This is a genomic window from Arthrobacter sp. PL16 (assembly GCF_035985055.1).
In the GTDB taxonomy this organism is placed as follows: Bacteria; Actinomycetota; Actinomycetes; order Actinomycetales; family Micrococcaceae; genus Arthrobacter_D; species Arthrobacter_D cheniae.
This window is the reverse complement of the sequence record NZ_JAXCIC010000002.1, coordinates 565,887-677,453: the sequence shown is the minus strand read 5'-3', so window position 1 is coordinate 677,453 and position 111,567 is coordinate 565,887. Positions and strand designations below refer to the sequence as shown.

Annotated in this window: 118 protein-coding genes and 1 tRNA gene (2 of these 119 running past the window's edge); 37 read left to right on the top strand and 82 right to left on the bottom strand. The window is 67.1% G+C overall.

Annotation, left to right across the window (positions count from 1 at the left end; genetic code table 11):
• Window positions 1-817: the 3' portion of an FAD-dependent oxidoreductase gene (locus tag RCH21_RS06900; RefSeq protein ID WP_326963717.1), read on the top strand. The gene continues 707 nt to the left of window position 1, outside the view; 817 of the gene's 1,524 nt are visible here — the last part of the coding sequence; its start codon lies beyond the left edge, outside the window; it ends in the stop codon at window positions 815-817.
• 100 nt (window positions 818-917) lie between these two features.
• On the opposite strand, the gene RCH21_RS06895 is transcribed toward RCH21_RS06900, so the two are convergent.
• From RCH21_RS06895 to nirB, 3 genes are read right to left on the bottom strand one after another with little or no spacing between them, the layout of a single operon-like run.
• A complete protein-coding gene (locus tag RCH21_RS06895) occupies window positions 918-2,039 on the bottom strand; it encodes a uroporphyrinogen-III synthase (protein ID WP_326963716.1) in 1,122 nt (373 codons plus the stop codon).
• Window positions 2,036-3,091 carry a uroporphyrinogen-III C-methyltransferase gene (cobA, locus tag RCH21_RS06890; protein WP_326963715.1) on the bottom strand — a complete coding sequence of 352 codons (1,056 nt, stop codon included), beginning with the start codon at window positions 3,089-3,091 and terminating at the stop codon, window positions 2,036-2,038. The genes RCH21_RS06895 and cobA overlap by 4 nt, the downstream gene beginning before the upstream one ends.
• A gap of 2 nt (window positions 3,092-3,093) precedes the next feature.
• On the bottom strand, window positions 3,094-5,766 hold the full coding sequence (nirB, locus tag RCH21_RS06885; RefSeq protein ID WP_326963714.1) for a nitrite reductase large subunit NirB: 2,673 nt from the start codon (window positions 5,764-5,766) through the stop codon (window positions 3,094-3,096).
• Window positions 5,767-6,005: 239 nt separating this feature from the next.
• Between nirB and nirD the strand changes: the two genes are divergently transcribed.
• Window positions 6,006-6,368, top strand: a complete 363-nt coding sequence (gene nirD, locus RCH21_RS06880) for a nitrite reductase small subunit NirD (protein ID WP_326963713.1) — start codon at window positions 6,006-6,008, stop codon at window positions 6,366-6,368.
• Window positions 6,369-6,443: 75 nt separating this feature from the next.
• Window positions 6,444-7,244: a sirohydrochlorin chelatase gene (locus RCH21_RS06875; RefSeq protein ID WP_326963712.1), complete on the top strand. Its 801-nt coding sequence runs from the start codon at window positions 6,444-6,446 to the stop codon at window positions 7,242-7,244.
• A gap of 105 nt (window positions 7,245-7,349) precedes the next feature.
• Here the strand turns inward: RCH21_RS06875 and RCH21_RS06870 are convergent, their stop codons facing one another.
• The 4 genes from RCH21_RS06870 to rplM all read right to left on the bottom strand — a co-directional run bounded on the left by RCH21_RS06870 (window position 7,350) and on the right by rplM (window position 10,470).
• Window positions 7,350-7,967 carry a DinB family protein gene (locus RCH21_RS06870; RefSeq protein WP_326963711.1) on the bottom strand — a complete coding sequence of 206 codons (618 nt, stop codon included), beginning with the start codon at window positions 7,965-7,967 and terminating at the stop codon, window positions 7,350-7,352.
• A 44-nt stretch (window positions 7,968-8,011) separates the two neighbouring features.
• Complete coding sequence (gene glmM / locus RCH21_RS06865; protein WP_120147053.1) at window positions 8,012-9,370, bottom strand: phosphoglucosamine mutase; 1,359 nt, start codon at window positions 9,368-9,370, stop codon at window positions 8,012-8,014.
• Window positions 9,371-9,488: 118 nt separating this feature from the next.
• Complete coding sequence (gene rpsI / locus RCH21_RS06860) at window positions 9,489-9,986, bottom strand: 30S ribosomal protein S9 (protein WP_326963710.1); 498 nt, start codon at window positions 9,984-9,986, stop codon at window positions 9,489-9,491.
• 40 nt (window positions 9,987-10,026) lie between these two features.
• The gene (gene rplM, locus RCH21_RS06855) at window positions 10,027-10,470 is read right to left on the bottom strand and encodes a 50S ribosomal protein L13 (protein ID WP_120147548.1); all 444 of its coding nucleotides are present in this window, start codon (window positions 10,468-10,470) and stop codon (window positions 10,027-10,029) included.
• A 578-nt stretch (window positions 10,471-11,048) separates the two neighbouring features.
• On the opposite strand from rplM, the gene RCH21_RS06850 reads away from it, so the two are divergent.
• The 9 genes from RCH21_RS06850 (at window position 11,049) to RCH21_RS06810 (ending at window position 18,659) form a co-directional block, all read left to right on the top strand.
• Entirely contained in the window at window positions 11,049-11,258 is a 210-nt protein-coding gene (locus RCH21_RS06850; RefSeq protein ID WP_326963709.1) for a Flp family type IVb pilin, read from the top strand.
• A gap of 98 nt (window positions 11,259-11,356) precedes the next feature.
• Window positions 11,357-11,749 carry a TadE/TadG family type IV pilus assembly protein gene (locus RCH21_RS06845; protein ID WP_326963708.1) on the top strand — a complete coding sequence of 131 codons (393 nt, stop codon included), beginning with the start codon at window positions 11,357-11,359 and terminating at the stop codon, window positions 11,747-11,749.
• A 41-nt stretch (window positions 11,750-11,790) separates the two neighbouring features.
• A complete protein-coding gene (locus RCH21_RS06840) occupies window positions 11,791-12,771 on the top strand; it encodes a Tad domain-containing protein (protein WP_326963707.1) in 981 nt (326 codons plus the stop codon).
• A 55-nt stretch (window positions 12,772-12,826) separates the two neighbouring features.
• A complete protein-coding gene (gene cpaB / locus RCH21_RS06835; RefSeq protein WP_326963706.1) occupies window positions 12,827-13,591 on the top strand; it encodes a Flp pilus assembly protein CpaB in 765 nt (254 codons plus the stop codon).
• The gene (locus tag RCH21_RS06830; RefSeq protein WP_326963705.1) at window positions 13,588-14,787 is read left to right on the top strand and encodes an AAA family ATPase; all 1,200 of its coding nucleotides are present in this window, start codon (window positions 13,588-13,590) and stop codon (window positions 14,785-14,787) included. The genes cpaB and RCH21_RS06830 overlap by 4 nt, the downstream gene beginning before the upstream one ends.
• Window positions 14,784-16,328, top strand: coding sequence for a CpaF family protein (locus tag RCH21_RS06825; protein ID WP_326963704.1), 1,545 nt, complete (start codon window positions 14,784-14,786; stop codon window positions 16,326-16,328). The genes RCH21_RS06830 and RCH21_RS06825 overlap by 4 nt, the downstream gene beginning before the upstream one ends.
• Entirely contained in the window at window positions 16,325-17,269 is a 945-nt protein-coding gene (locus RCH21_RS06820; RefSeq protein WP_326963703.1) for a type II secretion system F family protein, read from the top strand. Before RCH21_RS06825 ends, RCH21_RS06820 begins: the two co-directional genes overlap by 4 nt.
• A 10-nt stretch (window positions 17,270-17,279) precedes the next feature.
• Window positions 17,280-18,164, top strand: a complete 885-nt coding sequence (locus RCH21_RS06815) for a type II secretion system F family protein (protein WP_326963702.1) — start codon at window positions 17,280-17,282, stop codon at window positions 18,162-18,164.
• Between the two features lie 117 nt (window positions 18,165-18,281).
• Complete coding sequence (locus RCH21_RS06810; RefSeq protein WP_326963701.1) at window positions 18,282-18,659, top strand: Hpt domain-containing protein; 378 nt, start codon at window positions 18,282-18,284, stop codon at window positions 18,657-18,659.
• An 11-nt stretch (window positions 18,660-18,670) separates the two neighbouring features.
• Here RCH21_RS06810 and RCH21_RS06805 read toward each other — a convergent pair whose 3' ends face one another.
• Window positions 18,671-19,474, bottom strand: a complete 804-nt coding sequence (locus RCH21_RS06805; protein ID WP_326963700.1) for a response regulator transcription factor — start codon at window positions 19,472-19,474, stop codon at window positions 18,671-18,673.
• Window positions 19,475-19,664: 190 nt separating this feature from the next.
• Here RCH21_RS06805 and RCH21_RS06800 point away from each other — a divergent pair, with 190 nt between their 5' ends.
• Window positions 19,665-21,359, top strand: a complete 1,695-nt coding sequence (locus tag RCH21_RS06800) for a sensor histidine kinase (protein WP_326963699.1) — start codon at window positions 19,665-19,667, stop codon at window positions 21,357-21,359.
• The gene (locus tag RCH21_RS06795; RefSeq protein ID WP_326963698.1) at window positions 21,360-21,983 is read left to right on the top strand and encodes a prepilin peptidase; all 624 of its coding nucleotides are present in this window, start codon (window positions 21,360-21,362) and stop codon (window positions 21,981-21,983) included.
• A 69-nt stretch (window positions 21,984-22,052) separates the two neighbouring features.
• On the opposite strand, the gene RCH21_RS06790 is transcribed toward RCH21_RS06795, so the two are convergent.
• The 39 genes from RCH21_RS06790 to RCH21_RS06600 form a co-directional block, all read right to left on the bottom strand.
• The gene (locus tag RCH21_RS06790) at window positions 22,053-23,015 is read right to left on the bottom strand and encodes a tRNA pseudouridine synthase A (protein WP_326963697.1); all 963 of its coding nucleotides are present in this window, start codon (window positions 23,013-23,015) and stop codon (window positions 22,053-22,055) included.
• 22 nt (window positions 23,016-23,037) lie between these two features.
• A complete protein-coding gene (rplQ, locus tag RCH21_RS06785; protein WP_326963696.1) occupies window positions 23,038-23,649 on the bottom strand; it encodes a 50S ribosomal protein L17 in 612 nt (203 codons plus the stop codon).
• Between the two features lie 65 nt (window positions 23,650-23,714).
• Window positions 23,715-24,725 carry a DNA-directed RNA polymerase subunit alpha gene (locus RCH21_RS06780; RefSeq protein WP_120147550.1) on the bottom strand — a complete coding sequence of 337 codons (1,011 nt, stop codon included), beginning with the start codon at window positions 24,723-24,725 and terminating at the stop codon, window positions 23,715-23,717.
• Window positions 24,726-24,874: 149 nt separating this feature from the next.
• The gene (rpsK, locus tag RCH21_RS06775; RefSeq protein WP_104052715.1) at window positions 24,875-25,276 is read right to left on the bottom strand and encodes a 30S ribosomal protein S11; all 402 of its coding nucleotides are present in this window, start codon (window positions 25,274-25,276) and stop codon (window positions 24,875-24,877) included.
• Window positions 25,277-25,415: 139 nt separating this feature from the next.
• Window positions 25,416-25,793, bottom strand: a complete 378-nt coding sequence (gene rpsM, locus RCH21_RS06770; protein WP_043440660.1) for a 30S ribosomal protein S13 — start codon at window positions 25,791-25,793, stop codon at window positions 25,416-25,418.
• Window positions 25,794-25,956: 163 nt separating this feature from the next.
• Window positions 25,957-26,070: a 50S ribosomal protein L36 gene (rpmJ, locus tag RCH21_RS06765; RefSeq protein WP_043440658.1), complete on the bottom strand. Its 114-nt coding sequence runs from the start codon at window positions 26,068-26,070 to the stop codon at window positions 25,957-25,959.
• Window positions 26,071-26,091: 21 nt separating this feature from the next.
• Window positions 26,092-26,313 (bottom strand): translation initiation factor IF-1, encoded by a 222-nt coding sequence (infA, locus tag RCH21_RS06760; protein ID WP_019481515.1) that lies wholly within the window; start codon window positions 26,311-26,313, stop codon window positions 26,092-26,094.
• Between the two features lie 176 nt (window positions 26,314-26,489).
• Window positions 26,490-27,323, bottom strand: a complete 834-nt coding sequence (gene map, locus RCH21_RS06755; protein ID WP_326963695.1) for a type I methionyl aminopeptidase — start codon at window positions 27,321-27,323, stop codon at window positions 26,490-26,492.
• Window positions 27,324-27,330: 7 nt separating this feature from the next.
• Window positions 27,331-27,894: an adenylate kinase gene (locus RCH21_RS06750; RefSeq protein ID WP_326963800.1), complete on the bottom strand. Its 564-nt coding sequence runs from the start codon at window positions 27,892-27,894 to the stop codon at window positions 27,331-27,333.
• 5 nt (window positions 27,895-27,899) lie between these two features.
• A complete protein-coding gene (gene secY / locus RCH21_RS06745) occupies window positions 27,900-29,210 on the bottom strand; it encodes a preprotein translocase subunit SecY (RefSeq protein WP_120147070.1) in 1,311 nt (436 codons plus the stop codon).
• Window positions 29,211-29,440: 230 nt separating this feature from the next.
• Window positions 29,441-29,938: a 50S ribosomal protein L15 gene (gene rplO, locus RCH21_RS06740; protein ID WP_326963694.1), complete on the bottom strand. Its 498-nt coding sequence runs from the start codon at window positions 29,936-29,938 to the stop codon at window positions 29,441-29,443.
• Window positions 29,938-30,156: a 50S ribosomal protein L30 gene (gene rpmD / locus RCH21_RS06735; RefSeq protein ID WP_120147072.1), complete on the bottom strand. Its 219-nt coding sequence runs from the start codon at window positions 30,154-30,156 to the stop codon at window positions 29,938-29,940. Before rpmD ends, rplO begins: the two co-directional genes overlap by 1 nt.
• Complete coding sequence (rpsE, locus tag RCH21_RS06730) at window positions 30,156-30,902, bottom strand: 30S ribosomal protein S5 (RefSeq protein WP_442784676.1); 747 nt, start codon at window positions 30,900-30,902, stop codon at window positions 30,156-30,158. The genes rpmD and rpsE overlap by 1 nt, the downstream gene beginning before the upstream one ends.
• A complete protein-coding gene (gene rplR, locus RCH21_RS06725) occupies window positions 30,899-31,282 on the bottom strand; it encodes a 50S ribosomal protein L18 (RefSeq protein ID WP_120147074.1) in 384 nt (127 codons plus the stop codon). The genes rpsE and rplR overlap by 4 nt, the downstream gene beginning before the upstream one ends.
• 2 nt (window positions 31,283-31,284) lie before the next feature.
• Complete coding sequence (gene rplF / locus RCH21_RS06720) at window positions 31,285-31,821, bottom strand: 50S ribosomal protein L6 (RefSeq protein WP_326963692.1); 537 nt, start codon at window positions 31,819-31,821, stop codon at window positions 31,285-31,287.
• 18 nt (window positions 31,822-31,839) lie between these two features.
• Window positions 31,840-32,238 carry a 30S ribosomal protein S8 gene (gene rpsH, locus RCH21_RS06715; protein WP_043440638.1) on the bottom strand — a complete coding sequence of 133 codons (399 nt, stop codon included), beginning with the start codon at window positions 32,236-32,238 and terminating at the stop codon, window positions 31,840-31,842.
• Between the two features lie 87 nt (window positions 32,239-32,325).
• On the bottom strand, window positions 32,326-32,901 hold the full coding sequence (rplE, locus tag RCH21_RS06710) for a 50S ribosomal protein L5 (protein WP_120147076.1): 576 nt from the start codon (window positions 32,899-32,901) through the stop codon (window positions 32,326-32,328).
• Entirely contained in the window at window positions 32,901-33,275 is a 375-nt protein-coding gene (gene rplX, locus RCH21_RS06705) for a 50S ribosomal protein L24 (RefSeq protein ID WP_326963691.1), read from the bottom strand. Before rplX ends, rplE begins: the two co-directional genes overlap by 1 nt.
• A gap of 3 nt (window positions 33,276-33,278) precedes the next feature.
• The gene (gene rplN, locus RCH21_RS06700; protein WP_049829173.1) at window positions 33,279-33,647 is read right to left on the bottom strand and encodes a 50S ribosomal protein L14; all 369 of its coding nucleotides are present in this window, start codon (window positions 33,645-33,647) and stop codon (window positions 33,279-33,281) included.
• Window positions 33,648-33,990: 343 nt separating this feature from the next.
• Window positions 33,991-34,305 (bottom strand): 30S ribosomal protein S17, encoded by a 315-nt coding sequence (gene rpsQ, locus RCH21_RS06695; protein WP_120147078.1) that lies wholly within the window; start codon window positions 34,303-34,305, stop codon window positions 33,991-33,993.
• Window positions 34,302-34,646: a 50S ribosomal protein L29 gene (gene rpmC, locus RCH21_RS06690; RefSeq protein ID WP_120147079.1), complete on the bottom strand. Its 345-nt coding sequence runs from the start codon at window positions 34,644-34,646 to the stop codon at window positions 34,302-34,304. The genes rpsQ and rpmC overlap by 4 nt, the downstream gene beginning before the upstream one ends.
• 2 nt (window positions 34,647-34,648) lie before the next feature.
• On the bottom strand, window positions 34,649-35,065 hold the full coding sequence (gene rplP, locus RCH21_RS06685; RefSeq protein WP_120147080.1) for a 50S ribosomal protein L16: 417 nt from the start codon (window positions 35,063-35,065) through the stop codon (window positions 34,649-34,651).
• The gene (gene rpsC, locus RCH21_RS06680) at window positions 35,066-35,911 is read right to left on the bottom strand and encodes a 30S ribosomal protein S3 (protein ID WP_120147081.1); all 846 of its coding nucleotides are present in this window, start codon (window positions 35,909-35,911) and stop codon (window positions 35,066-35,068) included.
• Window positions 35,912-36,277: a 50S ribosomal protein L22 gene (gene rplV, locus RCH21_RS06675; RefSeq protein WP_049829178.1), complete on the bottom strand. Its 366-nt coding sequence runs from the start codon at window positions 36,275-36,277 to the stop codon at window positions 35,912-35,914.
• 37 nt (window positions 36,278-36,314) lie between these two features.
• A complete protein-coding gene (gene rpsS, locus RCH21_RS06670) occupies window positions 36,315-36,596 on the bottom strand; it encodes a 30S ribosomal protein S19 (RefSeq protein WP_026549122.1) in 282 nt (93 codons plus the stop codon).
• A 12-nt stretch (window positions 36,597-36,608) separates the two neighbouring features.
• Window positions 36,609-37,448 carry a 50S ribosomal protein L2 gene (gene rplB, locus RCH21_RS06665; protein ID WP_120147082.1) on the bottom strand — a complete coding sequence of 280 codons (840 nt, stop codon included), beginning with the start codon at window positions 37,446-37,448 and terminating at the stop codon, window positions 36,609-36,611.
• Between the two features lie 31 nt (window positions 37,449-37,479).
• Entirely contained in the window at window positions 37,480-37,785 is a 306-nt protein-coding gene (gene rplW, locus RCH21_RS06660; protein ID WP_026531955.1) for a 50S ribosomal protein L23, read from the bottom strand.
• Window positions 37,782-38,405 carry a 50S ribosomal protein L4 gene (gene rplD, locus RCH21_RS06655; protein ID WP_120147083.1) on the bottom strand — a complete coding sequence of 208 codons (624 nt, stop codon included), beginning with the start codon at window positions 38,403-38,405 and terminating at the stop codon, window positions 37,782-37,784. Before rplD ends, rplW begins: the two co-directional genes overlap by 4 nt.
• Before the next feature lie 4 nt (window positions 38,406-38,409).
• Window positions 38,410-39,066, bottom strand: coding sequence for a 50S ribosomal protein L3 (gene rplC, locus RCH21_RS06650; RefSeq protein WP_326963690.1), 657 nt, complete (start codon window positions 39,064-39,066; stop codon window positions 38,410-38,412).
• A 16-nt stretch (window positions 39,067-39,082) separates the two neighbouring features.
• Entirely contained in the window at window positions 39,083-39,391 is a 309-nt protein-coding gene (gene rpsJ, locus RCH21_RS06645) for a 30S ribosomal protein S10 (RefSeq protein WP_026531952.1), read from the bottom strand.
• Window positions 39,392-39,887: 496 nt separating this feature from the next.
• On the bottom strand, window positions 39,888-41,078 hold the full coding sequence (tuf, locus tag RCH21_RS06640; RefSeq protein WP_120147085.1) for an elongation factor Tu: 1,191 nt from the start codon (window positions 41,076-41,078) through the stop codon (window positions 39,888-39,890).
• A gap of 203 nt (window positions 41,079-41,281) precedes the next feature.
• A complete protein-coding gene (gene fusA / locus RCH21_RS06635; RefSeq protein ID WP_326963689.1) occupies window positions 41,282-43,396 on the bottom strand; it encodes an elongation factor G in 2,115 nt (704 codons plus the stop codon).
• An 86-nt stretch (window positions 43,397-43,482) separates the two neighbouring features.
• Window positions 43,483-43,953: a 30S ribosomal protein S7 gene (gene rpsG, locus RCH21_RS06630; RefSeq protein WP_087076905.1), complete on the bottom strand. Its 471-nt coding sequence runs from the start codon at window positions 43,951-43,953 to the stop codon at window positions 43,483-43,485.
• 1 nt (window position 43,954) lies between these two features.
• Window positions 43,955-44,329, bottom strand: coding sequence for a 30S ribosomal protein S12 (gene rpsL / locus RCH21_RS06625; protein ID WP_120147087.1), 375 nt, complete (start codon window positions 44,327-44,329; stop codon window positions 43,955-43,957).
• A 398-nt stretch (window positions 44,330-44,727) separates the two neighbouring features.
• Entirely contained in the window at window positions 44,728-48,621 is a 3,894-nt protein-coding gene (locus RCH21_RS06620) for a DNA-directed RNA polymerase subunit beta' (protein WP_326963688.1), read from the bottom strand.
• Window positions 48,622-48,848: 227 nt separating this feature from the next.
• Entirely contained in the window at window positions 48,849-52,358 is a 3,510-nt protein-coding gene (gene rpoB / locus RCH21_RS06615; RefSeq protein ID WP_120147089.1) for a DNA-directed RNA polymerase subunit beta, read from the bottom strand.
• A 313-nt stretch (window positions 52,359-52,671) separates the two neighbouring features.
• The gene (gene crtI / locus RCH21_RS06610) at window positions 52,672-54,291 is read right to left on the bottom strand and encodes a phytoene desaturase family protein (RefSeq protein WP_326963687.1); all 1,620 of its coding nucleotides are present in this window, start codon (window positions 54,289-54,291) and stop codon (window positions 52,672-52,674) included.
• Entirely contained in the window at window positions 54,288-55,187 is a 900-nt protein-coding gene (locus tag RCH21_RS06605) for a phytoene/squalene synthase family protein (protein ID WP_326963686.1), read from the bottom strand. Before RCH21_RS06605 ends, crtI begins: the two co-directional genes overlap by 4 nt.
• Window positions 55,188-56,255 (bottom strand): polyprenyl synthetase family protein, encoded by a 1,068-nt coding sequence (locus tag RCH21_RS06600; RefSeq protein WP_326963685.1) that lies wholly within the window; start codon window positions 56,253-56,255, stop codon window positions 55,188-55,190.
• A 123-nt stretch (window positions 56,256-56,378) separates the two neighbouring features.
• Between RCH21_RS06600 and idi the strand changes: the two genes are divergently transcribed.
• Both idi and RCH21_RS06590 read left to right on the top strand, forming a co-directional pair.
• Window positions 56,379-56,987 (top strand): isopentenyl-diphosphate Delta-isomerase, encoded by a 609-nt coding sequence (idi, locus tag RCH21_RS06595; protein ID WP_326963684.1) that lies wholly within the window; start codon window positions 56,379-56,381, stop codon window positions 56,985-56,987.
• Between the two features lie 62 nt (window positions 56,988-57,049).
• Entirely contained in the window at window positions 57,050-58,249 is a 1,200-nt protein-coding gene (locus RCH21_RS06590; RefSeq protein WP_326963683.1) for an acetyl-CoA C-acetyltransferase, read from the top strand.
• A gap of 129 nt (window positions 58,250-58,378) precedes the next feature.
• On the opposite strand, the gene rplL is transcribed toward RCH21_RS06590, so the two are convergent.
• From rplL to RCH21_RS06550, 8 genes are all read right to left on the bottom strand, one after another.
• Complete coding sequence (gene rplL, locus RCH21_RS06585; RefSeq protein ID WP_120147094.1) at window positions 58,379-58,756, bottom strand: 50S ribosomal protein L7/L12; 378 nt, start codon at window positions 58,754-58,756, stop codon at window positions 58,379-58,381.
• Between the two features lie 57 nt (window positions 58,757-58,813).
• Window positions 58,814-59,413, bottom strand: a complete 600-nt coding sequence (rplJ, locus tag RCH21_RS06580; RefSeq protein WP_326963682.1) for a 50S ribosomal protein L10 — start codon at window positions 59,411-59,413, stop codon at window positions 58,814-58,816.
• Between the two features lie 265 nt (window positions 59,414-59,678).
• Window positions 59,679-60,797, bottom strand: coding sequence for a GNAT family N-acetyltransferase (locus RCH21_RS06575; protein ID WP_326963681.1), 1,119 nt, complete (start codon window positions 60,795-60,797; stop codon window positions 59,679-59,681).
• A gap of 102 nt (window positions 60,798-60,899) precedes the next feature.
• Window positions 60,900-61,604: a 50S ribosomal protein L1 gene (gene rplA, locus RCH21_RS06570; protein WP_120147097.1), complete on the bottom strand. Its 705-nt coding sequence runs from the start codon at window positions 61,602-61,604 to the stop codon at window positions 60,900-60,902.
• A 147-nt stretch (window positions 61,605-61,751) separates the two neighbouring features.
• Entirely contained in the window at window positions 61,752-62,183 is a 432-nt protein-coding gene (gene rplK, locus RCH21_RS06565; RefSeq protein ID WP_087030133.1) for a 50S ribosomal protein L11, read from the bottom strand.
• Between the two features lie 121 nt (window positions 62,184-62,304).
• Window positions 62,305-63,228 (bottom strand): transcription termination/antitermination protein NusG, encoded by a 924-nt coding sequence (gene nusG, locus RCH21_RS06560; protein WP_326963680.1) that lies wholly within the window; start codon window positions 63,226-63,228, stop codon window positions 62,305-62,307.
• Window positions 63,229-63,331: 103 nt separating this feature from the next.
• The gene (gene secE, locus RCH21_RS06555; protein WP_326963679.1) at window positions 63,332-63,589 is read right to left on the bottom strand and encodes a preprotein translocase subunit SecE; all 258 of its coding nucleotides are present in this window, start codon (window positions 63,587-63,589) and stop codon (window positions 63,332-63,334) included.
• A 153-nt stretch (window positions 63,590-63,742) separates the two neighbouring features.
• A tRNA-Trp gene (locus RCH21_RS06550) sits at window positions 63,743-63,815 on the bottom strand.
• A gap of 269 nt (window positions 63,816-64,084) precedes the next feature.
• Between RCH21_RS06550 and RCH21_RS06545 the strand changes: the two genes are divergently transcribed.
• Window positions 64,085-65,320: a pyridoxal phosphate-dependent aminotransferase gene (locus RCH21_RS06545; RefSeq protein ID WP_326963678.1), complete on the top strand. Its 1,236-nt coding sequence runs from the start codon at window positions 64,085-64,087 to the stop codon at window positions 65,318-65,320.
• 22 nt (window positions 65,321-65,342) lie between these two features.
• Here RCH21_RS06545 and RCH21_RS06540 read toward each other — a convergent pair whose 3' ends face one another.
• Window positions 65,343-66,023, bottom strand: coding sequence for a response regulator transcription factor (locus tag RCH21_RS06540; RefSeq protein WP_326963677.1), 681 nt, complete (start codon window positions 66,021-66,023; stop codon window positions 65,343-65,345).
• A gap of 93 nt (window positions 66,024-66,116) precedes the next feature.
• Window positions 66,117-67,448: an ATP-binding protein gene (locus RCH21_RS06535; protein ID WP_326963676.1), complete on the bottom strand. Its 1,332-nt coding sequence runs from the start codon at window positions 67,446-67,448 to the stop codon at window positions 66,117-66,119.
• A gap of 124 nt (window positions 67,449-67,572) precedes the next feature.
• Here RCH21_RS06535 and RCH21_RS06530 point away from each other — a divergent pair, with 124 nt between their 5' ends.
• From RCH21_RS06530 to RCH21_RS06515, 4 genes are all read left to right on the top strand, one after another.
• Entirely contained in the window at window positions 67,573-69,147 is a 1,575-nt protein-coding gene (locus tag RCH21_RS06530; RefSeq protein WP_326963675.1) for a PspC domain-containing protein, read from the top strand.
• Entirely contained in the window at window positions 69,144-69,452 is a 309-nt protein-coding gene (locus tag RCH21_RS06525) for a hypothetical protein (RefSeq protein WP_182976821.1), read from the top strand. Before RCH21_RS06530 ends, RCH21_RS06525 begins: the two co-directional genes overlap by 4 nt.
• Before the next feature lie 54 nt (window positions 69,453-69,506).
• Window positions 69,507-69,758: a PspC domain-containing protein gene (locus tag RCH21_RS06520; RefSeq protein WP_326963674.1), complete on the top strand. Its 252-nt coding sequence runs from the start codon at window positions 69,507-69,509 to the stop codon at window positions 69,756-69,758.
• 80 nt (window positions 69,759-69,838) lie between these two features.
• Entirely contained in the window at window positions 69,839-70,645 is an 807-nt protein-coding gene (locus RCH21_RS06515) for a carotenoid biosynthesis protein (protein ID WP_326963673.1), read from the top strand.
• A 92-nt stretch (window positions 70,646-70,737) separates the two neighbouring features.
• On the opposite strand, the gene RCH21_RS06510 is transcribed toward RCH21_RS06515, so the two are convergent.
• Both RCH21_RS06510 and RCH21_RS06505 read right to left on the bottom strand, forming a co-directional pair.
• Entirely contained in the window at window positions 70,738-72,168 is a 1,431-nt protein-coding gene (locus tag RCH21_RS06510) for a phytoene desaturase family protein (protein WP_326963672.1), read from the bottom strand.
• A complete protein-coding gene (locus tag RCH21_RS06505) occupies window positions 72,165-72,995 on the bottom strand; it encodes a UbiA family prenyltransferase (protein WP_326963671.1) in 831 nt (276 codons plus the stop codon). The genes RCH21_RS06510 and RCH21_RS06505 overlap by 4 nt, the downstream gene beginning before the upstream one ends.
• A gap of 272 nt (window positions 72,996-73,267) precedes the next feature.
• On the opposite strand from RCH21_RS06505, the gene RCH21_RS06500 reads away from it, so the two are divergent.
• Window positions 73,268-74,293 carry a 6-phosphofructokinase gene (locus RCH21_RS06500; RefSeq protein ID WP_326963670.1) on the top strand — a complete coding sequence of 342 codons (1,026 nt, stop codon included), beginning with the start codon at window positions 73,268-73,270 and terminating at the stop codon, window positions 74,291-74,293.
• A gap of 4 nt (window positions 74,294-74,297) precedes the next feature.
• Window positions 74,298-75,029 carry a GNAT family N-acetyltransferase gene (locus RCH21_RS06495; RefSeq protein ID WP_326963669.1) on the top strand — a complete coding sequence of 244 codons (732 nt, stop codon included), beginning with the start codon at window positions 74,298-74,300 and terminating at the stop codon, window positions 75,027-75,029.
• Between the two features lie 79 nt (window positions 75,030-75,108).
• Here the strand turns inward: RCH21_RS06495 and RCH21_RS06490 are convergent, their stop codons facing one another.
• The 4 genes from RCH21_RS06490 to RCH21_RS06475 all read right to left on the bottom strand — a co-directional run bounded on the left by RCH21_RS06490 (window position 75,109) and on the right by RCH21_RS06475 (window position 78,218).
• Window positions 75,109-75,504, bottom strand: coding sequence for an ankyrin repeat domain-containing protein (locus RCH21_RS06490; protein WP_326963668.1), 396 nt, complete (start codon window positions 75,502-75,504; stop codon window positions 75,109-75,111).
• Window positions 75,501-76,592, bottom strand: coding sequence for a CAF17-like 4Fe-4S cluster assembly/insertion protein YgfZ (gene ygfZ / locus RCH21_RS06485; RefSeq protein ID WP_326963667.1), 1,092 nt, complete (start codon window positions 76,590-76,592; stop codon window positions 75,501-75,503). The genes RCH21_RS06490 and ygfZ overlap by 4 nt, the downstream gene beginning before the upstream one ends.
• Before the next feature lie 74 nt (window positions 76,593-76,666).
• Window positions 76,667-77,266 (bottom strand): FABP family protein, encoded by a 600-nt coding sequence (locus tag RCH21_RS06480; protein WP_120147112.1) that lies wholly within the window; start codon window positions 77,264-77,266, stop codon window positions 76,667-76,669.
• Window positions 77,267-77,465: 199 nt separating this feature from the next.
• Entirely contained in the window at window positions 77,466-78,218 is a 753-nt protein-coding gene (locus tag RCH21_RS06475) for a hypothetical protein (RefSeq protein WP_326963666.1), read from the bottom strand.
• Window positions 78,219-78,405: 187 nt separating this feature from the next.
• Between RCH21_RS06475 and RCH21_RS06470 the strand changes: the two genes are divergently transcribed.
• From RCH21_RS06470 to RCH21_RS06445, 6 genes are all read left to right on the top strand, one after another.
• A complete protein-coding gene (locus tag RCH21_RS06470) occupies window positions 78,406-79,113 on the top strand; it encodes a winged helix-turn-helix transcriptional regulator (RefSeq protein WP_120147114.1) in 708 nt (235 codons plus the stop codon).
• A 203-nt stretch (window positions 79,114-79,316) separates the two neighbouring features.
• On the top strand, window positions 79,317-80,276 hold the full coding sequence (gene mshD / locus RCH21_RS06465) for a mycothiol synthase (RefSeq protein ID WP_326963665.1): 960 nt from the start codon (window positions 79,317-79,319) through the stop codon (window positions 80,274-80,276).
• 89 nt (window positions 80,277-80,365) lie between these two features.
• Window positions 80,366-82,588, top strand: coding sequence for an RNA degradosome polyphosphate kinase (locus RCH21_RS06460; protein WP_182976823.1), 2,223 nt, complete (start codon window positions 80,366-80,368; stop codon window positions 82,586-82,588).
• Window positions 82,588-83,556, top strand: coding sequence for an NUDIX hydrolase (locus RCH21_RS06455; RefSeq protein WP_326963664.1), 969 nt, complete (start codon window positions 82,588-82,590; stop codon window positions 83,554-83,556). Before RCH21_RS06460 ends, RCH21_RS06455 begins: the two co-directional genes overlap by 1 nt.
• 126 nt (window positions 83,557-83,682) lie before the next feature.
• Window positions 83,683-83,922, top strand: coding sequence for a hypothetical protein (locus RCH21_RS06450; protein WP_326963663.1), 240 nt, complete (start codon window positions 83,683-83,685; stop codon window positions 83,920-83,922).
• A 22-nt stretch (window positions 83,923-83,944) separates the two neighbouring features.
• A complete protein-coding gene (locus tag RCH21_RS06445; protein ID WP_326963662.1) occupies window positions 83,945-84,679 on the top strand; it encodes a 4'-phosphopantetheinyl transferase family protein in 735 nt (244 codons plus the stop codon).
• Window positions 84,680-84,740: 61 nt separating this feature from the next.
• On the opposite strand, the gene RCH21_RS06440 is transcribed toward RCH21_RS06445, so the two are convergent.
• A complete protein-coding gene (locus tag RCH21_RS06440) occupies window positions 84,741-86,108 on the bottom strand; it encodes a M1 family metallopeptidase (RefSeq protein ID WP_326963661.1) in 1,368 nt (455 codons plus the stop codon).
• Window positions 86,098-90,015 (bottom strand): Pls/PosA family non-ribosomal peptide synthetase, encoded by a 3,918-nt coding sequence (locus tag RCH21_RS06435; RefSeq protein WP_326963660.1) that lies wholly within the window; start codon window positions 90,013-90,015, stop codon window positions 86,098-86,100. Before RCH21_RS06435 ends, RCH21_RS06440 begins: the two co-directional genes overlap by 11 nt.
• Before the next feature lie 170 nt (window positions 90,016-90,185).
• Here RCH21_RS06435 and RCH21_RS06430 point away from each other — a divergent pair, with 170 nt between their 5' ends.
• The 3 genes from RCH21_RS06430 (at window position 90,186) to asd (ending at window position 92,743) form a co-directional block, all read left to right on the top strand.
• On the top strand, window positions 90,186-90,965 hold the full coding sequence (locus RCH21_RS06430; protein ID WP_326963799.1) for a thymidylate synthase: 780 nt from the start codon (window positions 90,186-90,188) through the stop codon (window positions 90,963-90,965).
• A complete protein-coding gene (locus RCH21_RS06425; protein ID WP_326963659.1) occupies window positions 90,962-91,531 on the top strand; it encodes a dihydrofolate reductase in 570 nt (189 codons plus the stop codon). Before RCH21_RS06430 ends, RCH21_RS06425 begins: the two co-directional genes overlap by 4 nt.
• Before the next feature lie 72 nt (window positions 91,532-91,603).
• Entirely contained in the window at window positions 91,604-92,743 is a 1,140-nt protein-coding gene (gene asd, locus RCH21_RS06420) for an aspartate-semialdehyde dehydrogenase (RefSeq protein ID WP_120147123.1), read from the top strand.
• Here asd and RCH21_RS06415 read toward each other — a convergent pair.
• Window positions 92,740-93,540 (bottom strand): ANTAR domain-containing protein, encoded by an 801-nt coding sequence (locus tag RCH21_RS06415; RefSeq protein WP_326963658.1) that lies wholly within the window; start codon window positions 93,538-93,540, stop codon window positions 92,740-92,742. The two genes, asd and RCH21_RS06415, sit on opposite strands and share 4 nt — an antisense overlap.
• A 153-nt stretch (window positions 93,541-93,693) precedes the next feature.
• Here RCH21_RS06415 and RCH21_RS06410 point away from each other — a divergent pair, with 153 nt between their 5' ends.
• Window positions 93,694-94,122 carry a hypothetical protein gene (locus RCH21_RS06410; protein ID WP_326963657.1) on the top strand — a complete coding sequence of 143 codons (429 nt, stop codon included), beginning with the start codon at window positions 93,694-93,696 and terminating at the stop codon, window positions 94,120-94,122.
• A 49-nt stretch (window positions 94,123-94,171) separates the two neighbouring features.
• Here RCH21_RS06410 and RCH21_RS06405 read toward each other — a convergent pair whose 3' ends face one another.
• From RCH21_RS06405 to RCH21_RS06370, 8 genes are all read right to left on the bottom strand, one after another.
• The gene (locus tag RCH21_RS06405) at window positions 94,172-95,269 is read right to left on the bottom strand and encodes a UDP-N-acetylmuramate dehydrogenase (RefSeq protein WP_326963656.1); all 1,098 of its coding nucleotides are present in this window, start codon (window positions 95,267-95,269) and stop codon (window positions 94,172-94,174) included.
• Entirely contained in the window at window positions 95,266-95,706 is a 441-nt protein-coding gene (locus RCH21_RS06400) for a MaoC family dehydratase (protein ID WP_120147127.1), read from the bottom strand. The genes RCH21_RS06405 and RCH21_RS06400 overlap by 4 nt, the downstream gene beginning before the upstream one ends.
• A 2-nt stretch (window positions 95,707-95,708) precedes the next feature.
• A complete protein-coding gene (locus RCH21_RS06395; RefSeq protein WP_120147128.1) occupies window positions 95,709-96,158 on the bottom strand; it encodes an FAS1-like dehydratase domain-containing protein in 450 nt (149 codons plus the stop codon).
• Window positions 96,159-96,278: 120 nt separating this feature from the next.
• A complete protein-coding gene (locus RCH21_RS06390) occupies window positions 96,279-96,509 on the bottom strand; it encodes a hypothetical protein (protein ID WP_120147129.1) in 231 nt (76 codons plus the stop codon).
• A 35-nt stretch (window positions 96,510-96,544) separates the two neighbouring features.
• Complete coding sequence (locus RCH21_RS06385; RefSeq protein WP_326963655.1) at window positions 96,545-97,489, bottom strand: DUF2797 domain-containing protein; 945 nt, start codon at window positions 97,487-97,489, stop codon at window positions 96,545-96,547.
• 76 nt (window positions 97,490-97,565) lie between these two features.
• A complete protein-coding gene (locus RCH21_RS06380; protein ID WP_120147130.1) occupies window positions 97,566-98,615 on the bottom strand; it encodes an ATP-dependent DNA ligase in 1,050 nt (349 codons plus the stop codon).
• A gap of 82 nt (window positions 98,616-98,697) precedes the next feature.
• Window positions 98,698-100,236: a MinD/ParA family ATP-binding protein gene (locus RCH21_RS06375; protein WP_326963654.1), complete on the bottom strand. Its 1,539-nt coding sequence runs from the start codon at window positions 100,234-100,236 to the stop codon at window positions 98,698-98,700.
• Between the two features lie 103 nt (window positions 100,237-100,339).
• Window positions 100,340-100,957: a helix-turn-helix domain-containing protein gene (locus RCH21_RS06370; RefSeq protein WP_326963653.1), complete on the bottom strand. Its 618-nt coding sequence runs from the start codon at window positions 100,955-100,957 to the stop codon at window positions 100,340-100,342.
• A gap of 91 nt (window positions 100,958-101,048) precedes the next feature.
• Between RCH21_RS06370 and RCH21_RS06365 the strand changes: the two genes are divergently transcribed.
• From RCH21_RS06365 to RCH21_RS06350, 4 genes are all read left to right on the top strand, one after another.
• Window positions 101,049-102,206, top strand: a complete 1,158-nt coding sequence (locus RCH21_RS06365; RefSeq protein ID WP_326963652.1) for an NAD(P)/FAD-dependent oxidoreductase — start codon at window positions 101,049-101,051, stop codon at window positions 102,204-102,206.
• Window positions 102,196-102,825, top strand: a complete 630-nt coding sequence (locus RCH21_RS06360; protein WP_326963651.1) for a class I SAM-dependent methyltransferase — start codon at window positions 102,196-102,198, stop codon at window positions 102,823-102,825. Before RCH21_RS06365 ends, RCH21_RS06360 begins: the two co-directional genes overlap by 11 nt.
• A 72-nt stretch (window positions 102,826-102,897) precedes the next feature.
• Window positions 102,898-104,067 (top strand): RtcB family protein, encoded by a 1,170-nt coding sequence (locus RCH21_RS06355; protein WP_326963650.1) that lies wholly within the window; start codon window positions 102,898-102,900, stop codon window positions 104,065-104,067.
• Window positions 104,068-104,128: 61 nt separating this feature from the next.
• Entirely contained in the window at window positions 104,129-104,320 is a 192-nt protein-coding gene (locus RCH21_RS06350; RefSeq protein WP_326963649.1) for a hypothetical protein, read from the top strand.
• 218 nt (window positions 104,321-104,538) lie between these two features.
• Here RCH21_RS06350 and RCH21_RS06345 read toward each other — a convergent pair whose 3' ends face one another.
• From RCH21_RS06345 to RCH21_RS06310, 8 genes are all read right to left on the bottom strand, one after another.
• The gene (locus tag RCH21_RS06345; protein ID WP_326963648.1) at window positions 104,539-105,591 is read right to left on the bottom strand and encodes a hypothetical protein; all 1,053 of its coding nucleotides are present in this window, start codon (window positions 105,589-105,591) and stop codon (window positions 104,539-104,541) included.
• A complete protein-coding gene (locus RCH21_RS06340) occupies window positions 105,588-105,962 on the bottom strand; it encodes a hypothetical protein (RefSeq protein WP_326963647.1) in 375 nt (124 codons plus the stop codon). Before RCH21_RS06340 ends, RCH21_RS06345 begins: the two co-directional genes overlap by 4 nt.
• Entirely contained in the window at window positions 105,926-106,261 is a 336-nt protein-coding gene (locus RCH21_RS06335) for a hypothetical protein (protein WP_120147137.1), read from the bottom strand. Before RCH21_RS06335 ends, RCH21_RS06340 begins: the two co-directional genes overlap by 37 nt.
• Window positions 106,258-108,036 carry a glycosyltransferase gene (locus tag RCH21_RS06330; RefSeq protein ID WP_326963646.1) on the bottom strand — a complete coding sequence of 593 codons (1,779 nt, stop codon included), beginning with the start codon at window positions 108,034-108,036 and terminating at the stop codon, window positions 106,258-106,260. The genes RCH21_RS06335 and RCH21_RS06330 overlap by 4 nt, the downstream gene beginning before the upstream one ends.
• Entirely contained in the window at window positions 108,036-109,319 is a 1,284-nt protein-coding gene (locus RCH21_RS06325; protein ID WP_326963645.1) for a lipopolysaccharide biosynthesis protein, read from the bottom strand. The genes RCH21_RS06330 and RCH21_RS06325 overlap by 1 nt, the downstream gene beginning before the upstream one ends.
• The gene (locus tag RCH21_RS06320) at window positions 109,316-110,128 is read right to left on the bottom strand and encodes a glycosyltransferase family 2 protein (RefSeq protein WP_326963644.1); all 813 of its coding nucleotides are present in this window, start codon (window positions 110,126-110,128) and stop codon (window positions 109,316-109,318) included. The genes RCH21_RS06325 and RCH21_RS06320 overlap by 4 nt, the downstream gene beginning before the upstream one ends.
• Complete coding sequence (locus RCH21_RS06315; protein WP_326963643.1) at window positions 110,112-111,239, bottom strand: hypothetical protein; 1,128 nt, start codon at window positions 111,237-111,239, stop codon at window positions 110,112-110,114. Before RCH21_RS06315 ends, RCH21_RS06320 begins: the two co-directional genes overlap by 17 nt.
• 69 nt (window positions 111,240-111,308) lie before the next feature.
• Window positions 111,309-111,567, bottom strand: partial view of a glycosyltransferase family 2 protein gene (locus tag RCH21_RS06310; RefSeq protein WP_326963642.1) — the 3' portion only. It continues 617 nt past the right edge of the window; only the last 259 of its 876 coding nucleotides appear in the window; the start codon falls outside the window, past its right edge; it ends in the stop codon at window positions 111,309-111,311.

Here is a 111,567-nt window from a genome sequence, read left to right as displayed (position 1 = left end):
GGGCGGAACCCTGGTCGACGGCGGTGCCCTCGTGCTCGCCTGCGGCGTGCGTCCGCGGACCGAGCTCGCCGACGGCTGCGACCTGAACACCGCCGCCGGCATCCTCGTGGACCACGAGCTACGCGCGCTCGACACCCGGGACATCTGGGCCATCGGTGACTGCGCCGAAGTGCGCTGCTGGGACGGCTCCTGCCTGGCCTGCGCCGGTGTCACCACTCCGCAGGGCCTGATCGGGCCGGGCTGGCAGCAGGCCGACCAGCTCGGCATGGCCTTCGCCGCCGAGCTGTCCGGCACCCCGGCTGCCGTCGTCGGCCCTCCTGACCGGCGAAGTGCCGTCCTCGTGCTCAAGGCCCGGGGCGTGGATGCCGTCACCGCGGGTGAGACGGACGTGGATCCGTGGACTGTGGAACCCGGGCTGGCCGTCGCCGTCTGGACGGACCCGGGGCACGGGCGCTACGCCAAGATGGTCACGCGCGACGGCGTGCTGACGGGCCTGGTCTGCGTGGGCATGCCGCGGACCGGCGCCGAGCTGGTGTTGCTCTTCGAACGCCGGAGCGAGCTGCCCGCCGACCGCTCCAGCCTCCTGCGGCTCGACAGCATCGAGGGAGCCGTCGCAGCCCTGCCGCCCGGGCCGGACGCGACCCTGTGCCGGTGCGCGGGAGTCACGCACGGCGCGGTGCAGGAGTCCGTCCAGCGGGGGTGCGCTTCGGTGAAGGAGGTCTCGGCGGGCACGCGGGCCGGGACCGGATGCGGGAGCTGCCACGACGACATCAGGGCCGTGATCGAACAGCACTTCTCCGTCGCGGTGGCATCCTGAGGGGCGCTGGCGTCGTGAGGGGCGCTGGCGTCGTGAGGGGCGCTGGCGTCCTGAGGGGTGCTGGCGTCCTGAGGGGTGCTGGCGTCCTGAGGCAGGGGTGCTACACGTGCAGCCGATACCCGCGCTTGACCACGGTCTCCACCAGCTGCGGGTCGGGCAGGGACTTCCGCAGCCGGTTGACGTTCATGTCGAGTGCATGGCCGGCACCCGTGTGGGCGAGCAGGTTCGTCAGGGCGTCGCGGCTGAGGACCGCGCCGCGTGCCGACAGCAGCGCCTTGAACAGCACGAGCTGGGCCGGCGCGAGGTCCACCTGCATGTCGTCGACCCGGACGGACCTGCCGCGCACCTCGACGTACCCGGCACGCGTTCGCAGTTGCTCCACATGGTGCTCGGCGAGGTGGTCGCACACCAGGCGGATCAGCGCGCCCATCCGGAAGCGCTCGGGGACAATCGGCTCGATCCCGGCGTCGATCAGGGGCTGCGCGGTGACCGGCCCGACCGCCGCGGCGAGGACGCTCCGCTGGAAGCGCCGGACGAGTTCCTCCTGGAGGCCCTGCTCGGCCGCCGTGCTGAAGAGGGCGTCGACGGCGGGCGCACTCGTGAAGGTGACGCAGTCCAGCTGCCCGGCGCACACGGCGTCGATCAGGCGCGGCAGGCGTTCGGAGCCCTCGGGCTTGATCCACCGGTAGGGCGTGACGGTGAGGAGGGTTGCTCCCGCGGCCCGCAACCGGGCCAGCTGGTGCGCGTCGGCGTAGGCGTGCAGTTGCACGCCGATGGTGAGGCCGGACAGGTCCTGCTGCAGCAGTTCGTCCACGAGCGTCGCCGTCGTCTCGTCGGAACTGATGCCGACGTCGTCGAGCCCTGCCGCTCGTACCGCTCCCCTGGCCTTGGGTCCGCGCACATAGATGCGTCCCCCGCCGAGCACGTCGAGGAGGTCGTCGCCGAGCCCTGCCGCGTCCGCCGCCTCGAACCAGCGCCGCATTCCGTAGGCCGTGGTGATGATGAACAGGTCGGGCCGGGCCTCGACCATCGCCGCGGTGTCGGCGAGCAGCTCGACGTCCTCGGCGATGGGCGCGATCTTCAGGGCGGGCGCGTGCAGTACGGACGCACCACGCCTCTCCAGGGCGTCGATGAGGTCGCCCGAGCGGCGGTCCGAGGTCACGCCGATGCGGAATCCGACGAGCTGACCCCCTGCCGGGTCCGCGCGGATCGCCTCGGTCATGATGCCAGCGATTCGGTCAGGCGCGCGAGGTGGGCGGCTTCGCCCTGCAGGTCGAGGCCTACGCGCACCACTTCGCCGATCACCAGCACGGCAGGCGACTGGCAGCGTGCGGCACCCGCCGCCGTCACGATGGTGGAGAGGGTTCCGGCCGTCGTCCGTTGCGACGCGCTGTACCCGCGCTCGATTACGGCGACAGGCATGTCCGCCCGCATGCCGGCCCGCCCGAGGCCGGCGACGAGTTGCGGAAGCGTGGAGACGCCCATCAGGACGACGACGGTCCCGCCCAGGCCTGCCAGGTGGAGGTGCTCCTCGTCCGTCAGGGGTGCGTGGCCGGAGACGACCGTGAACAGATGGCTGACTCCGCGGTGCGTGACCGGGATGCCCGCGGCGGCCGGCACGGAGATCGCGGAGCTGACGCCCGGGACCACGCGGCACGGCACTCCAGCCTGGATGCAGGCGGCGAGCTCCTCGCTGCCGCGTCCGAAGACGAAGGGGTCCCCGCCCTTGAGCCGGACGACGTGCCGCCCGGCCCGCGCGTGGTGGACCAGGAGGTCGTTGATGCCGGACTGCGGGACGCGATGGTGCCCCGGCAGCTTCCCGACGTCGATCAACTCGGCCGCCGGAGCTAGCTCCGCCAGCGCCTCCGTGGGCGCCAGGCGGTCGTACAGGACGATGTCGGCTTCCCGCAGTGCTTCCGCGGCGTCCAGGGTCAGCAGCCCCAGCGCGCCCGGTCCACCTCCGATCAGGGTCACGTGACCGGCCTCCACGGCAGCAGCCTCCCGGGTGAGCAGGACTCCGGCCTGGCGGCACTGATCCTGCAGCGAGCCTCCGCCGTCGGGTCCTCGCGGAGGTGCCTGTCCGTCCGCCGGCGCCCCCTCCACCAGGACCACGAGGTCCGCGGCGTCGAGCTCGGCCTGAGTCGCTGCGGCCTGATCCTGCAGGCGCTCGACGTCGGCTCCCGCGGCCCGATACCGTGCCACCACCCTGCGTGAGAGCCGCTCCGCCCCGATGACCAGGACGCGCCTGGCTGCCAGATCGATCTCGAGGTTCATGATCAGCCTTCCCTCAGTGCTGGAGCTCCGGTTGCGGCGCGGACGGGGATCGCCACACCGAGGCCCACGCGGCGGGCGCCGGCCTCGATCTCGGCCGGAGTGGCGGGGCGCTGCTGCCCGCGCTCCTCGACGAGGACGATCGACTGGTCTGCGGCGTCGGGAGCGTTGACGAAGGAGCGGAACCGGCGAAGCCGGTCGGGATCCTTCAGCGTCGCCGCCCATTCATCCTCGTAGTGCTCCACGTGCCGGGCCATGGCCGCCTCGAGGTCCTCGGCGATCCCGAGGGAATCGTTGATGACGACGTCGCGCACATGCTCGAGGCCGCCGTCGAGGTCATCCATCCAGCGTGCTGTCCGCTGCATGCGATCCGCGGTCCGGATGTAGTACATGAGGTAGCGGTCGATGTAGCGGATAAGGGTCTCGCCGTCGAGGTCCTGGGCGAGGAGCTGGGCGTGCGCGGGCTGGAAACCGCCGTTGCCTCCGACGTACATGTTCCAGCCCTGGTCCGTGGCGATCACGCCCACGTCCTTGCTGCGTGCCTCCGCACACTCCCGGGCGCACCCCGAGACGCCCATCTTGAACTTGTGCGGCGCGCGGAGCCCGCGGTACCGCATCTCGAGGTCGATCGCCATGGCCACCGAATCCTGCACGCCGAAGCGGCACCAGGTGGACCCCACGCAGGACTTCACGTTGCGGAGGGCCTTCCCGTAGGCCTGCCCGGACTCGAACCCCGCCTCGACGAGGATCTTCCAGATCTCCGGGAGCTGCTCCAGGCGGGCCCCGAAGAGGTCGATGCGCAGCGCTCCGGTGAGCTTGACGTACAGGCCGAACTGCTCGGCGACCTGCGCGATCACGGCGAGCTTCTGCGGAGTGATCTCCCCACCCGGGATGCGCGGCACCACCGAGTAGGTGCCGTTGCGCTGCATGTTCGCGAGCGCCCGGTCATTGGTGTCCTGCAGGGCGCCGCGGCCGCCGTCGAGCACGTACTCCCCGCGCTGGGTGGCGAGGATGGAGCCGATGGCGGGCTTGCAGATGTCGCAGCCGTGGCCGGTCTTCGCCTCGTCCGTGACGCCGAAGCGCTGGATGATGTCCTGGAAGGAAGCCAGGTCGAGGGCCTGGATCGCTTCGAACAGTTCGGGCCGTGACATCGCGAAGTGTTCGCAGATGCCCCGTGAGACAGTCTTTCCCGCCTTCGTGAGTTCGCTGTCCAGCAGCTTCTTGAGCATGGGTACACAGGAACCGCACTGGGTCCCGGCGCGGGAACAGGCCTTGAGTGACGGCATGTCGAGGGCGGGCTCCACCGCGGCACCGTCCTCATCCAGTCCATGCACCGCGGAGCGGCACGCACCGGCGGTGACGTTGTTGCAGGAGCAGAGGATGACGTCGTCGGGCAGCTCCGACTGGGGCGCCTCACCGCCGGCGGAGGACAGGTAGGCGCCGGGCTCGGCCGGGAGTTCCCGTCCCAGCAGGGGCCGGAGTGCCGAGTAGGGCGCTGCGTCGCCGACGAAGATGCCTCCGAGGAGCGTCTTCGCATCATCAGTCACCACGAGTTTCTGGTACAGCCCGCGGGCCGGGTCGGCGTAGACGATCTCGAGGCTCCCCTCCGCCTCCGCGAGCGCATCTCCGAAACTCGCCACCTCGACACCCGAGAGCTTGAGCTTGGTCGCGGTGTCGAAGCCGGGGAACGTGGACAGGCCGCCGAGGATGCCGTCCGCGCAGACCTCGGCCATGGCGTTGGCCGGGGCCACGAGGCCCATGCTGACACCCTCGTAGCTCGCCACCTCACCGATGGCCCACACGCCGGGCATCGCGGTCTCGCAGCCGGCGCCGATCACCACACCGCCGCGCGGTGCCACCTCGAGCCCTGCCTCGCGTGCCAGTTCGTCGCGGGGCCGGATGCCGACGGCGAAGACCACCAGGTCCGCGGAGAGCATGGTCCCGTCGCTCAGGCCCACGGCGGTGACGCGGCCGTCGTCGTCCGTGTCGATCGACGTCGGTGCGCCGCCGCAGTGGATGCCGAGTCCCTTCGCCGTGATGAGGCGGCCGAGCGCCTGGCCGGCGCCCTGGTCGAGTTGTGCGTTCATGAGCCAGCCGGCGCGGTTGACCACGGTCGCCTCGGCACCGAGGTACTGCAGCCCGCCGGCCGCCTCGAGGCCGAGGAGCCCGCCGCCGATGACGACGGCGCGGGGCGCCCGCCCGAGTTCGGCCGACAGGCGGGCCGTTTCGGTGCGCAGCCACTGCACGTCGTCGAGGGTGCGATAGACGGCTGCCTGCTCGCCGTTGGCCAGGGGCAACCGCACAGCGTCGGACCCGGTGGCGAGGACGACGTCGTCGTACGCGTACGTCCCACCCGACGCCCCGACGACGCACCGCGCCGCGAGGTCGAGCCGGACGGCTCGCTCCCCCGTGACGAGGCTGATGGCGGGCTCCCGCCACATGAGCGGTTCGCCCAGCGCGAGGTCGACGTCGCCCGTCAGTGCGCTGCTCAGCGCCACGCGGTCGTACGGTGGGTGCGCCTCCTCGGTCAGGACCGTGATGTGCAGGCCGTCCGTGCCGCGCCGCCAGAGCGCTTCGACGAAGCGGTGAGCCGCGGGTCCACCGCCGACGACGACGATGCGCCGGTCCGTCGGTGCCGGGGCGCCCTCAGCGGGCCGGGATGATCGCGTCTCGCTCATTGTGGTGCCTTCCGTCCGGACCTGGTGGTCCTGCTCCTGGTTCCACACTACGAAGGCGCGGTGTCCCCTATGTGTCGCCCATGTATCGCGACGTTAACTTCGCGCTCACGGGACCGCTGGAGCATGGTGAGCCGCTCGTTACCGTGACGCAACAGCCCCGGGACGTGGGCGACACGTGCGGTGCCTAGCGTTGACCCCAACGCAGAGCGGAGACGTCAGCCACCATCGAGGAGAACGCCATGACCGAGCTCATCCTGCAGCGTCCTGGGACATCGGAGACCAGCTGGGTCCCGGTTTGCCGCCTCGATGACCTGGAGGTGTGCTGGGGCGAGGCCGCCCTGATCGATGGCGAGCAGATCGCCCTGTTCCGGCTGCCGGGCGATCAACTCCACGCCGTCGGGAACATCGATCCGCGCACCCGGGCGGCCGTCATGGCCCGGGGCATCGTCGGTTCCCGGGGCGCCGCCCCGACCATCGCCTCACCCCTCCACAAGGAGGTCTACGACCTCGCGACCGGGGCCTGCCTGTCCGGTGGCGAGGGGCTCCGCGCCTACCGGGTCAGGTGCGTCGGCGGCGTCGTCGAGGTCGGCATTGCCGCCTGACATCCCCGCCGCACTTCGGCCCGGACTTCGGCCCGCACTTCGGCCTGCGCGTCGGTCGGTGCTTAGATTGCTGCCATGACCGAGCACCCCGCACCCGCCGTCGCACCTCTGCTCATCGCGTGCTCGCACGGCACCGACAACGCGCAGGGACGCCGCGAGATCGACGCCGTCCGGGCAGGCATCTTGGCCCTGCGACCCGAGCTCGACGTCGTCGAGGCCTACGTGGACGTGCAGGAGCCGGATCTCGTGGACGTCATCGCATCGCTCCCGCCGGGCCGTACCGCCGTCATCGTGCCGCTCCTGCTGTCGGTCGGATATCACGTGAAGGTGGATATCGCGCGGGCCGCGGCCAGCAGGCCGGGAACGGTGTCAGCCCTGCCGCTGGGCCCGGATCCGCGCCTCGCCCACGTGCTGCAGCAGCGGCTCGTCGAGGCGGGCGTGGCCGACGACGACGCCGTTGTCATCGCCGCGGCCGGCTCCTCGGACGCCTGCGCGGCGGAAGACGTCGCCGAGGTGCAGGCGGTCCTCGGCGAACTCAGGACGGGCCTGGTGCGCCCGGGCTTCGGTTCGAAGGCGTCCCCCTCGGTGCCGGAGGCGGTGGCAGCCTACCGTTCCGGTGACAAACCAACTCGCGTCGCACTGGCGTCCTACCTGCTCGCGCCAGGCTACTTCCATGACCAGCTCGGAAAGGCCAGGGCCGACGTCGTCAGCGCTCCCCTGCTGCCGAGTCCCGTGATAGCGGAGATTGCTCTGTCGAGGTACGACGACGCCGTCGCACTCTCACAGGGTTCGTCGCTGGACGCTGCGCCGTGCCCGAGGCCGTGCAGGGCGCTCGTCTCGACCTGTGTGCGCAGCGGCTCGGCGCAGACCGTCTGAAGCGGTGCTTGCGCTCACCTTCTGCAGCGCCGCTTCACTCACCGTGTGAAGGGGCGCTTGCACTCACCTTCTGAAGCGGCGCTTGATTTCACCGGCGACGCAGACTCAGCCCGGATGGCCTGATGCAACGCGTGCCCCGGCCTCGACCCGCTGGACGTGGGCGGCACGGCCCTCGGCATCCAGCGCCCCGAGATTCGGATCGTCCGCTCCCCTGCCGAGGGACCCGTCGATGAGCTCCCGCAGAATGTCCGCGTGACCCGCGTGCTGGGCCGTCTCGGAGATCATGTGCACCAGGATCTGATGGAGGGTCACGGAACGCCGTTCCTCCGGCCACCAGGGCACGGCTCCGGGTGCGTCCAGCGGAAGGGCCTCGATGGTGGCGTCACTGTGTTCTGCCGAGAAGGCGTGCAGTTCGAGGATGCTCTCGCGCGACTCTTCGGGGGTTGCCCACATATCCGCTTCCGGCCGGGCGTCATCGGCCATCCATGGCAGCACGCGGCCGCTCGGCCGCCCGAACACCTCACCGAAGTACTCGACCTCCACCGACGCGACGTGCTTGACCAGTCCCAACAGATTGGTGCCGGAGGGCACGAGCGGCCGCCGGATGTCGTACTCCCCGAGCCCGTCCAGCTTCCCGAGAAGGTCCCCGCGCCGTCGTTGGAGGTACAGCAGCAGGGTGTCCTTCTCGTGGTCCCGGTGTCCGGCGTCGGTGCTGGTGTCCATCCGGGCACTCTAGGCCACAGGTCTGCACGGGTGGAAGGACGAAGCTAGGCGACCGGCTCGAGGGAGAGGCGTTCCTGCACCGTCGCCGCGAGCTCCTCGGCAATGCGCTGGGCAGTGCTGGTATCAGCCGCCTCGACCATCACGCGGACAACAGGCTCGGTGCCGGAGGGCCGCAGGAGGACCCGGCCGGTCTCGCCCAGCAGGACCTCGGCCTCGCGGACGGCATGCTGCACGCCCTCGTCGGAGTCGGCCGCTGTGCGGTCCACGTCCCGAACGTTGATGAGGACCTGCGGGAGCTTCGTCATGACGGCGGCGAGTTCCTTGAGGGTCTTGCCTGTTCCGGCCATGCGCGCCGCGAGTTGCAGGCCGGTGAGGACGCCGTCTCCCGTGGTCGCGAATTCGGCGAAGATGACGTGGCCGGACTGCTCGCCACCCAGGCTGAAGTCGCCGTCGCGCATCCCCTCGAGGACGTAGCGGTCGCCGACCCCCGTCTCCTTGATGGTGATGCCGGCCTGGCGGAGCGCGATCTTCAGGCCCAGGTTGCTCATGACCGTGGCCACGAGCGTGTCGTCCTTCAGCTTCCCGGCGTCCTTCATGGCGAGGGCCATGACGGCCATGATCTGGTCGCCGTCCACGATGGTGCCCTCGTGGTCGACGGCGAGGCAGCGGTCGGCGTCGCCGTCGTGCGCTATGCCGAGGTCGGCGCCGTGCTCGAGGACGGCGGACTGGAGCTTCCCGAGGTGGGTGGAGCCGTACCCCTCGTTGATGTTGACGCCGTCGGGGTTCGCACCGATGACCACGATGTCTGCCCCTGCGTTCCTGAAGACCTCGGGCGAGCAACCGCTGGCGGCGCCGTGTGCGCAGTCGAGGACGACCTTCAGTCCGTCGAGGCGGTGCGGGAGGGTCTGGAGCAGGTGGATCACGTAGCGGTCCTCGGCGTCGGCGAACCGCTGGATGCGTCCGACGTCGCCGGCCACGGGCCGGACGCGCTCGCTGGCCATCTCGGCCTCGATGGCGTCTTCAAGGGCATCGCTGAGCTTCTTGCCGCCACGTGCGAGGAACTTGATGCCGTTGTCCGGGGCGGGGTTGTGCGAGGCGGAGATCATGACGCCGAAATCGGCCTTGAGGTCTGCGACGAGGAACGCGGCGGCCGGCGTCGGCAGGACGCCCGCGTCGTAGACGTCGACGCCGGAGCTGGCGAGGCCTGCCTCGACGGCGGCAGCGATGAACTCACCGCTGATGCGGGGGTCACGGGCGATCACCGCGGTCGGCCGGCGTCCTCCGTCCACGGCGTTGTGCCCGAGGACGACGGCGGCGGCCTGCGCCAGATGCAGGGACAGTTCAGCCGTGATCAGGCCATTGGCCAGACCGCGCACGCCATCGGTGCCGAATAATTTGCTCATCGTTGATCATCCTAAGTGAAGAACACGAGACCGCTCAGTGGGTCCTCAACAGGTTAAAGCACGATGCCCGTCCGGAGAGCCCGGACGGGCATCGATGCCTTGCCAATGGTAGGCAGGATTAGCGCTTGGAGTACTGAGGCGCCTTGCGAGCCTTCTTGAGACCAGCCTTCTTACGCTCGATGACGCGGGCGTCACGAGTCAGGAAGCCTGCCTTCTTGAGGGCGGGGCGGTTGTTCTCGCGGTCGATCTCGTTCAGCGTGCGTGCCACACCAAGGCGAAGGGCGCCGGCCTGGCCGGACGCTCCACCACCGTGGATACGGGCGATGACGTCGTACGCGCCGTCGAGCTCAAGGAGCTTGAAGGGGTCGTTGACTTCCTGCTGGTGCAGCTTGTTCGGGAAGTAGTCGGCGAGCTCTCGCCCGTTGACGATCCACTTGCCGGTGCCGGGGACGAGGCGCACGCGGGCGACTGCTTCCTTGCGGCGTCCAACGGCTCCGCCGCCGACAGTCAGCGCGGGGCGCTCCTTGACGACGGTCTCGCTGCCTTCGGTGGACTCTGAGGTGTAGCTCGTAAGCTCCTCAGTCGGTTCATTCAGCTCTTCAGTGTTCTGAGCCACGGTTCTCCTTGAAGTGATTTCTTAGTGTTGGTGGCCAGGACTACTGGGCGACCTGGGTGATTTCGTACGTCGAGGGCTGCTGCGCTGCGTGGGGGTGCTCCGCGCCGCGGTAGACCTTGAGCTTGTTGATCTGCTGAGCGGCCAGCGAGTTCTTCGGAAGCATGCCGCGGATAGCCTTCTCCACTGCGCGCTCCGGGTTCTTCTCCAGAAGTTCCGCGTAGGTGGTGGACTTCAGACCGCCCGGGAAACCCGAGTGGCGGTAGGCCCGCTTCTGCTCGAGCTTGGCGCCGGTCAGGGCTACCTTGTCAGCATTGATGATGATGACGAAGTCGCCCATGTCCATGTGGGGGGCGAAGGTCGCCTTGTGCTTTCCGCGGAGCAGGATTGCGGTCTGGCTGGCAAGGCGGCCGAGGACAACGTCAGTTGCATCGATAACGTGCCACTGGCGGGTGATGTCGCCTGGCTTCGGGGTGTACGTACGCACGGTTATGGCCTTCATTTCTATTTCGGTGTCGCCCACATCCACGGAGTGCTCCGTGCCCGCGGGCTCAGCTTATTCATGCGTTACCGGAACTTCAGGTGAGGGCTGAAATACAACCAGTTATCCCGTAAATCTCGGCTCCGCCCCCGGGCCAGGTGGTTCTGCAACTGAACCGCTCCGGAGGGCGCAGACGTATCGAGTTGGGATACGCACAACGACTACCAAGGTTAGCCTGCTGCCGCACTCCAGGTCAAAACCGAGGGCGACGACACTGACTGCATCAGCGGTGCGGTCGCCGGACCTCGCCTTTGGCCAACGCAGGTGCACCCTCTTCGATAACTGCAGAACTACACATGCAGGCTGTGACTTTCTCAACGCGTGGCACGGCTACATGGTCAAACGCAGATTTTCCGCAGGAGAAAGTCCGAAGAGCGAAGCTTTCCTCAGGTTCAGTTCTTTTTGGGTCTCCGACACGCGTTCAGCGGTTAGGTTTCTGCTCAGAGCTGGCATGGGGCCAGCCCCTCGGACCTTCCGTCCACGGTTCGTCCACGGTTCGTCCACCCACACTCAAGGAGCTCATCATGATCGCACTGTACGCAACCCTCTCGACCGTCCTCCACACCGCCAAGGCCCGCCTCGCCAACGAGGAGAAGGGCGCAACCATGGTCGAGTACGGCCTGATGGTCGCCCTCATCGCGGTCGTCGTCGCCGTCGCCGTCACATTCCTCGGCCCGGCAATTGCCGGTCTGTTCGACGGTGTGACGACGCAGCTTGGAGGCGAGATCGCCTAGCACTCGGCCGTTTGTAGTGGCTCCGGCAGCGCGAGTTGCCGGAGCCACTCTCATTCCACACTCCAGATTCACACTCCAGCGACGCCGGAAGGGATTGCATGATGAAGAGGACTGATCGCGAACGCGGAGCAGTGGCCCTGGAAATGGCCTTGGTCCTGCCCGTGCTTCTACTCATCCTCGTCGGGATCCTCGAGTTCGGTCGGGTCATGAATGTCCAGGTATCACTCACCCAGGCAGCCCGCGAGGGCGCACGGCACGCCGCTATCCACTACGACGACGGCACCCTGAACCTCCCAGGGGCTGCCCTTGCGGCCGCTCCGGCGCTCGATGGTCTGCCCGTCACCGTCGACGATGATGCTGATGCATGCGGTCCCGGTCTATGGGTAGAGGTCACCACGAGCGTCTCCCTTCCATCGATGACCGGCTTCCTGGATGCCGGCCTGTTCCCGCTGGACCTTGAGGGCATTGCGGTGATGCAATGCGGCGGCTAGGACGGCCGGCTCCCGAGCGGACCAAGAACGAACACGGAGCCGTGTCCATCATGGTGGCCCTGATGATGGTGGTCCTTCTCGGCATGGCCGCACTCGCCGTCGACGTCGGCGCCATGTACGTCGAAAAGGCACAGCTGCAAAATGGCGCGGACGCAGCCGCCTTAGCCATCGCCCAGGATTGTTCCGGCGGGAATTGCGGAGTTGTCGCCGATGTCGGTCAGTTTGCTGCAGATAGCAACGCAGGGGACGAAACAAGTGGCGTAATGTCGATCACGTTTCCGGCTGCCGGTAGAGTGCGCGTGCAAACAAACGCCCGCGAGGCCGTAACCGGCGCCAACCACTTCTCCCTTTCTTTCGCTCGTGTGCTTGGATTCGAAAGCACCGAAATCACTGCCGCCGCAACCGCCAGCTGGGGAGCACCGACCGGTGGCAGCACGCTGCCCTGGACGCTCAGCGAGTGTGTTTTCCGTCAGTCCCTATCAGCGCCACAGCTTGCGCAGCTCAATTCCACGGGGAACTTCGTTGGTGATCCCCGTGGAACGCCGCGCATCCTTCTTCGCTATGACCAAGATGCAAGCTCCCCGGGCTACCCGGGCTGTGGTGTTCACGACGGCTACGCAAAAGGCGGCTTCGGCTGGCTGGACGGCAGTGACTGCGCCGCCACTGTAGTTGCTCCTGGGACTGTCGGCGCTGATACGGGCAACAACTTTCCCTCCGACTGCGTAGACGAACTCCCGAACCTCACCTCTCAGCCCATCATGATCCCCCTGTTCAGTTCCTCAGCGCTTACGGGGACCCGTGCCACATACACGCTGGTCGGGTTCGCCGCCTTCCAGGTGACCGGCTACAAATTCGCCGGCGGAAATACTCACACCCTCAAAGACCCTCTCGCGCCCAACTGCACCGGAAATTGCCGGGGGATCCAGGGATTCTTCACACGCTTCGTGTCACTTGATGAAGGCCTCACAATTTCTCCCACCGCGACAAATTACGGCGCCTCCGTCGTCGGACTCTCGAACTAGGAATTACCTTGACCTTGATCATCACCCCCACTAATCACCGCAGGAGCTATCACTCGTGAAGACGCGACTCATCGGAGGTCTGGTGGCCCTCGTCCTAGCCGTCATCGGCACAGCCCTGCTGGTTCTCTACGTGGGCGCTGCGGACAGCCGCGCCCAGGAGGGACTCGCTCCCACCCAGGTCCTGGTGGTCAGCGAGCGCGTTCCGGCTGGCACGTCCACGGAAGACCTCCCGACCTTCCTCACCACGCAGTCGCTGGTCAAGTCCGCTGTGGCCCCCCGCGCGCTGACCACCCTTGATGGACAGGAAAACAAGATCACCGCCGTCGACCTCCTGCCGGGTGAGCAACTTCTAACAGAGCGACTCGTTGCGCCCGAAGATTTCGCACCAGGCACGGTACCCGTGCCTGACGGCCTCGAGGAGGTGACAATTCTGCTGGCGCCCGAACGCATGCTTGGCGGACGGATCACGGCTGGTGACGATGTCGGTGTTTACATCTCTGGCGAACTCACCGAGGAGGCTCCCGACTTCGAGCGGCTACCGGACGAGATCAAGGGCTTCAAGCAGCACACCAACCTAAGTCTGCAGAATGTCCTCGTTACCGCCGTCCAGCAGGCGGCCCCCCAAACCGAGGATTCGGCCGATGCGGAGGGGATCGCAATGCCGAGTGGTTCCGCTTTCGTCACCCTCGCATTGAATGACTTCGACTCAGGCCGGGTCATCTTCGGCGCAGAATTCGGCAGCATCTGGTTCACGAAGGAATCCGACTCGTCCGAAGAAGCCGATCCTCCTGTCATCACAATTCCAGAGGTCCTCAAATGAGCAGATTCGTCATCATCACTGCAGTGCGGGACTTCGAAAGCCGTGTCCGTCACGCAATTGCGGGCGTCCTGCCCGGCGGTCTGCAGACACTCCCCCCCGAAGCCGTACTCCTCGCTCCCGAGGCCCTCCTGCAGCAAGTCGCAGGAGGGCAGCCGGACGTCCTGATCTTCGGACCAGGCGTGCGGCCGGAAGATGGAGTGGCCCTCGCGGCGATCTTCGACATCCAGTACCCGGAGATCAGCCTGGTCCTCGCCGCCCCACCGACGCCAGAGCTCATGCTGAGCGCCATGCGCGCCGGTATCCGCGACGTTATCAGCGCCGAGATCGACCTCGCTGAGTTGCAGGCCCTCCTGCAGCGTGCCTGCGCCGCCTCTGAACGCCGGCGACGGAACAACGGCCAGCAGATTCCCTCGGATCAGGCGCGAGGGCGCGTCATCGCTGTCATGTCCCCCAAGGGGGGCGTCGGCAAGACGACCGTCGCTACGAACCTCGCGATCGGTCTCGGGAAGATCGACCCGATGAGCGTGGTGATTCTCGATCTCGATCTCCAGTTCGGAGACGTCGCCACCGGTTTGACGCTCGAACCCGCGCACAGCATCACGGAGGCCGTGCATGGCGCCGCCGCCCAGGACTCGATGGTCCTCAAGGCCTTCCTGACCGTCCACCCTGCAGGAATCTACGCCCTCTGCGCCCCCCGTTCCCCCGCTGAATCCGACTACATCACCGCCGAGCACGTCACGCGGCTCATCAACCAGCTCGCCACCGAGTTCCGGTACGTCATCGTGGACACTGCTCCCGGACTCGGCGAGCACTGCCTTGCAACGCTCGAACTCGCCACCGACGGGGTGTGGATCTGCGGGATGGACGTACCTAGCGTGCGTGGCCTCCACAAGTGCTTCAGCGTCCTCAGTGAACTGAAGCTCCTACCACCGAACAGGCACACGGTGCTCAACTTCGCCGACCGCAAGGCAGGCCTGAGCGTGGCCGATGTCGAAGCCACCCTCGGCGTCCCCGTAGACGTCGTCGTCCCCCGCTCGAGGAGCCTGCCCTTCTCGACCAACCGGGGAATCCCCGTCCTGCAGGGCACCACCAAGGACCCCGCCTACCGTGGCCTGCAAAAACTCGTCGATCGCTTCAACCCCTCCTTGGTCGCTGAAGCCCAGCGGAAGGTCCACAGGCGGGCGATGATCGCGTGAAGCTCTCGGAACGCATGAACCAGCTGGCCCCGGCCGCCCCCGGCCCACCTCCGGTCGCCGCCTCTCCCGTTGTCGAGCCCGATCCGTCGCGGCCCTTCGCTCCAGTCGTACCGACGGCCGTCACGGTCCCGACGCCTTCGTCCCCGGTGGCCATCCCGGTCCCCGGACCGGCGCCGTCGACCCTATCGGCACGTGTCGCCGGGCCCAAAGCAGCACTGCCTGGTCGTCGCCCGCAGGCTCCCGGTCCCGCCATCGATGCGCTCGGAGGGCTCAAGCAGCGCGCTGCGGCAGCGCTCTTCGACCGCGTGGGAAGCCGCTTCAGCGACTCCTCCGTATCGGATGACGAGCTCCGGAAGATCGCGAAGGAAGAACTCTCAGCTGTCATCGACGAGGAGCAGGTTCCGTTGTCCCCCGAGGAACGGCGTCGCCTCATCCTGGAGATCGCGGACGAGGTCATGGGCTATGGTCCGCTGCAGCGCCTGCTCGAGGACCCCTCGATTACCGAAATCATGGTCAACAGCTCCGAGCAGATCTACGTGGAGCGCAAGGGACGGCTCACCCTGACCAATCTGCGCTTCAGCTCGGACGACCATCTCCGACAGGTCATCGAGCGGATCGTCTCGAAGGTGGGGCGTCGCATCGATGAATCGTCTCCTCTCGTCGACGCACGGCTGGAGGACGGCTCGCGCGTCAACGCCATCATTCCGCCCCTCGCTGTGAACGGACCCTCGCTGACCATCCGAAAGTTCGCCCAGGTCCCCATCACGGTCAACGATCTCCTGAAATGGAACTCTCTGACCCCGGAGATGGCGGAACTCCTCGACGCGTGTGTCAAAGCCAGGCTCAACATCATCGTCTCCGGCGGAACAGGTACGGGCAAGACCACCATGCTCAACGTCGTGTCCGGCTTCATCCCCGACGACGATCGAATCGTCACCATCGAGGACGCCGTCGAACTCCAGCTACAGCAGGCCCACGTGGTGCGGCTGGAGAGCCGGCCGGCCAACATCGAGGGCAAGGGTGCCGTCGGGATTCGCGAACTGCTGAAGAATTCCCTCCGTATGAGGCCTGACAGGATCATCGTCGGCGAGTGCCGCGGCGGCGAGGCCCTCGACATGCTGCAGGCAATGAACACGGGCCATGACGGCTCGCTTTCGACCGTCCATGCCAACTCCCCGCGGGATGCCATCGCCCGTCTGGAGACGCTCGTCCTGATGGCGGGGATGGATCTTCCCCTTCGAGCCATTCGCGAGCAGATCGCCTCCGCGGTGGACCTCATCATCCAGCTGACGCGCATGCGCGACGGAAGCCGGCGCGTCACGCACGTGACGGAGGTCCAGGGCATGGAAGGCGAAATCGTGACACTGCAGGACGCCTTCCTCTTCGACTATTCGGCAGGGATGGACGCGCAGGGACGCTTCCTCGGCCGCCCGATGGCCACTGGCATCCGCCCCCGATTCCTCGACCGCTTCGATGAACTGGGCATCCATGTCTCACCCGGTGTCTTCGCCACGCCACAGCAGCCGATGGCGCGGCGATGATGCTCTCGCCCGTGGTCCTGGGATTCGGGATGCTCCTGTGCTTCGTCTCGCTGTTGCTGCTGTTCGTCGTAGTCCTGAAACCCCGTGCAGGAGCGATCCCGCTGAGCCGCAGGCGCCCCGATGTGCCGCAAGAGTTATCCGTCTTCAGCCGGGTCAGCTCGTCAACAGTGGGAGCCGTCGACGACGCCCTAGGCAAGTCCGGGGGACTCTACGGGAAGGACCTCCTGTACGACGCGGGCGTAAAGACGAAGCCCGCCGACTTCACGGTCTTCGTCCTGTCGATGTCCCTAGTCGCTGGTCTACTCACCGGTCTTCTCGCCCATGTGGTGCTCGGCCTCCTCGTCGTGGGCGTCGGACCGCTGGTCGCCCGCGTGGTGCTCTCCATGAAGAGGGACAAACGCAGGGCAAATTTCGACGCACAGCTTCCCGACACCATCCAAACGCTCATCGGTGGGCTCCGTGCCGGACACAGCGTCATGCGTTCCATTGATGCGGTAGCGGCCGACGCTGACGCACCCGCGTCGGAGGAACTCGCGCGGATTGTCAACGAGACACGCATCGGCAAGGATTCACATCTTGCCATCGAAGAAGCTGCTGCCCGCATGGACAGTGAGGACTTCCGCTGGATCGCCCAGGCCATTCAAATCCATCGCGAGGTGGGCGGCGATCTTGCGGAGGTCCTCGAGCACGTCCTGGAGACCATCCGTGAGCGGAGCGAGATCAAGGGCCAGGTTCGGGCACTCAGCGCCGAAGGAAAGATGTCTGCTTACATCCTGATGGCAGTACCAGTTTGTATCGCCATCATGTTCGCTTTCCTCAATCCGCCCTACATGCTGGTCCTGATCGAGAACCTCTTGGGCATTTTGATGATTGTTGCCGCTGCGGTCATGTACGCCATCGGTGGGTTCTGGATGAGCCGCATCATCAAGATCAAGTTCTAGGAACCGTCACATGTCACTTCTCGTCTGGGGCGCTGCTGCAAGTATCGTCTTTCCCCTGGCCTACCTTGCGTGGGCCCTCTCCACGTCAGACCGCAAGGCGGTCGCTGCAATACATGCCAATCTGGCAAGCGGGATCGAAGGGCGCAACGACCAGTCTGCGGTTGCCACATCCGGTTTGTTCGCGGTTGCCCGCAGGCTGACTCCTGATGCGTATGTCGCCAAAATAGATGGATGGCTCGCGCTCGCGGGTAGGCCTGCCTCCATGCCGCTCGAGAAGCTCATCGTGGCGAAACCGGCACTGGCTCTGATCGGGGCAGTCTTGGGGTTCCTGCTCTTCAGCAAGAACCCCGGGGTGGGTTTTGTGACCCTCGGACTCTTCATCACTCTCCTGTTCTACTTCGTGCCGGACCTGCTGGTCTACAACACGGGCATCAAGCGCCAGGAGACCATCCAGATCGAGCTGCCGGATACTCTCGACCAGATGCTCATTTCCGTGGAAGCGGGTCTGGGCTTCGAGGCGGCCATGGCGCGTGCAGCAGCGAATGGCAGGGGACCCATGGCGCAGGAGCTCAGCCGGACCCTGCAGGACCTCCAGGTGGGGCGCCCTCGCCGGGAGGCATATCAGGCCCTTGCTCAACGGTCCTCCGTGCAGGAACTCAAGAGCTTCGTCAGCGCTATCGTGCAGGCGGACAAGTACGGCATTGGCATTGCGAAAGTGCTGCGCGCCCAAGCGAAACAATCACGAACGAAGCGGCGACAGCGGGCCGAGGAGAAGGCCATGAAACTTCCGGTCAAGGTGCTGTTCCCCCTGATGCTCTTCATTTTCCCGGTGATGTTCATCGTGATACTCGGACCCGCGGTCATCAACATCATGGACTCGTTAGGCGGAATGTGAGAGATCTGCAGCAGGCGGTTGGCGGTGGACCACGGAACATTGAAGCAATCGCGCAGTTATCCGTCAGCATCAGCCGCTTCTCGGCAAACCGTCAGACCACGGAAGTAGCCTGACAGGATGCTCCTAGACTGTGCCCCTGAGGTCCTGCCGCTCGTGGACCTCACTGTCCTCTCCAGCCTCGAGCAGCAGCTCAACGACCCCGGACCGGCTAAAGCCTTCGCCCGCGACTACGTCCTCGGCTTCGAGGACCGGTACCTCCGCCTCACCAGCTCCATCGGCAACGCGGACCTGCCCGCAGCCCTCGACGTCGCCCTCAGCCTCCGCAGCTCATCAACCATGGTCGGCGCCACGCGCCTGTCTGCGCTGGCTGCGAGCTTCGAATCGGCTGTCCTCACCGCCGACCTGGACGCCGCGCGCAGGGTACTTCCCGAGATCGAGCGCTGCGGACTCGACACCATCCGCGAGCTCGAGAGCCAGTACCTGGTACGGGTCTGACCGGCGACCTCTCAGCGCATCGGTGTCAGCCGGTAACCCACACCGCGGACGGTCTGCAGCCAGCGCGGGTTCTTGGGGTCTTCCTTCAGCTTCCGGCGCAGGTTGCCGATGTGCACCTCGATCGCACGCTCGTCCGAGTCGCTGATGTAGGTGTCCTCGCCGTAGTAGTCGCCGCGGACAACGCGCACCAGATCAGCCTTGGTCCTCACCGATCCGTTGCTCTTGAGCATCTCGTTCAGCAGGTCGAACTCGCTCCGCGTCAGCGGCAGGTCGCGTCCGTCGACGGCCGCAGTACGGGCAGCGGCATTGAGGACCAGCCCGTTGTGCTCGAGGATCGAGTCTGCCGGAGGAGCGGTAGCAGCGGCCGGCGACGGCGGGGCGGTCGGTTGGGCAGCGAAGGGGAGCGCAGCGGCCGGCGCGGCAGCAGCCAGAGGTTCGGGGGCAACCCGGGGCCGCCGCAGCATGGCGGCGATTCGCGCCCTGAGCTCCCGCGGTCGGAATGGCTTGGTGATGTAGTCATCCGCTCCGGACTGGAGGGCCGTCAGCGTGTCCAGCTCATCCCCCCGCGAGGTCAGCATCACGACATAGCAGTTACTGGAACCACGGATGCGCCGCAGCACCTCGTATCCGTCGATGTCCGGGAGCCCGACGTCGATCGTGACCACGGTGGCGTCGTGTGTGCGGACCAGTTCGACGCCTTCCCTCCCACTCGGGGCCACGTGGACCTCGAATCCCGATTGCCTCAGGACGGCAGCCACCAGGTTCCGAACATCGGTGTCGTCCTCGATGACGACCGCCACCCCTGGATCGCTCACTCTGTCCCCTCCCAGCATCCGCTGAAGCACGTTCGACTCGTCATGGATCCCATTCTGCCTGCCGTTGTTCCCCTTTTCTGCCGGGTACCAGTGCAAAACGCGGGTTGGGCCACATAATGGTACTCAGTACGTAGGTCTCAGCGTCGGGAAGTTGTCGGTATGCAGGGTTTCACCTCTCCTTGGATAGTGCGTGCCTAGGGATGGCAGCGCGGTGTGGCTGCGGCTCGCGGCATCGCGATTCGCCCTCAACCGCTCCGTGGTGCTCTGCCAGATCCCCCTCACCCTGATCGTGGTCGTCCTCGGGGTCACGGCACCGCTGCTCAGGCCGGGCCTGATCTCTGATCCGACGTTCGAGCTCGGTTTCTCGATGATCCTCGTCCTGCTGGCTCTGTGCGTCCTGGTCCCCTGGCGCGAACTGCCCCGTGGAAGCCTGCTGGTCGTACCCATCCTCGACTTCGTTGCCATCGCCCTCGTAAGGGCCGGTGCCGCCGAGACCCAGCCCGCCCTCGGCGTCCTCGTGATCTTTCCCGTGCTCTGGCTCATGCTGTCATCGCTCCCCACCTGGGCCGCCCTGGGGTCGGCCGTCATCGGATCGCTGCTCGTCACCGCATGGCCTTTGCTCGGGAGCTTCGATCCGAGTGCCCTGAGGTCCTACGTGGGAGTCCTCCTGCTACCGGTCGTGATGCTCTGCATAGGGATCACGGTCCGGGTGATGAGCGCCAGCACGCGCGTGCGCGAGCTCGACATCGAGCGCAAGGACCGCGAACTCAACGACCTCCTGCAGGCCGCGATCGACCGCGAACGCGTGCTGACCGCGATCCTCAACACGGTCGACGTCGGACTCACCGCGGTGGACGCGCACGGCAACACGACGCTCACCAATCGCCAGCAGGAACTGTTCAACCGGTTGGCCGTAGGGAACGACGACGTCGACGACGGGCATGGCAGTCTGATGTTCGGGCCCGATCGTGTGACCCCGCTGCCCATAGACCGACAGCCGATCCATCGTGCGCTGACGGGCGAGACCTTTGCAGACCAGCTCATCTGGGTGGGTGAGAACGAGGCGCAACGTGCGCTCTCGACAGCAGCGCGGCCCATCAAGGATGCAGACGGCGGTATTGCCGGCGCGCTGATCGCCTGTAGTGACGTGACGGAACTGGTCGAGGCAGTCTCCGCTAAGGACGTCTTCATCTCGAATATCTCCCACGAGTTCCATGCGCCTCTCACCTCCGTGCTCGGGTACCTCGAGTTGATCCTGGAGGACGAGCACCCGCTTCCCGGCCACCTCAAGGGATACGTCGACGTCGCGGAGCGCAACGCGGAGCGGGTTCTCCATCTCGTCGCCGACCTGCTCTCCACCGCGGGCGACCAGGTCCGGGTCCATCCGCGGCCTGTGGACCTGGCAGCCCTGATCGAGATGAGCGTGCGGTCCAACGGGCTACGTGCCCAGAAGAACAGCGTCAAATTGAAGACCGAGGCCCAGAACCCCCTGTGGACCCTCATCGATCCGCTGCGGATCTCCCAGGTCCTCGACAACCTGCTCTCCAACGCCATCAAGTACTCCCCCGGCGGAGGCGTGGTAAGCGTCCGGGCCGAGGAGACGGAGTCCGCGATCAACCTCCACGTCGAGGACAGGGGCATGGGGATGACCGAACATGAGGCCCGGCAGGTGTTCTCACGCTTCTACCGGACTCCCGCGGCGCGACGGGCCGACATTGACGGTGCCGGATTGGGCCTGGCCATCACGAAGTCCATCGTCGAGAGCCACGGTGGCTCCATCCACTGCATCAGCGCGCCGGGCAAGGGCAGCCGCTTCACGGTCACGCTACCCGTCAACGGTGAAGTGAGCCGGTTGCCGCAGGATTCGATGGAGGAGTCCGTCTAGGTGATCGCTGCCCTGGCCACCGCCGTCGTCGCAGCTGCATTGGGGTACGCACTGTTTCCCCTTGCCGGCAGGGACCCGCGCACCGAGCTCCCTCCATCCCTCCGGCTGCCCCTGGCCCTGCTGGCGGGAGTCCTGGCCGGCGTGGGCGGCGCGATGGTCGGACCGTCCTGGAGCCTCCCGCTCGTGGCGGTCCTCGCGTCCTTCGGCGTCCTGCTGGGCGCGATCGACCTCCGGTCGAAGCTGCTGCCCAATGCGGTCCTGCTCCGGTTCACGGCCGCGACGGTCCCTCTGCTGCTCGTTGCGAGTGCTGGAACAGGGTACTGGGCCGGCCTCCTGGGCGCGCTGGCGGGCGGTGCCGCTCTGTTCGCCGTCTACCTGCTCCTCGCGCTCATCTCCCCCGCCGGGATGGGGATGGGCGACGTGAAGCTCGCCGCCGTCCTCGGTCTCTTCGCCGGCTGGGCAGGCGCGGCAGCCTGGATGGGCACACTCCTCGGAGGATTCCTCCTCGGAGGCCTGGCCGGGGTCGTGGTGCTGCTCCTGCGCCGGGGGTCGCGCAGCTCCACCTTCCCGTTTGGTCCAGGGATGCTGCTCGCCGCACTCGGGAGCTTCGTGGTGCTGGGCTGATTCGCCGTCGGAGAGTCCTGGTGCCTACGAAGGCGCGCTCCAAGAAGGAAGTGCAGGATCGGCTCGCGCCTAGTCGTCCTCCTCCGGGCCCGGTAGCACCGACAGGTGCCCGGCGTTGCGGCGGGCCCGCGTCAGCGCGGCGCGGGCACCAAGCTCCTTGTTCCCGGGATAGGCGATCTCCTCGAGGACGAGGGGGTGGGGAGCCGCCAGCACGGAGCGGGCGTCCTTGATGCGGGCGGCGAGCCTCTCGGCAAGCCAGATCGGCGGCATTTCCCCGGAGCCGACCCGCAGTGTCGATCCGATGAGCGCGCGCACCATGTTGTGGCAGAAGGCGTCCGCCTGCACCGTCGCGGTGATGGCGCCGTCGTGCCCGCGGACGAACTCATAGCGCTGCAGCTCGCGGATCGTCGTGGCCCCCTCGCGGGGCTTGCAGAACGCCGCGAAGTCCTGCATCCCGAGGAGGTGAGCGGCCCCCTCGTTGAGCAGTGCCAGGTCCAGCGGCGCCGGGTACCAGAGCGTGGTGTGCCGGCGGAGGGGGTCCTGCCCCGTCGCGGAGTCCGCGATGGCGTAGCTGTACCGACGCCAGAGCGCCGAGAAGCGGGCATCGAACCCGTCGGGCGCGCGCATGGCGGACCGGACGACGACGGCGGGCACGGCATTCCTGACGGGACGGCCCCTGCCCGAGACGCCGTCGGTCAGTTCGCGGTTGATCGTGCCGGTCAGGCGACGCCGGAAGGCATCGGCGGGGTCCACGTCACGGCCCCTGCCCATGCCCGCCCACTCCGCGGCGGTGAGATCTATATGCGCGACCTGCCCGCGGGCATGGACACCGGCGTCGGTCCTTCCGCCCACGGTCAGGCGTACCTGCCGCCTCAGGAGCATGAAGAGGGCGGCCTCGACGACGCCCTGGATAGTCGTGAGGCCGGGCTGGAGTGCCCAGCCGGAGAAGGGTGCCCCGTCGTAGGCGATGTCCAGCCGGACACGCAAAAGCCCGCCGTCCCGGTGGGGGACGGCGGGCTTTTGCATGGTCATGGAGTGCGTCGGGGAGGAAGAATTACTTCTTCTCGTCCTCGGTGGTGCCCTCGACGACGACGACCTCGTCAGCGGTGCCTGCTTCAGCGTCGACCGTGGTGTCCTCGGCAGCTACCTCTTCGGCAGATGCTGCGGACTCAGCCGACTCAGCCGAGTCAACCGAATCGACGGAGTCTGCGGATTCGGGCGAGTCGACGGACCCGGCGACGGGTGCTGCTGCAGGGGCGGGAACCTTGGCCTGCTCGGCCTCGGCGACGACGGACTGCTTGGCCGACATGGGCTCCAGCACCAGTTCGATGACAGCCATGGGAGCGTTGTCGCCCTTACGGTTGCCGATCTTCGTGATGCGGGTGTAGCCACCCTCGCGGTTGGCGACGGCGGGAGCGATGTCCGTGAACAGTTCGTGGACGATGCTCTTGCTGCTGATGACACCGAGGACGCGGCGACGCGACGCAAGGTCACCCTTCTTCGCGAACGTGATGAGACGCTCGGCGTAAGGGCGGAGGCGCTTGGCCTTGGTCACCGTGGTGGTGATGCGCTTGTGCTCGAACAGTGAGGCGGCCAGGTTGGCGAGCATCAGGCGCTCGTGCGCCGGACCGCCTCCGAGGCGTGGGCCCTTAGTGGGTGTGGGCATGGTGATTTCTCCTCATTAGGTGTCCGTCCCGCCGCTTCGGGAGCGACGGGCGGACAGATAGCGTTTTAGAGCTCTTCGTCGCCGTAGGCGGCGTCGTCCTCTTCGATGGCAGCAGCGCGGGCGGCAAGGTCGAACCCTGGAGGGGAATCCTTCAGGGAGAGACCGAGCTCGACGAGCTTCGCCTTGACCTCGTCGATGGACTTGGCACCGAAGTTACGGATGTCCATGAGGTCGGCCTCGGAGCGTGCAACAAGTTCACCCACGGAGTGGATGCCCTCGCGCTTGAGGCAGTTGTACGAGCGGACCGTCAATTCGAGGTCCTCGATCGGCAGCGCCATGTCAGCAGCAAGCGCTGCGTCCGTCGGCGAGGGACCGATCTCGATGCCTTCGGCAGCAGTGTTCAGCTCGCGTGCAAGGCCGAACAACTCGACCAGGGTGGTGCCGGCGGAAGCGACGGCGTCGCGCGGGGCGATGGCGTCCTTCGTCTCGACGTCGACGATCAGCTTGTCGAAGTCGGTGCGCTGCTCCACACGGGTGGCTTCCACGCGGAAGGTCACCTTGAGGACCGGCGAGTAGATCGAGTCGATCGGGATGCGACCGATCTCGGAGTCGCCCGACTTGTTCTGCGAGGCCGAGACATAGCCACGCCCACGCTCGATGGTCAGTTCGAGCTCGAACTTGCCCTTCGAGTTGAGGGACGCGATGTGCAGGTCCGGGTTGTGGAACTCGACGCCTGCGGGAGGCGCGATGTCCGCAGCAGTGACGACGCCGGGGCCCTGCTTGCGCAGGTAGGCGACGACGGGCTCGTCGTGCTCCGAGGAGACGGCGAGGTTCTTGATGTTCAGGATGATCTCGGTGACATCCTCCTTGACCCCGGGAACCGTGGTGAATTCGTGCAGCACTCCGTCGATGCGGATGCTGGTGACGGCCGCACCGGGGATCGAGGACAGGAGCGTGCGGCGGAGCGAGTTGCCGAGGGTGTAGCCGAAACCGGGCTCGAGGGGCTCGATGACGAACCGCGAACGGTTGTCGGCGACTACTTCTTCAGTCAGGGTGGGGCGCTGTGCAATAAGCACGTACATTTCCTTTCAGGAAGCATCCGCTATATGACGCTTCTCAATGGGCGGGACTGCTGGCCAGCCGGCTCAATAGCTACTGGAAACGGCACCGAACCGCCCTGCGGGAAGGTTATTCCTGCAAGGCGGCGCGGTGACCGAGGACCTTATTAGACGCGGCGGCGCTTGGGTGGGCGGCAACCGTTGTGGGCACTCGGGGTGACGTCCGAGATCGAACCGACCTCGAGGCCCGTGGCCTGCAGTGAGCGGATAGCGGTTTCGCGACCTGATCCCGGACCCTTGACGAAGACGTCGACCTTGCGGACGCCGTGCTCCTGGGCGCGCTTCGCAGCGGCTTCTGCAGCCATCTGCGCAGCGAACGGGGTGGACTTGCGTGAGCCCTTGAAACCGACTTCACCGGCGGAGGCCCAGGAGATGACTGCTCCACTGGGGTCCGTGATGGACACGATGGTGTTGTTGAAGGTGCTCTTGATGTGCGCCTGGCCGAGCGCGATGTTCTTCTTGTCCTTGCGACGCGGCTTACGCACCGCTCCACGAGTCTTGGGGGGCATTACTTCTCCTACGAAGGTATTGGGTAAAGCATTGATCGGCTGATCGGTATTGCCGGAAGTCCTTGGTAAAGGGCCCCTGATGGCGAGGGTCCCCTGGCCGGGCGAGCTCTGCGAGCCCGGTTAGGGAGCCATTAGGGAACTAGCGTCCGACCTTCTTCTTGCCTGCGACCGTACGCTTCGGACCCTTGCGGGTACGCGCGTTGGTCTTCGTACGCTGTCCACGTACGGGAAGGCCGCGGCGGTGCCGAATGCCTTCGTAGCTGCCGATCTCGACCTTGCGGCGGATGTCGGCTGCAACTTCGCGACGGAGGTCGCCCTCGACCTTGAAGTTGCCCTCGATGTAGTCGCGAAGCTGAACCAGCTCCACGTCGGAGAGGTCTTTGACGCGCGTGTTCGGGGAGATCCCCGTATCGACGATCGTCTTCTCTGCACGGGTCTTGCCCACGCCGTAGATATAGGTAAGCGCGATGACTACCCGCTTTTCGCGGGGGATGTCTACGCCAGCGAGACGTGCCATGGTGGCGGTGCTCCTTTGGTGTTACCGGAGGTATGAAGCAGAACATGCCCGGAACCGAAGTTCCGGTCCCCGGCCTCCGAGCCGGGGGTGTACATCCCGTTGCGGGACGCTGTTCTGCCGTTGAATGTACTGCTACGCGTGGGTAGAACCTCGGGCGAGGTTCTTAGCCCTGACGCTGCTTGTGGCGCGGGTTCTCGCAGATGACGAGAACGTTGCCTTTGCGGCGAACCACCTGGCACTTCTCGCAGATCCGCTTCACGCTCGGGTTGACCTTCATGGTTTTCCTTCGAGTTGATTCTTATTTGTAGCGGTAGACAATACGGCCCCGGGTGAGGTCGTACGGGCTGAGTTCCACTACGACCCGGTCCTCAGGAAGGATTCGAATGTAGTGCTGGCGCATCTTTCCCGAGATGTGGGCGAGAACAATGTGACCGTTGGCCAACTCAACGCGGAACATCGCGTTGGGCAGTGCCTCGTTCACAGTGCCCTCAATCTCAATGACACCGTCTTTCTTGGCCATATCCTCCGCTAACGTCTATGCCCGCTACTTGCGTAGCGGACGGGTTTAGGGTTTTGATTGTCGGACCCGCAGGGAGCCGGAGCTCATCTCGCGGGAAGGTCTCCGGGGCCCAATTGGGCACGGAAAGCAGAGACAACCAACAGACGACTCTACGCTACTGCCCGCTGATAGTTAAATCAGGGGGTTTCGTCCAGGGGCACCGGCGTGACGCCGAGGGGCCCGAGGCGCGACGCTCCCCCATCGGGCGCCGACAGCACCCAGATACCGCCGTCGTGGACTGCCACGCTGTGCTCCCACTGGGATGCACGCTTGCCATCCACCGTGACGACGGTCCAGTCGTCGTCGAGCACGGCCGTCTCGAGTCCGCCCTGGACGAGCATGGGTTCGATGGCGAGGCACAGGCCGGCGCGGACCTTCGGCCCGCGGTTGGAACTGCGGTAGTTGAGGACGTCTGGCGCCTGGTGCATCTGGGTGCCGATGCCGTGGCCGACGTAGTCCTCGAGGATCCCGAGCGCCGGTCCCGGCACGGACGAGACGTAGTCGTCGATGGCAGCACCGATGTCTCCGACGAACCGCGCGGATGCCAGCGCCGCGATCCCCCGCCACAGCGCCTCTTCCGTGACCTCCGACAGTCGGACGTCCTCGGGCCTCGGCGTTCCCACGATGGCGGTACGTGCCGAGTCGGAGTGCCAGCCTCGGACGACGGCGCCGCCGTCGATGGAGATGATGTCGCCGTCCTGCAGCGCATAGTCGCCCGGGATGCCGTGCACGACCTCATGGTTCACCGACGTGCAGATACTGGCGGGGAACCCGTGGTAGCCGAGGAAATTCGACGTCGCCCCCTCCTCGCGGAGGACGCCCTCGAACACCTCGTTCAGTTGAGCGGTGGTGACGCCCACCTGGGCGGCAGCCACCGCGTGGTCGAGCGCCCGGGACAGGACGAGACCGGCATCCCGCATGACGAGCATCTGACTGGTCGTCTTGTATTCGACCTTCGGCTGGCGGAACATGCTGATCCTAGCTCGCGACCTTGAGGGCAGCCATGACGCGCTCGGTGACCGCGTCGATTGAACCGATGCCGTCGACCTTCGTGACGATCCCGCGCTCGTCGTAGCGCGACACCACAGCTTCGGTCTGGTCGTGGTACAGACCGAGACGGTGCCGGATGACCTGCTCGTTGTCATCGGATCGGCCGTCGAGCTTGGCGCGGCCGAGGAGTCGTTTCACGAGCTCCTCGTCGTCGGCCGTCAGCTGCAGGACGACATCGAGCTCGAGGTCGTTCTCGCGCAGGATGTCATCGAGCTCGGTTACCTGGGCTGCCGTGCGCGGGTAGCCGTCGAGGAGGAACCCTTCCTGCACGTCGTCAGCCGCGAGGCGATCGCGCACCATGAGGTTGGTGACGCTGTCCGGTACGAAGTCACCGGCGTCCATGTACTTCTTGGCCTCGACACCGAGCGGCGTCTCACGCTTCACGTTGTCGCGGAAGATGTCGCCGGTCGAGATGGCAACCACCTCGAGCCGCTCCGAAATGCGGGCAGCCTGGGTTCCCTTACCCGACCCGGGAGGACCGATGATCAGCATTCTCGTCAACGCAACAACCCTTCGTAGTGACGCTGCTGGAGCTGCGCGTCGATCTGCTTGACGGTCTCGAGACCCACACCCACCATGATGAGGATCGACGTGCCGCCGAACGGGAAGTTCTGGTTGGCACCGATGGCCACGAGCGCGATCAGCGGAATGAGGGCCACGAGACCGAGGTAGATGGCCCCCGGCAGGGTGATGCGGGAGAGCACGTACTGGAGGTACTCCGCCGTCGGACGCCCGGCACGGATGCCGGGGATGAATCCGCCGTACTTCTTCATGTTGTCCGACACCTCGTCCGGGTTGAACGTGATGGCGACGTAGAAGTAGGTGAAGAAGACGATGAGAAGGAAGTACATCGCCATGTAGAGCGGGTGGTCACCAGTGGTCAGGTACGTGGTGATCCAGTTGACCCAGCCCGCGGGCGGAGTCCCGTCCTGGGGGGTGTTGAACTGGGCGATCAGGCTCGGCAGGTACAGCATCGAGGACGCGAAGATCACAGGGATGACGCCGGCCATGTTGACCTTGATCGGGATGTACGTGCTGCTTCCACCGAGGGTCCTGCGACCGACCATCCGCTTGGCGTACTGCACCGGGATGCGGCGCTGCGACTGCTCGACGAAGATCACGAGGGCGACGACGACGACGCCCATCAGGAGGACGAATGCGAAGACCGTGGCTCCCTGGGTCCGGAAGATCTCACCCAGCGAGGTCGGGAAGCCTGCGGCGATGGCCGTGAAGATGAGCAGCGACATGCCGTTGCCCACGCCCCGCTCGGTGATGAGCTCGCCCATCCACATGATGAGGCCGGTACCCGCGGTCAGGGTGATGATCAGCAGGATGATCGTGATCAGCGAATCGTCCGGGATCAGCGGCACGGGGCAGTTGCCCAGCAGCGAACCGGAACGCGCGAGCGACACGAGGGTGGTCGCGTTCAGGAGCCCGAGCGCGATCGTCAGGTAGCGCGTGTACTGGGTCAGCTTCGACTGGCCCTGCGCGCCTTCCTGGTGCAGTTCCTGGAAACGGGGAATGACCACCCGGAGGAGCTGCGTGATGATGCTTGCCGTGATGTACGGCATGATCCCGAGAGCGAAGATCGACACCTGAAGAAGGGCACCGCCGCTGAAGAGGTTCACGAACTGGTACAGGCCGCCGTCGGTATTGCCCAGAGCAAGACACTGCTGGACGTTCCCGTAGTCGACGCCCGGTGCGGGGATGAAGGCCCCGAGACGGAAGATGGTGATGATTCCCAGCGTGAACAACAGCTTGCGCCGCAAGTCTGGCGTCCGGAATGCCCGGCCAATAGCGCTAAGCAAGCGTCCTCCTGAAGGTCTGGTGGTCCTATGGCGGACCGTACACAACAACCGAGTCTAACGGTTGGTCACCAGCGCGAGAGAACACGCCGATTCTGGGGGTGGCCAGAGCCGAAAAAAGACTCCTGGTGGGCTGATTCAGCCCTGCCCACCAGAAGTCTAGTTCCTAAGTGCCGTCGATCACAGCCGACCCGCTCCCCCGACGTCGCCGGGAGAGCGGGGAGGCCAGTGGACTACAGCTCTGTGACGGTGCCGCCGGCTGCCACGATCTTCTCTGCAGCGGATGCGGAGAAGGCGTCAGCGGAGACGTTTACGGCTACGGTGATCTCGCCCGTACCCAGCACCTTGACGGGCTGGTTCTTGCGGACCGCACCGTTGGCCACCAGGCTCTCCACCGAGACGTTGCCGCCATCGGGGTACAGCTCGGACAGCTTGTCCAGGTTCACGACCTGGAACTCGACCCGGAACGGGTTCTTGAAGCCGCGCAGCTTGGGAAGACGCATGTGCAGCGGCAACTGGCCGCCTGCAAATCCTGCCTTCACCTGGTAGCGGGCTGCGGTTCCCTTGGTTCCACGGCCTGCGGTCTTACCCTTCGAACCCTCACCACGGCCAACACGGGTCTTCGCCGTCTTGGCGCCCGGTGCGGGACGCAGGTGATGGACCTTGAGCATGTGAACGCGCTCTTCGTGTACTTCTGTCGCGGCCGGAGCCACGCTGTTGTTCTCTGCCATTAGATGGCCTCCTCAACCTTCAAGAGGTGCGGAACCGTGTTGATCATGCCGACGGTGACGGGATCAGCTTCACGGACCACGGTGTGGCCGATCCGCTTGAGGCCCAGGGACCGCAGCGTGTCGCGCTGGTTCTGCTTGCCGCCGATAGCGGACTTGATCTGGGTGATCGAGAGCTTCGCCGAGCTCACGAGCACACGCTTCGGAGTGATGGCGGTCATCACGCACCTGCCTTCTGAGCTGCGATCGCGCGCAGCATCTGGTGGGATGCGACCTGATCGAGCGGGAGGCCACGGCGAGCCGCGACTGCCTGGGGCTCCTCGAGGCGCTTCAGCGCATCAACGGTCGCGTGGACGATGTTGATGGCGTTCGCGGAACCGAGCGACTTCGACAGGACGTCATGGATACCGACGCACTCGAGTACCGCACGCACCGGACCACCGGCGATGACGCCGGTACCCGGGGAGGCGGGACGGAGAAGCACGACGCCGGCTGCTGCCTCGCCCTGCACCAGGTGCGGGACGGTGCCACCGATCCGCGGAACGCGGAACATCGTCTTCTTGGCTTCCTCGACGGCCTTCTGGATGGCGGAGGGAACTTCCTTCGCCTTGCCGTAGCCGACACCGACCATGCCGTTGCCGTCGCCTACCACCACGAGGGCGGTGAAGCTGAAGCGGCGGCCGCCCTTGACGACCTTGGCGACGCGGTTGATGTTGACGACGCGTTCGATGAACTTGTCCTTGTCGTCATTACGTCCACCGTCGCGACCGCCCTCGCGACCACCACGGCCGCCACGCTCGCCACCGCGGGCGTTGCCGCCGCGCTGCTCGCCACCGCGAGTGTTGCCGCGGCCACGGTTCGCGTCAGCCGACGCGGTGTCAGTTGCGCCTGCAGGCGGAGCTTCAGCTGCGGGCTGCTCTGTAGCCGTATTCAATGGGGCTTCCTTTGCCTTGTTTTCCTCGGTCACAGTGACAGCCCACCTTCACGTGCGCCGTCTGCGATTGCTGCAACACGACCGTGGTACTTGTTGCCACCCCGGTCGAAGACGACAGCCTCGATGCCGACGGCCTTGGCACGCTCTGCAACCAGTTCGCCGACGCGCTTGGCCTTGGCGGTCTTGTCACCGTCGAATGCACGGAGATCCGCTTCGAGAGTGGAGGCTGATGCGACGGTCACGCCCTTGGTGTCGTCGACGACCTGCACGAATACGTGGCGGGCCGAACGGTTGACGACCAGGCGGGGACGGACAGCCGTGCCCGAGACGCGCTTGCGTACCCGGAGGTGGCGGCGTCCACGCGAGGCGGACTTGCTCTTCGAGCTGCGCTTCTTGTTGATGCTCAGACCCATGGTTACTTACCAGCCTTTCCGACCTTGCGGCGGATGATCTCGCCTGCGTAGCGGATGCCCTTGCCCTTGTACGGGTCAGGCTTGCGCAGCTTGCGGATGGTTGCAGCGACCTCGCCGACCTGCTGCTTGTTGATGCCTGCGACCGAGAGCTTGGTGGGGCTGTCGACAGTCAGGGTGATGCCCTCGGGTGCCTTGACGGCGACCGGGTGGCTGTAACCCAGAGCGAATTCCAGGTCGCTGCCCTTGGCCTGGACACGGTAACCCGTGCCCACGATCTCAAGGTTCTTCTTGTAGCCCTCGGTGACTCCGACGATCATGTTGGAGATCAGCGTGCGGGTGAGGCCGTGGAGCGAACGCGATTCGCGCTCGTCGTTCGGCCGCGAGACGGTGAGGGTTCCCTCGGTGAGGGAGACCTCGATGGGGCTGGGAACCGTGTGGCTCAGTTCGCCCTTCGTGCCCTTGACGGAGACGGCGTTGCCGTCGACCTTGACCTCGACACCGGCGGGAACGGTGATGGGGAGACGTCCAATACGTGACATGTTGTTTTCCCTTTCCCGTTACCAGACGTAGGCGAGGACTTCCCCACCTACACCCTTCTTGGATGCCTGGCGGTCCGTGAGCAGACCGGAGGACGTGGACAGGATGGCGATACCGAGGCCGCCGAGCACGTGCGGCAGGTTCGTGGACTTTGCGTACACGCGGAGCCCCGGCTTGGAGATACGGCGGATGCCGGCGATGGAGCGCTGGCGATCCGGTCCGAACTTGAGGTCGATGGTCAGCTTCTTGCCGACCTCCGCTTCCTCTTCCTTCCAGCCGGCGATGTAGCCCTCGGCCTTGAGGATGTCCGCGACGCGGGCCTTCAGCTTGCTGTATGGCATTGACACGGAGTCGTGGTAAGCCGAGTTTGCATTGCGCAGACGCGTGAGCATGTCTGCGACAGGATCTGTCATTGTCATGTGGGCTCTTGCCCTTCCTCGAAACGGTTTCCGGATTCCGGACGGCACATGGCGTGCCGGCTGGAGTGGACCTGCAACGTAGTTAGATTAATCTTCGGATTTGAAGGGGAAGCCAAGCGCCTTGAGAAGCGCGCGGCCCTCGGCGTCGGTCTTGGCTGTTGTGACGACGGTGATGTCCATGCCACGCACGCGGTCGATCCTGTCCTGGTCGATCTCGTGGAACATCGACTGCTCCGTGAGACCGAAGGTGTAGTTGCCGTTGCCGTCGAACTGCTTGCCGTTGAGTCCGCGGAAGTCACGGATACGGGGCAGTGCGAGGGAGACGAGGCGATCCGTGAACTCCCACATGCGATCCCCACGCAGGGTGGCGTGTGCGCCGATGGGCATTCCTTCGCGGAGCTTGAACTGCGCGATGGACTTGCGGGCCTTGGTGACCTGGGGCTTCTGGCCCGTGATGGCGGTAAGGTCCTTGACGGCTCCGTCGATCAGCTTGGAGTCCTTGGCGGCGTCACCGACACCCATGTTCACGACGACCTTCACCAGGCGCGGAACCTGGTTCACGTTGGTGTAGCCGAACTCTTCGAGCAGTGTCGCCTTGATCTCGGCAGCATAGCGGGCCTTGAGGCGGGGAAGAACCTTGGTTTCTGCGGTTTCGACAGTCATTACAGATCCTTCCCTGATGACTTGGCGATGCGGACGCGGACAACGCGCTCCCGGCCGTCACGCTCGACGGTCTCGGTGCGGTATCCGACGCGCGTCGGCTTCTTGGTCTCGGGATCGACAACGGCAACGTTGCTGATGTGCACGGTTGCCTCGACGACCTCGATGCCACCGGTCTTGGTGCCGCGCTGCGACTGGCCGACCTTGGTGTGCTTGGTGATCCGGTTGATGCCTTCCACGAGGACGCGGTTGGTCTCCGGGAACACCTTCAGTACCTTGCCCTGCTTGCCGCGGTCTCCGCCGCGGGTCTGCTTGGCTCCGGTGATGACCTGCACGAGGTCACCCTTCTTGATCTTGAGCTTTATCTTCTGTGCCATGGACTACAGCACCTCCGGCGCCAGCGAGATGATCTTCATGAAACGCTTGTCGCGGAGCTCGCGACCGACAGGGCCGAAGATGCGGGTACCACGGGGGTCACCGTCGTTCTTCAGGATCACTGCTGCGTTCTCATCGAACTTGATGTAGGACCCGTCCGCACGGCGGCGTTCCTTCTTGGTGCGGACGATGACCGCCTTGACGACGTCGCCCTTCTTGACGTTGCCGCCGGGGATTGCGTCCTTCACGGTGGCGACGATGACGTCGCCGATGCCTGCGTAGCGGCGCCCGGATCCTCCGAGAACGCGGATGGTCAAGATTTCCTTGGCCCCCGTGTTGTCGGCGACCTTTAGCCGCGACTCCTGCTGAATCACTGATTACTCCTGTCGTCGCGCCGGTTCTCTCATCGAGCCTTGCGGAACGGATATGGGTGGGCCCCGTGATACTGGTCCTCACCACTCGTGCGCCTGGGCGCACGACCCTGCGTCGAACCTGCAGGGCGGAGATGGTGAACAAGATCATCGGGCTTTTGCCTATTTGCCCGGTGTGGAGGAACCCGTGAGGGAGACCCTGGAAAGGGAACCTCGTGAGGGCATGCGCCAACCCACCAGACAGACAAGATTCTTATCGTATCGCGAAAATGCCCCGGACACGAAATCGCGTCCGGGGCATCTGCGTTCGGGCTCCGGCGGACCGGCTCCCTGGTTCTGCTCGCTGCTACTTTGCCTTTTCGAGGATCTCGACGAGGCGCCACCGCTTGGTGGCTGACAGCGGACGGGTCTCACTGATGAGGACGTGGTCGCCGATGCCGGCGATGTTTTCCTCGTCGTGGACCTTGACCTTCGAGCTGCGGCGGAGGACCTTGCCGTACAGCGCGTGCTTCACACGGTCTTCGACCTCGACGACGATGGTTTTGTTCATCTTGTCGGAGGTCACGTAGCCGCGGCGCACCTTGCGGTAGCCGCGGGAGTCGGCGTCGTGCACTGCCGTCTCGGTTCCTACAGTTACTTCTTCGCTCTTCTGCTCACTCATTTGGCGTCCTCCTCAGAAGCCTCGGTGTCCACGGAAGGTTCATCCTTCGTGGAGGCCTTCTTGGATTTCTTGACCTTCTCCGTCTTCTCCGGCTTTGCTTCCTCGACGGGAGCAATCACCTCGGGACGAAGGCCCAGCTCACGCTCACGCAGCACCGTGTAGATGCGGGCGATATCGCGCTTCACCGAGCGGAGGCGTCCATGGCTTTCCAGCTGGCCGGTGGCCGACTGGAAGCGGAGGTTGAACAGCTCCTCCTTGGCCTTGCGCAGTTCTTCCACCAGGCGGTCCTTATCGAAGCCGTCCAGCTGGTCTGTTGCCAGTTCCTTTGAACCCAGAGCCATAACTATTCACCACCCTCACGACGCACGATGCGTGCCTTCAACGGCAGCTTGTGGATCGCGAGGCGCAGGGCTTCGCGGGCTACCTCTTCGGTTACTCCGGAGAGTTCAAAAAGAACCCGACCCGGCTTGACGTTGGCCACCCACCACTCGGGCGAACCCTTACCGGAACCCATGCGGGTTTCGGCAGGCTTCTTGGTCAACGGGCGGTCCGGATAGATGTTGATCCAGACCTTTCCGCCACGCTTGATGTGGCGGGTCATGGCGATACGAGCGGACTCGATCTGGCGGTTGGTGACGTATGCCGGGCTCAGCGCCTGGATACCCCACTCGCCAAAGCTGACCTCGGTGCCGCCGGTCGCAGCGCCGGAACGACCCGGGTGGTGCTGCTTACGGAATCTGACTCGACGTGGGATAAGCATTTAAGCCTGTCCTCCTTCAGCCGCAACGGGAGCTGCGGCGGTCTCGGCGGGTGCTGACGCACCCTGGCCCTCGGTGCGCTCGGGAGCACGACGACGACGGTCGCCTCCACGGTCGCCACCGCGGTCGGCACCGGCAGGGCCACGGCCCGGACGATCTCCACCGCGGCCGCGGGAAGGAGCTGCTGCAGCCTGGGCTGCGAGTTCCTTCGCCGTGATGTCACCCTTGTAGATCCAGACCTTCACGCCGATGCGGCCGAAGGTGGTCTTCGCTTCGAAGAACCCGTAGTCGATGTTGGCGCGGAGCGTGTGCAGGGGAACGCGTCCCTCGCGGTAGAACTCCGAACGGCTCATCTCGGCGCCACCCAGGCGACCGGAGCACTGGACACGGATGCCCTTTGCGCCGGCGCGCTGCGCGGACTGCATTGCCTTCTTCATCGCGCGGCGGAAAGCCACGCGGGAGGAGAGCTGCTCTGCGATGCCCTGGGCAACGAGCTGTGCCTCGATCTCGGGGTTCTTGACCTCGAGGATGTTCAGCTGGACCTGCTTGCCGGTGAGCTTTTCGAGCTCGCCGCGGATGCGGTCCGCTTCTGCTCCACGGCGACCGATGACGATGCCGGGACGTGCCGTGTGGATATCCACGCGGACGCGGTCACGGGTGCGCTCGATCTCTACCTTGGCGATGCCGGCGCGGTCCATGCCGGTCGACATCAGCTGGCGGATCTTGATGTCTTCGCGGACGAAGTCACGGTAGCGCTGGCCCGGCTTGTTGCTGTCGGCGAACCAGTGTGACCTGTGGTCGGTGGTGATGCCGAGTCGGAACCCATGCGGGTTTACTTTCTGTCCCACTTAGCGGACCTCCACTTTCTCAGGGGTAGCGACGACAACCGTGATGTGGCTGGTCCGCTTGTTGATGCGGAACGCACGGCCCTGGGCTCGCGGCCGAAACCGCTTCATCGTGGGGCCTTCATCAACGAATGCCTCGCTGATGATGAGGTTGTCCTCGTCGAAGGCAACGCCGTCACGGTCCGCGAGAACGCGGGCGTTGGCGACTGCCGACTGGACCACCTTGAAAACCGGCTCTGAAGCAACCTGTGGGGCAAACTTCAGAATAGCCAGAGCCTCATTCGCCTGCTTACCACGAACAAGGTTGACGACGCGCCGGGCCTTCATAGGCGTTACGCGGATATGACGCGCAATAGCCTTGGCTTCCATTGCTTTCCTTCTCTCGTCTTAGCCGTAAGAGCAGCGCCTAGCGGCGCTTGCCCTTGCGGTCGTCCTTAACATGGCCGCGGAATGTCCGCGTGGGAGCGAATTCGCCGAGCTTGTGCCCGACCATCGACTCGGTGACAAACACCGGGATGTGCTTGCGCCCGTCGTGTACCGCGATCGTGTGCCCGAGCATGTCGGGGACGATCATGGATCGGCGGGACCACGTCTTGATGACGTTCTTCGTGCCCGATTCGTTCTCGCGAGCGACCTTTACGTAAAGGTGCTGATCGACGAAGGGGCCTTTCTTCAGGCTGCGTGGCATGTCTCCAGGCTCCTATCGCTTGTTCTTGCCGGAACGACGGCGACGCACGATGAGTGAGTCGCTTTCTTTGTTGGGGCGACGGGTACGGCCTTCGGCCTTACCGTTCGGGTTGACCGGGTGGCGTCCACCGGAGGTCTTGCCCTCGCCACCACCGTGCGGGTGGTCGACCGGGTTCATGGCGACACCGCGGACGGTCGGGCGGATGCCCTTCCACCGGTTACGGCCGGCCTTGCCCCAGTTGATGTTCGACTGCTCGGCGTTGCCGACCTCGCCGACCGTGGCGCGGCAGCGCACGTCGACGTTGCGGATTTCGCCGGAGGGCAGTCGCAGCTGGGCGAAACGGCCTTCCTTCGCGACGAGCTGGACCGACGCACCGGCAGATCGAGCCATCTTCGCGCCGCCACCTGGGCGGAGTTCGACGGCGTGGATGACCGTACCCACGGGGATGTTGCGCAGCGGCAGGTTGTTGCCGGGCTTGATGTCGGCCCCGGCGCCTGCCTCCACGAAGTCGCCCTGCTTGAGCTTGTTCGGCGCGACGATGTAGCGCTTGGTGCCGTCAACGTAGTGCAGGAGGGCGATGCGAGCGGTGCGGTTGGGATCATATTCGATCTCGGCAACGCGGGCGTCGACACCGTCCTTGTCGTGGCGGCGGAAGTCGATCAGGCGGTACTGACGCTTGTGTCCACCACCTTTGTGGCGGGTCGTGATCTTACCGGAGTTGTTGCGTCCACCCTTTTTGGGGAGAGGACGGACCAACGACTTTTCCGGCGTCGACCGTGTGATTTCAGCGAAGTCGGCAACGCTCGAGCCACGACGGCCCGGGGTTGTCGGCTTGTATTTACGGATTCCCATAACTCAATTCCTCGTTAAAGTGGTCTCCGCTCTAGGAGAGCGGACCGCCGAAGATGTCGATCGAGCCCTCTTTGAGGGACACGATGGCACGCTTGGTGCCCTTGCGCTGGCCCCAGCCGAACTTGGTGCGCTTGCGCTTGCCAACCCGGTTGATGGTGTTGATCGAATCGACCTTCACGGAGAAGATCTTCTCGACCGCCAGTTTGATTTCTTCCTTGTTCGAGCGCGGGTCGACGAGGAAGGTGTACTTGCCTTCGTCGATCAGGCCGTAGCTCTTCTCCGAGACGACGGGTGCAATGACGACGTCGCGCGGATCCTTTGCGATGGTGCCGCTCACTTGGCATCCTCCTCGGAGATGACATCAGCCGTGCCGACGAACTGGTCGTAGGCGGCCTTGGTGAAGATCACGTCGTCGGACACCAGCACGTCGTACGTGTTGAGCTGGTCTACGTAGAGGACGTGCACCTGGGGTACGTTGCGCACGGAGAGTGCCGCGACGTCGTTGGCACGCTCGATCACGACGAGCAGGCGGGGCCGCTCCGAGATCGAACGCAGGGTCTCGATGGCACCCTTGGTGGACGGCTTGCCGCCGGCGACCAGGGAATCGAGGACGTGGATACGGCCGTTGCGTGCCCTGTCGGAGAGAGCTCCGCGGAGTGCGGCGGCAATCATCTTCTTGGGGGTGCGCTGGCTGTAGTCGCGCGGCGTCGGACCGTGGACGATACCGCCACCGGTCATCTGCGGTGCGCGGATCGAGCCCTGGCGGGCGCGGCCCGTTCCCTTCTGCTTGAACGGCTTGCGGCCTGCACCGCTCACCTCGGCGCGCGTCTTCGTCTTGTGCGTACCCTGGCGGGCGGCAGCAAGCTGAGCCACGACGACCTGGTGCAACAGCGGCACGTTGGTCTGTGCGTCGAAGATCTCCGCGGGGAGATCGACCTTTACAGTGTTGGCAGCCATGTGGCTATGCTCCCTTCACGGCGGTGCGTACGAGGACGACCTGGCCGCGGGCGCCCGGAACGGCGCCCTTGATCAGCAGCAGCGACTTCTCGGTGTCGACAGCGTGAACCTTGAGGTTCAGCGTGGTCTGACGAACGGCACCCATGCGGCCTGCCATTTTCATTCCACGGAAGACGCGGCTGGGGGTGGATGCTCCACCGATGGAACCGGGCTTGCGGTGGTTCTTGTGGGCACCGTGTGAGGCGCCGACGCCGTGGAAACCGTGGCGCTTCATGACGCCCGCGAAGCCCTTGCCCTTGGTGGTGCCGATGACGTCGACCGTCTGGCCTGCCTCGAACATCTCGACCGAGAGTTCCTGGCCGAGCGAGTAGGTGTCGGCGTCGGAGGTCCGCAGTTCGACGACGTGACGGCGAGGCGTGACGCCTGCCTTCTCGAAGTGGCCGGCGAGCGGCTTGGTGACCTTGCGGGGATCGATCTGGCCGAAGCCGATCTGGACGGCCGTGTAGCCGTCATTGTCCTCATTGAGGAGCTGCGTGATGACGTTCGAGTCAGCCTGGACGACGGTGACGGGGATGAGGAGGTTGTGCTCGTCCCAGACCTGGGTCATGCCGAGCTTGATGCCCAGCAGGCCCTTTACCTGGCGCGTAAGTGAAGTAGACATGTGTATCCGCTCTCCCTTACAGCTTGATTTCGATGTTCACGTCCGCAGGCAGATCGAGACGCATCAGCGAATCGACGGCCTTGGGCGTGGGATCAATGATGTCGATCAGACGCTTGTGAGTACGCATTTCAAAGTGCTCACGGCTGTCCTTGTACTTGTGCGGGGACCGGATGACAACGAATACGTTCTTCTCCGTCGGCAGGGGCACTGGTCCCACTACCGTTGCGCCTGCGCGCGTCACCGTCTCAACGATCTTCCGGGCTGAAACATCAATGACCTCGTGGTCATATGACTTCAGCCGGATGCGGATTTTTTGTCCCGCCATGGCGTCTCGACTCTCTCTCTACATAACTGCCTGGGCAGTTCCGGTACGTACGTACATTTCCTGCGTCCGTTGTACGACGCTTCCCTGCAGACTGAATCCGGACGGATCCGGGTTCCTCACCCTGCCGGGCTCCCACCCCCGCGCTCGGGCGTGTCGTGTTTCCTGGACACACGCGAACCGCTGCTTCGGACGGACCGAACGGGGTGGATTACATTTGGGCTGCGCGGTTCGGTGGACTTGAACCCTGCATCAGGCATTATCCTGACCGGGATGAGGTCTCAGACCGCACGCGCTAGCGCTTGAACAACTTATCTAGTGTCGCAGATTGCCCGGATGATTGCGAACCGGCCCCGCGTCCGCACCACCGCGAGCCCTGTCCTGCGACATCGGGGAGGTTGAGGGGTGCACGCGGGGGTGAACGCAGAAGGACCCCAGCTGTGGATACAGCTGGGGTCCTTCGTCGATCACCGGACTGGCCGGCGATAACGTGCTCGGGTTACTTCAGGATCTGCGTGACGCGTCCTGAGCCAACCGTGCGGCCGCCTTCGCGGATAGCGAAGCCGAGGCCCTCTTCCATGGCGATGGGCTGGATGAGCGCCACTGACATTTCAGTGTTGTCACCAGGCATGACCATTTCCGTGCCCTCGGGGAGGGTGATGACGCCGGTGACGTCGGTCGTACGGAAGTAGAACTGCGGGCGGTAGTTCGAGTAGAACGGGTTGTGACGCCCGCCCTCGTCCTTGGCCAGGATGTAGACATTGGCCTCGAAGTCGGTGTGAGGGGTGATCGAACCCGGCTTCACGATGACCTGGCCGCGCTCAACGTCCTCGCGCTTGATGCCACGGAGCAGGAGGCCACAGTTCTCGCCGGCCCATGCTTCGTCAAGCTGCTTGTGGAACATCTCGATACCGGTGACCGTGGTCTTCTGGACCGGACGGATTCCGACGATCTCGATTTCCGAGTTGATCTTCAGGGTTCCACGCTCGGCGCGGCCCGTGACGACGGTTCCGCGGCCGGTGATGGTGAAGACATCCTCGACAGGCATGAGGAACGGCTTGTCCTTGTCGCGGATGGGGTCCGGAACGGACTCATCCACGGCAGCCATCAGGTCCTCGACCGACTTGACCCACTCGGGGTCGCCTTCCAGGGCCTTCAGGCCCGAAACGCGGACCACAGGGGCCTCGTCGCCGTCGAAGCCCTGCGCGCTGAGCAGCTCGCGGACCTCCATCTCGACGAGATCGAGGAGTTCCTCGTCGTCGACCATGTCGGACTTGTTGAGTGCGACCAGCAGGTACGGGACACCGACCTGGCGGGCGAGCAGGACGTGCTCGCGGGTCTGAGCCATCGGGCCGTCAGTGGCGGCCACAACGAGAATGGCTCCATCCATCTGAGCCGCGCCGGTGATCATGTTCTTGATGTAGTCGGCGTGGCCGGGGGCGTCTACGTGTGCGTAGTGGCGCTTCTCGGTCTGGTACTCGACGTGCGAGATGTTGATGGTGATGCCGCGCTGCTTCTCCTCGGGAGCCGAGTCGATCGACGCGAAGTCACGCTGCTCGTTGAGAGTGGGGTACTTGTCGTACAGCACCTTGGAAATGGCAGCCGTCAACGTGGTCTTTCCATGGTCAACGTGACCGATGGTGCCGATGTTAACGTGCGGCTTAGTCCGCTCGAACTTTGCCTTCGCCACGGGTTCCTCCTAGAACGTTTGAGAAGAATTGCTTCCCAGCCACGCTTTTCGTGGCTGAAACTCATGCAAGTCTACTGGGGGCTTTTGGTTTTGTTGAAATTGCTGTTCGCCGCCGGAACCATGCGGTCCGACTGCTGGGGAACGAGCCGGCCGGCCCTGGGACAGGCCGGCTCACTCCCCGGAATCCCCGTTTCCGGGAGGGTCTACTCGCCGCGCGTCTTCTGGATGATCTCGTCGGCTACTGCCTTCGGGACCTCCGAGTAGCTGTCGAACTTCATCGAGTACACGGCACGGCCCTGGGTCTTCGACCGCAGGTCACCGATGTACCCGAACATGCCCGACAGGGGGACGTGCGCGGTGATGACCTTCACACCGCTCGCATCCTCCATCGACTGCATCTGGCCACGGCGGGAGTTGAGGTCACCGATGACTTCACCCATGTATTCCTCAGGGGTCCGCACCTCGACCTCCATCAGCGGCTCGAGCAGCACTGGCTTGGCCATCCGTGCGGCTTCCTTGAACGCCATGCGACCGGCGATCTTGAAGGCCATTTCGGAGGAGTCGACATCGTGGTAGGCACCGTCGAGCAGGGTCGCCCTGATACCGACGACCGGGTAACCGGCCAGGACGCCGTCGTTGAGCGCATCCTGAATGCCGGCATCGACACTCGGGATGTACTCGCGGGGCACGCGTCCACCTGTGACCTTGTTGTCGAAGGCGTACAGGACGCCGTCCTCGACCTCCATCGGCTCGATCGCGATCTGGATCTTCGCGAACTGGCCGGAGCCACCCGTCTGCTTCTTGTGGGTGTAGTCGTGCTTGGCGACCTTGCTCTTGATGGTCTCGCGGTAGGCGACCTGCGGCTTGCCGACATTCGCTTCCACGCGGAACTCGCGGCGCATGCGGTCCACCAGGATGTCCAGGTGGAGCTCGCCCATGCCGGCGATGATCGTCTGGCCGGTGTCCTCGTTCAGGGACACCTGGAAGGTCGGATCCTCGGCGGAGAGCTTCTGGATAGCTGTGGACAGCTTCTCCTGGTCGCCCTTCGTCTTGGGTTCGATCGCCACCGAGATCACGGGTGCGGGGAAGCTCATGGATTCGAGGACGATCTGGTTCGCCGAATCCGAGAGGGTGTCGCCCGTCGTCGTGTCCTTCAGACCGATCGCGGCGTAGATGTGGCCTGCGGAGGCCTCATCCACGGGGATCTCCTTGTTCGCGTGCATCTGGAACAGCTTGCCGATGCGCTCTTTCTTGCTCTTCGTCGAGTTCACCAACTGCGTTCCTGCAGTGACGTGACCGGAGTACACGCGGATGAACGTGAGCTGTCCGAAGAACGGATGCGTTGCAACCTTGAACGCGAGGGCCGAGAACGGCTCCTCGGTGCTGGGCTTGCGCGTGAGCTCGATCTCTTCGTTCCGGGGATCGTGACCGATCATCGGGGGTACGTCGAGGGGCGAGGGCAGGTAGTCGATGACTGCATCCAGCATCGGCTGGACGCCGCGGTTCTTGAACGCGGAGCCGCACAGGATGGGGTAGAGCTCCGAGTTGATCGTCATCTTGCGGATGCCGGCCTTCAGCTCCTCGATGGAGATCTCTTCACCCTCGAGGTACTTGTTCATGAGCTCGTCGGAAGCCTCGGCAACGGTCTCGACGAGCGTTGCACGGTACTCCTCGGCCTTGGCCTGGAGATCGGCGGGGATTTCCTGGATCTCGTACTTGGCACCCATGGTCACGTCACCCTTGGAGTCACCGGGCCAGACGAGGGCACGCATGTGGAGCAGGTCGACGACGCCGACGAAATCGTTCTCGGCACCGATGGGGAGCTGCAGCACGAGGGGCTTGGCGCCCAGGCGGCTGATGATGGTGTCGACGGTGAAGTAGAAGTCGGCGCCCAGCTTGTCCATCTTGTTGACGAAGCAGATGCGGGGCACTTCGTACTTGTCGGCCTGACGCCAGACGGTCTCCGACTGGGGCTCGACGCCCTCCTTGCCGTCGAACACCGCGACGGCGCCGTCGAGGACGCGCAGTGAGCGCTCGACCTCGACGGTGAAGTCGACGTGTCCGGGAGTATCGATGATGTTGATCTGGTTGTTCTCCCAGAAGCAGGTCACGGCGGCAGACGTGATGGTGATGCCGCGCTCCTTCTCCTGTTCCATCCAGTCAGTGGTGGAGGCGCCGTCGTGCGTCTCACCGATCTTGTGGTTTACACCCGTGTAGAACAGGATGCGCTCGGTAGTAGTGGTCTTGCCGGCGTCGATGTGGGCCATGATGCCGATGTTGCGGACCTTGTTGAGGTCGGTAAGCACGTCCTGTGCCACGGTGTCTCCCTTATTGCGAAAATGGAGTTCTGCTGGAACGCCTGCCGGACCGGACCCGAGGGGGTCCGGTCCGGCCGGCAGATCTGCTACCAGCGGTAGTGTGCGAAGGCCTTGTTCGACTCGGCCATCTTGTGCGTGTCCTCGCGGCGCTTGACTGCGGCACCGAGACCGTTGGAAGCGTCGAGGATTTCGTTCTGCAGGCGCTCGGTCATCGTCTTCTCGCGGCGGGCCTTCGAGTAGCCGACGAGCCAGCGAAGGGCCAGGGCGGTCGAACGACCGGGCTTGACCTCGACGGGCACCTGGTAGGTTGCACCGCCGACGCGGCGTGAGCGGACCTCGAGGGTCGGCTTCACGTTGTCCATGGCCTTCTTGAGGGCTGCGACGGGGTCGCCACCGGACTTGGCGCGAGCACCTTCGAGTGCGCCGTACACGATGCGCTCTGCGGTGGACTTCTTGCCGTCGACGAGCACCTTGTTGATCAGCTGCGTGACCAGGGGTGAACCGTAGACGGGATCTAGAACGAGCGGCCGCTTCGGGGCCGGGCCCTTACGTGGCATATTACTTCTTCTCCATCTTTGCGCCGTAGCGGCTACGAGCCTGCTTGCGGTTCTTGACGCCCTGCGTATCCAGCGCGCCGCGGATGATCTTGTAACGGACACCGGGAAGGTCCTTCACACGGCCACCGCGCACGAGCACGATGGAGTGTTCCTGAAGGTTGTGACCGACTCCGGGGATGTAGGCGGTCACTTCGATGCCGCCGTTGAGGCGCACGCGGGCGACCTTGCGGAGAGCCGAGTTCGGCTTCTTCGGGGTGGTGGTGTAGACGCGGGTGCAGACGCCGCGCTTCATGGGGCTGCCCTTCAGTGCGGGCGCCTTGGTCTTGGAGACCTTAGGTGTCCGGCCCTTGCGGACCAGCTGGTTAATCGTAGGCACTTTCGTGTTCTCCGTAATGTCAGAAGATGAGATCCCTGTCGCCCTACTCGGCGGCTGCAGCCACCTCGCAGGGCCGCGCCATCCAGAAGTCGGGATGATCAGTCGTTTGGCGCAACACCGACGACGAAGCTGCCGCAAAACGACTGTAGGCGTGCGAAAATGTGGCATTCGTTGTACAACTTACGTACAACACGGAGATACGTTTCGCAACGCCAATCCTTTGCCACACAAACAATTGGTCCCAAGTCTACCAGAGATGGAAGCTGCTCCCGTGCGGCCCCGCTCCCCCGCGCAACCTGCGCATTCCTGGGGACGGGAAAGGCCCCGGACCCAAAGGGTCCGGGGCCTTTCTCAGGACGTTCGATCCCGACGGCGATCAGCCGCCAGCACGTGGTGCATCAGCGGAAGTCGCTGTTGCCCATGTCGTAGTCGTCCAGCGGGATCGCGTGGAACTCGGGGCTCAGGCCACCCTCGACGCCGGCATAGTCGAAGTCGCTGAACGCGCTCGGACCGGTGAAGAGGTTCGCCTTGGCTTCCTCGGTGGGCTCGACCGTCACCTTCGTGTAGCGGTCCAGGCCGGTACCGGCCGGGATGAGCTTACCGATGATGACGTTCTCCTTGAGGCCGAGCAGCGGATCGCTCTTGCCTTCCATGGCGGCCTGCGTGAGGACACGCGTGGTCTCCTGGAAGGAAGCGGCCGACAGCCACGACTCGGTCGCGAGCGACGCCTTGGTGATACCCATGAGCTCGGGCCGGCCTGAAGCCGGCTTCTTGCCCTCGGATACCACGCGGCGGTTCTCGTTCTCGAAGCGGCGACGCTCTGCCAGTTCACCGGGAAGCAGGTCCGACTCGCCGGACTCGATCACGGTGACGCGACGGAGCATCTGCCGGACGATGACTTCCACGTGCTTGTCGTGGATGCCGACGCCCTGGCTGCGGTACACGCGCTGGACCTCGTCCACCAGGAACTCCTGGGCCTTGCGCGGGCCGAGGATCCGGAGGATCTGCTTCGGGTCGACCGCACCGAAGACGAGCTGCTGCCCGACCTCGACGTGCTCCCCGTCGGAGACCAGGAGGCGTGCACGGCGCAGGACCGGGTACGCGATCTCCTCGGAACCGTCGTCGGGCGTGACCACCAGGCGAAGCTGCTTCTCGGCATCCTCGATGGTGACGCGACCTGCGACCTCGGAGATCGGGGCGACACCCTTGGGGGTACGCGCCTCGAAGAGCTCCTGGATACGGGGCAGACCCTGGGTGATGTCCTCCGCGGAGGCGACACCGCCGGTGTGGAAGGTACGCATGGTCAGCTGTGTCCCGGGCTCACCGATCGACTGGGCGGCGATGATACCGACAGCCTCTCCGATGTCCACGGTCTTGCCGGTCGCGAGCGAGCGGCCGTAGCACAGTGCACAGGTTCCGACACTGGACTCACAGGTGAGGACCGAGCGGACCTTGATCTCGGTGATCCCGGCCTCGAACAGCTCGCCGATGACGACGTCCCCGAGGTCCGAACCCGCGGCAGCGAGCACGGCACCCTTGGCGTCGACGACGTCGGTCGCCAGCGTACGGGCGTACGCCGAGTTCTCGACCTCCTCGTGCAGGACCAGCTCACCATCGGCGTTCGGCACGGCGATGATCACCTTGAGTCCACGTTCGGTACCGCAGTCGTCCTCGCGGACGATGACGTCCTGCGAGACGTCGACCAGACGGCGGGTCAGGTAACCCGAGTTGGCCGTACGCAGGGCGGTATCGGCGAGGCCCTTACGGGCACCGTGCGTGGCGATGAAGTACTCCAGGACCGACAGGCCCTCGCGGTACGAGGACTTGATCGGACGCGGGATGATCTCGCCCTTGGGGTTGGCCACGAGGCCACGGATACCGGCGATCTGGCGAACCTGCAGCCAGTTGCCACGAGCACCGGAGGACACCATGCGGTTGATGGTGTTGTCCTTCGGCATCGCTGCGCGCATCGAGGCCGCAACCTCGTTGGTCGCCCTGTTCCAGATGTCGATGAGCTCCTGACGGCGCTCCTCGTCCGCGATGAGGCCGTTGTCGAACTGCGACTGGACCTTGGCGGCCTGGGTCTCGTAGCCCTCCATGATGCCGGCCTTGTTGATCGGCGCGGAGATATCGGAGATGGCAACGGTGACGCCTGAGCGGGTGGCCCAGTAGAAACCGGAGTCCTTCAGGTTGTCCAGCGTTGCCGCCGTGACGACCTTCGGGTAGCGCTCGGCAAGATCATTGACGATCGTCGAGAGCTGGCCCTTGTCGGCGACCTTCTCCACCCAGGGGTAATCCAGGGGAAGCGTCTCGTTGAACAGGACCTGCCCGAGCGACGTCTCGATCAGCGCCGGTGTGCCTGGCTCCCAGCCCTCGGGAGCGGCGACGTCGGCACTGGGCACGAAGTTGTCGACGCGGATCCGGACCACAGAGTTGAGGTGCAGCGAGTTCATGTCGAACGCCATGATGGCCTCGGCGACACTCGTGAAGATGCGGCCTTCGCCGGCGCTTCCCTCACGCTTGGTCGTGAGGTGGTGCAGACCGATGATCATGTCCTGCGAGGGCAGGGTGACCGGACGGCCGTCCGACGGCTTCAGGATGTTGTTCGAGGAGAGCATCAGGATGCGTGCCTCGGCCTGGGCCTCGGGGCTCAGCGGCAGGTGTACTGCCATCTGGTCGCCGTCGAAGTCCGCGTTGAACGCGCCACAGACCAGCGGGTGCAGCTGGAGTGCCTTGCCTTCCACGAGCTGTGGCTCGAACGCCTGGATGCCGAGACGGTGCAGGGTGGGTGCACGGTTCAGCAGCACGGGGTGCTCGGTGATGATCTCTTCGAGCACGTCCCATACCTGGGGGCGGTAACGCTCGACCATGCGCTTGGCGCTCTTGATGTTCTGCGCGTGGTTGAGGTCGACCAGGCGCTTCATCACGAACGGCTTGAAGAGCTCCAGGGCCATCTGCTTGGGCAGACCACACTGGTGCAGCTTCAGCTGCGGGCCGACGACGATGACCGAGCGGCCCGAGTAGTCGACGCGCTTGCCGAGGAGGTTCTGGCGGAATCGGCCCTGCTTGCCCTTCAGCATGTCCGAGAGGGACTTCAGGGGACGGTTGCCCGGACCGGTGACGGGACGCCCACGGCGACCGTTGTCGAACAGGGAATCGACGGCTTCCTGCAGCATGCGCTTCTCGTTGTTCACGATGATCTCGGGGGCTCCGAGGTCCAGCAGGCGCTTGAGGCGGTTGTTCCTGTTGATGACGCGGCGGTACAGGTCGTTGAGGTCGGACGTCGCGAAACGGCCGCCGTCGAGCTGGACCATCGGGCGCAGTTCCGGCGGGATCACCGGTACGGCGTCGAGGACCATGCCCAGGGGGCTGTTCGTCGTCGTCAGGAAGGCATTGACCACCTTGAGGCGCTTCAGGGCACGCGTCTTCCGCTGGCCCTTGCCGTTCTGGATGATGTCGCGCAGCATTTCTGCTTCGGCAGGCATGTCGAAGTTCTCGAGGCGCTTCTTGATGGCCTCGGCGCCCATGGAGCCCTCGAAGTACAGTCCGTAGCGGTCGCGCAGCTCGCGGTAGAGGCCTTCGTCACCCTCGAGGTCGGCGACCTTGAGGGTCTTGAAGCGCTCCCACACCTGCACGAGGCGCTCGATGTCGGCGTCCGCCCGCTTGCGGACGTTCGCCATCTGGCGGTCGGCCGAGTCGCGGGCCTTCTTCTTGTCCGCAGCCTTGGCGCCCTCACCCTCGAGACGGGCGATCTCGTTCTCGAGATCCTTGGCGATCGCGGCGATGTCGGAGTCGCGCTGGTCCGTCATCTGCTTCTTCTCGAGGTCGTGCTCGGCCTGGAGGTTGGGCAGCTCGGCGTGGCGGTTCTCGTCGTCGACCGAGGTGATCATGTAGGCGGCGAAGTAGATGACCTTCTCGAGGTCCTTCGGAGCCAGGTCGAGGAGGTAGCCGAGGCGCGACGGGACACCCTTGAAGTACCAGATGTGCGTGACGGGAGCGGCGAGCTCGATGTGCCCCATGCGCTCGCGGCGCACCTTGGCACGGGTGACCTCGACGCCGCAGCGCTCACAGATGATGCCTTTGAAGCGCACGCGCTTGTACTTGCCGCAGTAGCACTCCCAGTCGCGGGAAGGGCCGAAGATCTTCTCGCAGAAGAGGCCGTCCTTCTCGGGCTTGAGCGTGCGGTAGTTGATGGTTTCCGGCTTCTTGACCTCGCCGTAAGACCAGCCACGGATTTCATCCGCGGTGGCAAGGCCGATTCGCATGAGGCCGAAGGAGGATTCGCTGGACATAGGGTCCCTGTTCTCTCTTAGTTCTCTAAATTCTTGAAGTCTTATGGGGTGCGGCGGGGGTCCAGGCCCGCACCGGACCGGTGTTCGAGGAAGCGGCCCTTAATATTTCAAGGCCGTCCGCGGCCTAAGGTCTTCTGCCGAGGGCCCCGAGCCAGATGCTTTTCCTGGCTTGGGAGGCAGTTGACCGTTCGTTGGCCGCGTTCTAACACCGGTTCGGGGCGTGAAACCTAGACTTCCTCGACAGAACTCGGCTCGGCCCGTGAGAGGTCGATGCCCAGTTCCTCCGCGGCCCGGAAGACTTCTTCATCCGAGTCACGCATTTCAATCGTGGTGCCGTCGGTGGAGAGGACTTCCACGTTCAGGCAGAGCGACTGCATTTCCTTGATCAGCACCTTGAAGGACTCGGGAACGCCCGGTTCGGGGATGTTCTCGCCCTTGACGATGGCCTCGTACACCTTGACGCGTCCGTGGATGTCATCCGACTTGATGGTCAGGAGTTCCTGCAGCGTGTAGGCCGCACCGTAGGCCTCGAGGGCCCACACCTCCATCTCACCGAAGCGCTGGCCACCGAACTGCGCCTTACCACCCAGCGGCTGCTGCGTGATCATGGAGTACGGACCGGTGGAGCGGGCGTGGATCTTGTCGTCCACCAGGTGGTGGAGCTTCAGGATGTACATGTAGCCCACGGAGATCGGATCCGGGAACGGCTCGCCGGAGCGGCCGTCGAACAGCCATGCCTTGCCGGACTCGCCGATGAGGCGCTGTCCGTCACGCGTGACGTTCGTGGAGCCGAGCAGGCCGACGATCTCGTCCTCGGTGGCGCCGTCGAACACGGGGGTCGCGACGGTGGTCGAGGAGATCTCCCGGGGAAGGTTCGGGAGGTTCTTCATCCACTCGGGCTCACCCTCGATCTTCCAGCCCTGCTTGGCTGCCCAGCCGAGGTGGATCTCGAGGACCTGTCCGACGTTCATACGGCCCGGAACACCCAGGGGGTTCAGGACGATATCGACGGGGGTACCGTCCTCCATGAACGGCATGTCCTCGATCGGCAGGATCTTGGAGATGACGCCCTTGTTGCCGTGACGGCCGGCAAGCTTGTCGCCGTCCGTGATCTTGCGCTTCTGGGCCACGTAGACGCGGACCAGCTGGTTGACTCCCGGGGGCAGCTCATCGTCGTTGTCGCGGTCGAAGATGCGTACGCCGATGACCGTTCCCGACTCGCCGTGGGGGACCTTCAGCGAGGTGTCGCGCACTTCGCGGCTCTTCTCGCCGAAGATGGCGCGCAGCAGGCGCTCCTCCGGGGTCAGTTCCGTCTCACCCTTGGGAGTGACTCGACCGACGAGGATGTCGCCGGCCTCGACCTCTGCACCGATGTGGATGATGCCGCGCTCGTCAAGCGCGCCCAGGACCTCTTCGGACACGTTCGGGATGTCACGCGTGATCTCCTCGGCACCGAGCTTGGTGTCGCGGGCATCGACTTCGTGCTCCTCGATGTGGATCGACGTCAGGACATCGTCGGAGACGATGCGCTGCGACAGGATGATCGCATCCTCGAAGTTGTGACCCTCCCAGGACATGAACGCCACGAGCATGTTCTTGCCCAGCGCGAGCTCGCCCTGGTCGGTCGACGGGCCGTCGGCGATGATCGTGTTGAATTCGACGCGGTCGCCCTCGGACACGAGGACACGCTGGTTGTACGCGTTGCCCTGGTTGGAGCGGGCGAACTTCATGATCGGGTAGTTCGTCTCGGTGCCGTCGTCGTTGAGGACGCTGACCATGTCGGCCGACACCTCCTTGATCACGCCGGCCTTCGTCGCGGTGACTGCGTCACCGGCGTCGACGGCTGCGTTCTTCTCCATGCCGGTGCCCACAAGGGGACGCTCGGAACGGAGCAGGGGCACGGCCTGGCGCTGCATGTTCGCACCCATGAGGGCGCGGTTGGCGTCGTCGTGCTCCAGGAACGGGATCATCGCGGTCGCGACGGACACCATCTGGCGCGGGGAGACGTCCATGTACTCGACCTCGTTGGGCACGACGAGCACAGGTTCGCCGGAGCCACCACGGGTACGCACGAGGACCATGTCCTCGACGAACGTGTTCTTCTCGCTGAGCGGCGCATTGGCCTGGGCGATGAGGCGTTCCACCTCGTCATCAGCGGTCAGGTAGTCGATTTGGTCGGTGACGATGCCGTCGACGACCTTGCGGTACGGGGTCTCGATGAAGCCGAACGCGTTGATGCGGCCGTACGAGGCGAGCGAACCGATGAGGCCGATGTTCGGGCCTTCAGGGGTCTCGATGGGGCACATGCGTCCGTAGTGCGAGGGGTGGACGTCACGGACCTCCATGCCGGCGCGGTCACGGGACAGGCCACCCGGGCCCAGCGCGGACAGGCGACGCTTGTGCGTCAGGCCGGCGAGGGGGTTGTTCTGGTCCATGAACTGCGAGAGCTGGGACGTCCCGAAGAACTCCTTGATCGCGGCCACGACGGGACGGATGTTGATCAGGGTCTGCGGGGTGATCGCCTCGACGTCCTGAGTGGTCATACGCTCGCGGACGACGCGTTCCATACGGGACAGGCCGGTGCGGACCTGGTTCTCGATGAGCTCACCGACGGCGCGGATGCGACGGTTGCCGAAGTGGTCGATGTCGTCGACCTCGACGCGGAGTTCCACGTCGCCGCCGTCGCGCTTGCCGCCGAGGGTCTTGTCACCGGCGTGCAGGGCGACCAGGAACTTGATCATCGCGACGATGTCGTTGATGTTCAGTACCGAGGCGTCGGAATCCGTGAGGTCCTTGTCGATGCCGAGCTTGCGGTTGATCTTGTACCGGCCGACCTTCGCGAGGTCGTAGCGCTTCGGATTGAAGTACAGGTTGTCCAGAAGCGTCTGCGCAGCCTCGACCGTGGGGGGCTCGCCTGGTCGCAGCTTGCGGTAGATGTCCAGGAGGGCGTCCTCGCGGGTCTCCGTCGCGTCCTTCTCCATGGTGGCGCGGATGGAGTCGTACTGGCCAAACTCCTCCAGGATCTGGCCTTCGGTCCAGCCGAGTGCCTTGAGCAGTACGGTGACGGACTGCTTGCGCTTCCGGTCGAGGCGGACGCCGACCTGGTCGCGCTTGTCGATCTCGAGCTCGAACCAGGCACCACGCGAGGGGATGATCTTCGCGCTGAAGATGTCCTTGTCACTGGTCTTGTCGGCGGTGCGCTCGAAGTAGGCGCCCGGCGAGCGGACGAGCTGCGACACGACGACACGCTCGGTGCCGTTGATGACGAAGGTGCCCTTGTCGGTCATGAGGGGGAAATCACCCATGAAGACGGTCTGCTGCTTGATCTCGCCCGTGTTGTTGTTCATGAACTCGGCCTTGACGTACAGCGGGGCGGAGTAGGTCGCGTCGCGATCCTTGCACTCGGCCATCGTGTACTTGGGGTCGGCGAACTCGGGCTCCGAGAAGCTCAGGGACATGGTGCCCTGGAAATCCTCGATGGGGGAGATTTCTTCGAAGATGTCGGCCAGACCGGAGGTCGTGGCTACACCCTGCAGTCCCTTTTCCAGCGCTTCCTCGACGCGCGCCTTCCAGCGCTCGTTGCCGACGAGCCAGTCGAAGCTGTCCGTCTGGAGGGCGAGAAGATTGGGTACGTCAAGCGGTTCGTGAATCTTTGCGAATGAGAGCCTGGATGCGGCGCCGTCGGCGTCGACCTGGCTGGTAGCGGTTGCATTATTAGAGGTGCTCGGGGCGACCAAGAGGGATCCTTCCACAGACCGTCAGGCTTGTCAGCGCCCTCGCCTCAGCACCGCCACCGCAGGATGCTGCGGGGATCTCAGTGCTTACCGGAAGTCTGCCCGCGTGAACCCCAACCAGGTGGCCAGGTTAAACGACGAGAGCAGAGCAAAGCCCACCGCTATATGAAGGCTGAGGTTTTAGAGGGAAGACGCAAAGACCTACATTACGGCACAGGCATGAGAAAGTCCAATAGCGCGTTGCACCCTTCTCCGTCAAGCCTGCCGCACCCGGGCGGAGGAAGAATTGGCCCGGCGCTCCGGCAGTGGCAACAGCCTAACCCGTCGCAGGCTCGGCGAGCGGCCCCGTGCTCGTGTCCCCGCGCAATCGCTTCACGATCAGTTCCGCGCTGATGAGGCACATCGGGATCCCGATGCCGGGAACGGTGGAACTCCCCGCGTAGAACAGGTTGTCGACCTTCGCACTCCGGTTCGATCCGCGGAAGAAAGCGCTCTGCTTGAGGATGTGCGCGGGCCCGAGGCTGGTTCCGCGCCAGGCGTTGAGGTCATCCGCGAAGTCCTGCGGTCCGTAGCTCCGCCGCACCACGATCCGCTCGGCGAGGTCCGGGACTCCCGCCCACTCCGAGATCTGCCCGATCACGGCGTCGGCGAGGTCCTCCACCCGGGCGTCTCCCCCGCGCTCGAGCCCGCCCCTGCCGATGGTGACATCCGCCGGGATCGGCACGAGGACGAAGACGTTCTCATGCCCCTCGGGTGCCACGGAGTCATCGGTCGCGCTGGGGCGGCAGACGTAGAGCGACGCCGGCGAGGGCACCGAGGTCTCCTTGCCGAAGATCCGGCCGAAGTTGTCCCGCCAGTCCGTGGTGAACAGGAGCGTGTGGTGTTCGAGCTGCGGCAGGCTCCCCCGGACGCCCAGGTAGAGCAGCAGCGCACTTGGACCCGGGACGCGCTTCTCCCAGTACTTCTCGGGGTACGTCCGCAGGTCGGCCGGCAGCAGCGTGGTCTCGGTGTGGTGGAGGTCGGCGGCGGAGACGACGATGTCGGCGTCGACCGTCGTCGTCGTGCCTGCCGCGCGGTAGGTCACTGCACGAACCGTGGCCGACCGGCGGTCGAGGGGCGACCTGCCGGGAGTGCGCTCACGGGTGTCGATGGAGACGACGTCCGCGCCCGTGCGGATGTCGACGCCGGCGGCGGTCGCCACCCGCTGCATCGCCGCGATGAGGGTTGTGAAGCCGCCCATCGGATAGAGCACGCCGTCGTCGAGGTCGAGGTGGCTCATGAGGTGGTACATGCTCGGCGCATCGAAGGGCGAGCTGCCGAGGAAGACGGCCGGATATCCGAGGATCTGCTGGATGCGCGGGTCCTTGAAGCGCTTCTCGACGAAGGACTGCAGCGGCTGCAGCAGGAGGGAACCGATCCGCGGAAGGCGCTTCAGGACGTCCGGGCGGAAGAACGGCAGGAAGGACTGGAAGGTCGAGTAGAGGAAGCGCTTCTTCGCGATCTCGTAGGCGTCCTCGGCGGAATCGAGATACTTCGAGAGCTGCTCCCCCGCCCCTGCCTCCATGGACTCGAAGAGCTTGGTGACGGCTTCGCGGTCCGCGGGCACGTCGACTGTGTCGAAGCCCTCCTCGAAGACGACGCGGTAGCCCGGATCGAGCTTCCGCAGGTCGAGCTGTTCGGCGGCACTCGTGCCCATGAGCTTGAAGAAGTGGTCGATCACCTCGGGCATCAGGTACCAGGACGGACCCGTGTCGAAGCGGAAGCCGTCCTGCTCCCAGGATCCGGCCCGGCCTCCGATCTGGTCGCGCTTCTCGAGCAGGGTGACCCGGTGGCCCTCCCGTGCGAGCAGGGCCGACGTCGCGAGCCCGCCGATGCCGCCGCCGATCACGACGACGTCCCGTTCCCCCACGCGTGCACGCTCTCTCTGCGGTGTCATGCCGTCCTTCCCTGCGCGGTGAGTCCCGGTACCGCGCGACCGGTGAAGGCTTTCGCCAGAATGCGGAACTTGACCGGGTTCGGGACCCGGATCCGTGTCCTGAGGAGTTCATCTGCCGGCGTGCACCGCAACCTCGCGGCGAGTTCGGTGAACAGGCCCTGGGCGAGGGCGACAGCGCGGCGAGGCGCCGGAGGAAGGCCCGGAAGCGCCGCAGCCGAGACGCGCAGGTCCTCGTCGATATCGTCGAGGAGCCGGAGCTTGTCCTCCTCGGTGAAGCTCCCGGGACGGACGTCCGGGAAGTAGCTCCGGCCGAGGGTGGAGAAATCCTCCGCGAGGTCCCGCAGGAAGTTGATCTTCTGGAAGGCAGCACCGAGGTGCCGAGCGCCGTCCACGAGGACGGCTTCCTGCTCCGGAGCTACGGTCCTGCCGACCAGGAAGACGCGCAGGCACATGAGCCCGACGACCTCGGCCGATCCGTAGACGTACAGGTCGAAGGACTCCTGGGTGTGCTCGCTCCGGGTGATGTCGGCGCGCATGGATGCGAAGAAGGGTCGCGTGAGGTCGGTGCCTATTCCCGTGGTCCTCGCTGTGACGGCGAAGGCGTGCACCACGAGGTTGGCACTGTAGCCCGTGGTCATGGCCGTCTCGGTGTCACGCTCGAGGTCGTCGAGCAGCCGCTCCACTCCGGCGGGCGGCAGTCCGGCCCCGGCGGCGGCGCCGTCGACGATCTCGTCGGCGACGCGGACCAGCGCGTAGACGGCCTCGATGGAGCTGCGGGTGGTGCGGTCGAGGATGCGCGATGCCATGCCGAACGATGTCGAGTAGCAGCGGATGACCTCGGCCGAGGTCTTCAACGCGGCCGCGTTGTAGCGCGCGAGCGCATCCTCGACAGCCACCTAGTGGACCCTGTCCACGACGGCGGACACCACGGCCTCGAGGGCGGACCGCAGTGCGGCCGGCACGACGGCGGACTCGAGGTGGGTGCGGGCCCGCGAGGCATATTCCGCAGCGAGGTCCGCGGAGTATGCCTTCGCTCCGCTGTCGACGAGGATGCGCCGGACGTGGTCCGCCTCCGCGGCGGACATCCCGGGGCTACCCACCAGCGACGAGATACTCTCCCATTCGGGACGGGAGGAGACGTAGGACAGCAGGGCCGTGCGCTTGCCCTCACGCAGGTCACCCCAGTTCGTCTTGCCGGTGCGTGTCTCGTTCCCGAAGACACCCAGGAGGTCGTCGGCGATCTGGTAGGCGATCCCGGCGTCGCGCCCGAAATCACCGAGGCGGACGATCACCTCCTCCTCGGCGTCGGCGAGGACGGCGCCTGCCTGCAGCGGCCCTTCGAAGGAGTAGACGGAGGTCTTCAGGCGTGCCATCCGGACGATGTCCTCGAGCGGCGGCATCGTGGGATGGAGAGACGTCTCGATGTCGAGGAATTCCCCGGCGGCCGAGGCGAAGAGCGCCTCGTCCAGGATCTCGCCGAGCCTCCGGCGCGTCGAGGCCGGAGCCTCGACCCGCTCGAGCAGGCGGTAGGCGTTGGAAAGCGCGAGGTCGCCGGCGATGACTCCAGCTGACAGTCCGACGTGGCGGGCGCCGTCGGGCGACATGCCTGCTGCCTCGGCGATGCTGCGGTAGCGGCCCGAAACGTTCGGTATGCCCCGGCGGACGAAGTCCCGGTCGATCACGTCGTCGTGCACGATCAGGGCCGTGTGCAGCAGCTCGAAGGCGGCACCCACTTCGGCTGCGTTCTCGAGATCACGGCCACCGAGCATCTGGTAGGAGGACATCACCAGACGTGGCCGGAAGCGCTTTCCACCGGCAGTGCAGCGCTCGAGGGTTTCCCACAGGCCGTGGTACCCGGGACCGATCTTGGCGGCACGGACCTTCGACTCCTCGAAGAACCGCTCGAGTGCACCCTCGACCTGCTCGAGCCCCGCGGGCTCGACCAGCAGAGTGTCCATGTCCATAGGTAAAGTAAACAACGAGAAGGGCGCCCCTGACGAAACGCGGGGCGTATGCAGCCGGGCCGGCCGCCGGACGCGGCGGACCCTGGCGCACGAAGCGGACAACCAGCGGAAAAGAGTGCCAGCATGGCGAGCGAAGCAGGAACCATCGAGCAGGGCTCGGTAGGCAGCGGCGACGGAGGTCCGGCACCCGAGGTCGTGGTGCTGCTCGCCGAGGACGGTACTCCGATCGGCACCCACGACAAGGCGACCGTCCACACCCTCGAGACGCCACTCCACCTCGCGTTCTCCACGCATGTGTTCGACGACGCCGGGCGCATCCTCGTCACGCGACGTGCGCTCGGGAAGAAGGCGTGGCCGGGGGTGTGGACGAACTCCTTCTGCGGGCATCCCGCCCCGGGTGAGGGCTTCGAGGCTGCGGTGACCCGCCGGGCAGCCCAGGAGCTCGGGTTCACCGTCCGGGACATCCGGCCGGCGCTCCCCGATTTCCGTTACCGGGCCGTGGACGCATCAGGCATCGTCGAGAACGAGATCTGCCCCGTGTACACCGCCGTCGCGGATGGCCCGGTGGCGCCCCTGCCCGACGAGGTCATGGACGTCCAGTGGGTGGATGCGGCCGAACTGGTGCGTGCCGTGACATCGACCCCGTGGGCGTTCAGTCCGTGGCTCACGCTACAGCTGCCGCTGCTCTACCCGCACGGCGCCGACGGCCCGGGGCCGCGCCACGCCGCCTGACCACCACCGGGAACACCTACCCTTGTAGCGGCACCATTTCAACGACGAAAGAGAGTTTCGCCATGGCCACACCCACGCCAACCCCCGACGACGTCGTCATCGTCGGAGGCGCCCGCACACCCCTCGGACGCCTCAACGGACAGCTCGCATCCTTCACGGCCGTCGAGCTCGGCGCCCTCGCGATCACGGCGGCACTGGAACGCTCTGGTGTCGACACCACAGCCGTCGACGCCGTCATCCTGGGACACGTCGTCCAGGCGGGATGCGGGCAGAATCCAGCCCGCCAATCGGCGGTGAAAGCCGGTATCCCCTGGAACGTGCCAGCCGTCACGGTCAACAAGGTGTGCCTCTCCGGCCTCACGGCTGTCATCGATGCCGCCCGCCTCATCCGCAGCGGCGAGGCGCGCGTCGTGGTCGCCGGAGGCCAGGAGTCGATGACCCGTGGCCCCCACCTCCTCCCGGGCTCACGCCAGGGCTGGAACTACGGCTCCATCCAGGCCCTCGACTCCGTGGCCCACGACGGCCTGACCGACGCATTCGACAACGACTCCATGGGTGCCTCCACGGAGCGCGGCAATGTACGACTCGAGATCGACCGCACGGCGCAGGACTCCGTCGCCGCGGTGTCCCACCAGCGAGCTGCGGCTGCGACCGACAGCGGCATCCTGGCAGAGGAGATCGTCCCGGTCACCGTCAGGCAGCGCAAGGGCGACGACGTCATCCTGACCGCCGACGAGGGCATCCGCCCAGCGACGACCGTCGAGTCGCTCGCCAGGCTGCGGCCGGCCTTCAACCCCGACGGGGCGATCACGGCCGGCAACTCCTCTCCCCTGTCCGACGGCGCAGCGGCCCTTGTCATCACGACCCGCTCCTTCGCGGACGAGGCAGGGCTGACGGTCCTCGCCGTCGTCGGGAAGCCGGGGCAGGTGGCCGGACCTGACAATACGCTGCACTCGCAGCCCTCAGCCGCCATCCTGCAGGCCCTCGACCGCGCCGGGTGGAGCACCTCGGACCTCGACTTCATCGAGATCAATGAGGCTTTCGGGTCCGTGGCATGCCAGTCCCTCAAGGATCTCGACTACCCCCTGGAGCAGTGCAACATCCACGGCGGGGCCATCGCCCTCGGGCACCCCATCGGAGCTTCGGGTGCGCGCCTCGCCCTCCATGCGGCGATGGAACTCGCGCGACGCGGCTCCGGCCGGGCAGCCGTGAGTCTCTGCGGAGGTGGCGGCCAGGGCGAAGCGCTGCTTTTCTGGCGCTGAGCACGGCAGGGGACGACGCTCACCGGACTCGCCGGCCCCGGAACGACGAAAAAGCCCCGCTTCTCGCGAAGCGGGGCTTTTTCGTCCTGCAGCGGCTCCGGCATGCGCCGGGCCGGTGAGCAGAGGGTGTTACTTGAGGGTGACGGTGGCGCCGGCAGCCTCGAGGGACTCCTTGGCCTTCTCTGCGGCTTCCTTGGTGGCGCCTTCGAGGACGGCCTTGGGAGCGCTGTCGACAACGTCCTTGGCTTCCTTCAGGCCCAGCGAGGTGAGCGCGCGGACTTCCTTGATCACTGCGATCTTCTTCTCGCCGGCAGCCTCGAGGATGACGTCGAAGGACGTCTGCTCCTCTTCGACAGCGTCGGCTCCGCCACCGGCGGGGCCTGCTACTGCAACGGCAGCGGCGGTGACATCGAAGGTCTCCTCGAACAACTTCACGAAGTCCGAGAGTTCGATGATGGACAGTTCCTTGAAAGCCTCAATGAGTTCTTCGTTGGTGAGCTTCGCCATGGGAGGCGTCCTTCCTTTAGTGGTGCACTGCACCGGAGTGTGTGGATCGAAGGGAAACTAGTTCGCTTCGGGTGCTGCGGCTTCCTCGACGGGAGCCTCCGCGGCAGCTTCTGCGGGCGCAGCGGCTTCCTCGGCGACGGGAGCGTCAGCGTCGGCTGCAGGTGCAGCGCCGCTTTCTTCCTCGAGCTTGATGCGCAGTGCATCGACCGTGCGGGCCAGGTAGGACATCGGCGCCTTGAGGACACCTGCCACCCGGGCGAGCTGGAGTTCACGCGACTCGAGGGCCGCCAGGGCGACGACCTCGGTAGCATCGAGGGCCTTGCCCTCGAAGATTCCGGTCTTGATGACGAGCTTCGGGTTGGCTTTCGCGAAATCCGTGAGGCTCTTTGCAGCAGCTACGGCGTCACCCTTGATGAAGGCGATCGCGGTGGGTCCGGACAGCTGGCCCTCGAACGCGTCGATGCCTGCTTCCTTAGCCGCGATGCCCGTCAGGGTGTTCTTGACGACGGAGAACTTGGTGTCCGCGCCAAGGGCACGGCGGAGTTCCTTCAGCTGAGCAACAGTGAGCCCGCGGTATTCGGTCAGGACAGCAGCGGTGGAATCCTTGAAATCGGTAGTGATCTCGTCCACTGCAGAAACCTTTGTTGGCGTTGCCATAACCCTCCTTCCGGGGGAATATGCGCCGGCTTCCCAGCCCCAATAAAAAACGCCCCGCGCAGATGCACGGGGCTTTGCTTTCGTGGCACGAGCCAGGAAAGAGGAGCTTCGTTCACCTGCGTAGGCCGTCCCTTACGGGAGCTTTCGGATCCATATCCTTCTTCGCTACCGCACACGGATGCGCTTCGACGAAGTGGATGTGGACCGACCGACGGTCTTTGGTAGTTAAAGCGTACGTGACAGCAGGAGCCGCACCAAATCGGCCCTAGGCCAGTACCTTCTGCCAGCCTGCGGTGCGCCCGGCGGGACGGAAGCCCAGGGCGATGTTCACGTTCAACATGAACGAGTTCTCCTCCGCGTTCCAGGTGTAGATGCGTTCCGCGGATGGCCATGCGTCGAGCACACGTCCGAGGTTCGCAGCCTTCAGCCACATGCCGAGTCGGTGCCCGCGGTGCTCTTCGAGGACCAGGGTGTCCTCCTGGTACACCACGGCGGGCCTGGAGTCGAAGCGTTCGAGGATCGTGTGACCCACCAGCTGTCCACTGCTGCGATGGCGCACCGCACAGACGAGGCTGGAGGCACCGCCGGCCAGCGCCCGCTCCTCCGCCCGTCGAATGCGGCCCGCGTCCCACAGCTCTTCCTCCTGGGTGAACCCACCGAGGGGAGGATCAGTACTCATTCTCCGCCGCAGGAGGGCGTAGTCCTCCACGAGATCCTCGGGACAGCGGTCCAACCAAGCGACGAGCTCGTATTGCCCCGACCCGACAGCGCGGGCCTCGGCTTCCTTCCGCTCGAGGTCCCCGGCCCCGCTGCGACGCGATCGCATCGAAGCCAGATGGAGGACACTCTGGCGGTCCACCTGCACGAGTTCGAAACCGGCGCCCAGCGCCAGCACGGCCGCTGCGTCGTCCGCCGGGTAGGAACCAGCTCCCGTGGGTGGCACGAGGACCGGTCTGTCAGGGCTGGGACGATCACCGCCGTCGTCGACGCGAGCATCGCTCCAGGACATCATGATGGTCCGTCCGCGGCTGGACAGATGCTGTTCGACGAAGGCGAGGAGCGCCTGCGCTATCCCCTGCCGCCGGACCTGCGGCAGGACCTCGATCTGCACATAGGCGGCTCGTAGGTTGTCACGCAACGGGATGCTGATGCGCGCATTCGCGACGATGGTCCGGGCAGTCCTCGCCACCGCGAGGACGTAGTCCCGCTCCGGCGTCGGCTGCACCATCGCCAGCCGCTCCTCCGCATCGGTGGCGAAATCGTCATGCCCCCACAGGTGGTGTTCGACCGCATTGCCGACCGCAGCGCTTTGCGCGAAGTCGTCTCCGCCCTCGGCGTCGAGACTCGCGGGGATCCTGAGCTGCCCGATGCTGAAGGTGTCCATGCCCCGAGCTTAGCCTCACTGATTGGCAGGCCTCAATCACTGAGGGCCACGGAGCACGAAAAAGCCCCGCAGCAGGCGCTGCGGGGCTTTTCGAAGGTCGACCTAGACGGCGAAGACCTTGGTGACGTTCGGGTCGACGGAGATGCCGGGACCGAAGGTGGTCGAGACCGTCGCCTTCTGGATGTACCGGCCCTTCGAAGCCGAAGGCTTCAGGCGGAGGATCTCCTCGAGTGCGGCAGCGTAGTTCTCGCCCAGCTTCTGCTCGTCGAAGGAAACCTTGCCGATGATGAAGTGGAGGTTCGAGTGCTTGTCGACGCGGAAGTCGATCTTGCCGCCCTTGATGTCGGTGACAGCTTTGGCGACGTCCGCCGTGACCGTTCCGGTCTTCGGGTTCGGCATCAGGTTGCGGGGGCCGAGGATCTTTCCGAGGCGTCCCACCTTGCCCATGAGGTCAGGGGTTGCAACCGCTGCGTCGAAGTCGGTCCAGCCGCCGGAGACCTTCTCGATCATGTCGTCGGAACCGACGAAGTCGGCGCCGGCAGCGATGGCTGCCTCTGCCTTCTCGCCCGTTGCGAACACCAGGACGCGGGCGGTCTTGCCCGTGCCGTGGGGGAGGTTCACGGTGCCGCGGACCATCTGGTCCGCCTTGCGGGGGTCCACTCCGAGACGGAAGGACACCTCGACCGTGGCGTCGAACGTCGACGGGTTGGTCTCCTTGGCGAGGACTACCGCTTCGAAGGGGGCGTACTGCTTGTCCGCCTCGATCTTCGCGGCAGCTCCCCTATATGCTTTGCTGCGCTGTGCCATCTGCTTGTTCTCCTTATGCAGTCGTGGTCGTCGGACCGCGCTGGGCCCTGCCACTCACGAGCGTTCCGCACTGGGCGGCTCCGTCGTGCTGTGAATTGGTGGTGTGCCCTCTACGGCGATGCCGTACCGGGCGGATGGTGGGGGCTGTCAGCCCTCGACCGTGATGCCCATCGAGCGGGCGGTGCCGGCGATGATCTTTGCCGCAGCCTGGACGTCATTGGCGTTGAGGTCTTCCATCTTCATGGTGGCGATCTCTTCGACCTGTGCGTTCGTCAGCTTCGCGACCTTGACGGTGTGCGGGGTACCGGATCCCTTGGCGACGCCCGCTGCCTTCTTGATCAGCTCGGCTGCGGGCGGGGTCTTGGTGATGAAGGTGAACGAGCGGTCCTCGTACACCGTGATCTCCACGGGAATGACGTTTCCGCGCTGGGACTCCGTGGCGGCGTTGTATGCCTTGCAGAATTCCATGATGTTGACACCGTGCTGGCCAAGCGCGGGACCGATGGGAGGAGCCGGGTTGGCGGCGCCTGCATTGATCTGCAGCTTGATGAGGCCGGTGACCTTTTTCTTGGGGGCCATGAAAGGGTCCTTCTCTTGCATTGCGTTCCCGCGGGACAGGAGCGTCCTGCGGGGTGGTGGCCATCATGGCGTGATGGCCTGACGACGACCCCGGCGAAGCACGCCGGGAGGCGTCGAAGCTTTACTGGATCTTGGTGACCTGGCTGTACGAGAGGGTGACCGGAGTCTCGCGCTCGAAGATCGACACGAGCACGACGAGCTGCTGCGACTCGTGCTTGATCTCGGAGATCGATGCCGGGAGGGTCTCGAAGGGCCCTTCGTTGACGGTGACCGACTCGCCGATCTCGAAATTGACCGTGGCGGGGGTGAACTGCGGCTGGATGGGCTTGCCCGACGCGGCGTCCGTGTGCACGATGGTGTGCTCCAGCATCGAGAACACCTCGGACAGGCTCAGCGGCACCGGGTTGTGGGCGTTGCCCACAAAGCCCGTGACGCCGGGGGTGTGGCGAACCGCACCCCAGGACTCATCGCTGAGTTCCATGCGGACGAGCACGTAGCCGGGGATGCGGACGCGGTTGACGATCTTCCGCGTCGTGTTCTTGATCTCCACGACCTCTTCCATCGGCACCTGGATCTCGAAGATGTAATCTTCCATGTCCAGCGTCTGGATGCGGGTCTCGAGGTTGGCCTTCACGCGGTTCTCGTAGCCTGCGTAGGAGTGGATGACATACCAGTCACCCTCCTGACGGCGGAGCCTTGCCTTGAACGCCTCGACAGGGTCCTCCGCGGGAGCTTCCTCGCCGTCCGCTGCATCGGTCCCGTCGGTCGCATCGACCTCGTCGGACCCGGATGCAGCAGCTTCATCGACGGCGTCCGTGGCGGTGGCCTCGATCTCGTCGGTTGCGGCGTCGTCGGTCTCAGCGGCGTCGGCGTCGTCCGCGAGGAGTCCGTCCTCGGCCGCGACGTCGGTATCGGCGGGGTACGTGTCGGAACCGTCAGCAGGCACGTCGAGGTCGGAGGCTTCTACCTCAGCCTCCGTCCCGTACTCCTCGTTCTCCAGACCATCTTCGGGAGTGATCTGCCGTTCGAGTTCTTGCTCGGACACCTAGCCGCCTGCTTTCTGACATTTTTCACAAGGTCTTGCTTGCCTGTACTGAACCCGACACCTCGACAGCGGAGCCGGAACGTGAATTCCTGCGGGACCAGGGTCAGCTGTCGCCGAAGACCCATACCGCGCCGGCCCCGAACAGGAGGTCCAGGGCGGTCACGAGGAGCATCATGATGACCACGAAGATGAGGACGGTGATGGTGAATCGAACCAGTTCCCGGCGGGTGGGCGTGACGACCTTCCCCAGCTCCGCGAAGACCTGGCGGATGAACAGTATGATGCGTCCGAAGAGCCCGCGTCGGGGAGCCTTGTTCTCGGGCGGGCTTCCCTTGGAGCTGCTCGCAGCCGTATCGGTCACCGTCAACCTCATCAATCTCTGTGGTGTCCCAGCCGGACCACCAGTGGCGCCCCCAGCTGATCATGTTTACCGCCGCGCGGGGCCTGTGCCTGCGCCGGGGCTTCGTGATCTTCTTCTGCCGTGCTTTCGCCATACATCCGCGAAGGCCACGCGCAGGGCAGACAGGACTCGAACCTGCAACCTGCGGTTTTGGAGACCGCTGCGCTACCAATTGCGCCACTACCCTTTGGTTTTGAACCACTACTGCATCCACTTCGGCCGACCCGGGGAGGGCACGAACCATCATGGTGTTTCAACACCGAGAAATAAGTCTACGCAATCACCGCCGGAACGTCGAACCGGACGACGGGCGGCGAACAGTGGCCGGGTCGTCCTCCTGGCCCTTCCGGTGCAGCCTCCCGTTCCGTGACGCCGCCGTCGTTCCGTGATTCGGGTCCGGACGGGAGCCACGGCCTAAGCTGGGAGCAGCCACAGAACCTCATGGAACGGGACCCGATGAACGCGACGACCGACGACTCCATCCGCGCAGCACTCCCCCGGATCTCCCGGCGGATCGACTCGATCGCGGAATCGGCGACGCTGGCCGTCGACGCCAAGGCGAAGGCCCTGAAGGCGGCCGGACGGCCCGTGATCGGGTTCGGCGCCGGTGAGCCTGACTTCCCGACGCCGGACTACATCGTCGAGGCGGCGATCGCTGCGGCGCGCCAGCCGAAGTTCCACCGCTACTCTCCCGCCGGTGGGCTGCCCGACCTGAAGCAGGCGATCGCGGAGAAGACGCTGCGCGATTCCGGTTACACCGTGGACCCGGCGCAGGTGCTCGTGACCAACGGAGGCAAGCAGGCCGTGTACGAGTCCTTCGCGGCGCTCCTCGATCCGGGGGACGAGGTTCTCGTCCCGACGCCGTTCTGGACCACCTACCCCGAGGCCATCCGTCTCGCCGGCGGCGTGCCCGTCGAGGTCTTCGCCGGCCCTGAGCAGGGCTACCTCGTCACCCTCGATCAGCTCGAAGCTGCGCTGACCCCCCGCACCAAGGTGCTGCTGTTCGTGTCGCCCTCGAACCCGACGGGCGCGGTGTACGGGGCCGATGCCGTGCGCGCGATCGGAGAGTGGGCTGCGGCGCGCGGGCTGTGGGTCGTGACGGACGAGATCTACGAGCACCTGACGTACGACGGCGTGCCGTTCACCTCCATCGCGACGGCGGCGCCCTCACTCGGGGACAAGGTGGTCATCCTCAACGGTGTCGCGAAGACCTACGCGATGACCGGATGGCGCGTGGGCTGGATGATCGGCCCGAAGGACCTCGTGAAGGCTGCGACGAACCTGCAGTCCCACGCGACGTCGAACGTGTCCAACGTGCCGCAGATGGCCGCCCTGGCAGCCGTCTCCGGTCCGCTGACGGCTGTCGACGAGATGAAGGTCGCCTTCGATCGCCGGCGTCGAGCGATGGTGACCGCGCTGAACGAGATCGACGGCGTCGAATGCCCCACCCCCCATGGCGCCTTCTACGCCTACGCCGACGTGCGCGCCCTGCTCGGCCGGACGTTCGGCGGCGTCACGCCAACGACCTCCGCGGAACTCGCGACGCTGATCCTCGAGAAGGTCGAGGTCGCAGTCGTTCCCGGTGAGGCCTTCGGTCCCAGCGGCTACCTGCGGCTCTCCTACGCGCTCGGCGACGAGGACCTCGCCGTCGGTGTGGGACGCCTGCAGGAGTTCCTCGCCTCCCCGCGGTAGACCTGCACGCCTGCCCGCGGCGTCAGAGGAGTTTGCGCTCCGTCGCCCAGCGGGTGAGTTCGTGGCGCGAGGACAGCTGCAGCTTCCGAAGCACCGCTGACACGTGCGTCTCGATGGTCTTCACGGAGATGAAGAGCTCCTTCGCCGTCTCCTTGTAGCTGTACCCGCGTGCGATCAGGCGCATGACCTCCAGCTCGCGTGCCGAGAGGCGGTCGAGCTCGTCATCGACCGCGACCGCGGCGGTTCCGAAGGCGTCGAGGACGAATCCGGCGAGACGCGGGGAGAAGACGGCGTCACCGGATGCGATGCGTCGGACGGCGTCCGTGATCTCGGGGCCGGAGATGGTCTTGGTGACATAGCCTCGCGCTCCCGCTCGAATGACGGCGACGACGTCCTCGGCCGAGTCGGAGACGCTCAGTGCCAGGAAGCGGGACCGTGTCCCGCGCCGTGCGCAGCGGTGGATGACCTCGGCTCCGCCGCCACCCAGGCCTCCGGGCAGGTGCACGTCGAGGAGGACCACGTCGGGCTCCGTCGCACCGATGATCGTCTCCGCCTCCTCGACCGTCGCGGCCTCGCCGAGCACGCGGATGACCGGTCCGAGCGCCGCCCTGAGGCCGGAGCGGAAGATGCCGTGGTCGTCGACGATCACCACGGATACCGTCGTCGGCGCCGCCCCGTCCTGCGCTACGATCTCGCTGTCCACGTGCGTCCTTCTTCCTGGCCTTTCGGCCCGTGTGCCGGTCGTGCTTCCCCCGCGTCCCGCGGCTGGCCGTCGTCGCGCCTGTCCACCGCCAGCCTAGACAGGGCTCTCGGTGGTCCTCGGCAGCCGGAGCCGGACCTCGGTGCCGTCGCCGTCGCTGCGCAGCTCCGACGAACCGCCGTGGCGCAGCATCCTGCTGTGGATCGACTCGCGGATGCCGGCACGATCCGCCGGCACCGCGGCGGGGTCGAATCCGCTGCCTCTGTCCCGGACGAACACCTCGACGGTGTCCGGGCCGGCTTCGAGGTAGACCGAGACGGCGACCCCGGCGTGCTTGGCCGCGTTGAGCATCGCCTCCCGGGCCGCCTGCGCCAGCGCGTCCTCCGCGGGCCCCAGGACGGCGTCCCCCACGGCGACGACGGCGACCGGGTGTCCGTAGAGGTCCTCGATCTCACCCGCCATGACCCGCAGCCGCTCGGCGAGGCTACCGGGATCCCGACCCGGATCGGCGAAGAGCCACTGGCGGAGCTCGCGCTCCTGCGCCCGCGCCAGGCGCAGGACATCGGTCTCGGAGTCCGCCCTGTTCTGGATGAGGGCGAGGGTCTGCAGGACGGAGTCGTGCAAGTGCGCTGCAATTTCCGCGCGCTCCGTCTCCCTCACCCGTGCCGCCCGCTCCGTCTCGAGGTCGCGCCAGAATTTCAGTCCCCACGGCGCCAGGACCAGTCCGACGCCGGCGAGCACGGCGAGGACGGCGACCAGTGTCGCCATCGTGAGGGTCCAGGAGCCGTTGCTGGACAAGGCCACGAGGACGCCGGTGACGACCAGGACGATCCCGGCGACCAGGCGCAGGGTCCCGCCCGCCCGTCCGGCGCCCGCACGGTTCATCATCCTGGCCCGGCGCACCTCGTCGAGCTGGGACCAGGCGAGCGCGGCGCCCGCCACCACGACGGCGATCGGGACGAAGAAGCCCCAGTCGAGCTGCACTCCCAGCAGTTGCACCACGAGCACAGCAGCCGCGAGCAGGAGCGCCGTACCGACGAGGACCTCGCGCCGCCCGGCCCGCAGCGTCCGCTCGCGCCACGTGTCGACGTCGAGCGGGCCGACGGGATCCGAACGGACCTGATCACCGAGGATCCGGGCAGTCTGTGCCGATGCTCCTGCCGGTGCGCCGTCGGGCAGGGTGCCTGCCCCGACGCCGTGCATGAACGCTGCGGGTCCGGTCTGCCGCCCTGCCTCTGCGGCGCGGTCAGCCGCGGTGGGCACGAAGATCCACAGCCAGGCGTACAGCAGGATGCCCGCACCGGAGGCAAGGGTGAGCACCGCCATCCCGATCCGCACCCAGGATCGCTTGATACCCAGGTGAACTGCCAGCCCCGCGCAGACGCCGGCGATCACGCCGTCGGAACTACGCAGCAGGGGTGGTCTCATACCCTCATCAAAACACGCTGTCGCTTGTCAGGGGACGCTCCCGGAGAAGAATCAGGGAGCACTCAGGGTTCAGTCAGGGTAGGCCCCGATGGTTCCCCGCGGGCATCGGCGGAAGGATGGAGGCATGAACCCAGCATCAACTCCAGGCGGGCCGTCCTGGCAGCATGAACCGGCCGCACCGACGACGACGGAACGTGTCGTCTCCTCCCCGTTCTTCCGTTGGATCCGGGGGCTCGACATCACCAGGGCGCCCGACCGCTGGGTCGGCGGCGTCGCCGGCGGCATTGCCGGCCGCACGGGCCTGGACCTGGCCCTTGTCCGCGGGCTCATCGTGATCCTGTCGGTGTTCGGTGGCATCGGGGTGCTGCTCTACGGTCTGGCATGGGCCCTGCTGCCCGAGCCGGACGGCCGCATCCACGTCGAACAGGCCGGGCGCGGCTCCTGGACCTCCGGCCTGACCGGCGCAGCCGCCCTGGTGGTGATCGGGCTATGGCGTCCGAACCTCCCCCTTCTCGGTGACGGCGGGAGCGGCGGGCTGCTGTGGGCGCTGTTCTGGATCGGAGCGGTGGTCCTCTTCGTCTACTGGATCGTCAACCGCTCCAGCGGCGGCCGGGGCCTGCCCGGTACGTCCGGTGGGGGGCAGGATCCGCGAGGCCCCCAGAGCTTCGGTGACCAGCCTGCTGCCGGTTCGGCGCAGCCCTTCGGGCCGGTCCCCTACAGCCCTGATCCGTCGTCGGCGGAAGGCCCGCCAGGGAACGACGCCGAGCCTGAAGCGGAGCACCCGAACGTCAACAGAACGGTGCCACTGCCCTATCAACCCGATCTGAACACCCGGTCCATCACCGGGACGTACAACCCGCCCTATTCATCCGACCAGGCGTTGTGGTCCGGCTCCACCCCCTACTCCGCCTTTCCCTCGGCCCCGGCTGCCTATCCCGCATCGGACGCAGCCGCTCACCGGCAGTCCCCCGCGCGCCACCGCCCTCTCCGGCCTTCGGGGTCCGCAACGGCGCTCCTGATCGGCGGAGCGATCGTCACAGCGTCGGCACTCCTCGTGGTCGACTACCTCGGCATCCTCGACCTCGCCAACCCCGCCGTCGTGGCCTTCGCAGCAGCCGCGATAGTCCTCGCCCTCGGCGTTCTCGCCCTCGGAGCCCGCGGGCGGACGTCCGGGCTCGTCGGCTTGACCGGAGCGCTGGCACTTGTTGCCGCCCTCGTCGCCTCGTTCACCGTCGTCGGCGGGACCTGGATCGTGGTGCAGGACAGCCGGACGACCCCGATCTCCCTCCGGGCCGCCGCCGGCGGCTACAGCGTCATGGCCGCCCAAAGCACGATCGACCTGGCGGACCTGCCCACCCCGACCCGGGACGTCGTCGTACCGGTGAACGTGCTCGTCAGTGACGTCACGGTGATCGTGCCGGACGACCTGCCGGTTGAGGTGCGAACACGGATGGCGCTCGGCAACGCGGATGCGCGCGGCACGGCCAGCGGCCTCGATACGCCGTCGCCCGAGTTTCAGAGCAGCGGCGGAGTCCTGCAGCTGAGCAACGGCGACCTGAACCCCGATACCACCGGGCCCGCTCTCGTCCTCGATGTGAGGGGTGCCCTCAGCGACGTCACCATCGTTACAGCGGCCGGTTCCGACAGTTCCTTTCCACCCGATGCCAGCACCTCGACACCTACGGGAGATACCCCATGAGCACCTCCGTCACCGCTCGTCCGCGCCGCGCCCGCGTCGTCACCATCGTCTGGGGCGCCGTCATCCTCTCGATCGCCGCGCTCCTGCTCGTCAGTCAGTTCGTCACACTGTCGATAGATCCCGTGGTGGTGGCCCTCGGGCTCCTGATCGGTGTCGGGTTGTCGCTGGTTGCAGGAGGCCTCCTGTCGCTCAGGGGGCGCCCGGAGCGCACCGACCAGGACGACACCGGGCTCATGGCGACCGACGACCGGCGCATCGACCCGGAGGCACCCGGCGCAAGGACACAGGACACCCCCGCATACTGAACGCTCAGCACGTAGCAGCGCACACCCCGATCCGGAACTCCCGAAAGGCACATCATGCAGTCCTTTTACAGCATCCTCCGCTCCTCCCCGATCAAGCGCGCTCCCGGCGGCATCCTGGGCGGCATCGCGTCGGGCATTGCACGGCAGTACGGCTGGCGCGTGAGCTACGTGCGCATCGTGATGCTGCTGAGCTTCCTCCTTCCCTTCATCGGGCTTCCGCTCTACGCCGTGCTGTGGCTCCTGCTGCCCAAGACCGACGGCAGTATCGCCCTGGAGCAGCTCCTCACCGGTTCTCGGCAGCGCTAGTCGAACGGCTTCGCAGCACGGGACCTCCGCTCAGCCGGCGGAGGTCCCGTGCTGGTGCGTGACCTGCAAGGATGGATACCGTGCCGAAGACCACCACCATCCGCAGCTTCCCCCGCCTGCTCACCGCCTCCTGTGCCTTCCTCTTCATCTCCGGGTACTTCGTCGTGCGGTTCCCCGACGTCGAAGGGGCGAGCTATGCGTCCTACGGCTTCAACCTCCTCATCGCGCTACCCGCGTTCATCGCGCTCGTGCGGCAGTTCGGCGCTGCCCGTGGTGCGGTGACGCTCGTCGCGGTCTCCGTCTTCGGCTACCTGATCGAGGGTTTCGGCGTCGCCACGGGCGTGCCGTACGGGGAGTTCCACTACGGGGATGCGATGGGCCCGACCATCCTCGGCCTCGTTCCCTACCTGCTGCCCCTGTCCTACGTACCGCTCGTGATCGGCGCTGTCGCGACGGTTTCGGGGACTGGCACGGCCCTGCGGAGGATCGTGCTCGGAGGTCTCCTGCTGGTCGTGATCGACGGCGTCCTGGATCCGGGCGCGGTGGCGCTCGGCTTCTGGGTCTGGCCCGGCGGGGGCCCGTACTACGGCGTACCGCTGTCGAACTACGGCGGCTGGCTCATCTCCGGGCTCATCGCCTCGGCGCTCGTCACCCTGATCGGCGGGCGTCGGCTCACCGATCAGCCGCTGCGCCCGTGCCTGCTCGACAGCCTGCTCGTGTCGATGTTCCTCTGGCTGGGCGTCTGCATCTTCTCGGGACTCGTGTTCCCCGCGGTGCTCGCCGCGGGCCTGATCGTTCTGCTGGTGCGGCGGCGGATCCAGCTCGCACGGACGGCGCTGGTGCCCTCGAACCCGGGCGGGTCCCTCGACGCCGCAGCCCGCCGCTGACCCTTGGGTCGACGCCGGCTCCTGCAAGCCGACGCCGACCCGGAGACCGCCGCTGACCCCGGGGACCCGTCGCTGTCCGGACGTCCGGGCCGTCAGGCCGGAACCGGCCCCAACCGTGCCAGGAGCTTCTGCGTCGACATCATCGCGCCGCCCAGCACAGCCGGAAGGCCGCCGCCCGGGTGCACCGAGGCCCCTACGCGCCACAGCCACGGGCGCAACGGATCCGAGTACGGCGGGACGTGGAACGGACCGCTCATCCACGTCGGATGCACGGCGCCGTAGAGGGCTCCACCCGCGGATCCGCGCTCGCCGAAGTAGCCCGGATCCAGGATCTCGTAGTCCTCGAAGTACTCCTCGACGGGTTGTGGCAGGCCGAGCACGCGCGTGGTCCGGTCGAGCTCCCGCCGTACGAACGGGTCCTCGAGGGAGTAGGTCTTCCCGTTGGCCGGCGCGGTGAGGAGCAGGGCGAGGGTTGCCGACGCGTTCGGGTACACGCCGTGCGCCGGGTAGTAGTTGGCGAACGCCATGGTCTGCTCGGGCTCGTCACCGGCCTCGAGGCTGGCGTACAGCGCGGCGGGGCGGTCCGGCATGATCACGCCGTGGCGGGCGGTGCCCTCGGGCAGGGGGCGCGAGAGAACGGCATAGATCCCGACGGCGGAGCAGGTGAGCTTCCGCGGCCTCCTCGCGGCCCGGCCGCCCAGTAGCCCCGCCAGGCGGTGCGCATCGAGGCCGCTGACGACGGCGTCGGCCGGATAGGTGCCCTCGGACGTGACCACGCGCCGTCGTCCGATCCTCCGCGCAGGCTCGCCCGTGCGGATCTCCACGCCCGCACGGACGGCGAGGCGCTCGAGAGCGAGGACCAACTCGTAGACGCCGCCCTCGGGAATCCACACGCCGTCCTGCGCCATGATCGCCGGCATGCTCGCGTAGAGGGCCGGGGTGCGCGTAGGACTCACGCCCGCATTGAGCGTGTGGATCGCGATGACCTCGCGCAACCCCTCGGGCAGCCAGGTGAGGCTGTCGAGGTAGCTGCGCGTGGTGAGCCTTCGGCCATACAGGCTGCCAAGCTTCGCCAGGGCGGGGTACGACGCCTTTTCGAGGGGACCCGTCGTCAGCAGCCGCGAGACGTCCCCACCCAGCAGGCCGTGCTCCGACGCGAACCGCTCCCACGCCGTGTGCCAGGGATGGCCCTCGGGCACCGGCAGCGCACACTCCCCGCCTCGGTAGTAGTACGTGCCGACCTCGGGAAGGCGCGCGAGCCGGAGATCCGCGACCTCGGCAGCGCGTACCTGGTCGGAGGGTCCGACGGCGTCGAGGAGATCGAGCAGCTGCTGCCACACCGAGGGGAAGGTGAAGAGCGATGGTCCGGTGTCCATGCGCTGCCCGGCGACCTCGACTCGGCGGCTCTTGCCGCCCACGTGGTCCGACGCCTCCAGGAGCGTGACGCTGTGCCCCGCGCGGCCGAGCAGCGCGGCGGCCGCGAGACCGCCGATACCGGCACCGACCACGACCACACGGCTCATCGGTACAGGCCCAGCGTGAGTGCGACGACGAGCTGGACGCCCGCGACCGTCCCGGCGACGTACGGGAAGGCGATCGAGTAGCGATACAGGCGGTGGCCCGTCTCCGGACGCGGATCCCGATACAGACCCCACAGCAGCCAGCCTGCGATCAGGGCGTTCACGACGGCGACGGGGATGTTGACGAGGGCGAAGCACACGGTGGACACGGCCCACCAGGCACCGCTCCAGGCGACGACGCCGCGCGCGCCGAACCGAACCGCCGTCGTCGTGATCCCTACCGCCCTGTCCTCGTCGATGTCCTGGACGGCGTCGTAGGTATGCTTGGCCGCGCTCCAGGCCATGAGGCCGATCGCTGCAGCCCATACCGGCTCGTCACCCAGGGCGTAGGGCACGAGGACGAGCGGGAAGGCGTAGGCCGCGTTGCTGATCGAATCGAGGTAGGCGCGCGCCTTGAAGCGCAACGGCGGTGCGGAGTAGAAGACGAAGACGAGCGCGTAGGCGGCGATCCACGCCAGCGCCACGGGGGGCAGCGTCCCTGCGAACCAGGCGAGGAACGGGACGTTCGTGACGAGGACGGCGAGCCAGATGGAGCGCACCTCGGAGGCCCTGATCCGCGCGCCCTCGAGCGATCCCTTGCGGGGATTCAGTGCATCGGTGTCCTGGTCGAAGATGTCGTTCACGCCGTAGATGAGCAGGTTGAACGGCAGCGTGAGCCACACCAGGAGCGCCAGGGCCTCCCACTGCCAGAACGTGCCGGTCAGCCACATGCCGACGACGCCGGTGCCCAGGGTGTTGATCCAGAGGACCGGCCTGGAGATGGAGACCATGCGAAGCGCCGCTGGCGCAAAACCTGCCTGGGGCACTGCGGGTGTCCTCCTCGGACCTGCTGGGAACACACCGTCGGGGCTGGAGCCCGCGTGCGCCGGATGGTTCCAGCCTACGTGCTCCCCTGCCTGCGATCCCTCCGGCCCGAGGCGATCGGTCCGGGAATGTGACGTAGTCGGGGTCGTCGGCGCGGGTGTGTCTAGAATCATAGGCGGGCCCGACGGTGTGCTCGCGATGCACCATCCACCCCCTCGTCGAAGGAACCCCAGGCCACATGAGAATCGGAATCCTCACCAGCGGCGGCGACTGCCCCGGGCTGAACGCCGTCATTCGCGGCGCCGTGCTCAAGGGCATCAAGACGCACGACCAGGAGTTCGTCGGATTCCGTGACGGCTGGCGCGGCGTCGTCGAGGGGAACATCATCGACCTCCAACGGCACGCGGTGCGGGGGATCTCGAAGCAGGGCGGCACCATCCTCGGAACCTCCCGTACCAACCCCTTCGAGGGCAAGGGCGGCGCGGAAGCGATCAGGGAGAACCTGGAACGCCTCGGCATCGACGCGATGATCGCGATCGGCGGGGAGGGCACCCTGGCTGCGGCGAAGCGACTGACGGACCTCGGGCTCAAGATCGTCGGCGTGCCCAAGACCGTCGACAACGACCTCGACGCCACCGACTACACCTTCGGCTTCGATACCGCCGTGCAGATCGCCACGGAGGCCATCGACCGCCTGCGCACCACCGGCGAGTCGCACAGCCGCTGCATGATCGCCGAGGTCATGGGACGCCATGTCGGCTGGATAGCCCTCCACGCGGGTATGGCCTCCGGCGCCCACGCCATCCTCATCCCCGAGCAGCAGACCAGCATCGAGCAGATCGCCGAGTGGGTCTCCTCCACCAATGCCCGAGGCCGCGCGCCCCTCGTCGTCGTCGCCGAGGGATTCGTTCCGTCGCACATGGAGCAGGCGCACTCCGAACGCGGTCTCGACACCTTCGGTCGCCCGCGCCTCGGCGGTATCGCTGACCAGCTAGCACCGGAACTCGAGGCTCGGACGGGTATCGAGACCCGTGCCACGATCCTCGGCCACATCCAGCGCGGCGGCGTCCCGACCTCCTTCGACCGTGTGCTCGCCACGCGCCTCGGCATGGCCGCGGTGGACTCCGTCGCGGACGAACTCTGGGGCACCATGGTCTCCCTCAAGGGCACGGAGATCGCCCACGTGGGCTTCGAGGCGGCGCTGGGCAACCTCAAGCGGGTCCCGCAGCACCGCTACGACGAAGCCGCCATCCTCTTCGGCTGAGCACGTGGAACTCGACCCGGGCACCATCTCGATCATCCAGCTCGCCTGGTCCCGGCTACTCGGGCTCGACGACGAGGCGCTGGCCGATGACGGTACCGACCGCGTCTACAGCGTGGACGACGACGCGGGTGTCCTGACCTTCGTGACCCTCTTCGGGCGGGAGATCCTCAAGGGCCCTCGATGGGCGGTCGACGCCGGCAGGTCCATGTCGGGGCTGGATCTCCGCAGTGAGTCGACGCTGCTCACGATGAGCCGCGACCGCGGCGGTCGGGGCCTCGGTGAGGCACAGCTCTTCTTCTGCGACGCCCTGCCCCTGTTCGACGGCCCGCCCGCCGTCGTCTCCAGCGAGGCGGCGCTCGTCCGCGAACTCGAGCGGAGGTGCCCGCCCGACGACGTCGGCGAAGCGGGCCTCAGCGATGTGCAGCATTCATTCGTCCTGGTGGCCGATGAAAGCGGTGACGGACCCGACGCAGGTCAGCTGATCCCGCTGGCCGGCGCCGGGTACGACATCTGGGAGGGCATCCTGGCGCACATCGCCGTCATCACTCCGCCCGACCAACGCCGGAAGGGCTACGCGCAGCGCGTTGCCGCCGTCGCGATCGAGGAAGCGATGGGGGCCGGACTCGTGCCCCAGTGGCGGGCCCGCACGGACAACACCGCCTCGCAGCGCACAGCACGGCGGGCAGGGTTCGCCTTCGCGGGGACGCAGACGTCAGTGGTCCTCGACCGGACCTAGCCTGCTCCGCCGCCGATATCCTCATCCGGCGCACTCTGCCCACCGGCTCGATCCCGGCACGAGCGGGTCAGGCTGCCCGTTACCGGGCGAACAGCTCCGTGAGTTCGGTCCGGCTGAACATCTCTGCCGCGGCCCGGGCCGACGGCGCTCCGGCGTCGGGGTCCGCTCCGGCATCGACGAGGATGCGCGCCACCTCTGTATGCCCTTTGAAGACCGCACCTGCCAGGGGCGTCTGGCCGCGGTCGTTGGCCTGGCCGGCGTCGGCGCCCCGGGCGAGCAGGTTCCGGACGATCGCGGAATGGCCGCTGTATGCCGCGAGCATCAGCAGGCTGTCCTCGGCCGTGTTGGTCAGGGTGAAGGGCACGCCGGCGTCGAGGTACCGCGTAAGCGTGGCCGTGTCGCCCTGCCGCGCGGCGTCGAACAATGCATGCGCCAGGGCTATCGCCGCAGCGGCGCCGTCGGTACCCGTGGTCATCGCGGTCCCCGCAGGAAGCCCGTCGCCCGTCCGACCACCTGACCGGCATCGGGCGCCACGATGACCTCCTGGCCCGCGGCGTACATCTCCTCGCCGTCCTGCACCAGCAGATCCGCCGTGGCGTCGACAGAGCGCTTGAGGACCGCCAGGGCGATGGGCCCCATCTCGTAGTGGTGGCCGACGGAGGTGACCCTCCCGACGGTGCGGCCTTCGCTGAGGACCGGGCTGCCCATGGCGGGGAGCGTGTGCTGGCTTCCGTCGAGATGCAGGAAGGTGAGGCGACGGGGCGGATGCCCGAGGTTGTGGACCCGGGCGACGGTCTCCTGCCCCTTGTAGCATCCCTTCGCGAGGTGCACGGCCGTGCGCATGAGGTCCAGTTCGTGCGGGATGGTCTTCTCGTCGGTCTCGAACCCTGCCCGGGGCCGCCAGGCAGCGATGCGCAGGGCCTCGGCAGCCAGGGACCCGGCGAGGGCCAGGCCCGTTCCGTCCACGACGGCGTCGAGCGCGTCGCGGGGCACGAGGTATTCGAACCAGGGGCGTTCGCGCCCTGGGTGCTCACCGTCGCCGATGGTCGAGTAGGCATAGCCCCCGACGCCGATGGCCGGCCACGGATCCTCCCAGGCGATGACGTCGTCGCCGAGCTCGGGCAGCGCCCGCGTGGCGCCGAGGACGGCCCAGGCTTCCGTGGCGTCGGTGACCTCGACCCGCAGCATGAACTTCATCCGGTCGAGCCACGCGGCGAGGGGCGCGGCCTCCCCGCCCTCCGTGATGAGCCAGGCCGTAGCACCGTCGTCGACGAGGTGGATCGAGAATTCGATCCGTCCCTGCACGGTGAGGAGGAGGGTCTCGGAACTCTGCCCGGGCCGGAGGCCGAGGAGCAACTGGGACGACAGCGTGTTGAGCCAGCTCAGGCGGTCGGGGCCGGAGACCGTCACCACTCCCCGGTTGGAGAGGTCGACGACGGCCTGTCCGTCCATGAGCAGCCTCTGCTCGCGGAAGGGATCACCGTAGTGGGAGGCCACCTGTGCATCGGCTCCCCCGCCCTCGACGGCGCCGGGACGATCAAGGAGTGGGCTGGGAGTGGTCATGACGGTATAACGCCTCTCGGGCAGGACTATTCCTCCCCCGCGCGGAGCAGGGCCAGGCCCGGGGACGGAGCTGGTCAGGAGGTCTTTCGAAGGATGGCCGAGGCATGTGCCCCGAGCGCATTGCCGTCTGCTGCGACGTCCCAGCGCCAGTAGAGGTTCCCCTCGACCAGGCCGAACAGACGGGTGGCGGCCGTGTACTCCTTGGAGTGCTGTCCCCGCATCACGAGGTCCGTGCTCAGCTGGATCTGCGGGCCCTTGATGCTCCCGTAGTACAGCTCGGCGATGCCGCCGGGGTGGACGATCGTGGCCGTGATGTCGAAGCCGCCGGCCTCGTTGCGGAACTGCTCCACCTCGTCGGCGGTCTTCAGTGCGGGCACGATGTCGGCCGGGTTGAGGCCGGGACCCACGTCGGAGTCGTTGAGCTTGCGCTCCAGCGACCAGAATCCGGTCTCGACGGACAATGGACGCAGCTGTGCGCCCTGCTCGTCGATGAGCCAGGACTCCGCGCTGTACTGGAGGTACGGGAGGCCGTTCTGCGAGAAGACGACGCGCTGGGAGAAGCGCTCCGACTCGGCGGTCCCCTCGCCGAGCATCCCCGTACCCTCCCAGGTTCCGAGGAGCCACGACAGCGGGACGAGCTCGGGCGTCAGGTCGGTGGGCAGATCAATCGACATGGGGACTCCGTGTCAGTCGGCTACTTCTGGCCCTTGTACAGGCGCGTGATCACGAGGGCTGCGAACCCCGCCATGCCGAGACCGGCGAGGACCAGCAGCGAGATGAAGAAGATTTCAAGAGCGAGGATGGACATGACTCCATCCTAGCGCGAGCGATGCACAGCACGGGACGGCGCCGGGGCCTCCTGCGCGGCCTTGCTCAGGAGAGGAAGAGCTTGTCGAGGAAGTAGACGATGGCGCCGATCGCAAGCACGGGCGTGGTGCCGGCCGCGAGGGCCGCGAGTGCGTCGAGGGGCGCCTCACGCGCGACGAGGAGCCGCCGTGTCCCTGCCATGACGGCACCGCACGCAACGCCGACGACGGCGGCGGCGACAGCAGGGACGTCGGTGAACAGGAGTGCCCCGAGAGGGCCCGCGAGCGCAGCGAGCGCGACGGCGGCGGGCGCGACGAGCCGGTCCGGGAGGGGCAGGAGGCACACGGCGATCGCCACGGCGACGCTGATGCCGGTCACGAGCAGCACACCGGAGTCCGTGGCATTGACGGCGAGCCGGTCCGCGGCCACCCAGCCCGATCCCATGCCGATGACGAGGACCCCCGTGCTGGCACCTAGGGTGGATTCGAGCCGGTGGATCTGACCGGTTCCGCGAATGAGCTGGATCATGAAGATGGCCCCCACGCCGAGAGCCACCGATGCCGGGAACCAGGCCAGGAAGGACGGGCCGGGAAGGGACGCCGTCAGGACGACGGCGAGCAGGGCGCTCAGCCCGATGGCAGCGGACTGGCTCTTCTTCGCGGGTACCCGAAGGATGTACGGCCAGCCGATGGCGGCCAGGACGGCCACCACGCCGGTGGCGATCGCGACCGCCTGGAGGGAGATGTACGAGGACCCCACGATCGCCCCTGCCGCCAGCACGGCGGCCCCGGCCGCAGCGGCCACACTCGTCCTCTTCATCCCAGCAATACTGCCCTACCGGCTTCGCCGGTGGGAAAAGGCACACGCGCCGGAGGGTCGCGTGCGTGCGGTCCGTCACAGCCCTGCGGCTATACTTGACCAAATCTCTACCGCCCTCGCCTCCCTGTCCAGGGCAGCAAAGGGCCCCGTTGCCCGATGATGCGCATTCCCGACCCGTGGAGGAAACATGCCGCACATCCTGATGCTCACCAACACCACCGGCTCGTCCGTCGAGATCCTGCCGGCACTTGAGCTGCTCAATCACAAGGTGCACATCCTCGCCGCCGAGCCCACCGCGCTCCTCGAGACGGAACCGTGCGACGTCGTCCTCGTGGACGCCCGCAAGGATCTGGTCGGTGCCCGTTCGCTGACCCAGCTCCTGAAAGCCACCGGGCTCAGCGCGCCGCTCGTCCTGGTCCTCACCGAGGGCGGGATGGCGGCGGTCGCGGCGAACTGGTTGGCGGACGACGTCGTCCTCGATTCTGCAGGACCGGCAGAGGTCGAGGCGCGCCTGCGGCTCGTCATCGCGCGGTCCAAGGCGGCCGGCGAAGAGACCAGCACGGAGATCCATGCCTCCGGTGTCGTGATCGACGAGGCCAGCTACACCGCGAGGGTGGGCGGCGAGCCGCTGAACCTGACGTACAAGGAGTTCGAGCTCCTCAAGTACCTCGCCCAGCATCCGGGCCGCGTGTTCACACGCGATCAGCTCCTGCACGAGGTGTGGGGCTACGACTACTACGGAGGCACGCGCACCGTCGACGTGCACGTGCGGCGGCTCCGCGCGAAGCTGGGCGCCGACCACGAGCAGCTGATCGGAACCGTGCGCAACGTCGGGTACCGCTTCACGCTGACCCGCCTGCCCGAGGACCGCAGTTCCGTCAACCAGGACGCCTGACCCCAGCACACGAGAAAGCCCCTTCCACCCGCGGGTGGAAGGGGCTTTTCGTGTCCCGCTTGTCGGCGGAACCCTGGTGGAGGACATACGGGTCGAACGTATCGCGGGCACCCCACTGGTGCATCCCCCTCGAGCAGTTCACGACACTACCGCACCCCGGGCCGCCCACCAAACGCGCTGCCCGGCAGGACTAGGCTGAGCGCATGACCGCCGCCCAGCACACCCCCACCTGGTCCGTCGACAGGACAGCAGGAGCCCCGGCAGCCGCCGTCCTCGAGGAGGTGCGCCGGCTCACCGCGGCAGCCACCGAAGCCGACGGCAATCCCCCGCTCTCGGAGCAGACCCTCGTTCTGCTGCACGCGCAGGAGTCCGGAGACCGTTTGCTCGTCTTCACGGCCCGATCGGCAGGACAGCAGGACAGCGAGCTGGTCGGCGTCGCCGTGATCACCCGCGGAGTGGAGGACGGCGCCGTCCTGGAACTCGTCGTCGGGCCGGACTGCCGGGGGGAAGGAGCCGGGACCGCCCTGATCGAGGCGGTTCTGGCGGAGGGGATCGGCGGCCTCCGCGGCTGGTCCCACGGCAACCACTCCGCCGCCGCGGACCTCGCTGCGCGCTTCGGCTTCGGGCCCGTGCGCGAGTTGTGGCGCATGCGCCTGACGCGCGCCGCCGTCGAGGAATCCGTACCGGACCTACGCCTGCCGGCCGGCGTCGCCCTGCGCGCATTCGTCCGAGGACAGGACGAGGAGGCGTGGCTGGCGGCGAACGCCGCTGCCTTCGCGCACCATCCCGAACAGGGTGCCACCACCCGCGCCGACCTCGAAGCACGCATGGACGAGGACTGGTTCGACGCCGACGGCTTCCTGCTCGCCGTACGCGAGGCGGACGGCGTGCTGCTCGGCTTCCACTGGACCAAGATCCACCCGGCTATCGGCGCCCACCCGGCGATGGGTGAGGTGTACGTGGTCGGCGTGACGCCCGGGGCGCAGGGCACGGGGCTCGGCAAGGCCCTGACCATAGCGGGCATCGAGTACCTCCACCGCAAGGGACTGCAGGCCATCATGCTGTACGTCGACGCCGACAACACCGCGGCCGTCGCGCTCTACCGGAAGCTCGGCTTCACCCGCTGGGACGTCGACGTCATGTACGCGGGAACGACGGCGTAACCCACCTTGTAAGGTGTCATTCAGGGCGCGCCCGGCCGCTGAGGCGGGGTGTTCGCCACACCATGCCCGCCCACGCTGCAGGAGACGCAATGGAATCAGGAACCAAACGCCGGGGTGCGTCGCTCTACGGATCGTCCGAGACGGCTCCGGCCCGGGCTACCCAGGACCGCATCGACATCCCCGAATTCGCTCCCAGCCTCGTGCCCTCCGGCGATATCCGTCCCGACCGATTCCTCGACCGTGAGATCAGCTGGCTCGACTTCAACGCCCGGGTCCTGGAGCTGGCCGAGGACCCGGACCTCTTTCTCCTCGAGCGGGTGAACTTCCTCTCGATCTTCGCGTCGAACCTCGACGAGTTCTTCATGGTGCGCGTCGCCGGACTCAAGCGCCGTATCGCCACAGGCCTCGCCGTGCCGTCGGCCGCAGGCCTCAGCCCCATCGAGCAGCTCGAGAAGATCATGCAGGACGGCTACCAGCTGCAGCAGCGGCACGCCGCCGTGTTCGCCGAGCACATCCGCCCGGCACTCGCCGCGGAGCAGATCCACCTGACCACCTGGGAGGAGCTCGACGACACGGCGCGGGCCGAGCTCCGCAAGATCTTCGCGGAGAAGGTCTTCCCGATCCTCACGCCGCTCGCCGTGGACCCCGCACATCCCTTCCCCTACATCTCGGGGCTGTCCCTGAACCTCGCCGTCGTGGTGCGCAACCCCGTCAGCGCCAAGGAGCTGTTCGCCCGCGTCAAGGTGCCCGACCAGCTACCGCGCCTCCTGTCCGTGGACGGGCCGCGCGCCGGGAACGTCGCCGGGCGCGTGGCCCGCTTCATCCCGCTCGAGGAAGTCATCGCCGTCCACCTGGACCAGCTCTTCCCCGGCATGGAGGTGCTCGAGCACCACCTCTTCCGGGTGACCCGCAACGAGGACCTCGAGGTGGAGGAGGACGACGCCGAGAACCTCCTGCAGGCCCTCGAGAAGGAACTGCTGCGCCGTCGTTTCGGCCCGCCCGTGCGCCTCGAGGTCACCACGGACATCAACCCGAGCATCCGGGCCCTGCTGTCACGGGAGCTCGGCGTCGAGGAGGACGAGGTCTTCGCGCTCCCTGCTCCCCTGGACCTGCGTGGACTCAGCGTCATCTCCGGGATCGACCGCGGCGATCTCCACTACCCCAAGCACGTGCCACACACGAGCCGCCACCTGAACGAGAGCGAGACCTCGAAGGCCGCGAACGTGTTCGCCGCGATGCGTCGGCGGGACATCCTCCTGCACCACCCGTACGACTCCTTCTCGACGTCGGTCCAGGCCTTCCTCGAGCAGGCGGCGGCGGATCCCAAGGTGCAGGCCATCAAGCAGACGCTGTACCGTACCTCGGGCGACTCGCCCATCGTGGACGCGCTGATCGACGCCGCGGAAGCCGGCAAGCAGGTCCTGGCCCTCGTGGAGATCAAGGCCCGGTTCGACGAGCAGGCCAATATCTCCTGGGCCCGCAAGCTCGAGCAGGCGGGCGTCCACGTGGTCTACGGGATCGTGGGCCTCAAGACACACTGCAAGCTCTCGCTCGTGGTGCGGCAGGAGATCGACGGGCTGCGCCGCTACTGCCACATCGGCACCGGCAACTACCACCCGCGGACAGCCCGGTACTACGAGGACCTCGGCCTGCTCACCGCCAACGACCAGGTGGGCCAGGACCTCTCCCGGCTCTTCAACCAGCTCTCGGGCTACGCCCCGAAATCGACGTTCAAACGACTCCTCGTCGCTCCGCGCTCCGTCCGCTCCGGCCTGATCGACCGCATCGAGCGGGAGATCGCCAACAAGCAGGCGGGCCTCGCCGCCCACGTGATCATCAAGGTCAACTCGATGGTGGACGAGGCGATCATCGACTCCCTCTACCGTGCATCGCAGGCGGGCGTGAAGGTGGACGTGATCGTCCGCGGTATCTGCTCGGTCCGGCCCGGCGTTCCGGGCCTCAGCGAGAACGTCACCGTGCGGTCGGTGCTCGGTCGCTTCCTGGAACACTCCCGCGTCTTCGCCTTCGCCAACGGCGGCGAACCCGCCGTCTTCATCGGCTCCGCGGACATGATGCACCGCAACCTCGACCGCCGCGTGGAAGCGCTCGTGCAGCTCAGTGCACCCGAGGACATCTCCTACCTGATGACCCTCATGGGCCGCTACATGAACCCAGGCGTCTCCAGCTGGCACCTGGACGAGACCGGCTGCTGGACCCGCCACCACAAGGACGACGAGGGCACCCCCCTCGAGGACATCCAGTCCTGGCTCCTCGCCTCGAGGGCCCGCCAGCGAGCGGTGTCGCGCCGCTGATGGCGACGCACACGAAAGAGGCCACGGCCGTGACGGAGACGGGCAGCGGCGCCGCGACCATCGCTGCCGGGACCCTCTGCTGGCGAGTGGAGAAGGGCCTCCTGGAGGTCCTCATCATCCACCGGCCCAGGTATGAGGACTGGTCCTGGCCCAAGGGGAAACTCGATCCCGGCGAGACGACGCCGGAGTGCGCGGTCCGGGAGACCTTCGAGGAAGTGGGGTTGAGTGTCACGCTGGGCATCCCGTTGGCATCGATCACCTATCCCGTCTCCTCGGGCGAGAAGCTGGTGCACTACTGGGCCGCGAGAACGGAACGCCTCAGCCCCGAGCCCGACGGCAAGGAGGTGGATCGCGTCGAGTGGGTCACCCCGGAGAGGGCCCGCGAACTGCTGAGCAACCCGTCCGACGTCGAGCCCCTCGACGCCCTGGTGGAGGCGCACCTGGCGCACGACCTGCAGACCTGGCCCCTGATCGTGGTGCGGCATGCAAAGGCGAAGCCGCGATCGTCCTGGAGCAGGGCCGAAGGTGACAGGCCGCTCGCAGCCACGGGCCGCCGGCAGGCGACCGCCGTCAGCCGCCTGCTGCAGGCATGGAACCCCGAACGCGTGGTCAGCAGCCCGTGGGTGCGCTGTGTCCAGACGGTCTCGCCCTATGTGCACCAGCGCAGCGCCAAGCTCAAGCTCGTCGATGCGCTGACCGAACACGACGCCGCCCGCAGGCCCGGGAGGGCCAGGACCGCCGTCGAGCGTGTGATCGACAAGCGCCGTCCGGCGGCGATCTGCACGCATCGCCCCGTGCTTCCACTGGTCTTCTCGGTGATCAGCAACTACATGACCGGTCCACTGCGGGCACTCCTTCCCGTCGATGATCCCTATCTCGCTCCGGGCGAGGCAGTGATCTGCCAGGTCAGCAGCACCAATCCGGGCCGGATCGTCTCAGTGGAGCAGTTCCGGGCCTACGACGACTGACGGGCGCCTGCCCAGGGGAAGCCAGACCATCACCGCCGGGCCTGCCGCCGTTCATGCCTCGTTCACTGTCGATACCTAGAGTCGGGTGCGCACGCACACGCCGCACCCGATGACAGGAATCCAGCCATGACCGATGTGAAGGGCGTTGTCAGGGGACTGGCACCGCACGAGATCGAGGAACTCCAGCGCATCGGCCCCGCCGGGCCCCTGACGCCGAGGCTCAGGCACGCGATCGACCGGGCAGCCGGCGGTCCGGGAGAGGGGCGCGGCTATTACGTGTACGGTCACCGCGCCGACGCCGACCGTCCGCGGCCTTTCGTGCTGCGCCACGACGTCTGCGCCGAGTTGTTCGGCATCCGCCACTGACGTCCCGGGGGACGATGATGGGATGACACCCCGACCGAACCATCCCGGTCCGCGCTCCGCACCGGTCGGGGAGCACCCTGTCGCCGTCATGCTTGTGCAGGGGATCCGGTCCGGAACCGGTTCTCCGCCGGAGGCAGAGATGCTCTGCCTCCTGGATGACGTCGAGCGCCGCCGCGCAGCGCGGATCGCCGATGCCGCCCAGGCGGTCTCGTTCGTGGCGGGACGCCATGCGCTGCGCGTCCTGGCCGCGAGCCTCCTCGGGGTGCAGCCGGCGGATCTCGCCTCGAAGTCCGTCTGCCCCGTCTGCAGTCCCGGCGGCACCGCAGACCACGGCCGACCGGGCTACACCCTCGACGGCGGGACCATCCCCCTGGCGCTCAGCCTCTCCCGCGCGGACGGCTTCATCCTGCTGGGTGCGCTGGACGTCCGCGGGGCCGTTCCGGACGCTATCCCGAGGCTAGGCATCGATCTCACGGCAGTGGCAGGGGTCGGATTCGACGGCTTCGACGACGTCTCCCTGACGACCGCTGAACGAGACGCGGTACGGACGGTTCCCGTCGCGGGACGGGGTGCTGCTCGGGCGCGGCTCTGGGCCCGGAAGGAGGCCCTCGTCAAGGCGCTGGGCACGGGCTTCACCGATCGGGACCCGAGCGAGGTCGACGTGCTGGCGGACGGCAGGATCAGCGATCTGCCGGACGTCGACGGCGTCGTCCTCGCGTCGGAGGGTCTGGTGGCCGCCGTCGCCGTCATCCCCTGAGGGAAGGCCCGCAGTGTGCGGTAAGTGGCCGAGGCACCGGCGCAGCGTGCCCTGCAGCGCCCTACAGTGCGGGCAGGTCCTCCGAGAAGAGCCATTGCGTCAGCAGCACCTCGACGTCGACCGCGGGCAGGGTGCGTTCCGCCAGCGCGATGAAGTCCGGCGTCGTCACCGCACCGAACCGGTTCTCCTCGGACCATGAGCGCAGCAACCCGAAGAAGGCGTCGTCGCCGGCCGCCCTCCTCAGTGCATGAAGGGCGAGGGCGCCGCGTTTGTAGACGCGGTCGTCGAACATGCCGGACGCGCCCGGATCACCGATGACCAGGTCCTGTGGTTCACGGCTGAGCCGATGGTGCGTGGAGCGCGCGTGGGAGTCCGCCGTCGTCGATCCGCCGGCCTCCGACCAGATCCATTCGGCGTAGCAGGCGAAGCCCTCATGGAGCCAGATGTCCTGCCAGCGGGCGGCCGTGACCGCATTACCGAACCACTGGTGCGCCAGTTCGTGGGCGATCAGGCGCTGCGCGTCCCAGCCATCGTCGAGGTGGTTCCGGCCGATGATGGACAAGGTCTGGGCCTCGAGGGGTATCTCCAACTCGTCGTCCGTGACCACCACCAGGTACTGCGGGAAGGGGTACGGCCCGAAACATTCCTCGAAGGCCGACATCATCTCGTGGTTCCGCGCCAGGGCGGCCTTCGCCGCCGGCACGAGGGACGCCGGGACGGCGGCGTACTGGGGCACGGGGCTCGCCGGATCACGCGGGGTGGCGCGGGTGGGAAGGCCGACGGCGGGCTGCGCGGGATCATTCAGGGCGACAAGGTCATAACGGCCGATCTGGACCGTCGCCAGGTACGTGGCCATCGGCTCCGCCTGCGCGTACACCCAGGTGGTCCGGCTGGACTTCGCGATGCGCGAGACGAGGACGCCGTTGCAGATGGCGCGATACCCGGTGTCCGTGGTCACCGTGAAACGGTAGGAGCTCTTCTGCGCCGGGTGGTCGTTGCAGGGGAACCACGACGGCGCCCCCGTGGGTTGGCCCGCCACGATCACGCCGTCGGTCAGTTCCTCCCACCCGACGTCGCCCCAGGGGCCACCGATGGGTGCGGGATTGCCCTCGTACCGGATGTCGAGCCTGAATTCGGCGTCGTCGGGCACGGGATCGCGGAAGGTGATCACGAGCTTTCCCGCGCGGTCCTTGTACGAGCGGACGCGGACCGTATCCGACGTCACCTTGGTGGTCCGCAGGCCGCTGAGGTCGAGTTCGAGCTGGTGCAGTTCGCGGTGCGCGGTCATCGTGAGGACGGCCCGGCCCGCCAGTCGGTTGCCGGCCGGCCTGTAGTCGAGCGTGAGGTCGTAGTGGCCCACGCGATAGGCGGTACTGCCGTTGGACGGCGTGTAGGGGTCCGGCGCGAGGTCCTCGGAGCTACTGCCCACGCACCGGCCCCGACCAGGAGCTGACCGGGTTACCCATCCAGTAGGTGCCGGCGGGAACCGTCTCGCCCCGCATCACGAGCGACGCCGGACCGACAGTTGCGCCGGAGGCGATCTCGGCGGCGGGGAGGATCACGCTGTGCGGGCCCAGGGTTGCCCCTGCAGCGAGCTCGACGGTGTCCATGCTCATGATCCTGTCATGGAAGAGATGGGTCTGCACCACGCAGCCGCGGTTCACGGTAGAGCCGGCGCCGAGCGTCACCAGGTCCGCCTCCGGCAGCCAGTAGCTCTCGCACCAGACCCCGTGCCCGATCTTCGATCCGAGGGCGCGCAGCCACCAGACCAGCGCCGGTGTCCCGCTGGCGGCCCTTGCGAACCAGGGCGCGCTCACGCTCTCGATGAAGGTGTCCACCACCTCGTTCCGCCACACGAAGGAACTCCAGAGGGGGTGCTCGCCGGCGGAGATGCGCCCCACGAGCAGCCATTTCACGATGACGGCGCTGCCTGCCGCGACCGCGCCCAGCCCCATGAACACGACCCCGCTGAGCAGTGCCGCCACCGCATATCCGCTCCACAGGGCCAGGGCATCGAAGATCACCAGGGACGCCGCGGCGATCATCACCGTGAGGATGATGGGCAGCACGCGGCAGAGTTCCCAGAATGCGCGCGCGGCCTTCAGGCCTCCGGAGGGCTGGAACGTGCGGCCGCGGTCGCCGGTCACGGCCAGGCGGCGCAGGCGCGACGGCGGGCTTCCCATCCACGAGCTTCCGGCCTTGGCCTTCGCGGGTGTCGCAGAGAGGACGGCGACGAGCGAGTTCTTCGGGACCCGGCGTCCGGCCGAGGTCATGCCCGAGTTGCCGAGGAACGCCCGCCTGCCGATCTTGGCCGGGGCTATCCGCAGGTAGCCGCCGCCGAGCTCGTAGGAGGCCACCCTGGTGTCGTCCGCGAGGAAGGCGCCCTCGCCGATCGTGGTCATCTTCGGGATGAGGAGGACAGTGGAGGCCTCGACGTTCCTGCCCACGCGGGCTCCGAGGAGCCGGAGCCACATCGGGGTGAGGAGGCTGGAGTAGAGGGGGAAGAGGAGGTCACGGGCCATGTCCAGCGTGCGTTCCGTGGCCCAGATCTGCCAGCCGATGCGGCTGCGCGCCGGGTAGTGGCCCTCGCTCAGCCCCACGCCCAGCAGCCGGACGGTGAGGAGGATCAGGGCCGCGTTGACGATGAGCCAGAGGATCGCGGCGAGTACCACCGGACCTACCAGCGAGGGCCACGCAACCGACAGCGACGGCGTTCCGCGCAGCGCGGCCACCACGGGCAGGGCGGCGATGGTGGCGGCGATGAAGGGGATGAGGGCGAGGACGCCCGATGCCGCCGCGAACGCCAGGAAGGACAGGCGGGCGTGCAGCCGCGAACGCGCCCGCGGAGCGTCCGGCCACTCCTGCTTGGACCTGCCCGCCCGAGTCGCCGGCGAACCCGAGACGAGCTGGCCGGCCTTCACGGCGCCCTGCACGGCGGACCCGGGTGCCACCTCGGCGCCGGCTCCGATCCTCGCGCCCGGCATCAGGGTGCTGCGCGCCCCGATGACGGCTTCCGTCCCGATCGAGATCGCACCGATGTGCACGTGGTCCCCGTCGATCCACCATCCCGACAGGTCCACCTCCGGTTCCACGGATGCTCCGGCTCCGAGAGTCAGGAAGCCCGTCACGGGCGGGACGGAATGGAGGTCGACGTCGGACCCGATCCGCGCACCGAGCGCCCTCGCGTACACCGGTACCCAGGGGGCGCTCGCGAGGCTGACGGCGCCGACGCTGTCCGAGATCTGTTCCGCGAGCCAGAGGCGGAGGTGCACCCTTCCCGAGCGCGGATAGATACCGGGCCCGACCCGGCGCAGCAGGATGCGGGCGGCCGCGACGGACAGCGCCATGCGCCCGAACGGACTCACGAAGACGAGCCAGGACAGGGCTACCCACCCCCAGGACAGCGTCGGGGCACCCGTCAGGACGCCGAGTCCCGTCAGTACGTTGGCGGCGATCATCGCGTAGGTGAGCCAGCGCATGCCGGCGAGGAACTGCAGCGGGATGCCCATGACGGTCTGGAAGACCTGGGACTTCCGCGCGGTGCGGCGAACGGTCCGCTCCGGCGCATCGGGCTGCTCCCCGCCGTCGCCCGTGCTCGCCGCGAATGCCGCGAGGGCACCGAGCCGGGGATGCGCGTAGATGTCCGCGACGGTGATGACCGGGTAGCGGGCGCGGATCACCGACACCAGGCGGGCTGCGGCGAGGGAGCCACCGCCGTGGAGGAAGAAGTCGGCGTCCTCGTCGGCCGGGACCGTCCCGAGGACGCCGGCCCACTGGTCCGCGATCCACTGCGCGCGGGGATCGAGGTCCTGTTGTCCACCAGGGTCCCCTCCCGCAAGCGGCCAGGGCAGCGCGTTCCGGTCCACCTTGCCGCTCGTCTTCGTCGGCAGCGCGTCGGTGATGGTCAGCAGCGGCACCAGCGCGGCGGGGAGCCGTGCCGCAAGGAGCTCCCGAAGGACCTGCAGGTCGGCAGCACCCGACGCCGGCACGAGATAGCCCACCAGCAGCTGGTTGCCCGACGGCGTCGTCCGGACAGCGGCCGCCGCACCGGCGATGCCGGGCAGGGACTGCAGTGCGGCGTCGACCTCGCCGAGTTCTATGCGGCGCCCGCCGAGCTTCACCTGGTCGTCCGCCCGGCCGACGAACACGAGGCCGGCCGCTTCGAGCCTCACGAGGTCGCCGGAGCGGTAGGCGCGGTCCCAGCCGAGCGTGGGCATCGGAGCGTACTTCTCGGCGTCCTTCTCGGGGTCGAGGTAGCGGGCGAGGCCCACGCCCCCGATGATCAACTCGCCGACCGCCTCTTCCGGCACGGGCACGCCGTCCTGGTCGACGACGGCGAAGTCCCAGCCGTCCAGGGGCAGGCCGATGCGCACCGGCCCCTCCCCACCGAGGCGGGCCGCGCAGGCGACGACGGTGGCCTCCGTGGGTCCGTACGTGTTCCAGACCTCGCGATCGTGCACCGCGAGGCGCTGAGCGAGGTCGGGTGGGCACGCCTCCCCTCCGAAGATGAGGAGCCGCACGTTCTCGAGGGAGTCCGCAGGCCAGAGAGCGGCCAGCGTAGGAACCGTGGACACCACCGTGATGCCGCGCGCGACCAGCCACGGACCGAGGTCGACACCGGTCCGCACGAGCGCCCGCGGCGCCGGCACGAGGCACGCGCCGTACCGCCAGGCCAGCCACATCTCCTCGCACGAGGCGTCGAAGGCCACCGACAGACCCGCCAGCACCCGGTCCGCGGGCCCGATGGGCTCGTCCTGCAGGAACAGGCGCGCCTCGGCGTCCACGAACGCCGCCGCCGAGCGGTGCGTGACGGCCACCCCCTTGGGTGTCCCCGTGGAGCCGGACGTGAAGATGATCCAGGCGTCGTCGTCGGGCGTGGGGTCTCCGGCAGCACCGCGCGCGGCACCTGCCGGAGTCAGCGACAGGCCCGGGCCGACGACGACGGCGGCGCGGGACTCCGCGAAGACGATGCGTGCACGCTCATCCGGGTCGTCCGCGTCGACCGGGACATAGGCGGCGCCCGCAGCGAGCACCCCGAGGATCGCGATGTAGAGCGCGTTGGTACCCGACGGGAGCCGGACGCCGACCGTGTCACCGCGACCCACCCCGGCGTCGCGCAGGGTCGCCGCGAACCCCTGCGCCTCGGCGACCAGCTCCGCGTAGCTGAGCGCGGAGATTCCGTCGTCGAGCGCCGAGGCGCTGGGGTGCTCACGGGCGGTGGAGTGCAGGATGTCGAGGAGGGTCCGTGGTGCCGGCGCGAGCCCGGACGCCGCGAACTGCGCGCGATGATGCGCAGAAAAGGGTGCGGGGGCGGTCTCGGGTGGAGGAATGGTCACGGCTGTAGTCTTCCGGTGCAGGGTGAACGGCAGGTGACCGGATTCGTCGGCTGTCCACGGGTCCGCGCAGTCTACCGGGCACCGGCTGGGGTCAGGGGCTGCGCTCGCCCTAGAATGGCTCGGTGAGCACCCCCATCCCCACCCCTTACGAGGACCTGCTGCGCGATGTCATGGCGAACGGCGCGGCCAAGAGCGACAGGACGGGCACCGGCACCCGGAGCGTCTTCGGCCGCCAACTCCGCTTCGACCTCACCGAGTCCTTCCCCCTCATCACCACCAAGCGCGTGCACTTCAAATCCGTCGCACTCGAGCTGCTCTGGTTCCTCCGCGGCGACTCGAACGTCCGGTGGCTGCAGGAGCGCGGCGTCTCCATCTGGAACGAGTGGGCGGACGACGACGGCGAGCTCGGCCCGGTCTACGGTGTCCAGTGGCGGTCGTGGCCCACGCCCGACGGCGGCCACATCGACCAGATCGCGCAGGTCGTCGAAGCCCTGAAGACCGACCCCGATTCCCGCAGGCACCTCGTCTCGGCCTGGAACGTGTCGGAGATCCACAACATGGCGCTGCCTCCCTGCCACGTGTTCTTCCAGTTCTATGTCAGCCCCGGAGTGGACGGTGGACCGGGCAGGCTCTCCTGCCAGCTGTACCAGCGGTCGGCGGACACGTTCCTCGGTGTTCCCTTCAACATCGCGTCCTACGCCCTGCTGACGCTGATGGTGGCGCAGCAGACCGGCCTGGAACCCGGCGAGTTCATCTGGACCGGCGGCGACGTCCATGTGTACGACAACCATGTGGAGCAGGTGACCGAGCAGTTGTCCCGTGCGCCGTACCCGTCTCCGCGTATCGAGCTGAAGCGGAAGCCCGCCAGCATCTTCGACTACACCCTGGAGGATTTCGACGTGGTCGACTACCAGCACCACCCCACCATCAAGGCACCGGTGGCGGTATGAGCGGGGCAGCACCGCACCGCACCCTGAGCGTCCTCGACGCCGTCGGATCCCGGCCCGTGATCGGCATGATCTGGGCGCAGACCGAGAACGGCGTGATCGGCCGCGACGGGAAGATCCCCTGGCACGTACCGGAGGACATGGCACACTTCAAAGCCACGACCACGGGACATCCCGTGATCATGGGCCGCCGCACGTGGGAGTCCTTCCCCTCCACGTTCCGGCCCCTGCCGGACCGCACGAACATCGTCATCTCGGGTTCGGGAGCCGCGGACCTGCGGGGCGCCGTCGTCGTCGATTCCCTCGATGCCGCCCTCCGGGCGGCGCAGGCAAGTCCCGGCGCCGAGGAGATCTGGATCATCGGTGGAAGCCGCGTCTACACCGATGCGATGCCACTGGCCAACGCCGCCCTCGTCACCGTCATCGAAGACGCGGTCGAGGGCGACACCGTCGCTCCCGCCTTCGGGCCCGAGTGGGCGCTCGCGGCGCTGACCCCCGAGACCGGCTGGCTGGAATCCTCGGGCGGGACGCGCTACCGCATCAGCCTCTGGACGAAGCAGGACCAGTAGCACCGCGCCTGCCGGGGCACGCCCCGGTCACAAAAGCGGATCCACGGCAGCCTCCCGCCTAAACTGGAGGGCATGACGTCAGCACCTGAAAGTTCGGCCCTGCCCTCCGTCGGATTCGTCGGCTGGCGCGGCATGGTGGGCTCGGTCCTCATGCAGCGCCTCCAGGACGAGGGCGACTTCTCCCGCATCAACCCCGTCTTCTTCTCCACGTCGGCGGCCGGCGGTGCAGCGCCGTCGTTCGCCGACGGTGCGGGCATGCTGCAGGACGCGTACGACGTCGAGACCCTCGCGAAGCTGCCCATCATCGTGACGGCCCAGGGCGGCGACTACACCGCCGAGGTCTACCCGAAGCTGCGGGACGCCGGCTGGTCGGGTCTCTGGCTCGACGCCGCGTCCACACTGCGCATGGAGCAGGACAGCGTGATCGTGCTGGATCCGGTCAACAGGTCCGTCATCGATGCCGGGCTCGCGAACGGCGTGCGGGACTTCATCGGCGGGAACTGCACGGTCTCCTGCATGCTCATGGGCCTCGGCGGGCTGTTCCGCAACGGACTGGTCGAATGGGGCACATCCATGACGTACCAGGCGGCGTCGGGCGGGGGTGCCCGCCACATGCGCGAGCTCCTCAACCAGTTCGGCGCCCTCCACAGCACCGTTGCCCTGAACCTCGACGACCCCGCGTCGGCGATCCTGGACATCGACCGCGCGATCCTCGCCAAGCAGCGCCACCCGAGCCTGGAAGCGACGCAGTTCGGCGTGCCGCTGGCGGGCTCGGTGATCCCCTGGATCGACGGCGACCTCGGCAACGGCCAGTCCAAGGAGGAGTGGAAGGCCGGCGCGGAGACGAACAAGATCCTCGGCATGGACACGCGCATCCCCTTCGACGGGCTGTGCGTGCGCGTCGGTTCCATGCGCTCCCACTCACAGGCGTTGACCCTCAAGCTGACGCAGGACCTGCCGGTCAGCGAGATCGAGTCGATCATCGCGGCCGACAACGAATGGGTCCGCGTCATCCCGAATACGAAGGTCGATACGCTGGCCGGACTGACGCCCATCGCGGCCACGGGCTCACTGGACATCCCGGTGGGACGGATCCGCAAGCTCGAGATGGGTCCCGACTACATCAGCGCCTTCACCGTGGGGGACCAGCTCCTGTGGGGCGCCGCGGAGCCCCTTCGCCGGATGCTCATGATCGCGACCGGCAACCTCTAGGCCGGACCCTGCTCCTGGGCGGCCCCATCAGGGCTCGGCGGGACCGACGCCTGGTAGATCAGCGCCGAGGCGACATCCCGGAGCGGGACGTTCGTGTCGTTCGACAGCTTCCTGAGCTGGTTGAACGCCTCCTCGCTGGTGCAGTGGTGCCGGCCCATGAGGATTCCCTTGGCCTGGTCGATGACGGCGCGGCGTGTGAGCGCCTCCTGCAACTGCGCCACCTCACGCTGCGCGGAGTGGTAGAGGCTGGAGTGTGCCATGGCAGTCGCCGCATAGGTGGTGAAACGGCGCGCACCCTCCGCCGACGTTCCCGTGGGTACCTCCTGCAGGTACCCGAGGACCCTCACGAGGTCCTCGCGGTAGTCCGTGACGTCCTCGACCTGCTGAAGGATGGCTACCAGCATGCCGTCGTCGTCGAGCACCGGGATGTTGACCGGGCTCCAGTAGCGTTCCACGAAAGTGCCCGGTTGCGTCGGGTGAGGAATGTCGTACCGGTGGATGTGCAGGTCGTCGCGCTCCCCCGTGGCGATGACCCGTTCGAGCGACTGGCGCATGGTCCGCGCGGGCGCGTCGTCCGACTGCTGCGGATTCTCGGGGAACACCTCGAACGCCTGCCGCCCGATCAGTTCCTCCCGAGCCAGGCCTGTCGCCTCCGAGAATGCGGTGTTGACATCCAGGATGACGAACTCGAGGTCCATCAGGGAAAAACACGACGTCGTCGCCTCGAAGGTGGCCGACCTCAGCGAACCACGTGCGCCGACCGGTCGGGCCTGCGCGGCGTCGTGCTGTTGTTCCATCCAGTCCTCCGTGCCCGAGGGCAGCCCCACGTCGGCTTCGGGCGGCCGGACGTATCAGTGCGAACACCACATCATAGGCATCCCCGATGACAGTCGCGCATCCACCGATCCGCCCTCGTCAAATGGTCGGAGGGCGCGGGCAGTATGTGCCCCATGGATCCCCTGAACGCAGACACCATCCTCCGGCGCTTCTTCGCTGCGAGCGGCCATACCCGGCATCCGGAGAGCCTGCTTCGGTACGAGCGGGTCCAGTTCCACCTCCGGAGCTATCTCGAGGAGGTCGCCGCCACCCGGCTGGCGGGAGTCGACCGCGAACTGCTCGCCCTGGAACGTCAATTCGGCACCGAGACGCCCTATGTGCAGGTCATGGGGGCACGGGAGTTGCTGCACGCGCTTCCGGAGTTCCTCGCGGTGCCCCAGCTCCTCCCGGACTTCCACGACAGGCTCGCCCAGATCAGCGTGGCCTCGAGGCTGGCCCAGTGGCTGTGCTCGCGGCGGCTCGTGCAGCGCGAGGACAGCTGGAACGACGTCGTCCTCACCCGCGCCGCTGCTGAGCAGGCCCGCCGGTCCCCCGCGCTGTGAGATGCGGCATCGTGCCGGTAATGGTGGTGACCGGTCGTGCCGGTGGGCGCTACAGCTCGCAGTTGATGAGCAGCGGCTCGGGTTCCAGCCGGATGCCGAACGTGCGCTCGACGCCGTCCCGCACCAGCCGGGCCACGGACAGGAGGTCCGAGGTCGAGGCGCCTCCCCTGTTCGTCAGGGCCAGTGTGTGCTTGGTCGAGAGCGAGGCACGCCCTCCCGCCGCAACGTGCCCCTCGTCGTCCGCCAATCCGAAGCCCTTGGAGAACCCGGCGTGCTCGATCAGCCACGCCGCACTGAGCTTCACCTGCCCCTTGGTCCCGAACGGATACCGCGGAGCGTCGTCGGGAAGGCCCGCGGCGATATCCTCACCCATGATCGGATTGGTGAAGAAGGACCCGGTGCTCCAGGTGTCGGGGTCGGGGGCGTCGAGGACCATGCCTTTTCCTGTGCGGAGCTTCAGGACCTCCCGGCGCACGTCGTTGGCGTAGGCCCGGGCACCCACCTCGATGCCGAGCGCGCGGGCGAGTTCCGCGTACCGGACGGGCTTGCCCATGCGTCCCAGGCCGAGCTGGAACTCGACCGAGAGCACGACGTAGCGGGGCGACCCCTTGACGGTGCTGCGCTTCAGCAAGGAATCCCGATAGCCGAACGACAGCTCGAAGTTCGTGAAGCTCTTGATCCGGTCGGTCTCGCGGTCGTAGGTCCTGACCGTCGCGATGGTCTGCGACACGTCCGAGCCGTACGCCCCGACGTTCTGCACGGGTGTCGCCCCGGTGGAGCCCGGGATACCCGAGAGGGCCTCGAGCCCGGAGAACGCATGCATCACGGTGTAGTGGACCAGCTCGTCCCAGTCCTGGCCCGCCTGCGCCCTGACCATGACGCCGCCGCACGTGGCGTCATCGTCGTTCACCGTGAAGCCCGTCGACGTGATGCGGATGACCGTCCCGTCGAAGCCCTCGTCGCCGATGAGCAGGTTGGAGCCTCCGCTGACGATGAGCAGCGGCTCGCCGGCAGCATCCGCGGAGCGGACCGCCTCCACGATCTCCTGCTCGCTCGAGGCTTCGACGAGCCGGCGCGCGGGTCCGCCGACGCGCGTGGTCGTCAGGTCGGCGAGCCGTGTTCCGGTGCGGGTACCGGGTGCCGTCATGGGAGTTTCACCACGGCCTGCGCCTTGACGAGGACCTTCTGCCCTGCGCAGGTCACCGTGAGGTCGATGCGGGCCGTGGAGCGCTCGGTGTCGATCGCGCCGACGACACCGGTCACCTCGACGACAGCCCCGGCCTCGCCGGGTCGAGCGGTGGTGTCCCTGACGACCACGGGCTTCGTGAAGCGCGTCTGGTAGTCGATGACGGCGGCTGGATCACCGCTCCAGTCGGTCACCAGCTGGACGGCTGCACCCATGGTGAACATGCCGTGGGCAATGACTCCGGGGAGGCCGACGCCCTCCGCGAACGACTGGTTCCAGTGGATGGGATTGAGGTCACCCGATGCGCCGGCGTACCGGACGAGGTCCTGGCGCGTGATGTCGAGCGTGCGGGTGCCGATCTGCTGGCCTACCTCGAGGGTCGAGAGGAGCACTGTCATGGCTACTGGTCCTCCCCGCGTACGAGGAGCGATGACGTCGTCGTCGCGGTGGGCACGCCGTCGACCGTCGATATCTCCGCGCGGGTGGTGATCATCGCGCCCCCACCCATGGCCCGCACCTGGTCCACGTGCAGCTCGGCGACCAGCTGGTCCCCCGCGACGATGGCGCGATGGTGGATGAAGCGCTGGTCTGCGTGGACGACGCGGGTGAAGTCGATGCCGGCGCTCGGGTCGCTGATCAGCTGCGCATCGGCCCGCTGGGCGACGATGATCGCGAAGGTCGGCGGGGCGACCAGGTCGGCGTGACCGAGGGCGGCGGCGGCGGCTACATCGTAGTGCGCGCGGTGGGTCGCCTGAACGGCCCGCGCGAAGTCGCGGATCGCCTCACGCCCCACGGAGTAGGTCTCTCCTGCGGGGTAGCTGCGCCCCTGCAGGTTCGGGTCGATGGTCATGGATCCTCCGGTGGAAGCGGCGTCGGGCGGTCGGGATGCGCGTCGGGACGTGCAGTGGAAATGGGACGTGCGAGCGGGCGGATCCTGCAGGGAGTGCCACCGCACAGGATCAGGGCGGCGTCAGCGCCTGTCCTTCAGGCGACGGCGAACGTCCCGCGAACGGATCACCATGCCGGCGAGATGGCACACCATGCCCGCGACAATGATCGGGATGGCCGTGAAGACGAGAACCTGTTGGCCCGATGCGGTTCCGATGACCGCTACGAGGATACCGATGGCCGTCGTCACGAGGGCGGAAACCACCAGCTTGCGGTAGAGGTCCGAGCCGGTCTCCCAGGGCGTATTGAGCATGATCCCGATTCTACTGCCGACGGTCCGGCAGGTGTTCAGAAGAGCACCTCCTGGACCGCCGGGACCGGAGTGGCGAAGGCGCCGAACCGTAGGCGCCTCCCTTTGAGCTGTGCAAGGTCGACGACGAACAGGAGATCCGTACCGTCGATCGAGACCAGCGCAGATGGACCGAGGATCCCGCGCACGGTGAATCCGTGCCGTCCGTGCACCAGTGCTCCCGGGTAGGGCTGGGGTGCGCCGTGGCCGAGGACGGCCGACCACGACGGCGGCGGATCGAACTCCTCGTGCACCACTTCGAACCCTTCCGTCCCGTCGATCCCTTCGATCCCTTCGATCGCGGGACCACTCTCGAGCAGTCCGCGCGTCGCCAGGGCGAATCCGTCATTCACGCGTTCGAGTTGCGCGGCCGGCAGGGGTGCGCACAGCGCGGCGGCTTTGGTCCCCGACCTCACGGCCTGCTGCAGGCCCAGCGTCCGGGTGACCTCGTCCTCGAGGATCCGAACCACCCGCCCGTCAACCGCGTGCGCGACGAACTGCGCCACCAGGGCCCCCTGCTCCACGAGGCGCGCCCGTTTCCTGGGGTGCGAGGCGGTGCCCACCTTGGTCGAACCGTCGGCAAAGGTCGCGACGTACAGCCAGTGGGGCTGGTCGAGATAGCGCTTCAATCCCGGTGGGGCGATGCCCGAGCGATGGAAGTCGTGCATGAAGCGGGCGTCGTCCTGAACGAAGCACCGGCTGCACTGGTGCCCCCGGTCGGCCGGCGCCTGGTCGGCGCACTGCACCCACGTGCGGTCATCCCGGCCGTGGACGCGATGGAAGCCCAGGCAGTACCGGCCCTCGGCGGCAACCTCGAAGGCCAGCCTCGTGCCGGCAGTCAGGGGAAGGTCACTCGTCGATGCGTCGCGCGCGATCCCGGGAGCGGCGCCGCCGGCCGGCACCTCGTGCAAGGACAGGACGGGCCCTGGAGCGTGCCAGCTCACGCCGCTGCAAAGATAGGTGGAAGTCACTCCCCCAGCGTAGGCGCGGGCACCCACAGACCGGCCGGTCGAATGTTCCTCAGGCCAGCACCCTGCTGAGATCGTAGGCCGCCGGGATGTCCAGCTGGTCGAACGTGCAGGAATGGGCCTCGCGGTCGGGCCGCCAGCGCTCGAACTGGACGGTGTGCCGGAAGCGGTCGCCCTCCATCTGGTCGTATCGCACCTCGACGACGCGCCGCGGGTGCAGCCGTATATAGGACACGTCCTTGGCGGAGGCGAAGCGACTGCGGTCCGTCGCTCCGAGCTCGACTCCGCCGTCCTCATCGCGCATCACGTCCGGGTCGAGCTCCTCCACGAGTTCCAGCCGACGCTTGTCCGAGAACGCCGAGATGCCACCGACGTTGCGGAGCTCGCCGTCGTCGTCGTACAGCCCGAGCAACAGGGAGCCGACTCCCTGCCCCGACTTGTGCACCCGGTAGCCGAGCACCACGGTGTCGGCGCTGCGGTGGTGCTTGATCTTCAGCATGCGCCGCTTGTTCGGCTCGTAGGCCGCGTCCAGCGGCTTGGCGACGACGCCGTCGAGGCCTGCGCCCTCGAACTCGACGAGCCAGCGCCGGGCGAGGTCGACGTCGTCGGTGACCTGCGACAGGTGGATCGAAGAGCCGAAGGACCGGCCGATGCCCTCGAGCGCCTTCCTGCGCTCCCGGAAGGGGACGCCGGTGAGGTCGGCGTCCCCGATCGCGAGGAGATCGAAGGCGACGAACGAGGACGGCGTCTCGCCTGCGAGGAGCCGGACCCTGCTCTCCGCGGGATGGATCCGCTGGGACAGGGCTTCCCAGTCGAGCCGCTCCGCACCCGCCTCGCCCCGGCGCACCACGATCTCCCCGTCGACGACGCAGCGGTCGGGAAGGTGTTCGAGCAGGGCGTCGACGAGTTCGGGGAAGTACCGTGTCAACATCTTCGAACCGCGGCTGCCGATGTCACAGGTACCGTCCTCGATCCGCACGATGGCCCGGAAGCCGTCCCATTTCGGCTCGTAGACGAGTCCGCCGGGCACGCTGTCGGGTCCGGGTACGGCGTCGACCGCCTTCGCGAGCATCGGCTGGAGGGGGAACGGCAGGTCGGTCATTCCCTGATCCTGTCGCATCGACGGCGTTCCGGCTACCTGCGGGACAGGTCGGGCCGCCCGGCTCCGTGCGAACCGTCCGGCCTCAGAGGCCTTCCGATACGGCTGCGGCGGCTGCGAGCCAGGCCCGCTGCGTCGTCGGCCGGAGGGCTGAGAATCGGATGCGGCCCTTGAGCAGTGCCACATCGAAAGGGATGGTGACGGCGCGGCGGGCAAGATCGCCGAAGCCGTCGGCGATCGACTGCGCCTGGGACTGGGTCCCGTTCTTGTCCGACTGGCTCACGATGACGACGGCGCGCTCCGACAGCTCGCCGTACCGGCCACCGCGCGCACGCAAGGCCTCCAGCAGCAGGGCACCCGCTTCGGCATGCTCCTCGAGGGTGGTCGTCGCGATGACGAGCTGGTCCGTGTGGTGGATCATCCGCAGCCACCGCTCGGCCGTCTCATCGTTCCCGGAGTCGATCAGGTTCAGCCTGAAATACTTCGACGCGACCTCGTGCAGGGCATCGAAGTCCTCCGACGTCACCTTCTGCTGCGTGGCGAGGACGTCGGGCTTGGAGCGGAGCACATCGAACTTGTCGGCGGTCTGGTGGTGGACGTACCGGGCCAGCAGGGCCGATTGTGCGGACGGCGCGAGGAGGGCGCCCGTTTGTGGGAGGAGATCGAGCACGGTCGCCTCGTGCGGGCCCTGCTCGGTGCGCCACCCGAGGGTGCCGCGAGTCTCGTTGTTGTCCCAGGCGAGTACGGGCGCTCCCCCGTTGCGGGCGAAGACGGCCGCGAGCATCACGGTGGTGGGCGTCTTGTTGGCCCCGCCCTTGCCGTTCACCACCGCGATGGTGCGCGGCCCCGGCCAATGCCTGCTGACGGCGGCGACATCAGCACGCACCGCGACCTCCGCGGGTGATGGCGCCAGCCGCAGCCCGAGGCGCGTCAGGACACCGCGGAGTCCGGTCTCCGCGGGAACGACGGCGGTGCCGGCTGACAGGAAGGACTTGCGGCCGTCCCGCGGTCGGAGGCCCGTAGGCGCGCTCGGCCCTGCAACGGACACCACAGGTGCAGACACCTCGGCGGGCTCGGCTGTCCGGACCTCGGCAGGTTCGGGCATCCGGATCTCGCCGGGTTCGGCTGCCCCGACCTCGCCCTGGGGAAGGGCACGGGATGCCTGCTGCTCGGGGTGGACAGAAACACCGAACGAGGCCGGCGCAGGCACCGGCGCAGGCGACTGTGCCAGTACGGGCTGTGCCAGTACTGGCTGTGCCCCGATTCGGTCTGCGTCGGTGGGCTGGACGGTGCCATGGAACGGGGCGTTGCCGGTGCTCACCGCCGGCCCGGGTGGGGTCACCGAGATCCGCACCGGTCCGGTCGCGGGCTCGAAGATCGGCACGCCCGCCGGAGCGCGGTCTGCTGCCGGGGTCGGGGCACCCTCGGTCGGCCGAGCGGCGGCTGGGGCCGCGACGGTGGGCACGCGCTGAAGAGTGAGATCGACGTCGTCGTCGGGGTGCTGCCCCCCGAACGCCGCGGCCTCGTCCTGGCTGGTGACTTCAGGGGCGAAACGATCGACGAACCTGGGCGGGCCGGAGTCCGCCGCTGCTCGCCGCCGTCGTGCCCGGCTCGATTCGTCCACAGGACTTTCCGGTATCCAGGCAGGCTGCTCTTGCGTCATTGGTCTTCCGTTCCCCCATTGGCCCGTCGACGGGCCCCGTCAGTAGATCCGACTGAGCGCCATCCTATAAGGAGGCCGACGGCGGGGTTCCGGTCCTTCCGCCCCGCTGCGGACGTGCCCTGACGTGCATCCGCTCGCCCTGCTGTCCGAAGAGGCTGATCAATTCGACCGGCTTCCCGTTCGCGCTGGCGAACCAGTGCGGCGTGTGGGTATCGAACTCCGCGGCCTCCCCGGGCCCGAGGACGAAGTCGTTGTCCCCCAGCACCAGGCGCAGGGAGCCGTTGAGGATGTAGAGCCACTCGTAGCCTTCGTGAACCTGCAGGTCCGGCTCCGATCCGCGCGCGTCCCCGGCGAGCACCATCTTGAAAGCCTGTACACCGCCCGGCCGCCTCGTCAGGGGAATGGCGGTGATGCCGTTGTGCTCGATGGGCCGCAGGTGGATGCGGGGATCCCCGGTGGGCGGAGCTCCCACGAGGTCGTCGAGCGGCACCCCGTACAGCTGGGCGATGGGCAGGAGCAGTTCGAGGTTGGGCCTGCGCTGACCGGACTCTAGCCGCGAGAGCGTGCTGACGGAGACGCCCGACGCCGCGGACACCTCACTGAGAGTGAGGCTGCGTTGCGCCCGGAGTGCCTTGAGTCTGGGGCCGACGGCACCGAGCACCGAATCGAAGTCAGTAGTCATACCTCCAAGTTTGCCATACCAGCAAGCAAGTTTGCGCAATTGGAGCCGTCTGCCGATGCTTGATCTATCGGCACACCAGAAGGAGAACACCATGTCATCCCTACACAACGCTTCCCGCTCCCGCTACGACGTCGTCGTCATCGGCGGCGGAGCAGCAGGGCTCAGCGCCGCCGTCACCCTGAGCCGGGCACTTCGCTCCGTACTCGTGATCGACGCCGGCGCCCCGCGCAACGCCCCCGCACATGGCGTCCACGGATTCCTGACCCGTGAGGGCATGGATCCCCTCGCCCTTCTTGCTGCCGGCCGGGCGGAAGCGGAGTCGTACGGTGCCGCCATCGTCGCCGCCGAAGCCACCGACGTCCGTCACGCCTCCGAGGGATTCGAAGTCGTGCTCGAGGACGGACGCGTCGTCGTCGGGCGGCGGCTGCTGCTGACCACTGGCCTGATCGACGAACTGCCTGCCATACCCGGTCTCGACAGGCAGTGGGGTACCGGCGTCGTCCACTGTCCCTACTGCCACGGTTACGAGATCCGCGGCAAGCGGATCGGCGTCCTCGGCACAGGTGCCATGTCGGTGCACCAGACCCTCCTGTTCCGGCAGTGGTCGGGTGACATCACGCTCTTCCTCAACGACACGGTCGTCCCCAGCGAGGAGGAGTGGGAGAAGCTGGCTGCGAGGTCCATCCGGGTGGTCGACGGCGCTGTGGTCTCCGCTGACGAGACGAACGGTGTCCTTACCGGAGTGACGGTCGAGGGCGGCAGCCGCTTCGACATCGAGGCCCTCGCGGTCGGCACGCGCATGAGGGCGAGGGGTGACCTGCTGGGTGCCCTCGGCCTCGGCATGCAGGAGCACCCCTCCGGGATGGGCCTGTTCATCGAGCCCGGCCCCATGGGTACGACGGCGGTACCGGGGGTCTATGTGGCCGGCAACGTCTCCAACATCTCAGCGCAGGTCATCGTGGCCGCTGCCGAGGGCACCATGGCGGGTGCGATGATCAATGCGCACCTCGTGGAGGAAGAAACGGCGTGGGCGGTGGACGGTTACGCGGGTCCTTTCTCGGCGTCGATGGAGGCCGAGGTTTCGGAGCGCATCCTTGGTACACGCCGACACGGGCTCGACGACGGGCTCGGTATTGGACAGAGCGACGGAATGGATGGAGGGCTCGGTGATGGGCAAGGCGGGGACACGGAAGACGCCGTGTCCCTGGTCGCAGCAGCACCCGATGGAGGAACGCACCATGCACATTGAATACACGCAGGAGTTCTGGGACGACCGCTACAGGCAGCGGACCCGGATCTGGAGCGGGAAGCCGAACAGGCATCTCGTCGCCGAAGTCGAGCACCTCAGCCCCGGGAGGGCACTCGACGTCGGCTGCGGTGAGGGCGCTGATGCCGTGTGGCTCGCATCCCGCGGCTGGGACGTCCTCGGAGTCGATGTGTCCGAAGTGGCGCTCTCCCGCGCCCGCTCCCACACGGAGGAGCTCGGAACGTCCATCGTCGGGCGCCTGGAGTGGCGGCAGGTAGACCTGCTGGCCTCACCCGAGCTTCCTGGGGATCTGGACCTCGTTTCGATCCAGTTCGTGCACCTGCCCGAGCCGGAGCGGTCCCGCATCTTCGGCTCGCTCGCGACCCTCGTCGGAGTCGGCGGGACCCTGCTCATCGTCGCCCACGACCCGTCGGACCTCCACTCCGGAATCGGACGGCCACAGCAGCCCGACCTCTTCTTCACGCCCCAGGAGATCGCGAAGCTGCTCGACGACTCCTGGGATATCCGTGTCTGCGATTCGCGCCCGCGCGTCGAACGGACGGCCGACGGGCGGAACGTGGACATCAGTGACGCGGTGCTGCGGGCGGTGCGCCTCCACTGACCCGATCGCAAGCACCCGATGGGGCACCGACACCCCGTGCGCTCCCGCCGGCCCGCTCGGTAGCCTCGACGGATGCAGTGGATCACCGAGAAGTACGTCAACTTCGCGAGCATCATCGACGACGCGACGCTGGCTCAGAACCGGATGACGAGCTCGATGCCGTTCGTATATCCGCACTTCGCCTCGATGCCGGACGCGCACCTGGGGCTGGGCTGCGCCGTCGGGTCGGTCCTGCCGACCCTGGGGGCGATCATCCCGGCGGCGGTCGGAGTGGATATCGGCTGCGGGATGGTGGCCGTCCGCACCGACTACACGGCGCGGGACATAGCCCGCCTCGACCGGCGATCGCTGCGGGTGTCCATCGAACGGGCCGTCCCACTGTCAGCGGGCAACAACAACAAGCGCGTGAGTGCCTCGGCCCAGCCCCGGATCGACTCCCTCGAGCAGGATGCGCGCTCAGCCGGTTTCGACCCGTCGAGCTACGTGAAGGCCTGGCGCCTGCAGCTCGGCACGCTCGGCTCGGGCAACCACTTCATCGAAGTGTCCCTGGATGAGGGGGACGACGTGTGGCTCTTCCTGCACTCGGGATCGCGGGGCGTCGGGAATCGCATCGCACAGCGACATATCCAGATAGCGCAGGAGTACTGTGCACGCCGGTCGATCAGCCTGCCGCACCGGGATCTCGCCTACCTCGAGGAGGGCGCTCCTGAGTTCGACCGCTACATCAGCGAACTGATGTGGGCGCAGAAGTTCGCCCTGCTCAACCGCGAGGAGATGATGGACCGCGTGGTCGGCCAGTTCACGCACTGGGTCGGCAAGCCGGTGCAGCAGCTCGAGCGCATCAATTGCCATCACAACTACACGCACCGGGAAACCCATTTCGGCAAGGACGTGTGGCTTTCCCGCAAGGGCGCCATCGCAGCCGACCCCGGGCGTCCCGGCCTCATCCCCGGTTCGATGGGCACGCGCTCCTACGTGGTGTCAGGAAGGGGCAACCGGGAGGCGATGGACTCTGCCCCCCACGGGGCCGGGCGCGAGTACTCGCGCAACGCTGCCAGGAAGACCTTCACCCAGGACCAGCTCCGGAAGGCAATGCGGGGCATCGAATTCCGGGACACCCCAGCGTTCCTCGATGAGATCCCGGCAGCCTACAAGGACATCGACATCGTCATGCAGGACGCCCGCGAGCTCGTCGACATCCGCCACACACTCCGGCAGATCATCAATGTGAAGGGTGATTGAGCTGTTCGTGCCGGTTCGATGGTCAGCCGGGAACGAGAGGGGCGGCGGTTAGGCCGGCGCCATGTTCGTCCTGACCGGCACTCAGCCCCCGGAGCCGATCGTGGTGGAGATCGCGTCCGACGGCCCCCAGTGGTGGGAGGTCGTCGGAGCCCTTGCACCCTTCGCCGTCCTCCTCGCCGCGGCCCTGGCCACCGTGACCGCATTCGCGACCCTGCGGCAACGCGCTACGGCGGACAGGGCCTCCCTCGAGTAGAAGCGCAGAGCGGACGACCGCGCCGAATGGTGGCGCCGCACGCAGTGGGCTATCGACGCAGCGCCCTACCCCCGTCCTGCTGACACCCCGAGGGTGACCGCCCCGAAGGCGCGTCTCCGCGTTGCGCTCGACCAGCAGTTGGGCCGCAAGACCCCGCAATCCGTCAAGGACGTCGCAGAGGGCTAGCCCCAGGTGTAGTTCACGCCCACCGGGACGGCTCAACCCTCGTGTGGACGCCAATACCGTAAGCCACCGCTGGTGGCGCCGTCGGGGTCGACGTCGACCACGACGTACGGGAAGGCCCGACGATCCGACTGGTCGGGTCCGCGACCCCGGACGTCCGAACACCACGTGCCGGTGTTGACGTACCGGGTGGCGCACCCCTCGAGCGCGGACTCCAGGGCATGGTGGGTATGGCCGGAGACATACCAGGCCACCCCGGAACCGTGCGCCTCGAGGGTGCGTGCGAACCGTCCCGCTGCAGCAGGAGCCTGCTCGCCGGTGACCCGGCGCCCGGTGGCCCCGAGCACCATGCGTGTCGCCGCGACAGGGAGCGCCGACACGGTCCGGAACCGGGACAGGTGCGCCAGGTCCCGAACGGCCACCCCGTCGAGTTCGAGTCGCAGTGATTCGGCCTGCAGGAGCTCGTCGTACGCGAACTCCCGGACGCGGCGTTCTCCCCGCTCGGACGCCAGGCAGGCACGGGCGACAGCCCCGGCACGGCTCAGGCGTGACCTCGACGGCTGGGCGTTCCAGGCCGCGAGAGGTGGGGGGGCAAGCTCGTCGGTGCCGTTGATCGCCGCGCGGAGTACCTCGGGTATCCGGTGCAGCGAGTGGTGCTGGTGCCCGTGCTCGGCCACCAGCACGTGGGGTACGTGCAGGAACCACGGATGGACCTGGACCCGGGCGGGCTCTTCGGGTGACAGCAAGGCCGACAGGCGGGCGGCAACCGAGGGTCGGGCCAACTCCACGTCATGATTGCCGCAGACGAAATGCAACTGCACGCCGCGCGCCGCACATGCCCTCAGCGCCCGGAACGTGTCGGCGTGGTGGGCCAGGATGGACTCGAGCCGGGCCAGGCTCTCGTCCTCGGAGAGCCCGACCAGCTCGAACGTATCACCGACGAAGGCGACGCTCAGCTGCGGATGCGTGGGCGCGAGTACCTCGCGGCGCAGGAACTCGGGCAGTACCCTGCCCTGATGTCGGGGGTCGTCGTCGGACACGCCGAGGTGGAGGTCGCTGAGGAGCCACCACCGCGCCGCGCCGCTCATGCGAGGAGTCCCAGGACGCGGGGAAGGACGAGGAGCAGGTACATCATCCACATGATGACGACGGTCCTCCGGCTCACAGTCCCCGCCAGGTCGATCAGGGCGCCGCCTGTTGTTCGCGTGCCCTCCACGCGAGGACGTTGATGGCGCCCGTCGTGACGACGCACACTTGTCACTGCCGCGAAGCGAGGCAGAGCACCGGAAGGAGCAGCGTGCCGAGCGCGAGGTCGGTCACCCGCGGATGTCGGTACGGTGTCCGGCCCGACGCGTCGGACCTCGAGCGCGACAAGGGTGACGAGCAGGATGGCGGTTGCGAGCAGTCCCGCAAGATCGATGATCATGACGTAGCCTCCCGTCGTGCGCGTGCGGTGCATGCGAGGACGGTGATGACGCCCATCGTGACGACGCACGCCTGCCACGACCACACAGCGAGGTAGAACATCGCCGTGGACACCGCCGTGAGCGTGGCGAGGCCGAGCGCCAGGACGAGCAGCGCGCCGAGTGCTACGTCGGTCACCTGTATGAGTCGCACCAGTGCCTGCCCCGGGAGCACGACGAGGACGGCTATCGCGGCGACAGCCTGCAGCGGTGTCGGCAGCCCGGCGAGCGTCGCAAGCGACAGAGCGACGGCCGCGAGCCCGAGCGCCAGGGTGGCCCGGCTGACGCCGTTCACTGGGTCACCCGATACGCGCGAGCGTCGGCATTGCTGTAGACGAGCTCCACGCCGTCCTGCACGCTCAGCCACTGCTCCAGCTCGGCGAGTTCCCGCGCACTGCTGGTGCCCTGGAGCACGAGGCTCGCCTCCGACGAGCGCGTGAGAATGACGACGGCACCAGCTGCGTTGTGCCGGGCGTAGTCGTAGACGATCGGGCCGCACGTCGCCGTCGTCAGGTCGGACAGGCACAGGTTACTGATGGTCCGGTACCGGTGCTCGAGGTAGGCCTCGCTGCGCCACGGCGTCGGGTTCGCAGCGGAGATGATTGACGAGCCGGGCGGCGCCACTTCTTGAACGGCGGCGACGGCGTCGATCTCGCCGTCGGTGAAGACGTCGTACTTGGCGTTCCCGAACCTGCCGGTCACGGCCAGCAGGGCCAGCAGGAAGCAGGTGAGCGCAAGATACACCGTCCTACGGGAGGAGGGGCGTGTACTGCCCTCTGCAGGAAGCAGGACCGAACACGCCTGCAGGGCGATGAACGGCAGCGCGAACAGCGAGACGCGTATGAGCATCTCCCCGCCGTAGGACTGCGCGGGGAAGAGCAATATTGGAGTGACGGCGAGAAGAACAACCCGGATATCCAGGCGCCCTCGACGCCAGTCGCGCACAGCCCCCACCGCGGCGAGCGCCCACAGCACGATGGTGAGAACCACACGGATCTGCACCACGAGCACGTGTCCAGCGCTTCCGCTCACCCGATCGACGACATTCGCGTCGGTTGCGAGCTGCAATCCTGCATCCGCCAGGGGCGGGTGCCCTACGAGATAGGCACTCGCCGGGTAGACGAGCCAGAACATCAGCACGACTGCGATGATCAGGGGCAGCCGGCTGGGCCATACACGTCCACCCAGTGTGAGAGCGGTGATGGCGATGAGCAGCATGAACGGCGTCAGCTGATGGCTCGCGCAGATGACCGTGACGAGCAGGAGGATCACCGCGAGGGCGCCCACCCGATGCCCCGGCCGGCGCTCGGCGGCCGACCGCCGTCGCCACCACGACACCAGTGCGGCGCGCTTGAAGCCTCGGAACTCGGGGAGCCGCGCGGCCAACGGGCCGACGACCAGCGCGATCACGACGAGATGCAGGAAGAAGCCGAAGGCCTGGGGGGACAGGTAGTCCTGGTCCTGCCAGTTGCCGAGGCAGAAGATCCAGAGCGCGAGCCAGCGCCGTCGCCGATCGCGCGTCAGGTACCCGGTCAGCACGGCCACGGCCATGAGCCAGAGACCCACGTTGAACACCGGCGCCCACAGGGCAACGGTCACCGGGTCGAGACCGGTCGCCCCGAGCAGCGTTGCCAGGAGGGCGAAGAAACCCGGCCAGTTGAAGTACGCGTCGATGTCCGGGTCAATCCCCTTCGTGCGCGAAAGGGCGTCGGCGATGCCGAGATGCCGGAACGCGACCTCCCCTCGCGGGACGTCCGTCACGAAGGCTGCGGTCCCGAAAAGTACGAGCACGAGGACCACGATGAGCCATATCATGACCGGGCGGCGGGCCGGGCCCGCGGCATCGCCCCGCAGCGCCACGACGAAGGCGATGTTCAGAAGCAGGAGCCCCGCCCAGAACGGGTAGGGCAGCAGGGCAACGAGCCCCAGGTCGCTGTTCACGGGCACGGACACCGTGGAGGCGGCCCCCACGGCAAGCGCCAGGGACACGACGCCCGCCAGCGCGCACCACGCGTCACGGCCTTTCCAGCGCCTTACCGTACGGGTGGGCGCATCCAGTGTGCTGGTCATCATGCCTCCTGTGTCAGTCGCCGGAGGACGGCGACCAGCCGGAGGCCGACCGCCACGGCGCCGATGGTGAGCACGACCACCCAAGAAAGGGCCATGGCGCCGGCGCCCCTGTCGGCGACCGACAGCGCCGAGGCGCAGAGGGCGACGCCGAGCGCCAGGCCGACCACGATCGCCTCGGCGTACCGACCGCGGGCCCGGCACACGGCGTTGTAGGCCTGCAGCACCGTGAACGCCACCAGTCCGGCCGCCAGCCATCGTAGAGCGTCGGTGGAATTGTCGGCGTACTGCTCCCCCAGCAGGCTGAGCAGCGGGCGAGCGAGAATGGCGAGGACGGCGGCAGCCAGACCTCCCACAGCGAGCGACCAGCGCAGACTCGCCCAGGTGTTCGCCACCAGGCGGCCGGGGTCGCGGACACCCTCGGAGAACTGGACGATGCCCATCAGCATCGGAGCGGTATAGGCGGCCCAGGCCATCATCCACGCGGGGTACCAGTAGGCAGCGGCCTCAGGCGCCACCATGTGCGCGAGCAGGAGGGGCAGCACGAGCCCGGGGGTGCGCTCGGTGAGGGTGAGGAGCTGGTTCGGGAGACCCACAGCCAGCAGTGGACGGCCGCGGCGCGCCGAGCGGAAGGTCGGTCGCGGCCGGTAGCCGACCAGTCGCCGCAGCTGGACCGCACCGACGACGCATGCGACGGTCGTCCCGAGGGTCCAGCAGGCCATCAGCACGTCGGCGGAGGCGCCGTGCGCCTGCCAGGCCACGAGCGCTGCAGCCCCGAGTGAGACTCCGCCGCCCACCGTGTACCTCAGGGTCGCGGTTGCACCGCGTCCCAACGCCACGAGAGCCTGGTCCAGCACGATGACCAGGGTGCCGGTGACGGCAGCTACGAGGAAGGTGAGCCAGAAGAGGATCGATACCGAGGCCGTGTCCGGCGCCACGGCCGACTGCAGGACGAGGTAGCCGACGGCCAGCACGGTACCGGCTATCCCCACGATGGCGAACGCCGCATCGAGCACCCGCGCGGGTGGCTCCCCCCGGCCCACCGCGACGATCACGGCCGAGCCGGCGCCCAGCACCGCGAGCTGCGTGCAGATCATCACCGCGGAGACCGCGGCTACGGTGAGCCCGATCTCACGGTCGGATGTCGCACGTGCAGCGACGATCCAGAACGCAAAGCCCGCACCTGTCTGGGCGCCCTTGGCCAGGACGAGGCCGAACCAGCTGCGCAGGGAGGAGTGCCTGACGGTCGAGGCGTCCGTGACTGTAGTCCCCCGCCCAGCCCTCACGACGTGAGGCCCCTCGCTAGGCCCGCATAGTTGTACCAGCAGAAGGCCGCGTAGTAGCGCAGCCACCGGGGCTGGCCCGCGGTGAGGCTCAGCGCGCTGCCACGGACGGCCGCAGCGGCAGGTAGGAGGGCGAGCCTCGCTCCGCGCCAGCCGTGCTTGCGGATCATCCGTCCCAGACCCGTTCCGTCCATGAGGAACTGATCGAGCGCGAAGTCGAAGTCGTCCGCAGCGAAGCGGTGTTCGACCATGACCCGCTTCGACACGGCCGTTCGCAGCCCTGAATCGCGCATGCGCCAGCGCAGCTCGATGTCCTCCCCCGACTTGAACGAGTCGTCAAAACCCATGCCGAGCATCAGGTCGCGGTCGACGAGCGTCGCCACGAGCCCGAACCAGTTGCGGCTGCGGCCGGTGCGATGGTGATGTGCCAGCGCCTGCCCCCAGTAGCCCGGTCCGGCGACACTTTCGAGACCGGCCTGGAGGGCGTCGTAGCCGCCCTCCACCATCTCCGTGAGCAGGTCGGCGACCCCCGTCGGCCCGAAGACGACGTCGGCGTCGACAAGCAGGACCCACCGGGTGCTGCTGCTCTGCACGCCGAGTGTCCGAGCCCAGGGCAGGCCGCGGCCCTCGTCACTCAGGACCCGGGCGCCGACCGCTTCGGCGAGGCCGACCGTGCCGTCGGTGGAGCATCCGTCCACCACGATGATCTCGGCGACACCGGACTTACGCAGTGCCTCCAGGCAGCGCGGGAGCAGGTGCTCCGCGTTGCGGGCCGGCACGACCGCGGTGACCTGGTCAAGACTGTGCCCCACTGTGTCCCACCCCCGACGCCTGCTCGTCGAGGATCGACGGCAGCAGCTGCTCGAGGTGCTTCACGATGTCGTCCGATGCCTCGTCCGCCGAGTAAGCGGAGGGGACCTGAAGCAGGTGGCAGGGCCGTCCGTCGAGCGACTTGGTCAGCACGTCCCCCTTCGCCGCGAAGTGCTCGCGCCACGGCACGACCGACGTGGCCGCGAGGCCGGTCACGACCTGCTGCGAGAAGCCGGCCATTTCGATGTGGAAGTTGCCGAGCATGCGGTCCACCATCCAGTCCCGTGACCGCTCGACCAGACGGGACCGGGAGCCCTCGAAGCGCTCGATGTAGATGGCGGCCGCGAGCGGAGCCGAGGTCGTCACTTTACGTCCGGGGAAGGCGGCCGCTGGCTCGACCATGCGGTGCTCCGGCGACCACCGCCGCGAGAAGTCCGCAACGCGTGGGTAGCGGATGACGAACGGGTGGACCACCGTGGTGAGGCGGCCGACGGTCTGCGACAGCTGTGACGGGACGAGGGGCTTGCGGACACCTTCGAACAGGTGGGGGTAGATGTCCCGGTGGTGCGGCTTGATGAACATCGGCTTCGCATAGCCGAGCATCGTGGCGTCGTCGGCCAGGAAGGCCCAGTCGTCGCCCATGAACGACCAACCCTCGCGCCGCATCAGCTTGGCGGCGGTGCTTGTCTTCCCGGTGCCTCCGGCGGCGGGAAGCGCGATCGCGTGGCCGCGGTACGCCATCGTCGCCGCGTGGATCATGCCGGCTCCCTGACCGACCATGGCGGCATCGAGAATAGGGACCACGGAGGTCAACAGCTCACCCGGCCCGTGGACGCGCCACTGCCGGCCATCCCGCACGACCTGGACCCGGTCGGCCTGGAAACGCACGCTGTTCTCCGTGTAGGCGAGTTCGTGCTCCAGCAGACCCGCATCCGGCATCAGCTCCGGCCGGTCGTCGACAACGATGTCGGCCGGCCCTTCGCTGTCCTTGTCCGTGGCAAAGCACGCCAGCATGGTCTGAAGCTGCCTTGCTGCCGGCGCGCTCGCGTCGACGCGGATCGTGACGCGGCCGTGGATGTCGAAGTTCAGTGATCTGGTCTGCTCGGTGTGCATGGTTGTCCCCTTTGGATGAAGTCGGTCGGATCGTGTTGCTGGTGTTGACACTCTGGATTGCTCGTCCTGTCAGGCCACGCTGATGACGGGCGCGCTCAACGCGGGAAGGACGCTTGTCGGATCGGTGGGCGTTCGCGGGAAGCTCACGTTGGCGTAGGCATACTTCACGCGACGCAGTGCTTCGGGGCGAGCACCAGCTGTGGGGGCCTCCCACAGGAGGCACTCGTGCGCCATCGTGCCCAGCACCCGCCATCCGTCCCGGAAGGTCTGGAGATTCGATGCACCGGAGATGCGGTCCAGTTCGAAGCTGGGGACCTCGGCAATCCGG

Bases quoted from the DNA above. Each gene is read 5' to 3' on its own strand.
- RCH21_RS06870 (WP_326963711.1), bottom strand. From the start codon at position 7,967: ATGGACACCAGCACCGACGCCGGACACCGGGACCACGAGAAGGACACC.
- idi (WP_326963684.1), top strand. From the start codon at position 56,379: ATGGCGAGCGAAGCAGGAACCATCGAGCAGGGCTCGGTAGGCAGCGGC.
- rpsM (WP_043440660.1), bottom strand. From the start codon at position 25,793: ATGGCACGTCTCGCTGGCGTAGACATCCCCCGCGAAAAGCGGGTAGTC.
- RCH21_RS06415 (WP_326963658.1), bottom strand. From the start codon at position 93,540: ATGGAACAACAGCACGACGCCGCGCAGGCCCGACCGGTCGGCGCACGT.
- RCH21_RS06330 (WP_326963646.1), bottom strand. From the start codon at position 108,036: ATGACCAGCACACTGGATGCGCCCACCCGTACGGTAAGGCGCTGGAAA.
- rpsG (WP_087076905.1), bottom strand. From the start codon at position 43,953: ATGCCACGTAAGGGCCCGGCCCCGAAGCGGCCGCTCGTTCTAGATCCC.
- rplV (WP_049829178.1), bottom strand. From the start codon at position 36,277: ATGGAAGCCAAGGCTATTGCGCGTCATATCCGCGTAACGCCTATGAAG.
- rplB (WP_120147082.1), bottom strand. From the start codon at position 37,448: ATGGGAATCCGTAAATACAAGCCGACAACCCCGGGCCGTCGTGGCTCG.
- nirB (WP_326963714.1), bottom strand. From the start codon at position 5,766: ATGAGCGAGACGCGATCATCCCGGCCCGCTGAGGGCGCCCCGGCACCG.
- rplX (WP_326963691.1), bottom strand. From the start codon at position 33,275: ATGGCACAGAAGATAAAGCTCAAGATCAAGAAGGGTGACCTCGTGCAG.
- rplE (WP_120147076.1), bottom strand. From the start codon at position 32,901: ATGACTGTCGAAACCGCAGAAACCAAGGTTCTTCCCCGCCTCAAGGCC.
- RCH21_RS06815 (WP_326963702.1), top strand. From the start codon at position 17,280: ATGTCACTTCTCGTCTGGGGCGCTGCTGCAAGTATCGTCTTTCCCCTG.
- RCH21_RS06490 (WP_326963668.1), bottom strand. From the start codon at position 75,504: ATGACCACGGGTACCGACGGCGCCGCTGCGGCGATAGCCCTGGCGCAT.
- crtI (WP_326963687.1), bottom strand. From the start codon at position 54,291: ATGACACCGCAGAGAGAGCGTGCACGCGTGGGGGAACGGGACGTCGTC.
- rpsS (WP_026549122.1), bottom strand. From the start codon at position 36,596: ATGCCACGCAGCCTGAAGAAAGGCCCCTTCGTCGATCAGCACCTTTAC.
- rplL (WP_120147094.1), bottom strand. From the start codon at position 58,756: ATGGCGAAGCTCACCAACGAAGAACTCATTGAGGCTTTCAAGGAACTG.
- RCH21_RS06425 (WP_326963659.1), top strand. From the start codon at position 90,962: ATGAGCGGGGCAGCACCGCACCGCACCCTGAGCGTCCTCGACGCCGTC.
- rplF (WP_326963692.1), bottom strand. From the start codon at position 31,821: ATGTCACGTATTGGACGTCTCCCCATCACCGTTCCCGCCGGTGTCGAG.
- RCH21_RS06405 (WP_326963656.1), bottom strand. From the start codon at position 95,269: ATGACGGCACCCGGTACCCGCACCGGAACACGGCTCGCCGACCTGACG.
- RCH21_RS06575 (WP_326963681.1), bottom strand. From the start codon at position 60,797: ATGGACACCTTCAGCATCGGGCAGCTCAGGATCCCCGCGAGTCTCGAC.
- RCH21_RS06345 (WP_326963648.1), bottom strand. From the start codon at position 105,591: ATGAGCGGCGCGGCGCGGTGGTGGCTCCTCAGCGACCTCCACCTCGGC.
- RCH21_RS06455 (WP_326963664.1), top strand. From the start codon at position 82,588: ATGGCGACGCACACGAAAGAGGCCACGGCCGTGACGGAGACGGGCAGC.
- rplJ (WP_326963682.1), bottom strand. From the start codon at position 59,413: ATGGCAACGCCAACAAAGGTTTCTGCAGTGGACGAGATCACTACCGAT.
- RCH21_RS06470 (WP_120147114.1), top strand. From the start codon at position 78,406: ATGCCGCACATCCTGATGCTCACCAACACCACCGGCTCGTCCGTCGAG.
- RCH21_RS06845 (WP_326963708.1), top strand. From the start codon at position 11,357: ATGATGAAGAGGACTGATCGCGAACGCGGAGCAGTGGCCCTGGAAATG.
- RCH21_RS06820 (WP_326963703.1), top strand. From the start codon at position 16,325: ATGATGCTCTCGCCCGTGGTCCTGGGATTCGGGATGCTCCTGTGCTTC.
- RCH21_RS06895 (WP_326963716.1), bottom strand. From the start codon at position 2,039: ATGACCGAGGCGATCCGCGCGGACCCGGCAGGGGGTCAGCTCGTCGGA.
- RCH21_RS06545 (WP_326963678.1), top strand. From the start codon at position 64,085: ATGAACGCGACGACCGACGACTCCATCCGCGCAGCACTCCCCCGGATC.
- RCH21_RS06360 (WP_326963651.1), top strand. From the start codon at position 102,196: ATGCACATTGAATACACGCAGGAGTTCTGGGACGACCGCTACAGGCAG.
- glmM (WP_120147053.1), bottom strand. From the start codon at position 9,370: ATGAGCAAATTATTCGGCACCGATGGCGTGCGCGGTCTGGCCAATGGC.
- RCH21_RS06380 (WP_120147130.1), bottom strand. From the start codon at position 98,615: ATGACCGACCTGCCGTTCCCCCTCCAGCCGATGCTCGCGAAGGCGGTC.
- RCH21_RS06460 (WP_182976823.1), top strand. From the start codon at position 80,366: ATGGAATCAGGAACCAAACGCCGGGGTGCGTCGCTCTACGGATCGTCC.
- RCH21_RS06390 (WP_120147129.1), bottom strand. From the start codon at position 96,509: ATGCTCAATACGCCCTGGGAGACCGGCTCGGACCTCTACCGCAAGCTG.
- RCH21_RS06600 (WP_326963685.1), bottom strand. From the start codon at position 56,255: ATGGACATGGACACTCTGCTGGTCGAGCCCGCGGGGCTCGAGCAGGTC.
- RCH21_RS06875 (WP_326963712.1), top strand. From the start codon at position 6,444: ATGACCGAGCACCCCGCACCCGCCGTCGCACCTCTGCTCATCGCGTGC.
- RCH21_RS06430 (WP_326963799.1), top strand. From the start codon at position 90,186: ATGGCGAACGGCGCGGCCAAGAGCGACAGGACGGGCACCGGCACCCGG.
- RCH21_RS06370 (WP_326963653.1), bottom strand. From the start codon at position 100,957: ATGACTACTGACTTCGATTCGGTGCTCGGTGCCGTCGGCCCCAGACTC.
- RCH21_RS06525 (WP_182976821.1), top strand. From the start codon at position 69,144: ATGAGCACCTCCGTCACCGCTCGTCCGCGCCGCGCCCGCGTCGTCACC.
- RCH21_RS06590 (WP_326963683.1), top strand. From the start codon at position 57,050: ATGGCCACACCCACGCCAACCCCCGACGACGTCGTCATCGTCGGAGGC.
- RCH21_RS06445 (WP_326963662.1), top strand. From the start codon at position 83,945: ATGACACCCCGACCGAACCATCCCGGTCCGCGCTCCGCACCGGTCGGG.
- RCH21_RS06410 (WP_326963657.1), top strand. From the start codon at position 93,694: ATGGATCCCCTGAACGCAGACACCATCCTCCGGCGCTTCTTCGCTGCG.
- RCH21_RS06790 (WP_326963697.1), bottom strand. From the start codon at position 23,015: ATGACCATGCAAAAGCCCGCCGTCCCCCACCGGGACGGCGGGCTTTTG.
- rplQ (WP_326963696.1), bottom strand. From the start codon at position 23,649: ATGCCCACACCCACTAAGGGCCCACGCCTCGGAGGCGGTCCGGCGCAC.
- mshD (WP_326963665.1), top strand. From the start codon at position 79,317: ATGACCGCCGCCCAGCACACCCCCACCTGGTCCGTCGACAGGACAGCA.
- rpmJ (WP_043440658.1), bottom strand. From the start codon at position 26,070: ATGAAGGTCAACCCGAGCGTGAAGCGGATCTGCGAGAAGTGCCAGGTG.
- RCH21_RS06505 (WP_326963671.1), bottom strand. From the start codon at position 72,995: ATGGTCTCCATCTCCAGGCCGGTCCTCTGGATCAACACCCTGGGCACC.
- RCH21_RS06510 (WP_326963672.1), bottom strand. From the start codon at position 72,168: ATGAGCCGTGTGGTCGTGGTCGGTGCCGGTATCGGCGGTCTCGCGGCC.
- RCH21_RS06480 (WP_120147112.1), bottom strand. From the start codon at position 77,266: ATGTCGATTGATCTGCCCACCGACCTGACGCCCGAGCTCGTCCCGCTG.
- RCH21_RS06395 (WP_120147128.1), bottom strand. From the start codon at position 96,158: ATGACCATCGACCCGAACCTGCAGGGGCGCAGCTACCCCGCAGGAGAG.
- RCH21_RS06850 (WP_326963709.1), top strand. From the start codon at position 11,049: ATGATCGCACTGTACGCAACCCTCTCGACCGTCCTCCACACCGCCAAG.
- RCH21_RS06350 (WP_326963649.1), top strand. From the start codon at position 104,129: ATGTTCGTCCTGACCGGCACTCAGCCCCCGGAGCCGATCGTGGTGGAG.
- rplD (WP_120147083.1), bottom strand. From the start codon at position 38,405: ATGGCTGCCAACACTGTAAAGGTCGATCTCCCCGCGGAGATCTTCGAC.
- rpsJ (WP_026531952.1), bottom strand. From the start codon at position 39,391: ATGGCGGGACAAAAAATCCGCATCCGGCTGAAGTCATATGACCACGAG.
- RCH21_RS06830 (WP_326963705.1), top strand. From the start codon at position 13,588: ATGAGCAGATTCGTCATCATCACTGCAGTGCGGGACTTCGAAAGCCGT.
- cobA (WP_326963715.1), bottom strand. From the start codon at position 3,091: ATGAACCTCGAGATCGATCTGGCAGCCAGGCGCGTCCTGGTCATCGGG.
- RCH21_RS06475 (WP_326963666.1), bottom strand. From the start codon at position 78,218: ATGAAGAGGACGAGTGTGGCCGCTGCGGCCGGGGCCGCCGTGCTGGCG.
- rpmD (WP_120147072.1), bottom strand. From the start codon at position 30,156: ATGACCGCCATCACTCCGAAGCGTGTGCTCGTGAGCTCGGCGAAGCTC.
- rplA (WP_120147097.1), bottom strand. From the start codon at position 61,604: ATGGCACAGCGCAGCAAAGCATATAGGGGAGCTGCCGCGAAGATCGAG.
- asd (WP_120147123.1), top strand. From the start codon at position 91,604: ATGACGTCAGCACCTGAAAGTTCGGCCCTGCCCTCCGTCGGATTCGTC.
- rpsK (WP_104052715.1), bottom strand. From the start codon at position 25,276: ATGCCCCCCAAGACTCGTGGAGCGGTGCGTAAGCCGCGTCGCAAGGAC.
- RCH21_RS06500 (WP_326963670.1), top strand. From the start codon at position 73,268: ATGAGAATCGGAATCCTCACCAGCGGCGGCGACTGCCCCGGGCTGAAC.
- RCH21_RS06450 (WP_326963663.1), top strand. From the start codon at position 83,683: ATGACCGATGTGAAGGGCGTTGTCAGGGGACTGGCACCGCACGAGATC.
- map (WP_326963695.1), bottom strand. From the start codon at position 27,323: ATGTTCCGCCAGCCGAAGGTCGAATACAAGACGACCAGTCAGATGCTC.
- rpsH (WP_043440638.1), bottom strand. From the start codon at position 32,238: ATGACAATGACAGATCCTGTCGCAGACATGCTCACGCGTCTGCGCAAT.
- RCH21_RS06535 (WP_326963676.1), bottom strand. From the start codon at position 67,448: ATGAGACCACCCCTGCTGCGTAGTTCCGACGGCGTGATCGCCGGCGTC.
- RCH21_RS06620 (WP_326963688.1), bottom strand. From the start codon at position 48,621: ATGTCCAGCGAATCCTCCTTCGGCCTCATGCGAATCGGCCTTGCCACC.
- RCH21_RS06750 (WP_326963800.1), bottom strand. From the start codon at position 27,894: ATGCTGATCATCGGTCCTCCCGGGTCGGGTAAGGGAACCCAGGCTGCC.
- rplO (WP_326963694.1), bottom strand. From the start codon at position 29,938: ATGGCAGAGAACAACAGCGTGGCTCCGGCCGCGACAGAAGTACACGAA.
- infA (WP_019481515.1), bottom strand. From the start codon at position 26,313: ATGGCCAAGAAAGACGGTGTCATTGAGATTGAGGGCACTGTGAACGAG.
- rpsQ (WP_120147078.1), bottom strand. From the start codon at position 34,305: ATGAGTGAGCAGAAGAGCGAAGAAGTAACTGTAGGAACCGAGACGGCA.
- rplK (WP_087030133.1), bottom strand. From the start codon at position 62,183: ATGGCCCCCAAGAAAAAGGTCACCGGCCTCATCAAGCTGCAGATCAAT.
- rplC (WP_326963690.1), bottom strand. From the start codon at position 39,066: ATGTCTACTTCACTTACGCGCCAGGTAAAGGGCCTGCTGGGCATCAAG.
- RCH21_RS06340 (WP_326963647.1), bottom strand. From the start codon at position 105,962: ATGCACCGCACGCGCACGACGGGAGGCTACGTCATGATCATCGATCTT.
- RCH21_RS06530 (WP_326963675.1), top strand. From the start codon at position 67,573: ATGAACCCAGCATCAACTCCAGGCGGGCCGTCCTGGCAGCATGAACCG.
- RCH21_RS06365 (WP_326963652.1), top strand. From the start codon at position 101,049: ATGTCATCCCTACACAACGCTTCCCGCTCCCGCTACGACGTCGTCGTC.
- rplP (WP_120147080.1), bottom strand. From the start codon at position 35,065: ATGCTTATCCCACGTCGAGTCAGATTCCGTAAGCAGCACCACCCGGGT.
- RCH21_RS06400 (WP_120147127.1), bottom strand. From the start codon at position 95,706: ATGACAGTGCTCCTCTCGACCCTCGAGGTAGGCCAGCAGATCGGCACC.
- rplR (WP_120147074.1), bottom strand. From the start codon at position 31,282: ATGGGTCTGAGCATCAACAAGAAGCGCAGCTCGAAGAGCAAGTCCGCC.
- RCH21_RS06810 (WP_326963701.1), top strand. From the start codon at position 18,282: ATGCTCCTAGACTGTGCCCCTGAGGTCCTGCCGCTCGTGGACCTCACT.
- RCH21_RS06315 (WP_326963643.1), bottom strand. From the start codon at position 111,239: ATGCACACCGAGCAGACCAGATCACTGAACTTCGACATCCACGGCCGC.
- RCH21_RS06520 (WP_326963674.1), top strand. From the start codon at position 69,507: ATGCAGTCCTTTTACAGCATCCTCCGCTCCTCCCCGATCAAGCGCGCT.
- rpmC (WP_120147079.1), bottom strand. From the start codon at position 34,646: ATGGCTCTGGGTTCAAAGGAACTGGCAACAGACCAGCTGGACGGCTTC.
- nirD (WP_326963713.1), top strand. From the start codon at position 6,006: ATGACCGAGCTCATCCTGCAGCGTCCTGGGACATCGGAGACCAGCTGG.
- RCH21_RS06355 (WP_326963650.1), top strand. From the start codon at position 102,898: ATGCAGTGGATCACCGAGAAGTACGTCAACTTCGCGAGCATCATCGAC.
- ygfZ (WP_326963667.1), bottom strand. From the start codon at position 76,592: ATGACCACTCCCAGCCCACTCCTTGATCGTCCCGGCGCCGTCGAGGGC.